The organism is Plantactinospora sp. B24E8 (assembly GCF_039871735.1).
Taxonomy (GTDB): Bacteria; Actinomycetota; Actinomycetes; order Mycobacteriales; family Micromonosporaceae; genus Plantactinospora.
In genome coordinates, this window is the sequence record NZ_JBDPMH010000001.1 from 57233 (window position 1) to 171914 (window position 114682).

Below are 114682 nucleotides of genomic sequence, written 5' to 3' on the forward strand. Positions count from 1 at the left end.
CGGTGTCGGCCGAGGCCAGGGCTGCGGTCGCCACGGCGCCGAGGCCGGCGGTCGTTCCGGCGGCCCGCCGGAGGAACCGCCTCCGGTCGATCTCACCAGTCATGATGCCTCGCAACTCGCTCGTTCCGATTGGACGGAACCGACGCTACGAGGATCAGCAGGGCACCGCATCGGTCGATGGATGGCGGTCCTCCCCGGACAGCCGTACCTTCGACTGATCCGTCCGTCGTCTCCGTCCGGCTCGGCGCCGGTGAGCCCACGCGGTCCGGTGCGACGCCGATCAGGCGAGCCGGGTACGCGGTCCGGCGCGCAGCACACCGGACGGCAGCTGCCGGCCGACGATCTCCTCGGCCAGCGCCGCCGCCTCCAGCAGGGCGTCCAGGTTGATCCCGGTGTCGACGCCCATGTCGTGCAGCATGTGCACCACCTCCTCGGTGGCGACGTTGCCGCTCGCCCCCGGGGCGTACGGGCAGCCGCCGAGGCCACCGACGCTGGCGTCGTACTCGGTGATCCCGAGTTCGAGGGCGGTGAGCAGGTTGGCCAGTGCGGTGCCCCGGGTGTTGTGGAAGTGCAGCAGGACCGGGATGTCGGACTGCCGGTCCCGGACCGCGGTGAGCAGTTCACGGACCCGGCGGGGGGTGGCCATCCCGGTGGTGTCGCCGAACGCGACCCGGTCGGCGCCGTCGGCGACCACCCGGTCGACGATGCCGGCGACCCGGGCCGGGTCGACGTCCCCCTCGTACGGGCAGCCGAAGCTGGTCGCCACGATCACCTCTGCGGTGGCCCCGGCGGAGTGCAGCAGGTGGATCAGCCCGGCGATGTCGTCCAGCGACTCGGCGGTGGAGCGGTTGACGTTGCGCCGGTTGTGCGTGTCGCTGGCCGAGACCACCACCTCGATCTCGGTGAAGCCGGCGGCCAGGGCCCGCTGGGCGCCCTTCGAGTTCGGCACCAGCGCCGAGTAGCGGACTCCGGGGGTCTTCGCCGCCCTCGACCACACCTCGTCGGCGTCGGCCATCTGCGGAATCGCCTTCGGGTGGACGAACGAGACCGCCTCGATCCGCCGTACGCCGGTGGCGGAGAGCGCGTCGAGCAGCCGTACCTTGGCGTCGGTCGGGACCGGGTCCTCGTTCTGCAACCCGTCGCGGGGTCCGACCTCGCGGATCGACACCGAGTCCGGCAGCTGGCTCATCGGTCACCTCGCTGTGACGTCACGTCCGGGGGAAGTGGCGGGCCCCCGACCGGGAGCCCGCCTTAACGATAGTTCAGCAAGGCGCTGTCGCCACCCCACCCCGCCCCCGGCCGGCGGGCGTCAGCGCATCCGACCGACGATGCCGGTGTCGTAGTCACCGCCGAGGAACTCCGGGTTGTCGAGAAGTTCGGCGAAGAACGGCAGGTTGCACTTCGGGCCGGTGATCTCGAATCCGGCGACCGCGGCACGGGCCCGCGAGATCGCCTCGGCCCGGTCGGCGCCGTACACGATCAGCTTCGCCATCAGCGAGTCGTAGAACGGGGTGACGGTGGTGCCGAGGGCGTACCCGGAGTCGACGCGCACCCCGTCGCCGGTCGGTTCGGTCCAGGTGGTGACCGCGCCCGGGCCGGGCAGGAAACGCTTCGGGTCCTCGGCGTTGATCCGCAGCTCGATGGCGTGCCCGCGCGGGGTCAGCGCGTCCGGGTCGAAGGTCGGGGCCAGCCCGGCGGCGACCCGGAGCTGCTCCTCGACCAGGTCGATCCCGTGGACCAGCTCGGTGACCGGGTGCTCGACCTGGAGCCGGGTGTTCATCTCCAGGAAGAAGAACTCCCCGGTGGTGGGATCCAGCAGGCACTCCACGGTGCCGGCGTTGCGGTAGTCGACCGCCTCGCCGGCCCGGACCGCGGCGGCGAGCAGCCGTTCCCGCAGCTCGGCGTCGACGGCCGGAGACGGGGACTCCTCGACCAGCTTCTGGTTGCGCCGCTGCACCGAGCACTCCCGCTCGCCGAGCGCGACGACCCGGCCGTCGGCCAGGCCGAGGATCTGCACCTCGACGTGCCGTACCCGGGGGAAGTAGCGCTCGATCAGCACCGAGCCGTCGCCGAACATCCGCTCCGCGAAGGCCCGCACCTTGTCGTACTCGGCGCGCAGCGCGGTCTCGTCGGCGGCGACCGCCATCCCCATCCCGCCGCCGCCGGCGGCGGCCTTGACCATCACCGGAAAGCCGATCGTGGTGGCGGCGGCGAGCGCCGCGTCGACGTCGGCCGCCGGGTCGGTGGTGCCGGGCGCGACCGGCACCCCGGCCGCCGCCATCAGGTTCCGGGCATTGATCTTGTCGCCCATCGCGGTGATCGCGTCCGCGTCCGGTCCGACCCAGACCAGGCCGTTCGCCTGGACGGTACGGGCGAAGTCGGCGTTCTCGGAGAGGAAGCCGTAGCCGGGGTGGATCGCCCGCGCGCCGGTCGCCTTCGCGGCGGCGAGGATCGCCTCGGGATTGCGGTAGCTCTGCGCCGGATTCGCCGGCCCGACACAGACCGCCTCGTCGGCCTCCCGGACGAACGGCAGGTCGGTGTCCGCCTCCGAGTAGACGGCGATCGTCCGTACCCCGAGTCGTTTCGCGGTACGGATGATCCGGCGGGCGATCTCACCACGGTTCGCCACGAGCAGTGACTCGATCATGTCCGTTACTCCCCTTGTCCGGGTCTGGAGGGTGGTGACCGTCCGGACCGGGGGTCGCCCGGCTCCGGTTCAGTTGTCCGGGTCGGCGAGCAGGGCGGCCAGGGTCGCGGCGCGCAGCAGGACGGCCCGACGCTGGCGGTCGACCTCACCGCCGAGGAACGGGGTGGAGTTCATCAGACCGAACGCGGCGTGCGCCAGTACCCGGGCCTCACCCGCCGACAGCTTCGGGTGCAGGGCGGTCAGCACGCCCACCCACTCCTCGACGTAGAGCCGCTGCAGCCGGCGGATCTGCCGACGCGGTTCCTCCGGGAGCCGGTCCAGCTCGTGCAGGTGCAGGGCGATCACCGCCGGGTGTGCGAGAGCGAAGTCGACATGGAAGTCGATCAACGATTCCAGCGCCGCGCGGGCGTTCTCCGGGTGCTCGGCGACCCGCTGCCGACCGCCGACCAGCAGCCCGTCACTCACCGGCATCAGCGCGGCGACCAGCATCGCCTCCTTGCCGGCGAAGTGGTGGTACAGCGCCGGGCCGGTCACCCCGGCCGCCGATCCGATGTCGTCCATCGAGACCCCGTGATAGCCCCGGGCCGCGAAGAGGTCGACCGCGATCTCCAGAATCTCCTCGCGCCGGGACCGCCGTCGACGTACCCCGCCGGCCGACGCGCCGGCCGACGCCTCGATCACCTGCTCCTCCACCGTCACGCGACCCAGCCTAGCCAGCTGTCAATCACCGGCCACCTGGGCGATCCCCGGAACGAGGATGACGTCACTCGTCGACGTTGAGCGCGTACGCGGTACGCAGCGCGTCGGCCTCCTCCTCCCGGCCCAACGCGGTCAGCGACTCGGCCAGCCACCAGGCGGCCTGCCGCGACAGCGGAGACTGCTCGGGCAGGCCCCCGAGGGTGCCGCGCAGCAGCGGCTCGGCGTCGCCGGGCCGGCCCAGCCGGACCAACAGCTCACCGACGAGCAGGTCGACCTGCGATGCCTCACCGAACGCCTCGATCGACCGCAGCCGGTCGGCGACCCCGGCCAGCCGGTCCAGTGCGTCGGTCTCCCGACCGGCGGCGAGCAGCGCCCGCGCGCCGGTCTCGGCCACCATCGCCCGTTCCCAGCGCAGCGCAGGCCCGCCCGGACCGTCCTCGTCTCCGTTCTCGTGCCCGTGCCCATGTCCGTGCCCGTGTCCGTGCCCGGAGCCGTCGGCCGACTGCTCGGATCCATCCGACCCGGGGTCCGGGTCGACACCACCCCCGGAACCGGCGGCGCCGGACTCGTCGAACGGCTGGTCGGCCCCGGCACCGGTCTGCCCGACACTCTCGACGGGCAGGCTCGCGGCGAGCGCGTCGGCCCGGGCCATCGCCGCCAGCGCGGCCTCCGGGTCACCCGCCCAGGACAACGCGGCGATCTCCCGCCGCCGGGCACGCAACTCGTCCAGTCGCAGCCCGGCGGTCTGGTACGCGGCCGCCGCCGCGGCGAACCGCTGCGCCGCGACATTGTCCCGGTCCTGGTTGTAGAGGATCTGGCCGGCCTCCTCCAGCACCTGCGCCCGGTGCGGCAGGTTGTCCGGACCGTCGAGGTTCTCCGCCAGTTCGTCGAGGAGGGTGAGCGCCATCTCCTGCTCACCGAGCGACAGGTAGACGCCGACCAGCATGTGCCGGCAGCGGTCCGCGTCGGCCTGCTGCCCGAGCCGGTCCAGCGCGCCGATCGCCTCCTCCGCCGCCTCGGCCGCCTCGACCGCGCGGCCCGCCCGGCGGTACGCGTCAGCCAACTCCCAGCGCAGCATCGCCGCCCCGTCGACGATGTCCCGCTCGACGCAGATCGCGACCGCCTCCACCAGGTCCTCGACCGCCTCGGCGGCCCGGTTGCCGGCGACCAGCGCCCGGGCCCGCCCGATCCGGACCGGCAACTGGAGGTCGGCGGTCGCCGCCCGCAGCGCCTCGTCGTACGCCTCGACCGCCCGGGCCGGGTCGTCGAGCGAGTTCGCGTACCCGAGACAGGCGACCGTGTACGGCTCGGCCAGACCCAGCTCCCGGTAGAGGTCCCGGGCCCGCAACGCGGCCTCGCCGGCCTCGGCCGGACGGTCGAGCAGTTCGAGCAGGCGTACCCGGCGCAGCGCGAGCCGGGCCGTCAGGTGCGGGTCGTCGGCGTCTGTCGCCTCGGCCGCCGCCCGGTCCGCCGCCGCCAACGCCTCCTCGCCGCGCCCGGTCTCGGCGAGCACCACGGAGTGCCGGTCGTGGGCGGCGGCCCGCTGCGCCCCGCTGCCGTGTTCGGCCAGGTACGCCGTCGCGGGTCCGGCGAGCGCCAGCGCCTCCTCCGGTTCGCCGGTCAACGCCAGCAGCACGGCGAGCCGACTGGTGACCACCTGCTCCCGCAACGGGTCGGGCACCTGCCGGTAGCGCTGTACCGCCTCGCGGTTCACCGCCACCGCACCGGCCACGTCGTCGGCCCGGTGCCGTTCGACCGCGGTGAACTCCAGCCGCCGGGCCGCGACCAGCGGTTCGTGCTCCCGGTCGGCGAACCGTTCGTCGAACGCGGCCAGCACCGTCACCAGGTCGTCGTCCCGGTCGGTCCGCCACGCGTCGTCGGCGAGGTCGAGCAGCTCCGTCGGCGTCGCGGTGGCCGGCAGGTCGAGCGGGACCCGGGGCCGGACCGGCAGGACCGGTTCGGCGGCGGGGGCCGGACCGGTGGCGCCGGCCGGGGTGGCACCGGCGGGGGCCGGGCGCCGGACCGTGGCGGAGAGCGGCAGGTAGTCGCCGACCGGGGTCAACGCCAGCCGCCGGGACACCGCCGCCGACTGGTTCGCCGTGCCGTTGCGCTCGTCGAACCGGGCGGCCACCCGGCGGGCGTGCTCGGTCAGCTCCCCGGCGAGCACCCCGACCGGCACCTCGGCCGCCGGCCGCTCCCCGTACGCCCGGCGGCGGACGGTCAGCTCGCCGCGCCCGCTGGTGTCGAGCCGACCCAGCAGCAGTGCCCCGCTGGCGGCGAACATCATCGCGGCGGCCGGTGACGGGGCCCGGTCCAGCCAGTCGATGTGCCGTTCGAGCAGCTCCAGTCCGCGTACCTCGTTGCCGGTCACCACGCAGAACGTGATGTGGTCGCCGATGTCCCACAGGTCGGCGAGGTTGCCCCGGTGCCGGCGGTACGCCCGCAGGTGCGCCTGCCGCGCCTCCTCCCGCCGCCCGGTCCGCAGGTACGGCATCAGCAGCGCGCTGAGCACCCCCTGCGGCTGCTCGGTGCAGCTGAGCCTGCCGGCGAGCACCGGCTCGGCGAGCGCCACCGCCTCCTCGTCGCGTCCGGTGCCGGCGAGGTAGTCGATCTGCGTCGACGGGTCACAGCCGGCGCAGTCGGAGAGTTCGTCGCGTGGGGTGGTGGTCCACCGCCGGTACCACTCCTCGGCCTCGTCGTCCGCCCCCAGGTGCCGGGCCACCCGGTGCCGCATCTTGTACACCGCCTGCAGGCTGTGCCCGCCCTCGCGGTAGCGCCGCTCCATGTCGTCGAGGACCGCGGTGGCCCGGTGCAGCGGCACCTCGGGGAAGGCCAGCAGACCGTTGACCATGTACTTGAAGTACCAGAGCAGGTTGTGCCGGTAGCGGTTGTGCCAGGGGCGCGGCTTGTTGTCGAAGTCGGCGAGGCACCAGGAGAAGGTGACGAACGAGCGGGCCGGCTCACCGCCGTAGACGTACGCGGTGGTGGCGAGCATCCGGGCGGCGAAGGCCACCTCGTCGTCGCCGGCCGCGTCGGCCTGCTGGATCACCTGCTCGACGGCGGCGATCTGGCCGCTGCCGTACGGCATCTCGCCGACCCGGTCGAGGGCACGCCGGAGATCGTCGTTGCTGGAAACCACGGTCGTCACTCCTGTCCGGGCACGGCCCGCCCGAGCAGGCCGAGGAACGAGCTGTTGAGCAGGGCGGCGTCGGCGGGCCGGATCGGGTGGTAGCCGAGCAGCAGCGCCTGGCCGTACAGGGCCTCGACCGCGAGGCCGACGAGTTCCGGGTCGGTCAGCGCGGTGATCCGGCGGACCAACGGGTTGCGGTGGTTGAGCACCAGTTGCGGGCGCTCCGGCGGACCGGAGGCGGCGATCGCGTCGAGCACCCCGGCCCAGGTCTCGTCGGCCCGTTCCCGGGTCGACTGCAGCTGCTCGTGGAAGATCGCCGAGCGGCTCACCAGATAGAGGGCGGGCAACGAGGCCGGGGCGTACGACCGCACCACCACCTCGCAACCGAGCCGGTCCAGGGCCCGCTGCGCGGCGGTGACGAACGGCCGCACCGCCAGCGCGGTGCCCGGGTCGAGGGCGTCGAACCGGGTGGTCAGGTCGCTCGGCTCCAGCCGTTCGATCAGCACCGACCGGTCCACCGTCGGCAACCGCTCGACGATCTCACTGTCGTACGTGTAACCGGCGTTGACCACCGCCAGGTCCTGGGCCGCCGCCACCGCGGCGAGCTGCCGGAACTCGTCGATGCTGGCCGCGTACCGGATCAGGCCGTGCCGTTCGCGGAACTCGGCGAGGGTGGTCTGCCCGAGGTTGGTCTCCATCGGCCACCAGCGCTCGACCAGCCGGAGCATCTCGTCGTCGTGCAGGGCCAGTGCCTTGACCCCGAGGTGGTGCACCCGGAGGAACTCGGCGAGCCGCAGCGGGTTGCCGTCGGCGAGCCGGACCAGCCAGCCCCGGAGCTGGTCGCCGAGCGCCTCCCGGGTGCTCTCCAGCAGGCTGTCCTCGTACAGCGCCTCGCGGCTGGCGGTCGGGCGCAGCTCGCTGGCGTCGACCACGCAGCGGGCGAAGAACGCCCAGTCCGGCAGCAGGCCCTCGGCGCCCTCGGTGAGCAGCATCCGCTTGAGGTAGACCCGGTGCCCGGCCCGGGCCGCCGGGTTGACCGGTGCGGGCAGCACGAACGCCACCCCGGTCAGCCCGGCCTCCGGCACCGACAGCGGCACCACGTCGAACGGGGTGAACCCGAGCACCTCGCGGGCGTACGCGATCAGCCGCTCCCGGCGGGCGGCGGCGATGCCACCGACGGTGGTCATGCCAGCGGCGTTGTCGGCGTCGGTCGACCACGGCGGCGGGCCGGCGGTCGTCTCGACGTCGCCGACGTAGACCCGGATCGGCAGCAGCGAGCCGAAGAGCCGGGCGAGTTCGGTCACCGTCGGACCGGTCAGCCACTTGTCGGCGCCGCGCCGCGGGGTGAGCGTGACGGTGGTGCCGGGTTCGGACCGCTGTGCTCCGGCCCCGGCCAGCTCGACCCGGTAGCGGCCGTCGGCGTAGCCGGTCCAGAGCACCGTCGGCTCGTCGGCGTGCCGGGTCTGGACCTGGATCTGGTCGGCGACGAGGAAGCAGGAGAGCAACCCGATGCCGAACTGGCCGAGGAACTCGTGTCGGGCGAAGCCGAGTTCGTCGCGCTTCGAGCTGCGGCCGATGGTGGCCAGCAGTTCGTGCACCTGCGCCTCGGTCAGACCGATCCCGGTGTCGTGCACCCGTAGGGTGCCGTCGCCGGTCAGCTCCGGCGGCTCGATCCGGACCACGGCCGGCGCGGCCGGGTCGGCGGCCCGGCGTGCGGTGATGGCGTCCGCCGCGTTCTGCAGCAGCTCCCGGACGTAGACCCGGGGACTGCCGTAGAGGTGGTGACTGAGCAGGTCGACCACGCCACGCAGGTCGACCTGGAAGGTCCGGTCCACGATGCCCTTCTCCCGCTCGGGAACGGGATTTCCGCGTACTCCCGTCCGACGACGGCGCTCACCGTACCGGTCCGGACCGACGATCCGCCTCCCGTTACCGGCCAGTTCCGGTTCGGCTGGCCGGTAACGGGTTCGGGGGTCAGCGGCGCTCGGAGCGGGTTCCGTCGGCGACCGGCTCGGCGGGTACGTCGCCGGCCGGGACCGGGGGCGCCCCCAGCCGGGCTTTGCGGCCGTCCCTTGCGGACTTGACCAGGCTGGCGACGGTGGCGATCAGCAGCGTTCCGATGATCACGGTCAGCGAGAGTTGGATCGGGATGTGCGGCGCCCACTCGACGTGCTCGCCACCGTTGACGAACGGCAGGTTGTTGTCGGCGAGGGCCTCCAGGACCAGCTTGACGCCGATGAAGCCGAGCACCACGGCGAGCCCGATGTTGAGGTAGACCAGCCGGTCGAGCAGTCCGCCGAGCAGGAAGTAGAGCTGCCGGAGTCCCATCAGCGCGAAGACGTTCGCGGTGAAGACCAGGTACGGGTCCTCGGTGACGCCGAAGATCGCCGGGATCGAGTCGAGGGCGAAGATCAGGTCGGTGGTGGCGATCGCGATCAGCACGATCAGCATCGGGGTGAAGAGCCGGTTGCCGGCCTCGTCCCGGGTGGTCAGCTTGACGCCCTGGAACTCGTTGGAGAACGGCACCGCCCGTCGAGCCCAGCGGATCGCCGGATTCTCCTTGAAGTCGCCGCCGTCGGCGTGGCCCTGCCGGAGGAAGCCGATCGCGGTGTAGATCAGGAACGCGCCGAAGATGTAGAAGACCCAGGCGAACTGGCTGATCAGCGCGGTGCCGGCGGCGATGAACCCGCCCCGCATCACCAGCGCCAGGATGATGCCGATCAGCAGCACCTCCTGCTGGAGATACCGGGGTACGGCGAACCGGCCCATGATGATCACGAAGACGAAGAGGTTGTCGATCGAGAGGCTGTACTCGGTCAACCAGCCCGCGTAGAACTCGGCCCCGAACTTGGCACCGCCGAACACCCAGACGCCGATGCCGAACACGATGGCCAGCGCGACGTAGAGGGTGACCCAGAGTGCGGATTCCTTGATGCTCGGCTCGTGCGGCCGACGACCGATGATCAACAGGTCGGCGAGCAGTACCGCGACCAGTACGACCAGGCTGATTCCCCAGACCAGGCCACTGACGTCCATCGTTTCCACGTTGTTCCTCCGGCAGGCACACGTCGTCGCCACCAGGTGGCGCGCAGGGATGGTGTCTGTCGGAGGTCTTTTCCACCACCGAGCGTGATCACGCCAGTGGCCGGCGGTGCCGGTTCGCCATCCGGCTCACACCGGTCGGCTCCCGTGCTGACGACATCGCCGTCGGGGGAATACTCCCCTCCTTGGCGGTCATGGTGCCACATCGCGGGGCCCGCCGCGACGTCCCGGGGAACTCGGCACATCGCCGGCAACCTGTCGTTCATCTTTCGTCCACCTGTCGTCCACCCGCCGGCCCGGCCGAACCCGATCATCGCGGACGTTCCGCGACGATCACCCCGCGCGGTGCGCAACGGAGCAGTCCGGGACGTCACGCCCCGGTCGTCCGGCAGGGCACTCGGCCGGCCGTCGACCGCCTCCCGGGCCGTGACGCCCGGCTTGACCCTCGACCAGGCTGAGGCACCACCCTCGGCAGCCGGGTTCCACCCGGGTACGCCCACCCGGGTGCCTCCCGGTCCCGGGCGGCGTTCCGCTCCCGGGCAGCCCACCTGCGGTGAGGGACGGCACGGCGCATGACGGATCGACGATTCTGGCCACTGTGGACGGCAACGGTGCTGTCCCGACTCGGCGACGCACTGCGTACCCCGGCACTGGCGCTGCTCGCCGCCACGGTCAGCCGGGATCCCCGGACGATCGCGGCGGTGGTCGTCGCGGGTCAGCTGCCGCCGCTGCTCTTCGGGCTGCTCGGCGGCGTGTACGCCGACCGGTGGGACCGGCGCCGGACGATGGCGACCGTGGACGGCGTACGGGCCGCGCTGGTGGGGGCGTTCGCGCTGCTGGTGGCCGCCGGCACGATCCGCCCGGGACCGGTCGGCGTCGTACTGCTCGCCGGCTGCGCGTTCCTGCTCGCCACCCTCGGCACACTCTTCGACGCGGCCGCGTTCGCCATGCTGCCCGCCGTCGTACCGACGGAACGGCTCGCCGCCGCGAACGGCCGGCTCCAGGCCGGTACGGCGGTGGCCGGCGGTTTTGTCGGCGCCCCACTGGCCGGGGTGCTCTTCGCGGCCGCGGCGGCGCTGCCGTTCGCGATCGACGCCGCCACGTTCGCGGTCGCCGCCCTGCTCGCCCTCACCCTGCGCCCGACGCCGGTCCCCTCGCTCACCCGACAGTCCGCCGCCGGGACCCGGCGGGCCGACCGGTCACGGCGGTTCCAGGCGGAACTCGGCGACGGGCTGCGCTGGATCTGGCGGGACGGCACACTGCGCCGGATCACCGGGCTGACCATGGTCACCAACCTGGCGACGAGCGGCCTGATCGCGGTCATCGTGCTGTACGCGCTGGAGGTGCTGCACGTGCCCGAGGCCGGGTACGGGTTGTTCATGGCGGCGGCGGTGGTCGGCTCGCTGGGCGGGGGACTGGTCGCCGGTCGGCTCGGCACCCGGTACGGCACGCTGCCGGCGCTGCGCGGGGTACTCGTCGCCGAGACGGTCGCGATCGGCGTACTGGCGCTGGCCCGGCATCCGGTGCCGGGGGCGGTCGCCCTGGCCCTCTTCTCCGCCGGAACCGCGTGCTGGAACGCCCTCTGGGCGGCGTACGGGCAGCGCCACGTGCCGGCGGAACTGCTCGGTCGGGTGGGCAGCGCCCAGCGTGCGGTCGGCATGCTGGCCGCCCCGGTCGGCGCGGTCAGCGCCGGTCTGCTCGGCTCCGCCGTCGGCCTGCCGCCGGTGCTGTACGCCGCCACCGCCGTTTTTGCCCTGGCCACCCTCGCGTCGTGGCACGTGGAGAGGAGGCGCCAGCCGGTAGGATGAAAGTATGACCGTGAAGCTGAGCATCAGCGTGCCGGACGACGTCGCCGCCTACCTGCAGAGCCGGGGCAACGCGTCCGCCGCCGTTGTCGAAGCTGTCCGGCGCGTCCTTCCAGAGGCACGCCGGGCACGCCAGCGGGAAGCAGCACAGGCGTACGGGGAATACCTGCGTCGACGGTCCGTCCAACAGGTCGAGGAGGACCGGGCGCTGGTCGAGGAGAGCAACGACCTCGCCCTCCGTGACTCCCAGTGGTGAGGCGGGGGCAGATCTGGACCCTGCTGCGAGGCAGCAGCGAGCACCGCGTGCTGGTGATCAGCAACGACGAGTACAACAGCGTCGAAGAACTCGCCATCTGGGCACTGACCGTCGTCCGCGACGTACCCCACCCGAATCATCTCGCGGTACGCCTCGATGACGACGATCCGCTCGCCGGAGCGTACGTCAGAATCCACAGTGTCGTGCAGATCCTGGACCGGACCTCCCTGCGCGACAATCACGGCTTCGTCTCCCACACCACCATGGCCGCCATCGAAACGGCCCTACGGGAGTTCCTGGAACTGCCGTAGCAACCCTGGAACGGCGGCAGCCGAGGCGCAGCCCTACCGGTGGCGGAACGGCGACGACGGCTCGTCCGGCCAGCCCCTGGTGAAAATCCAGTCGAGGCCGTCCTCCCCATCCGTGTCGAGGTGCGGGGCGCGGTGCAGCCCGGCCCGTACGGCAACGGTGGCGGAGGCGACGTTGTCCGGCCGGACGCGGGCGACGATCGGGCGGCCCGACAGCCGGACGCTCGCCCAGTCGACGACCGTCGTCGCGACCTCGGTGGCCACGCCGTCGCCCCAGGCGACCGGGTCGAGGCGGTAGAAGAGGTTCAGCACCTCCCGACCGGCGAGGCTCATCACCTTGAGACCACAGAAGCCGAGGCTGGCGGCCTGCTCGTCGGCGGTACGCGGGCGGATCACCCAGTACCCGAAACCGTGTTCCCGCCAGTGACTGTCCCACCGACGGTAGAGGTCCTCAGCCTCCGGGCGACTGGCAAGCATGTCGCCGGGGTTGTGCGCGCACGCCTCGGGGTCGCGGTGGATGCGGTGGATCGTGTCGACGTCGGCCGGGGTGGGACGACGCAGGGAGAACCGTCTGGTCAGCAGTTCCTCGGAGCCTGTCCGGTCGTCGTCGCCCATGACGTGATCATTCCAGCCCGGCCGAACGGGCTCCCCGATCACGAGTTCGCCGTGGCGGTCAGTGCGGAGGACGGGGTCGGCGGCCTCTGGTTCAACGGCGACGGCGCCAACTGGTACAGGCGGGGCACCCCGAGCAGGTACGACCAGGTCTTCTACTACTACATGAACAGCGAGCGGGAGTTTCCGCACGACTCGGAGATTCCGCTCGACCTGGTACGACAGGCCGCCCGCGAGTTCCTGCTCAACGGCGGACAACGCCCCGGCTGTGTCGCCTGGCAGAAGTTCCTGCCGTTCGACAACGGATGATCCGGCGCCGCCAATCTGGTGCATGATCGTCGGATGCGTGAGTCGGTGGCGGTGGTGCACGATCTCGTCTCCGGGCTGGTCCCCGGCGACGGATTGGAGGAGGAACACCGGTCGGAGACGCTGCGCTGGCTGCGCGGCACCGACGACGTGTTCCGCCGGGTCAAGCCGGCGACGCCGGACCGGCACCTGGTCTCGTACGTCGTACCGGTGGATCCGGCCGACGGCAGTGTGCTGCTGGTCGACCACGTCAACGCGAAGCTCTGGCTGCCGCCGGGTGGGCACGTCGACCCGGACGAGCATCCGGCGTACACCGCCCGCCGGGAGGCGGCGGAGGAACTGGGCCTCACCCCGGAGGACGATGGCGCCGGTCACCGGGTGCGGTTCCGGGACCGGCCGGTGTTCCTCACCGTGACCCGGACCGTCGGCATCGACGCCGGGCACACCGACGTCAGCCTCTGGTTTCCGGTCGAGTGCGGTCGCGACCAGCCGATCACGCCGGACGCCGGCGAGTTCCGCCAGGTCCGCTGGTGGTCACCCGCCGAGGTGTACGCCGCCGACCCGGCCCGCTTCGACCCGCACTTCCTCCGCTTCCTGGCAAAGCTCGACGCACCCGACCAGGGCGGGTCGCGGAATCCGGACTGAGGGCGGTGCTGAGCGGGGGTTCGGGTCAGCGTGGGGCGAGGAGGCAGAACTCGTTGCCCTCCGGGTCGGCCAGGACCTTCCACGGGACATCCTGGTCCAGGTCGATCGGTCTGGCGCCGAGAGCCCGCAGTCGGGCCACCTCCGCCTCCACGTCGCCGCCCGGATACGGGCGGACGTCGAGGTGGACCCGGTTCCACCCGGTCTTCACGTCGGGTGTGCGGAGGAACTGCAGATACGGGCCCACGCCCTGGGCGGAGCGCAACACCGCGCTCTGGTCGGTCACCTTGTGCACGGTCCAGTCCGTGGCCTCACCCCAGAATCGGGCCATGGCGCGCGGATCCACGCAGTCGACCACCACCGAGGCGATCGGTCCGGTGTCCTGGACCGGGTCGTGCCAGTCCAGCACACAAAACTCGTTGCCCTCCGGGTCGGCCATGACCGTCCAGGGGACGTCGCCCTGGCCCACGTCGGCGGGGGTCGCGCCGAGCTCCTTCAGGCGCGCGACCAACTCCGCCTGGTGGGCCTTCGAGGTGGTGGCGAGGTCGACGTGGACGCGGTTCTTGACCGTCTTGGGTTCCGCAGAGGCGACGATGTCGAGGCAGACCGCGACAGGGTCGGGGTAGGCGAAGCCCTCGGGTTCGAGATTGGTCACGCCGGGTCCCTCGCTGGAGACTCCCCAGCCGAGCACCTCCGCCCAGAAGCCGCCCAGCGCGGCGTCGTCCCGGGCCTTCATGGTGATCTGAACGAGCCGCGTAGCCATGCCGACGATGCTAGCCAGCATCCCCCTCGCACCCGAGGGCCGGCTACTCGACGTTGAGGGCGCGCAACGCGCCGTCGGCGAGCACGTGGCCCGCCTTCACGGCGGTGGGCACGTTGGCGGCATCGAGCCAGCCCGGGTCGAGGTCGTCCGCCCAGGCGAGAATGTCGGCCGCGAGCGCCAACGCCTGATCGTCCCGGCCGTCGACGAGCGCGTCGGCCAGCAGCAGGTACGCGCCCGGTCTGGTGCCGTGGAACTCCCGCGCCATGGCGTCGACCTGGGCTCCGATCCGCCGTCCGTGCTGGGGATGCAACCCGGCGAGGCACGCCAGCACGAACCTCACCGCGGGTGGCTCGGCCTCCCAGCGGGTCAGCAGCACCGGGAGTTGCTCGCCGACGCTGCGGTGCACCTCCTCCGTCCAGCCCGCCGGTTCGGGCGCACGGTGCCGCGCAACTGCTACTGCGGGCCAGCGATACGTTGCCCGCCCCGACGTTCGCGATTTGTGGAGTATTCCCTGTTGTGACGGATTTGTCGCATCGAAGAGGCCCTCCACTCACGCATGGTGCCGAGCTGCGGCAAGCCGGGCGTGCCTTCTGCAGCATGCGCGGACGTCCCGGAAAATTCTGCAAAGAAGTCCGGGAGGGGTGTCGGATCGGGGTGGTGGTGTTCGTAGCAGGGGTGAGGCCGCCGACAAGGGGCGGTGCCAAGGCAAGGAACCGCGACCATGAAGCTGACGACCATGACCCAGATCTCCGTTGATGGAGTGATGCAGAACAACGGCGCCCCCACGGACGACCACCCGAATGGGTTCGAGCGCGGCGGATGGCTGTTCCCGGAGACCGGTCCAGATCTTGCGCTCGACCTGGTCGAGTCGCGGGTCGACTCGAAGGGCGTGACGATCCAGGTCTACCGGCCGGCCGGGCGCCCGCGGTATGCAACGGCCTGAAATCCCTGACCGTCGAACCACGCTGTCTTGACACCAGAGGAGTTGATCTTCAAATGCAGTACCTGGTTTCCGTGATCGATGACAAGAGCAATCCCGGCAGCACGGACAGGCTGCCTGCCATCAGCGCGTTCAACGAACGACTGATCGCCGAGGGCTACTGGGTTTTCGCGGGCGGACTCACAAGCACCGACGCGGCTACGGTCATCGACAACCGGGGCGAGCAGGCGGTGTTCAGCGACGGGCCTTTCGTGGAGTCGAAGGAGTACCTCGCCGGCGTCTGGGTGTGGGAGGTCCCCGATCTGGATGTGGCGCTCAAGCTCGCCGCCGAGGCGTCGAAGGTCTGCGATCGGAAGATCGAGGTGCGGCCGTTCCAGTGAGCGACGTCGAGGAGGCGATCACCCGGGCCCACCACGACGAGTGGGCCCGGGTGGTCGCCTCGCTGACCCGGCGTTTCGGTGACCTCGACATTGCCGAGGACGCAGCGGCCGAGTCGTTCGCGACCGCCGTGGAGCGGTGGCCCGCCGACGGCGTACCTCCCAACCCCGGCGCCTGGCTGACCACCACCGCCGTTCGCAAGGCCATCGACCGGATCAGGCGCGAGAACAAGCGCGACGACAAGCACAAGGAGGCTCAGATGGTGTACGACAACCTCCCACCCGAGCCTCTCGGTGCCATCGACGACGACCGGCTGCGGCTGATCTTCACCTGCTGCCACCCGGCGCTGGCGATGGAAGCCCGCGTGGTGCTGACGCTGCGCATGCTCGGCGGGCTGACCGTGTCCGAGATCGCTCGCGCCTTCCTGGTGCGGGAAACCACCTTGGAGCAGCGGATCACCCGCGCGAAGGCCAAGATCAAGGCGGCTCGGATCCCCTATCGCGTGCCGGCCGCCGAGGATCTCCCGGTACGCGTCTCCGGCGTACTCGCCGTGCTGTATCTGGTCTTCAACGAGGGCTACCTGGCGACCGGCCCCGGCACCGATCCCGTACGTCACGATCTGACCGCCGAGGCGATCCGGCTCACCCGCCTGATCCGTGCCCTCCTGCCGGACGACGGTGAGGTGGCCGGGCTGTTGGCGCTGATGCTGCTCACCGAGGCTCGCCGCACCGCTCGAGTCTCGGCCAGCGGCGAACTGGTCACCCTCGACGAGCAGGACCGTGGGGCCTGGGACAAGGCGCTGATCGCCGAGGGTCACCGGCTCGTGCGCGAGCGCCTCGCCGCTGCTGCCGCCGGCGTGGCTCCGGGCCGCTACCAGATCCTCGCCGCGATCAACGCCGTGCACACCTCCGCCCGCGACATCCGCGACACCGACTGGTCACAGGTCGTCGCCCTCTACGACCAACTCGTCCACCTCGACTCCTCGCCGATCGTCGCCCTCAACCGGGCCATCGCGGTCGCCGAGCTCGACGGACCGGAGGTGGCGCTGGCGGCCGTCGACCGTCTTGAGGACGAGCTGGCCGGCTATCACGCCTACCACGCGACCCGCGCCGACCTGCTGCGCCGGCTGGGCCAAAGTCAGCAGTCGCGCGCGGCCTACGACAAAGCCATCGAGCTGGCCGGCAACACCGCCGAGACCGCCAACCTGACCCGCCGCCGCGACCAACTGCGGTAGCGCCCACGAATCCCGATCGAAACCCCGCGCGCAGCGGCGGCCGGTGCTGACACAACCAGATCGGGCCGATACCCGCATGAGATCGTCAGCGTCCACGGACGTGAGCGTGCGTCGACGTGTCCTTCCTCATCTGTTCGGCGAATACCCAAAGTAGCGAGGTCGCCGGGTGTTGGCCCTGCAGGGCCATCCACGGTCAACGACGTGGCGCTCGTGCTCGCGGTCTGAGTCACGTGCGTAGGCATATCGTTGCTCGACGTGTTGCAGCAGATCTCCTGGACCACCGACCCCCGAAGCGTGAACTCAGGCGGCCGGCGTGACCGGGGGCCGCTGCCCGAGCCACTGCTCGGCGTCCCAGGCCTGGAACCTCTCCACCTCGGTGAACCCCAGCTTCGCCGCAAGCCGCATCGAGCTGACGTTGGCGGACTGGGTGGTAAGTATGACCGGCTCGCCGGGGAGGACCGCGTCGAACCAGTCGAGCGCCGCCGCGCACGCCTCGGCGGCGTACCCGGAGCCCCACACCTGGGGCAGGAACAGGTAACCGAGGTCGGCCTTTCCCACGGCAGCCGGGCGGCGGTGCCCCGTTGCTCTCCTGAGCAGGATCTGGCCGATCATCGCCCCGTCGAGTTCCACGACAAAGCTGCCGGGCCACCGCTCGGGCACCTCGGGCAGTTCCCGCTCAAGCTCGGCACGCGGCCGAGGGCCGCCGAGGTAGATGTGCACCTCCGGCGATGCCAGCAGTTCGACGAACGCCGACCGGTCCCGGGCCTCGGACCCACGGAGTACGAGCCGCTCGGTCCGGATCGGCTCCGGCGGCCAGGGGACGGGGCCGAGGTCAGTCATGTCGGCCAGCCAACCAGCAGACTCGGCAACGATCAAGACGGCCCTTGACGGTGCGCCAGTGCGTTCAGCGCCTCCGCCAGGGCCACGGCGTCGGTCGCGTCAGCGGCGGCCGTCTGCACCTCGACGCCGTCGGCGGCCAGTTCCCCCGCCAGCGCGTCGAGCCGTTCCTGATGTCGGGCTATGAGCCCGACGGGGTGGCCGGCGCCCGCGAAGCGGCGTGCCACCGCGGCGCCGCACCGGGCCCTGCCCCGACGATGTGCACGGGCCCGGGCTGACGCTCGATCACGCCTTCTCCTCTCGGGCTGGCACTGCCTGCTCGGCGAGCCAGCGCCACTCGTGCCACGTCGCTAGCCGATCCTGGTACACCTTCTCCGCGACCGGGTACGGATAGGGGCCGAGGAACAGGCGCAGGGGTGGTTGGGCGGTGTCGGCCAGAGTCAGGATGACCTGCGCCGTGACGGCGGGGTCGGCAGGCGTGCGGGCCGCCGCGCCGGCGCGGCGCGCTTCGCGCACGGGTTCGTAGGCCGCTATGGGGTCGGTGTGCACGGCCGAGTCGTTGGACCAGTCCGTGGCGTACGGTCCCGGCTCGACGATCGTCAGCTTGACACCCAGCGGCGCGATCTCCGCTGCGAGGGCTTCGCTGAGGCCCTCCAGCGCCCACTTCGACGCGTTGTAAAGCCCCAGAGTGGGGAAGGCGGCGAGGCCGCCGATGCTGGACACCTGCATGATGTGACCACTGCCTTGCGCCCGCAGCACTGGCAGCGCGGCCTGGGTCACCCAGAGAGCCCCGAAGAAGTTCGTTTCCATCTGGGCGCGGGCCTGTTCCTCGGTGGTTTCCTCGATCATGCCGAACAAGCCGTAGCCGGCGTTGTTGACGATGACGTCCAGGGTGCCGAACGCTTCGGTGGCCCGGGAGACGGCCGCGAAGACGGCCGAGCGGTCGGTGACGTCGAGGACGAGAGGCAGGACCCTGTCGCCGTACGCCTCGACCAGACCCTCGAGGGCCTGCTCGTTGCGTGCCGTTGCGGCGACCCGATCTCCCCTGGCGAGCGCGGCGGCGGCCCAGGCCCGGCCGAAGCCGCGGGACGCGCCGGTGATGAACCATGTCTTCATGCCATGACGATCCGTCAGCCCAGCGTGGGCTGCCAGCACCCTGACAGGGTTACGCTGCGACGTGTGAGCGGTCAGAACCTCCTCGGCGACTTTCTGCAGGCGCGTCGCGGACGGGTCACGGCAGACCAGGCGGGTGTGCGGTCCCTGGGGCGCAGGCGCGTGCCCGGCCTGCGCCGAGACGAGTTGGCCCGCATCGCGGGGATCAGCCAGCACTACCTGACCCGGCTGGAGCAGGGGAAGGATCGCAACCCCTCGACCCAGGTGCTGCGCGCCCTGGCGACCGCCCTGCGGTTGGACCGGAACGAGACCGCGCACCTGTACGCGCTGGCCGCCCCGGCTCAGGCGGTCGAGAGGCACCGCGAGGTCGGCGAGGACGTCCGGCAGCTGATCGATTCCTGGGGCACGACCCCGGCGTACGTGCGCAACCGCGGCTTCGACGTCCTGGCAGCCAACAAGCTCGCCATGGCGCTCTCGCCGATGTACACGCCTGGGCGTAACCTCGTCCGGGACGTGTTCCTCGAAAATGATGTCCGCGGCCTTCTGCCCGATTGGCAGGAGATCGCCGTACAGACCGCCGCCGCGCTGCGCGCAGAGGGGGACCTGCGCGATCCCGCGACTGCCGAACTCATCTCCTCGATGCTGATGGACGGCGACTTCCGGCGTCTCTGGGAAAACCATGACGTGCGACCGGTACGGAATGAGATCAAGCGGTTCGTGCATCCGCTCGTGGGCCCCCTGACGCTTCGACGCCAAGCACTCTCGATCGCCGGCGCCGAAGACCAAACGATCATCACTTACCAGGCAGAGCCGGGCAGTCCCTCCGCCGACGCCCTCAACAGCCTGTGTTGATTGCAATCGACAGGCTGCACGGAGGGTCCGAGCAGGCAGGCGCGTCTGGGGACGGGCCGCGTCAAGGTTGGCCGCGCCACCGATGCCGCCTGGTGCGCGTCAGCTGCGAGGAAGGGTGCGCATCGCGTGTTCCGCCTCGCCGGCGGGAATCTGCTCGACTGAGGTGTGATCTCGGACGATGCGCCAGCGACCGTCGTCGCCGCTGCGCCAGATCTGGGAGTTGATGGCCCTCGTGCCCATGATCGAGCCGTCGGCAGCGGTCAGGCGTGCGATGAAGACCATCTGCGTCGCGGCGAGGTCACCGGAGACAATCACGTCTGGTGCCCGCTCGATGGCGTGTTCGGCGGTGCGCAGCTGGGTGAACGCCGGTGCGAAGACCTTCCCGTACTCGCTTGCGCTGCGCAGTACGCGTCGCTGCGGGTCGAAGTCGTCGAACAGAATGACGTCATCGCTGTCCAGGTCGTAGTAACCAGCGAGGTTGGCCTCAAAGTCGAATGCGGGGTCACCTTCCCGGCGGTCCCACTCAAAGATCCACCGCCGCTGCAGTGCCGCTACAACGGCGGCCGGTGTGTCGTCGGTCGTCATAACCTTCTCCATGGTGTGATCACCGGCGCGGCCGTTGGCCTGTCTGCCGGCGGAGCGGGTTCCGTTCCCGTGATCACGATGTCTCGGGGGCGTGGTGGATGCCAGGTAGCGGTGGTCCTGGGTGCCACCCACCCAGGACCACCGGCGAAAATTCTCGTAGCGTGGCGCCATGACCGCCTCTGCTCTCGGCGCCTACCTACGCAGCGTCCGCTCCCGGGTAACCCCGGAGCAGGTGAGCCTCCCCGCCGTCGGCCAGCGTCGGGTCAGCGGACTGCGGCGGGAGGAAATCTCCCTGCTCGCCGGGGTCAGCGTCGACTACTACATCCGGCTGGAGCAGGGGCGCGAGCGCAATCCCTCACCCCAGGTCGTCAATGCCCTCGCCACCGCGCTGGGGCTCGACGAGGACGGCCGCGGCCACCTGTTCCGGCTGGCCGGCCTGAGCCCGCAGCGTAATTCCGGTCCGGTCGAGCAGGTCGATCCCGGGCTCCTGCAACTCATGGATATGTGGCCGGACAATCCGGCACTGGTGCTGGGGCGTGCGTACGACGTTCTCGCCGGCAACAGCCTCGGGAGAGCACTCTTCGGCGGATTTCCGACGTCGCGCAACCTCGCGGAGATCGTCTTCTGCGATCCCGATGCCGTCACCTTCTACGCGGACTGGTCCACTGCTGCCGCCAACACCGTGGCTGGTCTGCGACTGGCGCTCGGTTCCTGGCCGGGCGACCCGCGCCTCACCCAGGTCTGCGAGGGACTGCTCGCGCGCAGCGCCCGCTTCCGGACCCTCTGGCGACAGAACGACGTTCGTGGCAAGCAGCTCGAAAGGAAGACGTTTCGCCACCCCGAGGTGGGCCCGATGACGCTGCGCATGCAGGCCTTCGACGTCCGGGCGACCCCGGGCCAGCAGCTGGTCGTCTACCACGCCGAGCCCGGCTCGGCGAGCGCCGAGGCGCTGCGCCTGCTGGCTACCCTTGTCGCCACCCGCGCTCGCGCCGACAGGCAGATGTGACGGCCCCGATGCGGCAAAAGCCCGGTACACCGGCGAGGACGTCAGATCGTCGGGACGGTGAGACGAGCCGTGTTCCCCGACCGGGCGGCGCGCGCCGTGCGTCCCTCCGGGGCAGCCGTACGACAAGGTTGTCCCCGAGGCGGTAGAGCGCGTTGACGGTGCCGGCGGTCGGCACCGGTCGCAGCCGCAGCCCCGCCCACTGTGGAAACTGTCCGGCGACCAGCCGCGCGACAAGGTAGGTGTGCACCTCCGGCGATGCCAGCAGTTCGACGAACGCCGGCCGGTCCCGGGCCTCGGACCCACGGAGTACGAGCCGCTCGGTCCGGATCGGCTCCGGGGGCCAGGCAACCGGTCCGAGGTCAGTCATGTCGGTCAGCCAAGCAGCAGACTCGGCAACGATCAAGACGTACGGACCGACCGACCAACGCCGAGCCATGTCATACGGCACCGTGCCGGTATTCGGCGACGATCTCGTTGATGGTGTACCGCGCCTCGGCGGCGAACCGTGGGTTGGTGTCCCGGTAGTACGGCAGGGCGATCAGCGAGATCGCGAGCGCCCGGCCCCGGGCCCGCGCCCACGTGGCGTCGTCGACGTCGACCGCCGACCGGAAGTCGTCGCGTACCCCGTCGGGGAGCAGGTTCCAGGCGACGATCAGGTCGCAGGCGGGATCACCCACCCCTACCGTGGCGAAGTCGATGACGCCGCCGAGCCGGCCATCCACCGTGGTCAGCAGGTTGCCGGGCATCAGGTCCGCGTGGACCCAGGTGGGCGGACCGGTCCAGGCGGGTGCGGCCAGGGCCGCCTCCCACACCGCGCCGGCCGCGTACGCGTCGATCGTCCCGGCCAGCTCCGCGAGGGCCTTCCTGACGTGCGGGTCCTGGCCGGTCAACGGCCCACCCCGGTACGCCTTCGGCCCGTCCGGGATGTCCACCTCGCGGAACGCCTGGACGAACTCCGCGAGCCCGGCGGCCAGGCCGGTCGGGTCGACGAGTCGGCCGGGGACCGGGTTCGTGCCGGCCAGCCAGTCGAGGACGAGCCAGGGCCACGGGTACTCGTCGGTCGGCTGGCCGGTCGCGACCGGGGTGGGGATGGCGACCGGCAGGTGCGGGGCCAGCCGGCGCAGCCAGTCACGTTCGGTCAGGTCGGGGTCCGCGCCCCAGGCGACCCGGGGCAGCCGTACGACAAGATTGTCGCCGAGGCGGTAGAGCGCGTTGACGGTGCCGGCGGTCGGCACGGGCCACAGCGGCAGCTCCGCCCACTGCGGAAACTGCCCGGCGACCAGCCGCGCGACAAGGTCCTGACCGACGTCGATCTCGTCGGGGTGCATCGTCATGCCGGCCTCGGAGGCGGCTGGGCGCTGGCGGCCCGGAGCCGCGCGTCGAGCGCGTCAAGATCGGGTACGAACCAGACGTGGCCGCCAGAGTTCGACTCCTGCACCAGGGCACGCAGCGCCGAACTGTCGGCGAGGTGTCGGGAGATGTCGCCGACCACCACCAGCCGCAGCCGGTAGTTGACGAACTTCTGCATGACCTCGCCGGCGAACCGGGTACCGAGTGAGAAGAACTGCTCGTCGAGACGCTCGGTCGGAACCGCCACCACCTCGGCGCCGAGGAACGCCGCGCCGATCAGGTCCAGCGCGTCCTGTTCGGTGGCGACCGGCGGCCCGGCCGGGTCGCAGACCAGCACCTGGACCCCGGCCCGTTCCTGGATCACGTCAGGCACCGCCGGCCTCCCCGCCGCCGGTCTCCCCGGCGAGGTCGGACGGGCGGTTGTCGCCGGCAAGCAGCCCGTTGTCGCCGGCAAGCACCGACTCGACCAGCCGCAGCAGATCGGCGGTGTCGGCGGCACCGCCGAGTATCACGATTTTCATCCGGTTCCGTTCCTCGTCGTGCACGGTCTGGACGCGCAGCGGGTGGGCCGGGTCGGCGGCGGTGTTCGCCGTCGCCAGGACGAACGTGCCCAGCCGGTCGGCGGCGGCCCGGTCGACACCGTCGACCTGCACGATGCTCGACACCTCGACCGGTGAGCGCCCGGCGGGTGGCACCGACCCCGACCCCGGCCCGCCGGTCAGCGCGTCGAGATCCGTACGGTTGATCCGGTACTGCTTGCCGATCCGTACCGCCCGGAGCCGGCCGGTGCGGATGTAGCCGCGCACGGTGCGGACGTGCAGGCCGAGCCGCTCCGCCACCTGTTCCACCGAGTACATTTCATTACTCATCGTTCCCTAATCTACCCCCGTCGGGGGCTTATAGGGAAACATGCGGTAGCAGTGGCCGTCCACTGGATATCCGGTGGCGCGCCCCCGGGTCGGCGATCCATGATCACGTAATCGTCGGCCTGCCCCAGAGCCTGTCGCGGAATTGGTGGCGTGGGCTGGGTGGGTTGTGGGTGGGGGCCGGCGCTGGGCGCCGGCCCGCACCTGTTGGTGGTTGGTCAGGTGGTGGCGGTGCGGCTGTGGAGGCGTAGGAGGTTGGTGACGGCGGCGGCGAGGTGGAGTTCGGCGGTGGCGGCGGTTAGTCCACGGCGGGCGAGGCGGCGTAGTCCCCGGCGGTCTTTGAGGTGGGCGTTGACGGGTTCCACGGTGCTTCCGCGTTTGCGGTAGAGGTTTCTGCCTTCGGTGGTGGTGTGTCGCCAGGCCATGTGGTCGCGGGCGGGGGCGTGGGGTGGTGGTTGTTCGGGTGGGGCGGTGCCGGCGGGGCGACGGCGGGTGCTTTGGGCGATGAGCCGGTCGGGGCCGGGGGTGGTGAGGTTGGCGTCGCTGTTGTAGCCGGCGTCGAAGAGCAGGGTGCCGATGGTCAGTGTGGGCTGGTTGGTTTCGTCGCGTAGCAGGTTCACGGCGGTTTCGGTCTTGGTGATCATCGTGGTGGCCTGTGCGACGTCGTTGGTGTCCTGGGTGAGGTGCACGGCCAGGATGAGATGGTCGGCGGTCACCGCGAGTTGGGCGTTGTAGGCGGGAATGAACCCGCCGTCGTGGCGGGGCATGAGCCGACAGTCAGGATCGGTTCGGTTGACTTTCATGGTGTTGTCGGTGATCGCGGCGGTCTTCTCGTTCAGGCGTGCGGTGGCGCGTTGGACACTCGCGACGGCGGCGCGGACGTGGGCGTGTTGATCGACCGGGACGGGACGGGTGCCGGGCAACGCCCGCCCGTTGGCGGCGAGTTCCTTATCGCGGGCCTGCCGTGCCTGGTTCGTGGCGGTGATCTGGGCGGTGGTGCGGGCCAGCCGGTCCTGGGCCTTGGCCAGCCGGGCTCGGGCTTTGTCGAGCACCGGCTGCGAGGCGCTATGTTGCCGGCGGGCGAGGTCGTCGCAGAGTGCGACCGTGCGGTTCAACCGGCGGGCCGCCGACGTGCGTGCCTTCGCCCGGTCGGGGTCGGGATCAACAGCCGCGTCGGCGAGCAACCTGTTGATCGTCGCGGCCCGCTGTTGCGGATCACGCAGGTCCGGGGGCAGATCGTTCCCATTGTCCGGCCCCTGATGTTCGTCTTCGACGGTGTCATCGGCCTCCGCCTGGGCCAACAGTCGACGCACCATGCTCCGTAGTGCTTCGCCGTCGCAGGTCGCGTTCCTCGACGCGTTCGCCACGAGTTTCGTCCCGTCGATCGCGATATGGGCCAGCCCGCCCATCCCCGCTCGTCCGCACAACATCAGGACCTGCGTGAACAGGGTCTCGAACGCCGCCTCGTGGTCCTTGCGGAACCGGGCGATCGTGGCGTGGTCCGGCCGGGCCAGTCCGGAGATCACCATGAACGCGATGTCTTCCCGGCACCGACGTTCGACCTGCCGTGACGAGGTCACCCCACCCGCATACGCCCAGATCAACAACGCCAACAGCATCCGTGGGTCATACGGCGCCTGCCCTGCCCCACCCAGCCTGGCCCGGGAGGTGAACACCGTCGTGTCCATCGACGCGACCGCGTCGATCACGAACCACACCTGATGATCAGCCGGCAACCAGTCCAACAGACTCGGGGGCAGCAGAAACTGCTGCCCCCGATCCACCACCTTGAACCCCTTAGCCACCTATCAAGTATCAACAAAGATCACTTACCGGGACAGAAGCCACGCCAACCGATTCTGCGACAGGCTCCCCAGCCGGCCACGCCTTACGTGATCAACCAACCCGCAGGCCGCCCGAGCCACGGCGGCACGCCGGCAACCCGTCGTCCAGCACCCGTCGCCCAGCAGAGGAAACACATGATCGTCGTCTCGGCGGCCGCCGGCGCACTCGGCCGGCTGGTCATCGCCCAGTTCCTGACCCGTCTGCCGGCCGACCAGGTCGTCGCCGCCGTACGCGACCCGGCCCGGCACACCGATCTGGCCGCGCTCGGCGTCGACGTACGACACGGCGACTACGACAACCCGGCGAGCCTGGAATCCGCGTTCCGGGGGACGGAACGGCTACTACTGATCTCGTCACCCGAACTTGCCCCGGACCGCCGTACCCGGCAGCATCTCGCCGCGGTCGACGCCGCGGTGACAGTTGGCGTACAGGCCATCGCGTACACCAGTTTCCTCGGCGCGGATCGCGGTGGCGAGGGTCTGAACGCGCCCCACCACGCCACCGAGCGGGCGATCGTCGACAGCGGGATCGGGTACGCCATGCTGCGGCACCCGTTCTACACCGAGGGATTCGTCAACCCGGGTCTCCGCGATGCGGTCGAGTCCGGCACCCTGGTCGGCGGCACCGGCGGCCGTGGCCTCAATACCGCACTCCGGACGGATCTCGCCGAGGCCGCCGTGAACGTCCTGACCGACGACACGTACCTGGGTCGCGGCTATGACCTGACCGGGCCGCTGTGGACGTATCCGCAGCTCGCCGAGACCTTGACCGAGGTCACCGGATCACCGGTCGAACACCGGGAGGCGGCCGAAGGGATCCCGGGACCGTTGGGCTTCCTGATGGGCCTGGCCCGCTCCGGCATGCTGGAGCGGCAGACCGACGACCTGCACCGCCTGCTCGGGCGCCCACCGAGGAGCCTTCGGCAGGCCGTCGAGTACGCACTCGGTCAGGAATAGGCAGGCACCGCCTCGGGGCGGGTCAGTCGGAAACGACGGTACGAACGAAGGCACCCCAGGCCCGGGGCTCGAAGGTGAGCGCCGGACCGGTCGGGTCCTTGCTGTCCCGCACCCCGACGATCCCCGGCAGGTTGTCCGCCACCTCGACACAGTCGCCGCTCGACCCGTTGCTGCGCGTGCTCTTCCGCCAGATCGCCCCGGTCAGCTCCATCTCTCCGCCACCTCTGCTATCAGCTTGGTCGACTGGTGGTGCGGCTACGAACGCCCGTGCTCGGTCAGGCGGAAACGACGGTACGAACGAAGGCACGCCAGGCCCGAGGCTCGAAGGTGAGCGCCGGACCGGTCGGGTCCTTGCTGTCCCGCACCCCGACGATCCCCGGCAGGTTGTCCGCCACCTCGACACAGTCTCCGCTGTGCCCATTGCTACGCGTACTCTTCCGCCAGGTCGCCCCGGTCAGCTCCATCTCTCCGCCACCTCCAATATCAACTGCATCGACTGCTTGTGCGGTAGCGCCTCGGTTCGGATCAACTCCCACGCCTTGACCATCGACGTTATCTCCGTAGGGTCGTGCACCACCATGCCCTCGAGGTAGTTGTCGAGGTAGGCAAGGTTTTCGTCACCTGGCAGCGTGGCTATGACAAAAGGCCCGGTCAGGCCGGCGTAGGCGCCGACCTCGGTTGGTACGACCTGCACCCAGACGTTTGGCATCTCCGCCGCCACCGTCGCCAGGTGTAGCAGCTGGTCATGCATCACCTTCGGCCCACCGACCGGCCGGTGCAGCGCACCTTCATCCAACACCACCATCATCTGCGGCGGCTTCGCACGACTGAGGATGGACTTGCGCTCCATCCTGCCGGCAACCCGCTCGGCCACCTCGTCGGCGCTGAGCACTCTGGCGCTTGCGAAGATGGCATGGGCGTACGCCTCGGTCTGCAACAGTCCCGGGATGATGGCGTTTTCAAACCACCGAAGCGCCTCGGCCTTCTGCTCGATTTCGATCCGCTCGCGTAACCAGCCGGGGTCGCCGTCGAGTTTGAGTCGGATCACCATGCGTTCGAAGAGGCCGCCGGTCTTCAGCGCCACGTCGGCGCCCCGGACGTATTCGAGGCTCAGCGACCGGGTGCCGTTCTCCACCGCGCTGACCTGCGACGCGCAGAAGCCTATGCCCCGACCGAACGCCTCCTGGGTCATCTCCGCCAACAGTCTCGCCCGGCGAATCTCGTCGACGATAAAGGCGATCAAGGAATTCTGGGCCACGGTCACCATCTGCTCCTCCTCCACACCAAAAAGATCAACTCCACAGCCCGCCACAGATCGCCACACGACCCATTCCAGATCCGACAACTCCGCGACGAACGCACCAAACATCTATCGCAACTGATGGCGCTTGTCCAGAGTGGAAGTCAGCGGAACCGCTCGGGGTGTGAATAGGACGGGCGGAACCGCGCGGGGCCGTCCCGGAGAACCCCTTCCCCCCTTTCCCCGGGGCGGCCCCGCGTCCACCACGAAGCAGATCTCGGGCGGAAGGAGGGCGGCGACATGGCACGTCGTACCCGGGAAGGGGTGACCTGGTGGCCACGGCATCGCCGGGACTGGCGGCGCTGGTGGCGGTACTGCCGATGTGGGCTGCGGTGGCGTTGTCCGGACCTCGTCGGGACCACGCCGATGCCGTTCCCGCCCACCGCTGCGGACCAACCGGCGATCGGCCGGGTGAGAATGCCGAATGCGCTGCGCGCGTTTCCCACGCCCTGGCCGAGAAATGAACGCCCGTGGTGGAATTCTCCCTCCGGAATGCATCAGATCGGCCGTGCCGGCCGGCTGACTCCCGCACAGGCCCACCGGGCCCGGGGCACCGGATGAACAACGGCGGCAAGTCACCCGGACCGCCGCCCCCACCGCACATTCCGGTACGGCCGATCTGGCTCTGCCGGGCCTGCGCCACCGACTGGCCCTGCCTGGCCGCGCGGACCCTGCTGCCGCTCGACTACTACGCCGACCCGTTGAGTCTCTTCGTCTACCTCGGCGCCGCACTGCAGGCCGCGACCGAGGACCTCTACCGACTCAACCCTGATCCTGGCCCGGACCCGAAGCTGCTGCACGCCCGGTTCCTCGCCTGGGTCAACCCACGCCTGCTCATCACCCGCGCCCGCCTCGGGGCCGACCTCGGCGGCAACCGTCGTCGGTCCCGGGGCGGGCACCCCCCAAGGTGACCCGGTGGAACATCGACCGGAACCACGTCGACACGTCACGCCTCTACCCGGCATGACAACCCGACGTGAGCTGCTGCGACTGGTCGGCGCGACAGCCGGCGCCGGCGCGGTACTGACCATCACCGGCTGCCGACGTACGGCCGGCGAGCAGGGCACCGCCGGCACCAACTCAGCCACCGGCGACGTGCTCGTGGTCGAGACGGCCGGCGGCGCGCTGGCCGCCGTCGACGCCGCGACCGGGAAACTGCTGGTCACGCCCGCCCCGGGGGTGCTCAGCGGGGACAACCGGCGACTCGTCCGGGCCGACCGTGCGGCGGCCGGCGCGATCACCCGGCTGACCAGTCACCGGCTGCCGGACGGGGCGGTGGTCAGCGGCGGCAGCGTGACCGGTGACCTTGCCGTCCGGGTCACCTCGTCGGACGGTGGGCTGGTCGCGCTCGCCACCGACGCCGGGCCGGGACACGACCCGTACCGGCCGGGACCCCGGGAGCGGACCACGATCGTGGTCATGGACAGTGCCGGCCAACGGCACCGACTGGAGCTGCCCGGCAACCTGGAACCGGAGGCGTTCGACGACACCGGCAGCGCGCTGTTCGTTCTCGACTACCTGCCGCCGACCGCACCGGACCGCTACCGGGTCCGGCTGGTCGACCTCGCCTCGGGCGAACTCCAACCGCTGGTCACCCGGACCAAGTCGGTGATACCGCCGGGCGCCGAGGAGGAGATGCGCGGCGAGGGGCGGCAGGCCGTGTACGACCAGCGACGGCGGCGACTCTTCACCCTCTACACGCACCAGCCGGAGCACGTACACACCCGGGACCGGGTCGCCGGGGCGCGGCGGGACGGTCCGCACGTGCACGCCTTCGTGCACACGCTGAGCCTCACCGAACGGTGGGCGTACTGCGTCGACCTGCCGGCGCCGTTCGGCGAGCGGCCCGGCCCCGGGCACACGATCACCGCCGATCCGGGCAACGGCACCCTCTACGTGGTGGACGCCGGCAGCGGCACGATGGCGGTGATCAACGCGGACGAGCTTGTGGTCAGCCGGACCGTCCGGTTCGAGCCGCCGACCGGTGTCAGCGCCTCCACCACCGCCTTCGCCACCTTCGCCGGGCCGAAGATCCTGCTGGTCGCGGCCGGTCGCGAGGTGGTCGCGGTGCCGGCCCTGGCCGGCGAGGGCACGGTCGGTCGGTGGTCCGTCCCGGCCGAGGTACGCGGACTCGCCCACTCCGCCGACGGCTCCGTGGTGTACGTCGGCCAGCCCGACGCCCTGCTCGTCGCCGACCCGGACACCGGTGCGGTACGGCGGCGGATCGACGTACCCGGGTTGACGGGTCTGCGGCGGGCGGTGACCGACGGCTGACGACGGCGACCGGGGCGTGGGTGGCGGCGGGTCGCTAACCTGCCGGGCATGCCGGAGACACTGCCACTCGTCGATGTCGACCGGGCGCACTGGACCGAGCCGGGCGCACCCCGTCCGGTCCGAACCACGCTGTGGCGACCGGCCCGCACCGACCCGGCCCCGCTGGTGCTCTTCTCGCATGGCACCGGCGGGGCGGCGCAGGAGTTCGGCTGGCTCGCCGAGGCGTTGACCAGGGCCGGGTACGCCGTCGCCGGAGTCGACCACCACGGCAACACCGCGTCCGAGCCGTACGTGGCGTTGGGGTTCAGCTTCGTCTGGGAGCGGCCTCGGGACTTCACCATCGTGCTCGACGCGCTCGCCGACGACCCCGGGATCGACCTGACCCGGGTCGGCGCGGCCGGCTACTCGCTCGGTGGCTACACGGTGGCGGGACTGGTCGGTGCCCGGATCTCGCCACGTCGCTACCGCCGGCTCCTGGACGAGCCCGACCAGACAGCGCTGCCGGAGTACCCCAACCTGATCCAGGAGATCCGGCGGCACGATCCGGCCCTGGCGTACGCGGTCAGCATGTCGGCCTGCGGGGTGGACGTCGCCGACGACCGGGTCCGATGTGCGTTCCAACTGGCACCGGTGCTGGGGATGGTCTGCGACCCGGCCAGCCTCGGCCGGATCAGCGTGCCCGTGCACAGCCTCTGGGGCGAGGATGACGACCAGGCGCCCGGCGCGACGGGCGCGCTGGTCTACCGCGAGCACATCCCGGGTGCCACCGCGCGGGCGCTGCCGGCGACCGGTCACTACGACTTCGCGCTGCGGGCCGAGACCCGGGCCGAGGTGGTCCGGGAGGCGCTCGCCTTCTTCGGTCGCGTCCTGCCGGCCTGACCAACCCGATCGCCTGAGCGCCTGAGCGCCTGACCACCTGCCCTCTGGTGCGCCGGAGCGGCTGCCGGCCGGAATGCCTGCCGGCCTGCCGGAAGTCTTCCGGAACTCTCGGTTGGCACCCGGTTGCCCGTGCGCGGTCCGGGCCGTGTCGCCCGCCCGACCGTGCTGCCACCTGCCCCCGCCGCCGTCACCACGCCAGCCGGGCGACGACCGGATTCTCACGACCGTGAGCAGCCTGGACGCAGTCCTGTCCAGCACCCCAATAGATCGATCGCCATCTACTCTTGCTCGCTGATTTGTTTCAAGCGATACTACGAAATATTTCAATGCGATCACGGAGCCCGGTCATGTGTGGTCGACGAGGCGAACCGTCCGCACCACCCTCCCGACGCCGCCGCCTGCCGTGATCACCCCACCACCGCCGCCACCGGTGGCCCACCGTCCCGTCCTCTCCGAGGAGTCCAGATGTCCCAACCACCCCGATTCGTGAGACGCCTGGCCGTCACGCTCGCGACCTCTGCCCTGGCCGTCGCCAGCGGTGTCGTGGCCCTGACCGTCGGCGCTCCGGCGCAGCCCGCCGCCGCGGCCGCGTGCAACGGCTACGTGGCCCTGACCTACGACGACGGCCCGAACCCGGGCACCACCACCGCCCTGCTCAACGCGCTGCGGTCAGCCGGCGCCCGGGCCACCTTCTTCAACATGGGCCAGCGGGTGCAGCAGAACGCCGCACTGGCCCGGGCCCAGCGGGATGCCGGCATGTGGGTCGAAAACCACAGCTGGTCACACCCGCACATGACCCAGCTCAGCCAGCAGCAGATGGCCTCGGAGATCAGCCAGACCCAGCAGGCCATCCAGCAGGCCACCGGCGTCACCCCGAGACTGTTCCGGCCCCCGTACGGCGAGACCAACGCCACCCTGCGCTCGGTCCAGGCCCAGTACGGCCTCACCGAGGTGCTCTGGTCGGTGGACTCCCAGGACTGGAACGGCGCCAGCACCGCCCAGATCGTGCAGGCGGCGAACAACCTGCAGGACGGCGGCGTCATCCTGATGCACGACGGCTACCAGAGCACGATCAACGCGGTGTCGCAGATCGTGGCAAACCTGAGCAACCGGAACCTCTGCCCCGGCATGATCTCGCCGACCACCGGTCGGGCCGTGGCGCCGGACGGCGGCCCGAACAACCCGCCGACCACCCCGCCGGGCAACCCGCCCACCACGCCGCCCGGTAACCCGCCGACCACCCCGCCCGCCGGCAACGCCGGCTGCACGGCCAGCTACCGCACCATCGGCAGCTGGGGCGGCGGATTCCAGGCCGAGGTGACGATCACCAACAGCGGCAACTCCACGCTGAACGGTTGGACCGTCCGGTGGACCTGGCCCGGCGGCCAGACCATCAGCAACCTCTGGAACGGCCAACTGAGCCAGAGCGGCAGCTCGGTGACGGTCCGCAACGTCGGACACAACGGCACCGTGCAACCCCGGCAGAGCACCTCGTTCGGGTTCGTCGGCGGCGGCAGCTCGGCCACCCCGTCGGTCACCTGCAGCAGCCCCTGACCTGCCATCCGAAAACAGCGAACCAGGTACGCCAGAGGCCCGGGGCGACGTACGCCCGGGCCTCTGGCCGCAGGTGCTCGGGTCCCCGGCTCCACCCATCGAGGCAAATCTCCGCCTCGATTTGCGTTTCTCGGTTCACATACTGCCTCAAGGTATAGCTCGAGCTATAGTTACCCCATGCCTCACGTCCCCGCCCGCCGCTGGGCGATCAGGACGACCAGCGATGTCCGCGACTGGTTGCGGTCGCTCCGCCAGACTGATCCAGCAACGTACCGGTCTGTCAACGTGGCGATCGACATGCTCGCTGACACTGGTCCGGGGCTGGGGCGTCCGTTGGTCGACACGCTCAGAGGTTCGAACATCAGCAATCTCAAGGAGCTGCGGCCGAGATCCGGGCGGGACGTCGCTATCCGGATTCTGTTCGTCTTCGATCCCTGGTCGCAGGCGGTGCTGTTGGTGGCCGGCAACAAGGCCGGAGACTGGTCGCAATGGTACAAGGAGGCGGTCCCGGTCGCCGAGATCGCGTACGAAGGCTGGCTCGCCTTCGAAAGGAAGCGGAGGGAGGGCTGATGAGCGACTTCCATGATTGGGACGACATCCGTGCCGAGTTGCACGACGGGAACGACAACGCGCTCGAAATGGAGCGCGCCCGCACCGAGGCATGGATCAGCGCGTTCCACCTAGCGGAGGAGCGTAAGCGTCTCGGGCTCACTCAGCGGCAGGTGGCCGAGCTGATGGGAATCACGCCCGGCCGGGTCAGTCAGATCGAAAACGGCGATCTGGAGGCCAACGAGGTCGCGACCCTAAGCCGGTACGCACGAGCGCTGGGTGCCCGGATGCGGATCATCTTCGACTACGGCAGCGACCTCCGGCAAATCGCCTAACCCTCCGCCGGGACGGTGAGCCAAGCTCCCGATTTGCTCAACGGCAGCGACAGTGGGGCGGCGGCAGTACGGCCACCGGTCACCTGCAGCAGCCCCTGACCCCACTGCCGAAGGCAGCGAACCAGGTACGCCAGAGGCCCGGCGTTTCCCGCGCCGGGCCTCTGGCGCTGGCCCCCAACCCGGCCGATCCGACCGCCGTAGCTCGCCGAGGTGGCGACACGGCGGTCACCGGAAGAGCGGCGGACGTCCTGGCAGCGGCCGATACTCCGTCATTGGCCGATCTTGTCCAGCTCGGCGATGTCGTCCGCAGAAAGCGACAGTCCCGCGCCGGCGACGTTCTCGCGCAGGTGGTCCGTGGACGAGGTCCCGGGAATCAGCAGAATGTTCGGCGACCGCCGCAGCAGCCAGGCCAGGGCGACGGCCATCGGCGTCGCGGACAACCGGGCGGCCACCGAGGACAAGATCGAGGACTGCAGCGGGCTGAAGCCGCCGAGTGGGAAGAACGGCACGTAGGCGATGTCCTGTTCGGCGAGCGCGTCGATCAGGTTGTCGTCCCGGCGGTGCGCGAGGTTGTACATGTTCTGCACACAGACGATCGGCGCGATCGCCTGCGCCTCGACGACCTGCTCCGGCGTGGCGTTGCTCAGACCGAGGTGCCGGATCAGGCCCTGTTGCTGGAGTTCGACGAGCGTCTCGAAGGCCTCGGCGAGCGAGCCGGGCTGCGGCCCCTTGGCATTGCCGAGCCGGAGGTTGACCAGGTCGAGCACCTCAAGGCCGAGGTTCTCCAGGTTGGCGTGGACGGCGTGGCGCAGACTCTCCGGGTCACGGGCCGGAGGCCAGCCGCCCTGCTGGTCGCGGATCGCACCGACCTTGGTCGCGATGTGCAGCGAGTCGGGGTACGGGTGCAACCCCGCCCGGATCAGCCGGTTGGTGACGTGCGGCCCGTAGGCGTCGGCGGTGTCGATGTGGGTGATGCCGAGTTGGACGGCTTCGCGGAGGACGGCGAGGGCACCGTCGTGGTCGGCGGGTGGCCCCATGACCGACGGGCCGGCGAGCTGCATGGCGCCGTAACCGAACCGGGTGACCGTCAGGTCTCCCAGTGTCCAGGTGCCGCCGGGCAGGGATATGGATGACATGCGCGTACCTCTGGCTTTCGAAGGGAGGCCAGGCGGTTCTGTTGCCTGGCAGGTGCCTGTTCCCACTATGGGGAGGTAACTTCCCATCAGGAAGTAGGCACCTCAAAGTGCGTAACCCACCCGGCGGTTGGAGCAGCGGATCGATGGCGACGACAAGAGCGGCGCAGCAGATAGCCCAGGCCAAGGCGGAGTACGACGCCTTCCTGACGACATGTCCCAGTCACAAACTGGTCGAGCGGATCTCCGGAAAGTGGGTCGTGCTGATCCTGGCCGCACTGGGCAGCGGCCCCGACTGCGCCGGTGACCCCCGACCGATGCGCTACTCCGAGCTGTCGCGTCTGCTGGCCGGCGTCAGCCAGAAAATGCTCACCCAGACGCTGCGTTCCCTGGAACGCGACGGGCTGATCAGCCGCACCGTGATACCGACCGTGCCGGTCACGGTCTCCTACGAGCTGACCGATCTGGGCCTGTCGCTGTTCCGGACGATGCGCGGCCTGAAGCAGTGGGCCCAGACGCACATGGACGAGGTCTTCGCCCACCGCACCATGTCCCTCACCCGCTCGGCCAGGTCAGGGGGCCGGCAAGCTTTCCCGCGCTCTGCCTGAGGGTGATCTCCCACAGACTGATCGGGGCAAGGAAGATGTCCGGGGCGTGGCGCAGCCGATCGAGGAACTCGTCGCCGAGAGTCGCATCGCCCGTGATGGCCCACGGCACGACATGAGTGTCCAGCAGAAGGGTCATGCGCCAATGCCGAAGTCCCGGTCAGCCGGCCACGCCGCCCGGCTGGTCGCCCTTCACCACGGGGGCCCGGACCAGGTTGCCCCACTCGGTCCACGAGCCGTCGTAGTTGCGGACCCGGGGGTAGCCGAGCAGGTGGCGCAGCACGAACCAGGTGTGGCTCGACCGCTCGCCGATCCGGCAGTACGCGATCACGTCGTCGTCCGGCGAGAGGCCGAGCTGGTCGGCGTAGATCGCCTTCAGCTCCTCGGGGCTCTTGAACGTGCCGTCGTCGTTCGCCGCCGACTTCCACGGCTTGTTCACCGCACCCGGGATGTGGCCGCCGCGCAGCGCGCCCTCCTGCGGGTACGCCTCCATGTGGGTCAGCTCGCCGGTGTACTCGGCGGGAGACCGGACGTCGACCAGCGGCCGGGCCGCCGAGATGTGCGCCAGCACCTGGTCCCGGTACGCCCGGATCGGCGCGTCGTCCCGGACCGGTACCGGATAGTCGGCCGGGGCCCGCTCGGTCCGCTCCCGGGTCAGCTCCCGCCCCTCGGCGACCCACTTCTGCCGGCCGCCGTCGAGCAGCCGTACGTCGGCGTGGCCGAAAAGGGTGAAGACCCAGAGCGCGTACGCGGCCCACCAGTTGAAGTTGTCGCCGTAGAAGACGATCGTGTCGTCCCGGCCGATCCCCTTCGCCGCGCACAGCTTGGCGAACGCCGTCGCGTCGAGGTAGTCCCGGGTCACCTGGTCGTTCAGCTCCAGATGCCAGTCGACCTTGATCGCGCCCGGGATGTGTCCGGTCTCGTAGAGCAGCACGTCCTCGTCACACTCGACCACCACCAGGCCGTCCGTGCCCAGGTGCTCGGCCAACCACTCGGTGGTGACCAGGCGCTGCGGGTCGGCGTAGCCCGAAAGGCTCGGTGCGGGATCGCTCGGCATCGGCATGATCCCCACGGTACGCCGGGCCGCGCCCGGAGAAGGTCGGCTCGGTCGGTTAGCGTCACCACATGGTGGAGCCGATCCGGGGCGAGATCTTCCGGCGCGAGGACTGGTACGGCGAGGAACTCACCGACCGGGCGTACGTCGACTGCGAGTTCCACGACGTCGACCTGACCGAGTCGGTCAGCCGGCAGGTCAGCTTCACGAACTGCACCTTCGGCAACGTCCGGTTCAACGCCTCCCGGCACACCGACTCGGCGTTCCTGCGCTGCACGTTCCGCCGCTGCAACCTCTTCGAGGCCGAGTTCACCGGCTGCAAACTGGTCGGCAGCGTCTTCGACCAGTGCGACCTGCGCCCGCTGACGGTACTCGGCGGCGACTGGTCGTTCGTCGGGCTGTCCGGCGCCGACCTGCGCGGCGTCACCGTACGCGGGGTACGGATGCGCGAGGCGGACCTGGCCGGGGCGAACCTGACCGAGGCGGTACTGGCCGACACCGACCTCTCCGGCGCGGTCTTCCGGGGCACCCGGCTGGTCCGCTGCGACCTGCGTGGCAGTGATCTCAGCACGCTCGACCCGACCGCCGTCGACCGCGCCGGCGCGATCATCGACGCCGAGCAGGCGATGGTGCTGGCCCAGACCCTCGGCTTCACTCTCGGGTAGTGCGCACCCGCGGTGCGGCCACCGACACGACTCGGCCCGCCGGTCCGGGCCGGAGCGGCGGGCCGAGTGTGCCGTCAGATCAGCTTGTCGTGGTGGCGACGAAGATGGTGTACCGCGCCGGCTGCGACTCGGTGCCGTCGGCCTGGATGCTCACCACCGAGAGCGTGAAGGGGCCGGTCCTGGTCGGGGTCCAGGTCACCGACGCCTGGCCGAGGGCGTCGGCGTCGACCGTCGTCGCGGGTTGGCTGGTCACCGTGTAGCGGTACTGCACCACTCCTGGCATCCGGGGGGTGAACGTGAAGACCCCGGGAACACCCACCCCGCCGGACGGACTGCCCGACGGGTAGTCGGTCGACGTGACGAACGGCTCGTTGGGGACCCGGAAGCTCGCCGTACGGGTTACCTCCAGCCCGGTGTCGGTCCGGCTGGTGACCGTCAGGGTTCGCTGGCCGCCCCGGTTGTCGACGAGGCTGACGGTGGCGACCCCGTCCGGCCCGGCCGGCACGGTCTGTGGCTCGTCCCCGTCGAGGTGGTAGTGGTACTCCACCACGCCCGGCATCCCGGGCCGGAACGCGAACGGCGTGACCAGGCCCACCTCGGTCAGCTGACCCTCGATGACCGGCGCGTTGTCGTTGACCCGGAAGTAGTGGTTCACGCTGCCGGACCGGTTCCCGGCGGCATCCACGCTGTAGACGGTGAGCCAGTTCGGGCCGGCACTCTGCGGCGTGATGGTGACCGTGGCGGTGCCACCCGGCTCGTCCGCCGCGACGTACTCGGGAAGGGCACTCTTCAACCCGTAGTAGAAGCCGACGACGTCCGCGACTCCGTTGGCGCCGAAGGTGAACTCACCCGGGATGCCGATGCCGCCGTACCAGCCGTCGTCGTCCGGATAGTCGGCGGAGACAACCGTCGGCGGCTGCGCCGGGGCCTCGTTGTCCTTCGTGAAGTAGCAGGTCTGGCTCCAGTCGCTGGTCGCACCCGCCGCGTCCGTGGCGCGGACCGCCCAGCCGTACGTCCGGTCGTGCCCGAGTTCCGCGGCCGGGAGTGCGAGCCACTGGTTGCCGAAGCCGGCCTGCCGTTCGATCCGGGCCTGCGGCTCGTCGACCGGCCACACCGCGAACGTCGGGTCCACCCACTCGTTCGCGTCCGGGTCGCTGAACGTCGCGGAGAGCGTCACGGTCCCGGCCGGCAACGTGACGTAGGGTTCGACGCTGTCGCACGGCCCGCCCGGGAAGGTGTTCAGGTCCTTCGGTACGTCGGGTGGGCTGTTGGATTCGACGCCGATCCGGACGCTGTCGAGCCAGCGGCCCTGGGCGGGATCGCCTTCCAGTTCGGCCGGCAGTCGCAGGGCCAGGGTGAGCGTGCTGCGCCCCTCGGTGAGTGCCTGACGCAGGCCGTCCGCGACGTCCCAGCTGACGTTGTACGGCGGGCAGACCCCGCTGATCGAGCGGGTTTCGAGTCCGAGCAGCGCGGTGTCGGCCGGGGGTCGCTTCCAGTTCGAGCGGGTGGAGCGGTCCTCGGTCCGCCACACCTCGATCGGCGGTCGCTGCGCGCAGTCGACCGCGCGGCCCTCGCGAGCCCACAGGGTCGCGGCACTGACGGTCGCGGACCGGTACCGCGAGATGTCGAAGGTGTAGTACGAACGGCTGGTGTGCTTCCGCCCCCGCTCGTCCAGCGAGCTACCGACCGGGCCGGCCCCGGTACCGTCCACGTAGATCTTGCTGGGCCGGTGGCTGTCGGTGTAGGCCCAGGTGATCGGCGCGTCCGCCCGGTATCCGGCCGAGGCGGTCTGACCGGCTACCGCGAGCAGGCCGGCGGAGAGCATCAGTGTCGTCGCACCGGCCAGCAGACGGCCGCCTGTTCGTCTTATGTGGACAGAGTTGGAGCGCAGCGCCATACGGTGTCGTCCTCCGCGAGTTGATCCCGGACTTGGGAGCCGAAAGCATATCGACGTAGTGCGACACCGCGCGTACATTTTGTTGACCTCTGGAAACGGACGGCCTTAGCCGCCCGTTTCCGTTAGTGGATCGAGCGGTCGTCGGTCCACGGCAGGTCGGTGAACGGGGCCAGTTCCGGACGCTTCGCGGTGATCGTGTCCCCGGACGACTTCCCGGTCAGCCGTCGCTTGATCCACGGCGCCAGGTGCTGACCGGCCCACCGCAGGTCCGCACCCCGCGCGGCCAGCCACGGCGCCGGTGCCGACTCGGGCGGTACGACCAGCCACCGTTCGTCCGCGGGTAGGCCGAGGGCGTCGAGCACCCGGGCCGCCACCCGACGGTGTCCGGCGGCGGAGAGGTGCAGCCGGTCCTCGCTCCACAGTGCCGGATGCCGGAAGACGTCGTCGGCGAAGAGGTCGACCAGCATCGCGCCGTGGCGGTGCGCGGTCTCGCCGACGGCCTGGTTGAGCACCGCCGCCCGGGGGCCGACGATGCGCTGCCCGGGGAGCCGGCCGCTCAGGTCGGCGAACCGGAACAGCAGTACGTCGGCGCCGCTGGCCCGCAGCTCGCCGACCACCCGGTCGAAGCGTTCGACCAACGGCGCCGGGTCGAAGTTGCGGCGCAGTACGTCGTTGCCCCCGGCGGCGAAACTGACCAGGTCGGGTCGCATCGCCAGGGCGGCGGGCACCTGCTCGTCGACGACGTTGCCGAACAACCGGCCCCGGATCGCCAGGTTGGCGTACCCGAAGTCCGGACCGGCGTTCGCGGCCAGGGTGGCGGCGACCAGGTCAGCCCAGCCCCGATAGCCGTCGCCGGTCGGATACCGGTCGTCGAGTCCCTCGGTGAAGCTGTCGCCCACCGCCACGAAGCTGCGCCAGCGCATCCCGCGCCCCCCCCTCGCCCTACTCCCCAAAGACCGTCGGCCAGTCTGACAGTCGCACCTACCCACGGGTAGGCCCTGCGGTCGAAGGTGACCGGCGAGACATTCCGTGGGCTGCGGCTCCGATCCGACACCGCCGACAAACCTGGGTGCCCGTTGACCGGAGCGGTACTACGCTGCCCGAATGCTGCTACGGATGTCCACCCTGTTCCTGCGTACGCTGCGCGAGGATCCGGCCGACGCCGAGGTGCCGAGTCACCGGCTCCTGGTCCGGGCCGGGTACGTCCGCCGCGCCGCTCCGGGCGGATACACCTGGCTGCCGCTGGGTCGACTGGTGCTGGACCGGGTCTCCCAGGTGGTCCGGGAGGAGATGCTGGCCATCGGGAGCCAGGAGGTGCTCTTCCCGGCCCTGCTGCCCCGGGAACCGTACGAGACGACCGGCCGGTGGACCGAGTACGGCGACGACATCTTCAGGCTGCGGGACCGGCGCGGGGTGGACTACCTGCTCGCTCCCACCCACGAGGAGATGTTCACCCTGCTGGTCCGGGACACCTACTCCTCGTACCGGGACTTCCCGGTGTCGCTGTTCCAGATCCAGACGAAGTTCCGGGACGAGGCGCGGCCCCGGGCCGGGCTGCTGCGGGGACGCGAGTTCCTGATGAAGGACTCGTACTCGTTCGACGTGGACCAGGCCGGGATGCGGGCCGCGTACGACCGGCACCGCGCCGCCTACCAGCGGATCTTCGACCGGCTCGGGCTGGACTACACGATCGTGTCGGCGACCTCGGGGGCGATGGGTGGTTCCGCCTCGGAGGAGTTCCTCGCCGCGAGTCCGGCGGGCGAGGACACCTTCGTCGGCTGCACCTCCTGCGGTTACGCCGCCAACACCGAGGCGGTGACCACCCCGGCCCCGCCCGCCGGTGACGTCCACGCGCACCCGCCGGCGCAGACCCATGACACGCCGGACACCCCGACCATCGAGTCGCTGGTGGCGCTGGCGAACGCCCGCCGGCTCGGCGGCCGGAGCGACTGGACGGCGGCCGACACCCTGAAGAACGTCGTCGTCTCGGTACGCCGTCCCGGCGTCGCGGAACCGGAGCTGCTGGTCATCGGTGTGCCCGGGGACCGGGAGGTGGACCTGCGGCGGCTCGACGCGGTACTCAGCCCGGCCACCGCCACCCTCTACGACTGGAACACCCCGGCGGCCGACCCGGACTCGGACACCGACACCCGATCGGCACCGGCCGCTCCCGAGCTGGTCCGGGGTTACATCGGTCCGCAGCTGCTCCACAAGCTCGGCATCCGTTATCTCGTCGACCCCCGGGTCGTACCCGGCACCTCCTGGTTGACCGGGGCGAACGAGCCGGGCCGGCACGCCGTCAACGTGGTCTGTGGGCGTGACTTCGTCCCGGACGGCACGGTCGAGGCCGCCGAGGTCCGGGCCGGGGACCCGTGTCCGGCGTGCCGGCCGGGGGCGTTGACCATGCGGCGGGGCATCGAGATCGGGCACGTCTTCCAGCTCGGTCGCCGTTACACCGACGCGTTCCGGGTCGACGTACTCGGGTCGGACGGCAAGCCGGTCCGGTTGACCATGGGCTCGTACGGCATCGGCGTCTCCCGGGCGGTGGCGGCGATCGCCGAGCAGCACCACGACGAGCGGGGGCTGGTCTGGCCGGCGGCGGTCGCGCCGTGCGACGTACACCTGGTCGCGGCTGGCAAGGGCCCGCAGGCGGAGGCGGCGGTGGAGCTCGGCGGGCAGCTCGTCGCCCGGGGTCTGCGGGTGCTGGTCGACGACCGCGCCCAGGTCTCGGCCGGGGTCAAGTTCGCCGACGCCGAGCTGATCGGTATCCCGCGCACCGTCGTGGTCGGCCGCCGCTGGACCGACGGGTACGTCGAACTGCGCGACCGGGCCACCGGCGAACGTGTCGAGCTGACCGTGCCGGAGCTGGTGGAACGGCTCGCTGCGCCGAGCCCGCACCAGCCGGCGAGCTGAATTGCCACGAATACCATCAAGGCAGCGTAAGCGGCATTTCATCCTGATGATCGTCAATGTGAGCGGACCACGACCGGTGCCTGCGCCGGGTTATAGTCAGCGGTCCCCCTACTTGATCATCAATGAGGTGAACCATGTCCACGGACCAGATCGGCGGCCCGTCGGGGAAACCCCCGACGGGCGACGCCGCAGGTTCGACGACCAGTCCGCCGGCCGAAGCCGAAGCGGAAACACCAGCCGGAGCAGAAACACCGGCCGGCCCGGAGACCGCAGCCGGAGCGGAGACCGCAGCCGGCCCGGAGACGCCAGCCACTGAGGTGGCGACCGCAGCCGGCCCGGAGACGCCAGCCACTGAGGCGGCGACCGCAGCCGACGCCGCGCCGGACGTGGCCACCATCCCGGACGGCACCCCGGCCACCATCCCGGACGGCGTCCCGCCCGCCGATCCGGACGACCTCGCGCAGCCCGGTGGACCGGCCGACCGGCCGAAGAAGAAGTGGCCGCTGGCAGCCCGCGTCGCGATCGCCGTGCTCAGCGCACTTGTCACGCTGGCCCTGATCAACGGCGGCAAGTCCGTGCTGCGGTCCCTCGTCGACAAGGACCACATCAACAACGTGGCAGCCGGCGACTGCCTCCGGGAGTCCCGCACCGACCGGAACTCGCCGTACCGGATCGTCGGCTGTGACGACGCCGCAGCCACCCACAAGGCGCTCGCGGTCGTGGACGGCAGCGGCGACTCCTGCATCCATGTCGCCGGCGCCACCCGCTCGGTCACCAACCGCGCCGGAAACGTCTGCCTCGGGCCGAAGGACGTCGACCCGGCCAAGGCGGTCAACGTGGCGAAGGAGGGCGACTGCCTCGGCCAGAACGGCGACGAGGCGCAGCGGGTCGACTGCTCCGGGGCGGACGCCGAATACACCGTGCTGAAGCGGATCGTCGGTGTCCCGGCGGCCGATACCAAGACGGCGTGTGACGACGTACCGGGTGCGGTCGGCACCTACTCCTGGGACTGGGAGTCCGAACTGACCGCCAACATCCTGCCGGGTGTTGTCGACGTCCTGCTCTGCCTCGGCGAGCGGTAGCCAGCCACCATCGGCGGGACTACCGCCGGAGGGTCTGGTAGAAGCGCTGGCACTCGGCGTAGTCGGGCAGCAGGCCGGCGTCGCGCAGGTCCGCCAGGGTCGGGGCGTCCGCGTCCCGGGTGGAGAGGATCGGCGTGACGTCGTCCGGCCAGGTCAGCGCCAGTTCCGGATCGTGGACGCTGACCACCCGCTCTCGGGTCGGGGTGTACCGGGCCGAGCAGAGGTAGTTGACGACGCTGTCCTCCTCGATCGCGATGAACGCGTGGCCCAATCCCTCCGACAGGTAGACGGCACGGTGGTCGACGGTGTCCAGGCGGGTCACCTCGTGCCGGCCGAAGGTCGGTGAGCCGACCCGCAGGTCGACCACCACGTCCAGCACCGCGCCGCGCGGACAGGAGACGTACTTGGCCTGCCCGACCGGTACGTCTGCCCAGTGCACCCCCCGGATCACACCTCGCCGGGAGACGCTCTGGTTGACCTGCGCGACGGTCAGCTCGAAGCCGAGCGCGTCGGCGAAGACCGTCGCGTCGTAGCAGATCTGGAGACTTCCCCGCTCGTCCGGGAACGACTGTGGCAGGAACTCCCACGCACCGGGAATGGACAGCTCGGTGGCCTTCACACGCACCTCTTGAGAGTCACGGGGGTGGTCTCCGGCATGTCGGGGTAACCGCACGATACCTGCTGGACAACGCAGAGTGGCCGGTCGGAAAGCTGACTGGTGTCAGGCTGTCAACAAGCGGGTACCGGGTGGTATCGGGAAGAGCCGGGGTGGACCCCGGGTGGTTCGGAGGCGACGGTGGCTGAGGTCAAGGTCCGCGACGTGATGACCAGAGAGGTGATCTACCTGCCAGCGGCGACCCCGCTGGACGAGGCGGCCAGCGCGATGCGGGACGCCGACATCGGGGACGTGGTGGTGACCGAAGGGCCGACCCTGCTCGGCATGGTCACCGACCGGGACATCGTGGTCCGGGCGGTGGCCGAGGGACGGGATGCCCGGCAGACCACTCTCGGCTCGATCGCCACCCGGGAGATCGTGATGATCGAGCAGAGTTCCAGCGCCGCCGACGCCGCCGCCCTGATGCGGGAACGTTCCGTACGCCGGATCCTGGTCTGTGACAGCGACCGCGAACTCGTCGGCATCGTCTCCCTCGGCGACCTGGCGATGCGCCTCGACCCCGCATCGGCGCTCAGCGACATCAGCGAGGCCAGCCCCACAGCCTGACCCCGGTCACCTCGGTAGCCTGGGGGCATGTCGTCGCAGTCCACGCCCGAGTCGATGCCCCCGAAACTGGCCGAGATCGTGGCGGAGTTCGCCACCGCTCCCCGGGACGTGGTGCTGGAGATGCTGCTGGAGTTCTCCGACGCGGTGCCGACGCTGCCCGCGCACCTGGCCGACCGGGCCGGCATGGAGCAGGTGCCGGAGTGTCAGACCGCGTTTTTCCTCCGTGCCGAGGTGGCCGTCGACCGGACCGTCACCACCTGGTTCGACTGCCCGCCGGAGGCTCCGACGACCCGGGCCTTCGCCGGCATCCTGGCCGAGGGGCTGGCCGGGGCGAGCGCCGAGCAGGTACTGGCCGTACCGGACGACCTCTACCAGCGGATGGGGCTCGCCGAGGCGATCAGCCCACTGCGGGTACGCGGCGGCAACGCCATCCTGGCCCGGTTGAAGCGGCAGGTACGGGAACAGATCGACTGACCGTCGGGTTGTGCCGTTCCGTGGAGATCGAGATCTACGCGGACGTGGTCTGCCCCTGGTGTTACATCGGTACGCGTCGGTTGACCGAGGCGCTGGAGTCGTTCGACGGCGAGGTCAGTGTCCGGTACCGGCCGTTCCAGCTTGATCCGTCCCCGGTGCCCGAGCCCCGGCCGACGCTGGCGATGCTGGCCGAGAAGTTCGGCGGGCCGGACCGGGCCCGGCAGATCACCGAGCACACCGCGTCGGTGGCCGCCGGCGCCGGCCTGGAGCTGCGCTTCGACCGCGCGGTGACGGCCAACACGTTCGACGCGCACCGCCTCGTCTGGTTCGCGCAACAGCGCGCCGACTCCGCCGCCGCCCAGGGCGCCGGCTCGGTCGAACCGCAGGCCGGCCCGGCCGAGCTGCTGAAGGCGCTCTACCGGGCACACTTCGTCGACGGGGTCGACGTCGGATCGCGGGCGGCGCTGGCCGGGGTCGCCGCGGGTGTCGGGCTTGACGAGACCGAGGTACGTCGGTTCCTCGACTCGACCGAGGGCGCCACCGAGGTGCGGGCCGCCCTGCGGGAGGCGCACGAACTGGGGGTGACCAGCGTGCCGATGTTCGTCCTCGCCGGCAGGTACGCCGTCGCCGGCGCCCAGGAGCCGGAGACCCTGCTCGCCGCCCTGCAGGAGGTACGACGCCGCGAGGCCGGCTCCTGACGTCGTCCGGGTCGCCGCCTGTCACGGGCGGCACCGGGTCCGGCGACGTTTCACGTGCAACAGTATCGACATTCATCGACACCTACGTCCGGCGGACGGTGGTCACGTCACCGCGGCGGCCGTCCGTTCGACCTCGGCGAGCATCAACCGCAGCGAGAGGCTGTGCCGGTGTGCGGGCAGCCGTTCCATCGCCTGCCGGGCGTAGCCGAGCCCGCCGGCCGCGTCCCCGGCGGCGGCCATCATCAGGCCCCGGTGCAGCTCGATGTGGGTGGCGAAGCGCGGCAGACTGGCCGGCCGGGTCCGGTCGGCGGCCTCCTGCGCGGCCAGCGCCCCCGGGTGCCCGAGCCGGGACAGCAGCATCGACTCGAAGGTGTGGAACCGCCACTGCGGCACGGCGAAGTCGGAGATCTGCTCGTCGCTGCCGACCGTGTCGAAGACCCGACGGGCGTCGTCCATCGTGGACCGGGCGGTGCCGGAGTCACCCCGGCATGCGGCGACGTGCGCCTGCGCGGTCAGCGCGTTGAGCCGGCCCAGGGTCGGCCGCTCGGAGAGCGCGACCGCCTGCCCGGCGAGCCGGGTCGCGACCGACAGGTGCGTTCCCTCGTACGCCAGGGCGAGGGCGGCCCGGCCGCGTACCCAGACCCGGGTGGCCAGGTCACCGGAGCGGTCCGCGGCGAGCGCCGCCATCTCGTACGACCGGATGGCGCCCCGGTTGCCGTCGTTGTTCGGCAGGGTCTTGCCGTGCACGGTCATCAGTCGGGCGGCCACCGCCCACAGGTGCGGGTTGTCCAGTTCCTGTTGCAGTACGACCAGGTCGGCGGCGAGTCTGCCCTGCAGTTCGGCCGCACCGAGCGACATGTAGTCCTGGCCGTAAGCCTCGGCCCGGGCCACCCAGTCGTCGACTCCGCGCCGGGGTCCCATCGCGGCGGCGAAGCCGTGCTGGACCAGCTCGGCGACGGCGGAGGGGACCACCACGGCCGCGACGAGCACCAGGGCGTTCCTACGCTGCACGCTGTCTCCCAACACGCGCTCGTAGGCCAGCACGAGATCGGGGGTGGCCGGCCGTTTACCCAGCTCGACGTTGCAGAGGTGGCTCTTGCTGTAGTTGGTCCTGGCCGCCATCTGGGTGAGCGTGACCTCGGCGTCCGTACGGGCCATCCTCAGCCTTGCCCCGACGTGATCCATCGTCTACCGCCTGTGCGCTCTGGAAAACACCTGAAAACCGCGCCTACTATCGGTAGTGCTTTGGTTACGGGAATGTGGTGATGTGGATCGCTTCCGCTCGATGTGGTGCCGGTCAATGTTCTACCGCGTCCCGATGGCAGAACGTAAGTGGACGGTCACCGTTAATCCACACCGGGCGGTCAGCTCCGCAGCTGGCGGGCACGATGTGCCACGACGTCCTCGGGCCTTCGGCGTCGGAGTGTCGTCGTGTCCGCCGCCCCTCGGGGCGCACCCCCCGACGCCCTTCCCCCGGGTCGGGTCGCGTCCCACCGGGTGCGGCGGCCGTGCCGGCGGCCGCCGCACCCCTCGTACCGTCCGACCTGGACCGCGCACACCGCCCGATGCCCCGGACCGGCCCGCCCGCTAGGTCACCGGCCGACCGCCGGGCCGCACCACCGGATCACGCACCGCCGAGCCCGCAGCCGAAATTCGCACAGCCGGATCACGCACCGCCGGACCCGCCAGCCGCACCGCCGGACCCGCCAGCCGCACGGCCCGACCCCGCAGCCGGACCGGTCTGTCCGGCCCGGCCTCCGCCGGCCCACGCGGCACCGACGGATGTGGTAGACATCGACATCCGTACCACGGACAGATCGGCGGGAGCGGTCCGGGCCCGGCCTGACGGGACGGAACGGAGAGTGGCGGATGAGCGATACGACGCTGTGCCTGCCGTGCACACTCGCCCTGCGCCCGCCGGTGACCGAGGCGCCGCACGGCTGCCCCGGTCGGCTGCAGATCGTCTCCGGCACCGGCCAGGTCAGGGTGTTGCGCTGCGGATGTCCGGTGTGCTGGCCGGAACGCTCCGCCGACCGGTCACCCGACGGGTCGGGCCAACCCCTCGACGACCTCGGCGCCGGGTAGCAGGGCCAGCGCGGGGCCGGGTAGCACGACCTTGCTGTGTCGGACCCCGGAGCCGACGACCACGTACGGAGTGTCGACCACCCGCGCGTCGACCAGGACCGGCCAGGTATCCGGCAGCCCGATCGGGGTGATCCCGCCGTACTCCATGCCGGTCAGCTCGACCGCGTCGGCCATCGGCGCGAAACTCGCCTTGCGGACGTCGAGATGCCGGCGTACCACGCCGTTGACGTCGGCCCGGGTGGTGGCGAGCACCAGACAGGCGGCGTACCGGATCGCGCCCTCCCGCTTGCCGGCCACCACCACGCAGTTCGCCGAGACGTCGAGCCCGACGTCGTACGCCGCGCAGAAGGCGGCGGTGTCGGCGAGGGTGGCGTCGATCGGCGCGACCAGCACCTGGTCGACCGGCACCGACGCGTCGGCGGGCCAGCGGCCGAGGGCGGCGGTCACCGGCGCGGCGAGCAGGTCGGCCCGGCTCGCGGCCGGTTCCGTCTTCAGCGTTCCCAGCACGTCCGCCATCTTCGCACCGGCGGGGCCAACCGCCGGAAGGTGGTCAGCTGCCGGCCAGGAACGCGTTGTCCGGTACGAGGGTCCGGGCGATCAGCCGGTCCCGCTCCGGAGCCTGCTCGGCACGGATCCGCCGCAGCTCCATATCCTCGAGGGCGTGCCGGACGGCGACCCGGATCACGCCGTACAGGAAGACAAAACCGCAGACGTACATGACCGCCGCTATCGCCAGAAAGACCATGTCCGCAGGGTAGGCAGCAACCAATCAGGAAAAAGTCTCATCTCTGGTCCGGTCGCCCGGTCGGGTGCCCCGGCGACGACGTCGACCGGCAGCGTCGTACCCGGATCCGGCCGGGTCACACGGTCCGGCCGGTCACCGCGGTGGCCAACCCTCCGCCCGGCCCGCGCCGCCCTCGCGCTCCCGCAGCACCGCGGCGAAGACCTGGGCCAGCTCCGCCGCGTCCTCGCCGGCGTGATGGGTGTGCGGCAGCCCGGTCAGACCCAGCGCGTTCTTGATCTTCCCCTTGTGCGTCCTCGACCACTCGGCACCGGTCAACCCCATCCAGTACGAGCGCAGATCCACGCCCGAGCCGGTCGCCCCGAACGGGCTGTGGCCGACGAACCGGACGAAGTACCAGTGCACGAACATGCCGTCCCAGACCGCCGGGGCGGCCAGGAAAACCGGCCGACCGATCCTGCGCAGCCGGTTCACCCACCCGGCCGCGGCGGACATCGCCGCCTCGGCGGGCGGGGCCTCCCGGAGCAGCCGGTCCCGGTCCAGCCCGGAGACGGCCAGCGCGGCCGGCACGAACTCGTCGGAGATCGGCCGCAGCTCGGTGTAGAAGGTCAGCTCCGGCCGGCCGGCGACCGCCATGCCGAGCGACAGCATGCTGTACGGACCGGGGATCGGTCCGTCCGCCTCGACGTCGACCGCGACGTACAACTCGGGAAGATCAGCCATGCCGACCAGCCTGCGACGGGACACCGTCCCGGTCCACCGGGTTTCCGCCGCCGCAGCATCGAAAACCCACCGACCCGGACGTGACCGGTCGGCACGGACGTGACCGGGAGTACCTCAACATTGGTTCGGGTACTGGATAGGCTGGCCGGGTGCCCGAACTGCCGTACACCCTGACCGTCGGCCAGGTGTCCCAGCGCAGCGGGGTGGCCGTGTCGGCCCTGCACTTCTACGAGGCCAAGGGCCTGATCACCAGCACCCGGACCAGCGGGAACCAGCGCCGCTACAGCCGGGACATCCTGCGCCGGGTGGCGTTCATCCGGTTCGCCCAGCGGGTCGGGGTGCCACTGTCCGAGATCCGTACCGCCCTGGCCAGCCTGCCCGAACAGCGCACCCCGAACCGGGAGGACTGGGCGCGGCTCTCCTCGAACTGGCGCAGCCAGCTCGACGCCCGGATCACCGCCCTGCGACGGCTCCGCGACAACCTCTCCGACTGCATCGGCTGCGGCTGCCTGTCGCTGGACCGCTGCGTGCTCTCCAACCCGCAGGACATGCTGGCGGCGTCCGGGCCCGGCCCCCGCCGACTGCTCGCCGGCCTGCCGACGGGCGACGACAAGCCGACCGGGCCTGACCCCCACGCCGTCCGACCGGACCGGTTCAACCCGAGCGGTCCGGCCCGACCGGTCCAACCCGAGCGGACCGACAGCGAGCCGGACAGGCGGACCGGACGGGACCGATCGGAGGCATAACCGCCCTCCGGCCGGGTAGGCAGCGCCGACCAGAGCTCCGGGAGGGTGACTATGGGCTACCCGAGTACGGCCGGCCACCGTAGCCGCGACGCGTGGCGGAGGAGCACGCCAACCACCGGCGTCGACCGATGACACCGCCCGGGCTGCGGCTGCCCGGCATCACCCTCGCCGGGGCCCTGACCCCCGGCGCCGTACCGGGCCTGGTCGCCAACGTCTCCCGTACCGCCGAGCACGTGGTGTCCCGGGCGGCCCGCGCCGCCGGGCTGACCCGCCGGGGAGTATGGTCCCGACCCGGCCGGCACCACATCGAGGTACACGGGGTCGCCCAGCCCGGTGCCGATTTGCTCGTCGCCCGGATCGAGGCGGCGCTGCAGGACCTTCCCGGGGTGCGTTGGGCCCGGGTCAACGCGCCGTCCGGCCGGGTGGTGGTGGCGGTCGGTCCGCCGGAACCCCGGCTGCGGGACCTGATCACGACGATCGCCGCCGTGGAACGCAGCGACGGGTCGGCGCTCGACCCCGACTGCCCGGAACCACATCCGCCCGAGGAGGGGCCGCGGAGCCGGCGTGCGGTGACCCGGCTCGCGGCCGACGCGGCCGGCCTCGGCCTGTCGGCGGCGGTCCGGATCATGCCGTTCACCCGGGCGCCTGCCGAACTCGCCGGCCTGGTCCGGGCGATCGACCTGCATCCGAGACTACGCTCGCTGGCCTCCCGGGGACTGCGCGGCGACCACCGGGCCGAGTCGTGGCTGCCGCTGGCCACCGTGTTCGCCCAGGGCCTGACCGGCGGCTGGGCGGGCATCGTCCTCGACGGCGCGCAGCGGATCGTCCAGTGGGGCGAGGCCCGGGCCCAGCTGGCCGCCTGGGAAAAGGCCGAACCGCTGCTCTCCGGAAGCCCCGAACGGGCCGCCGCGCCACCGCCGTACGACGAACGACCGGTACCGAAGCCGGACGGCCCGATCGAGCGGTACCTGGCCCGGGTGCTGGAGGCGGGGACCGTCGCCGGTGCCGCCGTACTCGGACTGGCCGGCCGGAAACGGGCCGCCGCGCTGGCCCTGTCCAGCATTCCCAGCGCCGCGGTCAGCGGCCGGGAGGCGTTCGCGGCCCGACTCGGCTGGCTGCTCGCCCGGCGCGGTGTGATCGCCATGGACCGCAGCGTGCTGCGGGAACTCGAACGGCTGGACACCCTGGTCCTGGACGCGGCCGCGCTCCGCTCCGAACGGGGTGCGCTCACCGACCTCGTCCCACTCGACGGCCACGATCCGGAGGAGGTGGCGGTCCGGGCCTTCGCCCTGTTCGACCCGGAGACGCCGACGGCGCAGCGGTCCGCCGCGGGCTGGACGCTCCGCCCGCTCGACGACCTGCCACCACCCGCCGCCAACCCCGACGTCGACCGGCTGCGTGGTGACACCGACGGGACCCTGCTCGGGCTGACCCACGACGGCACGCTCGCCGCCGTGGTCCGGGTGGCCGCAGAACCCGCACCCGGCATCGACGCGCTGCCGGCCGCCGGCCGCCGGGCCGGCCTGCGGCTGCTGGTCGCCGGCACCGAAGCCGACCGGGACCGGTACGGCTTCGCCGACGGACTGCTGCCCGGCGGCCCGGAACTCGCCACCTCGATCCGGTCACTGCAACGGGACCACGCGATGGTGGCCCTGGTCTCCGCCGACCCCCGGGCACTGGCCGCCGCCGACTGCGGCCTCGGGGTGTGGCACCCCGACAATTCGCCCCCGTGGGGCGCCCACCTGCTGGTCGGCACCGACCTGACGGTCGCCGCGCTGGTGGTCGAGGCCGCCGGACTGGCGCGTACGGTGGCCCGACAGAGCATCGCGCTGGCCGGCGGCGGCTCCGCACTCGGCGCGATCGCCGCGTTCACCTCCGCCCCGGCACAGCTGCCGAACCGGTCGATGATGGCGGTCAACGCCGCCGCCGGACTCGCCCTCGGACACGGGGTCTGGCGGGCCGGCCGGCTGCCGCACCGGCGTACCAGCACCTCGGCACCACCGACCCCGTGGCACCTGATGCCGGTCGAGACGGTGCTGAACCGGCTCGACGCCGACCGGGCGGGGCTGACCACCGACCAGGTCCAGGGCCGCCGGCGCGGTACGACCACCGGTGGGACCGACACCCTGGACCTGCCCCGGGCCTTTGTCGACGAACTCGCGAACCCGCTCACCCCGGTGCTCGCCGGCGGTGCCGCCCTCTCCGCCGCGGTCGGCTCACTTGCCGACGCCGCGCTGGTCGGCGGGGTGATCGGGCTGACCGCGCTGATCGGCGCCGGGCACCGGGTCTCCACCGAACGCTCGCTGGCCGAACTCCTCTCCCGTTCGGCGGTGACCGCCCGGGTCCACCGGGACGGCACCGAACGGGTGGTCGCCGCCGACGAGCTCGTCCCCGGCGACATCGTCGCGGTCGAGCCGGGAGACGCCATCCCGGCCGACTGCCGGGTGATCGAGGCCGACGGTCTGGAGACCGACGAGTCGTCGCTGACCGGTGAATCGCTGCCGGTGTCGAAGACCAGCCAACCGGTGGTCGCCGCCGACGTCGCCGAACGACGCTCGATGATCTACGAGGGGACCACGGTGGCGGCCGGACGCGGGCTGGCCGTGGTGGTGGCCACCGGAGCCGAGACCGAGGTCGGCCGGGGCATGGCACTGGCCGGCGAGGAGGCCCCGACCAGCGGGGTCGAGGCCCGGCTCGGCCGGCTCACCAGGATGTCCGTACCGCTCGCCGCCAGCTCGGCGGTCGCGGTCGCCGGGGCGGGGCTGCTGCGCGGCGTACCGCTGGTGCAGTCGGCCGGTACCGCCGCGAACCTCGCGGTCGCCTCCGTACCGGAGGGGTTGCCGTTCCTGGTCAGCGCCGCGCAGCTGGCGGCGGCCCGGCGGCTCGCCGAGCACGGCGCGCTGGTCCGCAACCCGCGCACGATCGAGGCACTCGGCCGGGTCGACGTGCTCTGCTTCGACAAGACCGGCACCCTCACCGAGGGGCAGCTGCTGCTCGCCGGGGTCGGCGACGGCGACCGGTACGCCGAGGTCGACCAGCTCGACCGGCGACTGCGCCCGGTCCTGGCCGCGGCACTGCGCGCCACCCCGGCGGCGGACCGGCCGGAGGAGGTCAGCCAGCAGACCGACCGGGCGGTGCTGACCGGTGCCCGCAAGGCCGGGGTCGGCACCGGCACCCGGACCCACCCCTGGCACCAGACCCACGCGCTGCCGTTCGAGCCGTCCCGGGGCTACCACGCCACCGTCGGCCAGCACCGGGGCGGATACCTGCTCAGCGTGAAGGGGGCGCCGGAGACGATCCTGCCGCGCTGCACCCGTCGCCACGGCGCGCACGGCGACCGGCCGCTCGACGAGGCGGGCTGCCGGGACCTGCGGGAGACCCTGGACCGGCACGCCGGGGCCGGTCAGCGGGTGCTGGCGGTGGCCGAACGGACCCTGCCCGGCGAGACCGTCACCGAGGACGACGTCACGGAGTTGACCTTCGTCGGCTTCCTCACCCTGGCCGACGGGGTACGGGAGAGCGCGGCGCCGGCGGTCCGCCGGATCCGGCAGGCCGGGGTGCACACCATCATGATCACCGGAGACCATCCGGCGACCGCGGCGGCGATCGCCGCGACGATCAGCCCGGACGGCGGCGACCAGCGGGTGGTCACCGCAGCCGAGCTGGACCGGCTCGACGACAACGCCCTCGCCGACCGGCTGGCCCGCACGGACGTGGTCGCCCGGTGCACCCCGACCCACAAGGTACGGATCATCCGGGCGCTGCAGAAGTGCGGCCGTACGGTGGCGATGACCGGGGACGGCGCCAACGACGCACCCGCGATCCGGCTCGCCGACGTCGGGATCGCGCTCGGCCGGCGCGGCACCCCGGCCGCCCGGGCCGCCGCCGACCTGGTGGTCACCGACGACCGGCTGGAGACCATCATCGCGACCCTGGTCGAGGGGCGGGCGATGTGGTCCTCGGTCCGGCACGCGTTGAGCATCCTGGTCGGCGGCAACCTCGGCGAGATCGCCTTCAGCGTGCTCACCGCCGCACTGACCGGCCGGTCGGCGCTGAACGGCCGACAGATGCTGCTGGTCAACCTGCTCACCGACCTGGCCCCGGCGATGGCGATCGCGGTCCGGCCCCCCGAGCAGCACCGGATGTACGGGCTGTTGACGGAGGGCCCGGAGACCTCGCTCGGTGCCACCCTCAGCCGGGAGATCGCGCTGCGCGCCGGCACCACCGCGCTCGGCGCCACCACCGGCTGGACGTTGGCCCGCTACACCGGCAGCCGGCGCCGGGCCGGCACGATCGCGTTGGCTGCCCTGGTCGGCACCCAGCTCGGTCAGACCCTGTTGGACGGTGGCCTGAGTCCGAGCGTGCTGGCCTCGACCGCCGGCTCGCTGGCGGCGCTCGCGGCCGTGGTGCAGACCCCGGGGGTGAGCCAGTTCTTCGGCTGCACCCCGCTCGGGCCGGTCGGCTGGGGCATCGCCGCCGGCAGCGCGGTCAGCGCCACCCTCGCCAACACCGCGATCGGCCGGCTGGTCACCCCGTCCCCGGACGGCGGCACGGCGACCGGGGACCCGGCGGGCCAGTCCGACGACTGAGCCCACCGGGTCCGCCCACCCGCCCTGCGGTCAGACACCCCGGGGCAACACCTGGTCCACCACCACACTCCGGTCCGGCAGCTCGGTGACCCGGGCGTACGCCCCGGTCGCCTCGTAGTACCGCAGCACCAGCACCGCGCGCTGCCGCCGGGTGAGCCGGGCCAGCGCGTGCTCCAGCACGACCTGCCGGACCACGCCGTCGGCGCCGTCCCGCGTCGGCTGGCCCTCGGGTACGCCTTCGAACGGCTGCACCACCTGGCGGCGCCAGCGCCGCCAGGAGAGGATCCGCTCGTTGTACATCACCCGGCGGACGTACGCCTCCGGGTCGCCCGCCGCCGAGACCTGACGCCACCGCGCGGCGACCTTGACCAGCGCCGCCTGCAGCAGGTCCTCGGCGTCGTAGTGCCGACCGGTCAGCAGGTAGGCCACCCGGGACAGTCGGGGCAGTCTCGCCTCGACGAACTCCCGGAAGCCGACGTCGTCATCCACGTTTCCTCCCGCCGCGATTCCGTTGCCAGGTACATGCCGGGAGGGGGTCGCGGGTTGGAAGCCGGGGCGGAGAATGCCGGCGGCACGCGCCGCCGTCCCGGGTGTCCCGGTACGGCTACGCCGCATCGGCGGAGAAAGTTGCACCAGGTGACAGAGTCCACAATGACACTCCCATATCTGACTGTTTCTATTAATTGCCCTCCCAGATCAGTACTGTCATCGATGCGTGTCGGTGGCGGGGGTCATCGACGTTGCACAACGGAGGGAGACACATGCGTCGACCTGTCGCAGCCCTGGCCACCGGAATCCTGGTGGCCGCGGTACTGACACCGACCAGCGCACAGGCTCAACCGGCGACCGCTGACGAGAACGGTCCGCCCGACTGGGCGGCGGCGGCGATCGTCCGGTCCGGGGGGATCTCCACGACGAAGTCGTCCGACACCGCCCGGCGACCCGCCGGGCCCAACCCGTTCCTCGCCCTGCTGCCGGACCCCGGCGCCGCCGACCACGCCGCGTGGCGGGACTACCTGAAGGCGAAGAGCGAACAGCGCGCCACGCAGTTGGAAAAGCAGCGGGCACAGCAGCGGGCCGCGGCGGCGAATCCACTGCTCGCCGACGAGAACGAACCGGCCGGGATCCGGGGCGGCAACGACAGCCCGGCCACCGCCCAGCGGATCGCCGGCTTCGGCACCGGCAAGAAGGACAACAACCGACTCCGGATCCTCGGCCAGCTCTCCCCGGAGCAGCTCGATCCGGAGGAGATCGCACCGACGCCGGAGGACGACGGCGCGATCCCGCTGGCCGGCGAGACCGGTTTCGGCGAGACCGCCGACGCGGTCACCGTATCGGCGCAGATCGGCGACGGCCCGCACGGCAGCGCCGGCACCGGCACCGGCACCGGCGACTTCGACTGGTACGAACTGACCGGCACCGCCGGCGACACCGCCACCTTCGACATCAACACGCCGACCGGTGACCTGGACTCGGTGCTGATCCTCGCCTCCGCCGACGGCGAGGCGCTGGCGTTCAACGACGACAGCGACGGGCTCGACAGCCAGCTGCGGTACACCTTCACCGAGGACGGCACCTACTACCTGCTGGTGACCGGATTCCCGGCCCTGCCCGCCGATCCGTTCGACCCGGCCAGCGGCGACGGTGCCGGCACGGAAGGGCCGTACACCCTGACCATGGACACCGCCGAGCAGGACGTGGACTTCTTCGCCGTACAGCTGCGGGTCGGCGACGTCGTCGGTGCCTCGGTCGAGGGGCAGGCCGCGCAGGTCACCGTCTACGACCCGCAGCGGCGTGAGGTACACGGCTCGGGCCAGGACGCGAGCGGCATCTACCCGCCGACCAGCCCGCTGCCCGGTGGCGGTAACGCGGTCACCGAGCATGTCGCGGACGTGGCGGGATGGCACTACGTCGGAGTCAGCGCCGGCAGCGGCAGGTACGACATCACCGTCGAGGCGTACCGGCCGGGGCTGGAGGGGCAGCGGCCGCGACAGACGATCTTCCTCGACTTCGACGGTGCCCGGCTCAACACCGCCATCTTCGGCGGTCCCGGGGTCCGCACGCTCAGCCCGCTGCAGGCCTTCCTCGGCCGGTGGGGCCTGACCAACGACGACGAGGACGCGCTGATCGACGCGATCATCGCGACGGTACGGGAGAACCTGCACCACGACATGGTCGAAAGCGGGCTGAACCCGAAGTACGACCTGCGGATCCTGAACAGCCGGGACCATGCCGACCCGTTCGGCCAGGCAAACGTCAGCCGGATCATCGTCGGCGGCACGATCGAGGAGTCCGGCATTCCGACCATCGGTATCGCCCAGTACATCGACCCGGGCAACTTCGGCACCGAGGACTCGGCGCTGGTGCTGCTCGACGTGCTGAGCGAGCCGGCCGGGCCGGACACGTCGCTGAACACGTACCTGACCGGGGAGAGCGACCGGATCGCCTTCGTCGGCCGGGCGGTCGGCAACGTCACCGCCCACGAGGCCGGCCACTACCTGGGTGACTGGCACGTCGACCAGTTCAACGACCAGCCGAACATCATGGACCAGGGCGGCAACTTCCCGGTCATGTTCGCCGTCGGCCCGGACGGTGTCGGCGGCACCGCCGACGACCCGGACGTCGACTTCGGCGAGGACGTCCTCAACCCGGGTGAGGGTTTCACCGGCGTCGAGGACACCCTGAGCCGGATCGCCCTCACCGTCACGCGCTAACCACCGACCGTCATCGTCGCCCATCGGTGACCTAACCTCACGGCCGGATCTCCGGCCCTGACCCGGGAGCCCGGGCCGCCCGCCGCAGCGCGGGACGGTCCGGGCTCCCGGCGCAATCCGGCCCCCAAGGCTCACCCCGGGGTGACCGGGATCGCTGACCGGATCGGTCCGGATCCGGGCACGATGGTGCCTGACCGCAGGCGACCCGGACGGGACAGGATCGGTGACATGCAGCGAGCCCTCGTCGTCATCGACGTACAGGAATCCTTCCGGCAGCGCCCGAACTGGGCGGCCACCTCGAACCCGGAGATCGTCAAGCAGGTACGGCGGCTGACCGAAGCGTTCCGGGCCGGCGACGACTTGGTGATCTGGGTACTGCACACCGAACCCGGCACCGACGACGTCTTCGACCCGGCGCTCGGCTTCGTCCGACTGATGGACGGGCTCGACCCGGCACCCGGCGAACCGGTACTGCACAAGACCTCGCACAACGCGTTCACCACCACGAACCTGCAGCAACTGCTGACCAGCGCAGGCATCCGCGAGCTGGCGATCTGCGGGATCCGGACCGAGCAGTGCGTCGAGACCACCACCCGGCTCGCCGCCGACCTCGGCTACCAGGTGACGTTCGTGACCGATGCCACCGCGACCACCCCGATCGAGCACCGGGACGCCCCGCCCGGCCGACCGCTGGCCGAGATCCTCGCCGACCCGCGCACCCTCGGCGTCGACGAGATCATCGCCCGCACCGAGTACGCCCTCGCCGGCCGGTTCGCCACCATCCGTACCGTGGCGGAGCTGGTCGCCGGGTGACCGTCGTCGTCTTCCTGCTCGCCGCCCGGCTGCACCTGCTCGACCTGGCCGGGCCGGCGCAGACCTTCTTCACCGCGGCCGACTTCGGTGCGGACTACACGCTGCACTACGTGGGCGAGCAGGAGGAGATCGGTACGGCACAGGACGTACCGCTGCGGGCCCGGGTCGACTGGCCCGAACTCGGCCGCGACGACCTGGTCGTGGTCCCCGGCTGTCGTACCTCCGGGCGGCCGTGGTCGCCCTCGTTCGGCACCGAGACACTGGAGCGGCTGGCCCGGCACCACGACCGGGGCGGCACGGTCGCCAGCGTCTGCTCCGGCGCGTTCGCGCTGGCCGACGCCGGACTGCTCGCCGGCCGCCGCTGCACCACCCACCACGACCTGCAGGAACGGCTGGCCCGCCGACATCCGTCCGCCACGGTCGTCCGCGACGTACTCTACGTCGAGGACCAGCGGGTGATCACGTCGGCCGGCATCGCCAGCGGCATCGACCTCAGCCTGCACCTGCTCGCGGTCCGGCACGGTCCCGGCTTCGCCGCCCGGGTGGCCCGGGAGATGGTGGTCTACGCCCGCCGCAACGGCGACGAGCGGCAGGCCAGCGCGATGCTGCGGCACCGGGGTCACCTCAGTGACGTGGTGCACCGGGTGCAGGACGTCATCGACGCCCGGTACGCCGACCGGCTCTCCCTGGCCGAACTCGCCGCCTCCGGTGGGGTCAGCCAACGGACCCTCACCCGGCTCTTCGCCGACGCGGTCGGGCTGACCCCACTGCGCTACCAGCAACTGCTCCGGGTCGAACGCGCCGAACACCTGATCGGCCACGGCACGACCGTCGAGTCGGCCGCCCGTGCGGTCGGCTTCACCGACGCCCGGATGCTGCGCCGGCTCCGCGCCCGTACCACCGCCGGGTAACCGGCGGGCGGCGGGCGACCACCGGGGTCCGGCGACGGTTACCGGAATCACCCGGCCGCACCCGCTCGGTACGCCCCGCCGAGCGGTATTTTCCGGACGAGGACGTCGATCGGGATGGGGAGTGCTGATGCGGTACGTACGGCTGGGCGGTTCGGGGCTGGAAGTGTCAGGCGTGGTCGTCGGCTGCATGAGCTTCGGCGAACCCTCCCGGGGCCCCCACCCGTGGTCGTTGCCCCTCGACGACGCCCGCCCCCTGGTCCGGCAGGCGATCGAGGCCGGGATCACCACCTTCGACACCGCGAACGTCTACTCGGACGGCACCAGCGAGGAGATCACCGGCAAACTGCTCGGCGAGTTCGCCAAGCGGGACGAGGTGGTGATCGCGACCAAGGTGCACGGGCGGATGGGGCCGGGTCCGAAGGGGGCCGGGCTGTCCCGGGCCGCGATCCTCACCCAGGTCGACGCCAGCCTGCGCCGGCTCGGCACCGACTACATCGACCTCTACCAGATCCACCGGTACGACCCGAACGTGCCGATCGAGGAGACGATGGAGGCGCTGCACGACGTGGTCCGGGCCGGCAAGGTCCGGTACATCGGCGCCTCCTCGATGTGGACCTGGCAGTTCGTCCAGGCCCAGTACGTCGCCGACCTGAACGGCTGGACCCGGTTCGTCTCGATGCAGAACCAGTACAACCTGATCATGCGCGAGGAGGAGCGGGAGATGCTCCCGTTCTGTCTCGACCAGGGCGTCGGGGTGCTGCCGTGGAGCCCGTTGGCCCGGGGCCGGCTCACCCGGGACTGGGACGCCACCACCCGGCGCAGCGAGACGGACCAGTTCGGCGGCCGGCTGTACCGGCAGGCCGAGGAGTCCGACCGGCGGATCGTCGAGACCGTCGCCACGATCGCCGCCGAACGTGGTGTCTCCCGGGCCCAGGTCGCGCTCGCCTGGCTGTTCCACCAGGCGCCGGTCACCGCCCCGATCGTCGGCGCGACGAAGCCGGAACATCTCGCCGACGCCGTCGCCGCGGTCGACCTCCGGCTCGACGAGACGGAACTGCACCGCCTCGAGGAGCACTACGTCCCGCGCAACCCCGAAGGCTTCTGAGCTGTCAGGAAGGGGCCCTTGTTATCGCTACGCCGCTGCGGCGTCGGACCACGTCCGGCGCGGACCAGCCGTCGGGCAGCGACGGGTACCGTGATCAGGTGCTGTCTCCCGGAGTCGTACTCAACGACCGTTACCTGCTGAACGACCGGGTGGCGACAGGTGGCATGGGCGAGGTCTGGTCGGCCACCGACACGCTGCTCAGACGTAGGGTCGCGGTCAAGGTCCTGCTGCCGGCGCTGATCTCCGACACCGAGTTCATCACCCGGTTCCGTACCGAGGCGCGGCTGATGGCCGCGCTGCGCCATCCCGGGATCGTCCAGGTCTACGACTACGGCGAGAACGCGCCGGTCGACGGCGGGCACGGGGTCGACTACCTGGTGATGGAGTACCTCGACGGTGTGCCGCTGTCGAAGCGAATCAAGGCGGCGGGCCGACTCGGCGTCGCGGAGACCCTCTCCGTGGTGGCACAGGCGGCCCAGGCCCTGCACGTCGCCCACCAGGCCAGCATCGTCCACCGGGACGTCAAGCCGAGCAACCTGCTGGTCCAGTCGGACGGCAGCATCGTACTGGTCGACTTCGGCGTGGCCCGGTCGGCGAACATCACCGGCATCACCGGCAGCAACGTCGTCCTCGGCACCGCCCACTACATGGCGCCGGAACAGATCTCCGGCCGCCCCGTCTCACCGGCGACCGACATCTACGCGCTCGGCGCGCTCGCGTACTGCTGCCTGACCGGTCGGCCACCGTTCATCGGCACGAACCCGCTGCACGTGGTGAGCCAGCACCTGCAGGATCCGCCGCCGGCGCTGCCGCCGGACGTCCCGGCCCCGGTCGCCGCGCTCGTCACCCACGCCCTGGCCAAGGATCCGGCCCACCGCTACCCGAGCGCCGCCGCCTTCGCCGAGGCCGCCCGTGCCCTGCTGGCCGCGCCCCCGGGTACGGTCGCCGCCTCGGTGAACGGCATGCCGGCCGGCGGCCACCCGGGATTGGCCGCCGGCGCCGCCGGGCATCACCCGACCCCGCCGCCGTACGGAGCAGCCGCCCCCTCGCCGTACGGTCCCCCGTACGACACCGGGGCGGCGCGGCCGACGAGCGCGCCGCCCACAGTGCCGGACCAGCACTGGAACGCCGCGCCGACGACCGGGGACGACACCCGACGTCGCCGCAACCGGGTCCTCGCCGCGGTGGCCGGCGCCCTGGCCGTGGTACTGGTCGGGTTGGGCGCCGTACTCGTGTTCCGGTCGGGTGCGGACGACCCGTCCGCGACCGACCTGCTGACCCGGGTCGGCGGCGGACCCTCGGCCAGCGCCACCCCGTCCGGCGAGGGCCTCGGACCGGCGGCCCGGACCACCAGCCGACCGGAACGGTCGACCGGAACGTCCGGCGGTACGACCGCCACCCCGACGCCCTCCCGCCCAGGCGGGTCCACACCGACCGGCGCCGCGAGGCCGACCCCGACCCGGACCACTCCGGCCGTGCAGAACCCGTACACCGCGACCGAAGCCTGCGGCAGCGGCTACCAGGTGATCGACTCGGCGACCCTGACCGGACCGGACGGCGGTGTCCGGGGACGGGTGTACCTGCTGTACAACTCCGGCAACGGCTACAACTGCGCGGTGACCCTGAAGACCACCTCGGTCGGCAGCAAGACGCCGGTGGCGACGTACCTGGAGGTCCAGGGCCGGGCCAGGAGCACCGACAGCGGCTCGTTCGACTACTACGCCGGCCCGGTACGCGCCAAGGCGTCCGGTGTCTGCGTGAGGTGGGGCGGTTCGGCCGCCGGGGTCAGCTACAACAGCCCGTTCGAACACTGCGACTGACCACCGGAGACGGCATCGACCGTCGGGTGGACCCGAGCGGCCGATGCCCCGGCCCGATGTATGACTCTACTGTGGTCGATGCCGGCGGGGGGTGGCGATGGTGTCGACCGGGACGTACGACGTGATCGTTGTTGGGTGTCGGGTGGCCGGCGCGGCGACCGCGCTGCTGCTCGCCCGACAGGGCGTACGGGTGCTGGCGGTGGACCGCGCCCGGTTTCCGAGTGACACCCTGTCGTCGCACCAGCTTCAGGTACCCGGCGTCGCCCGGTTGCGCCGTTGGGGGCTGCTCGACCAACTGGTGGCGGCCGGTACCCCACCGGCCCGGGACGTCCGATTCGACCCTGGACACGTGGTGCTGACCGGTCGTTATCCGCACCTCGACGGGGTGGATGCCCTCTACAGTCCACGTCGGACACTGCTGGACCGGATCCTGGTGGACGCGGCACAGGCGGCCGGGGCAGAGGTACGCGAGAACGTCGACGTCGATGAGCTGGAGTGGGAACGGGACCGGGTGGTGGGGATCCGGGGGCGGCAGCGTGGTGGCGTACCGGTGCGCGAGTCGGCCCGGCTCGTGGTCGGCGCCGACGGCAAACATTCGCGGGTCGCGGCGGCGGTCGGGGCGCCGGTCGACCGGTCGTGTCCGGCGTCGACCTTCGCCTGCTACACCTACTGGTCCGGGGTGCCGATGGCCGGCGGTGAGCTGTACCAACGGCCCGGCCGGACGGTCGCGGCGTTCCCCACCAACGACAACCTGACCGTGGTGTACGTCGCCGGGCCGGCCGCCGACTTCGCCGCGTTCCGGTCCGACGTCGAGGGCCACTACCTGCGGACCCTCGACACCTGCGGTGATCTCGGCGCCCGGGTACGCGCCGGTGTCCGGGCCGAGCGGTTCCGCAGCACACCGGACGTGCCGAGCATGATCCGGACCCCGTACGGGCCGGGTTGGGCGCTGGTCGGGGACGCCGGGCTGGTCATGGACCCGATCACCGGGCAGGGCATCGGCAACGCGTTCCGGGACGCCGAGTTCCTGGTCGAGGCGATCGTCGACGGGCTGGACGGCGGCGGTGGCCTGGACGCCGCACTGGCCGGCTACCGGGCCCGGCGGGACACCGCCGCCCGCCCGATGTACAACCTCACCGTCGAACTCGCCGCGTTCCGGCCGACCGGTACGGCGGAACGGCTCCTCTTCTCCGCACTGCAGGGCCGGCAGGCCGGCATCGACCAGTTCCTCGCGGTGCTGGCCGGAACGCTGCCGATGGACCGGTTCCGCTCACCCCGTAACCTGCTGCGTCTGCTCGGCGGCCGCGACCTGGCCAGGATCGCCGCCGCCGAACTGCGCGGCCGACTGTCGCCGCCGCGGTCAGCCGGCCGGCGTCGCGGCTCGGTTGAACCGGCGGGCGAGGTGGGCGCAGGCGTCGGTCAGTTCGTCGGGGCTGACGACCTCAACGTCGGCGTCGAACCGGTCGATCGCGGCGGCGAGGCCGAGCCATGACCATGATCCGGGCGTGAGCTGGCAGCGGTCGGAGCCGACCTGCTCGACGAGGTTGTCGCGAGTGTGGCGGCCACGGTGGCGGCGGGCAGGTCGAGGATCACGGTGCCTGGCAGGGCCAACCACCGGAGCCGCCGACGGAGCCACGGAAGGTGCCGATGACGTAGTCGCGGCCCCGTCACCTCCGGGCAGGTCCCATGGCGTGAAGCGGGGCCCGTTGCGGGGTACGCGGGATGATCCGGTCGGCGCGGTAGCGCCAGGATCGCTGGTAGTCCGCTACCACTGGTCGCAGGCACGCCCTGGATCAAATCGAAACGCAGTAGTATCCGAGCGACCGCCAACGGTAATGTCGGCCGCTGGTGTTCGCTGGGACGCGATGGGAGTCGGTCTTGCCGGACTGGCGTGACTTTGTGGGCAGCGCGCTGGATTTCTGGATCAACGCCGAGGGCGGACCTGGGCGGATCGGCAAACCTCTTCGGATCGGCCGCGCGCGCCCAACAAAACCGGGGTGGTACTCGGTGGATCTGCGCGGTTCGCGGTTCACCGGCATCGACCAGGTGGAGTCGCTTCGGTTGGCCGGCCCCGCAGGTCCCGAGGCTGGGCCGTCCTACGCCGTGTTGGAGGCTGCGCAGGATGGTGAGGTGGTTCGGTTCCGGGCTCCCGAGTTCGTCGACCTGGACGAGCCACAGCTCTGGCAAAGCAGGCAGCCGCCCACGCACCTGCTTGTCAAGCTCAAGGAGGGCATCTCCGGGCTCGACGACGCCGGCCTGGCGCATGACCTCGCCGCCGGGCGGCTTGCTCCGGCGCCGGGCAACCCGCAGCACGTCAACGGCTTCACACCAGCGCAAAACGCCGCCTACTCGGCGTGTCTCGGCTGCGGCGTACACCTGGTGTGGGGTCCGCCCGGAACCGGCAAGACCCGGGTGCTCACCGAGGCGATCGACACGCTGGTACGCGACGGGAAGCGGGTGCTGCTGGTCTCCGCGACCAACATCGCCGTCGACAACGCGCTTCTCGGCGCGGTGAAGAGTCAACGGCACCGGCGCGGCGAGCTGCTGCGGGTCGGCCCGCCCCACCATCCCGATGTGCTCGCACATCCCGACGTCTGCCTGCCAGTCCTGGTCGGTGAGCGGCTGGAGTCCGTGGCACGGGAACGTGACCGCATCGAGCAGCACCTGATGCGCATCCGCACAGAGCGCGAGGAACTGGCCCGGCTTGAGAGTGCGCTGGCCGGCTTCGACGTGGACGCCTATCACGTCGCAAGGCGTGCCATGACCACCTCCGCCTCCGTACCTCGGCTGGCAGCCGAGGCATCGCAGGCACGTGAGGCACTTCGGCACGCGCAGACCCAGATGGCGGACGCCAACAGGCATCGTGCCACTGCCGAACGGAGCTTGCAGGCGCTCGAACCAGCTCGCCAGGCGTACCAAGAGATCGATCGCCTGCACCAGGACCTGATCGAACTGCAGGCGGCCGCCGACGGACAGGCCACCCAGGCACTCCGCGCCGGTCACGCGGCGGACCTCATAGACACCGAGATCCAAAACCTCACCGGTACGCGTCGGTTCCCGCAACTCAGGAATCGCGGACGGTTGAAGAAACTGGCCGCCGATCAGAAGCAGGCCCAGGCGAGGGCTGACAAAGCCCGCCTGCGGGCGCGTGAGGCAAAGGAACTCGTCGAGCGACAACGGCGGCAGACGGAAGAACGCGTCCGGCAACTGACCGACTCAGCAGGCTGCAGTCGTTCGCACCTTCGGCAGGCGGAGATGGCGCTGCATGAGGCGCAGCAGAAGTTGGAACGGCTGGCCTCCGTCGTCGGTACGGCCGAGACCACGCTCGACGAGTCGCAGCAGCGCCTACTCGCCGCAGAGGCCGCGGCGCCGACCGAGGCACAACGCACGCTTGTCGACGACGCGGACCTGCGCGGGCTAGTCACCCTCGATACTCAGGCGCGTGTACTACGTGCCCGTGTCAGCGCCTCCGAGGGTGAATGGGGGCGGCTAGAACAGCAGTACACAAAGGTGCAGGACCAGTACACGCGGCTGAGCCGAGACGCCGAAGGAGAGATCATCGCCAGCGCCCGGCTGGTCGCCACCACGCTCGCCCGGCTACGGACCAGCAAGCCGCTCATGGACGGGCCGTACGACGTCGTGCTAGTCGACGAGGTCGGCGCCGCCAACCTCCCTGAGGTACTACTCGCCGTGTCCCGTGCCTCGCGGACCGCAGTCCTTTTCGGCGACTTCATGCAGCTCGGCGCGGTCCTCGACAATAAGGAGGTCAGTAGGACGGACCGGTTGGACGTGCAGAAGTGGTTGATCCCGGATGTGTTCGCACACTGCGGGATTGCCTCGGCAGATGATGCGGATCGGCATCCTGGTTGCACCATGCTGAACGTCCAGCATCGTTTCGGGCCAGAGATCATGGGACTGGCAAACGCGGTCGCCTACGACGGTCGTCTCGAGCCGGGCGAGTCCATCCGGCCGCATACCGAGAACGATCCAGAGATCGTGCTCATCGATGTCGACGGGCTCGGCGACATAGCGCGGGTCCGGGCCGACGGGCGATTCAAGGGGTGGTGGCCAGCCGGGGCGCTGCTCGCCCGGGTGTTGGCCGACTACCACCAAGCGCGAGGCGAACGCACCGGCATCGTCGCGCCGTACGGCCTTCAGGTCGAGGCGACCCTGGAGGCGCTGCGGGATCACGAGACCGGAACATCCATGGTGACCGAGGTCGGCACCGCTCACCGATTCCAGGGACGAGAGTTCCCGATCGTCATTTTCGACATGGTCGAAGACGAGTACGACAGCCGCTGGATGGCCGAGGCCAGCCGCACCAAGGACACCTTCCGACGCGAAGGCATCCGGCTGTTCAACGTTGCCATCACCCGCACCCAGCACCGGCTCTACCTCATCGGAAGCCGGAAGAGAATCGAGTCCGCACAACCCGAGACACCGTTCGGGCACATCGCCGACCTCATCCGGCAGCAGCGGGCCCGGGTTGTCCGCGCCAACCGGCTGGTCACCCCCACAACGGCGCCCGACGACGATCTCGCCCGGCTGTCTGGAACCTTCACAGGGGAACTCGCCGAACTGCTGTCCCAGCATGTTCGCGTCGCGGACATTCACGACGAACGAACATTCTACGACGTTTTCGCCGACCATCTCGCGTCCGCACGGCGCTCCATCTGGCTGTGGGCGCCGTGGACCACCACACGCGTCAAATCTGTCCTGCCGATGCTACGCGACGCCGTCGACCGCGGTGTCCACGTCACCCTGTTCGTCCGCGATCCCGGGGACAAAGTGCAGCGCGAACCGAAGCACCAGCAGTTCCTGGCCGACCTCCGATCGGTCCTGCAAACCGTCGTCGAGGTCAACGTCATGCACCAGAAGATCGTGGTCATCGACGAGCGGACGGTACTGCTGGGCAGCCTGAATGTGCTCTCGCAGCGCTGGACGCGCGAGGTGATGGTCACGATGCACGGCGCAAACTTCGCCCGGAAGTTGCTCGAGCACGAACACGCCAAGGAGTTCTCTCGCCAGCCGCCCTGCGGCGCGTGCGGCCTCGACAGGGTCGACCTTCGCCGGCGGCAGAACGGGACGTGGTACTGGCGATGCTACGCGGACAAGTGCCCAAAGCGATCCGCGACCGGTCGCAACGGGTGGACGCAGGACATCGTCCTTGGCGCGATGCCAGGGTCCCAGAACAGTGGTTCGCGCCGGCCACAACGACCTGACAAACCTAACAGCGCAGGCCAGGCCTGGTAAACCTAGGTCGACACGTCGCCAGCTGCGCTGCGGTTCGCCATCCTGCGCCGGGCCCGCATGCGGATCGGGTGGCCCGCATCGGCCTCCGGCGTCGCCGACCGCATCTGGGTACGCATTTCGGGTGGAGCCGAGGGGACTCGAACCCCTAACCCCTGCCTTGCAAAGGCAGTGCTCTGCCAGTTGAGCTACGGCCCCTCAGGTGGCCGAGGGCCACCGACGGCGATGGTGGTCCAGCGAAAGATTATCGCAGGTCCGGTGCGGTGGTCGCCTCGTGCCAGAGGGCGCGCTCGTCGTTCGAGTCCTTGACCTTCTTGATCACGAGCGCTGCGACGCCGACCACGCCGACCACGAGCAGAAGCTTCTTCCACATGGACTTATCCTCACGCTCGACACATGTCGGACGGTGTGAAGTGGGGCTAGATGGAATCGAACCATCGACCTCAGAGTTATCAGCTCTGCGCTCTAACCGACTGAGCTATAGCCCCCTGCGCGCCGAGCAAGGTTACCGTACCGCCGGCACGAACCCCAACTCGGGGGTCGGCGACCCGTGGACGGCGGGAAACCGCCCCTCGGCCCGACCGGCCGACCCTGACGCTACCCGAACGACAAACGCCGGGGCCACCGCATAACGGCGCCCCGGCGCTGCCGGACGATCCGCCGGCCCAACAGGTCAGTCGCGCTCGGCGAGGGTGAGCTCGATGCCGCCGACCAGATCCGCACAGACGTTGTAGATGAACGCTCCCAGGGTGGCCAACGCGGTGAAGAGCACCACGTTCACCAGACCGATCAGACCCGAGGTGAGGATGACGCCCTTGGCGGTGATCCGGAACGCGCTCTCGTTCGAGCCACCACTCGCGGCCAGCATGTCGGTGAGGGTGCCGTTCACGCTGTCGAAGACCCCCATCGCGTCGAGCGCGAGGTAGAGGACCGAGGTCGCCACGATCACCACGATGAAAAGCACCAGCGAGACCGCGAACGAGAACTTCATCACCGACCAGGGGTCGATGCGCTTCAGGTTCAGCCGGGCCCGACGGGGACCACGGGCGGCGGCGGAGCTGACCGTGGTGCGCGCGGCCCGGACGGCCTCGGTGACCCGGGCCGCACCGACCGCCCCGGCACCACCCGGCGTCGTCCCGGCCCCGGGAACCGTGCCGGGAGCCGTGCTGCCGGCGCCGGTACGCGCCGTCGAACCGCCGAGACCGAACCGCGACGTACCCGGCTGCGTCGTGCTGCCGCCCGCCCGGCCCGTCGCGAAGGTCGGCTGGGAACCGGTGATCGGCTGGGTGGTCTCCGCGCCGGCACCGGCCGGGGCGGTCGACCGGTCCCCCCGGAGCGGGATGCGCTCGGTACGGATCTCCGAGCCCGGCTGCTCCAGCCGGGTCGTCGCCTCGTCCGTCCGGCTCGACCGGTCGGCCTTGTCGCCCCCGGCCGGAGACGACTTCGCCGACGGGGTCTTCGACGTGGTGGTCTTCCCGGCAGGGGAGGTGGTGGCACCGGTACCGGCCGTACTCAGCGGCGATGTGGCCTCGCTCTCCCCGTCGGCACGGGCCGACGGGGAGCTGGCGTCCCCCGGAAGCTGGTCGGGCGGCGGCGGCATGCCCGGCGCCCGGGTGAACTTGGGGGACGGCGCGTCAGGGGAGACGGCCGCCCGGCCGACAACGGCGCGCCCGGACGGCGCGCCGCCGCCGGAGGCGGTCTCCTCGTCGACCGGGTTGGTCGAGGCCCCCGCCGCCCCCGACTTCGCCTGTGTCTCCGTCATGAACTAGTCCTGTTCGTCAGGCTCGTCGGCATTGCGAGCAATCGCCACAATAGTCACGCCGTCTGGTAGGTCCATCAGTTTGACCCCCATTGTGTTCCGATCACGCGTTCGGCGTACAGGCTTCACTGGAGTCCGGATCACGCCGCCGTTGCTGGTGATGGCGAACAGCTCGTCGTCCGGGCTGATGACGACCGCACCGACCAACCCGCCGCGACGCTCGGTGATCTTTGCGGTCAGCACCCCTTTACCTCCCCTACCCTGCACGGGGTATTCCTCGATCGGGGTGCGTTTCGCGTACCCCCCGTCCGTCGCCACGAGGACATCCAGGTCCATGCCCTCGCGGACCACCTCCATCGCCAGCAGGACGTCGTCGTCGGTGAACCGCATCCCGATCACCCCCGACGTCGCCCGGCCCATCGGCCGGAGCGCCTCGTCCGTGGCGTTGAACCGAATCGCCTGTGCTTTCTTCGACACCAGCAGGAGGTCGTCCCCGGGCCCCGCCAGCGCCGCACCGACCAGCTCGTCCTCGTCGCGCAGGTTGATCGCGATGATGCCGCCGGAACGGTTGGAATCGAACTCCTCCAACCTGGTCTTCTTCACCAGCCCGTTCTTGGTGGCCAGTACCAGGTACGGCGCGACCTGGTAGTCCGGAATCTCGATGACCTGGGCAATCTGCTCGTCAGGCTGGAACGCGAGCAGATTGGCCACGTGCTGACCCTTCGCCACCCTACTGGCCTCCGGCAACTCGTACGCCTTGGCCCGGTAGACCCGACCCTTGTTGGTGAAGAAGAGCATCCAACTGTGGGTCGAGCAGACGAAGAAGTGGCTGACGATATCGTCCTGGCGCAGCGAGGCCCCGCTGACCCCCTTGCCGCCCCGACGCTGGGATCGGTAGAGGTCGACCTTGGTCCGCTTCGCGTACCCGGTCCGGGTGATGGTGACGACCACGTCCTCGCGGGCGATGAGGTCCTCCATCGAGACCTCGCCCTCGAACGGCACGATCTTGGTACGCCGGTCGTCGCCCCACTTAGCCACGATCTCGCCGAGCTCCTCGGAAACGATCTTCCGCTGCCGCTCCGGCTTGGCCAGGATGTCCTTGAGGTCGGCGATCTCCACCTCGATCTTGGCCAACTCGTCGATGATCTTCTGGCGCTCCAGCGCGGCGAGCCGCCGCAGCTGCATGTCCAGGATCGCGGTCGCCTGCACCTCGTCGATGTCCAACAGCTGGATCAGACCCTGCCGGGCCTCCTCCACCGTGGGCGAGCGACGGATCAGGGCGATCACCTCGTCGAGGGCGTCCAGCGCCTTGACCAGACCCCGCAGGATGTGCGCCCGCTCCTCGGCCTTGCGCAGCCGGTACGCGGTACGCCGCCGGATCACGTCGACCTGGTGCTCGACGTAGTAGCGGATGAACTGGGCGAGGTTCAGCGTCCGCGGCACCCCGTCGACGAGCGCCAGCATGTTGGCGCCGAACGTCTCCTGCAGCTGCGTGTGCTTGTAGAGGTTGTTCAGCACCACCTTCGCGACCGCGTCGCGCTTGAGCACGAGCACAATCCGCATGCCGGTACGCCCCGACGACTCGTCCCGGATGTCGGCGATCCCGGCGAGCTTGCCCTCCTTGATCAGCTCGGCGATCCGCTCGGCGAGGTTGTCCGGGTTGACCTGGTACGGCAGCTCGGTGACGACCAGGCTGGTCCGCCCCCGGCTGTCCTCCTCGACCTCCACCACGGCACGCATCCGGATCGAACCGCGCCCGGTCCGGTACGCGTCCTGGATGGCGGCGGTCCCGACGATCAGGCCGTACGTCGGGAAGTCCGGTCCCTTGACGATCTCGATCAGCGCGTCGAGGGTGGTCGCCTCGTCCGCCTCCGGGTGCTCCAGGCACCACTGCACCGCGGCCGCGATCTCCCGCAGGTTGTGTGGCGGGATCTTGGTCGCCATCCCGACCGCGATGCCCTCGGAGCCGTTCACCAGCAGGTTCGGGATCCGGGACGGCAGGATCGTCGGCTCCTTGGCCCGGCCGTCGTAGTTGTCCTGGAAGTCGACGGTGTCCTCGTCGATGTCCCGGAGCATCTCCATCGCCAGCGGGTCGAGCTTGCACTCGGTGTTGTGGCTGACGAAGCCGTCGCTGACGAACGAGTGGTCGTCGGTGTCCACCCGCAGGCTGTAGACCGCCTGTACCCCGGCGTCGGTGACCTCAGCCACCTCGGCGTAGTAGAAACGACCGTCGACGAGCGGCTCGACGACGTCCAGCACCTCGCGCTCGGTGATCCGGGCGGCGATCTCGTCCCGGTCCCGCTCCCAACGCTCGATCCGGTCGACGTTGTGCCGGCGCAGCCAGTCCCGCTCCGACGGCCGGGTCGCACCGTGCTCGCGGACGAAGTCACCGACGTACGGGACGTGGTCGCTCGACAGGGCGGTGCTGCTGGCCGGCACGCTCGCCAGCTCGGATTCCAGCTTGGCCTGCTTACGGCCGAGGAAGCCGACCTGCTGGGCGAAGATCCGGGCGTCGCGTCGGTTGGTGACCACGACCTTGGTCTCGCCGTTGTCGTACCGGCACTGCCGGCTGATCACGCCGAACTCCAGCAGCAACTGCTGGACCTCGCGGGCCAGCCGCCCGCTGCGGGTCGAGTACGAGATCTGGATCGTGTTGCGGGGCAGCAGCGACGACGAACCGTCGCCCTCGAAGAGGGCCTGGAGGAAGGCCCGTTTCACCGCCGCCGGCCCCCGCCAGACGAACTCGGGCACGAACTTGTCCGCACTGCGCGCCCCGACCATCTCGCCCAGCAGGCTCTTCCGCAGCTCGCCGAGGTCCTGCACGTCGAGCTCGTGCAGCACGCTGCCCGACTTGATCACCCGCTCCGAGACGTACCGCCGGCCGCCGACCGCGAGGTCGTAGGCGGCGAGCACCCGGACGAAGAACTCGCGGTCGACGTTGTTGAAGCCGGCCCGGTCCGCCGAGACCCAGCCCTCGCTGACAAACGCACCGGCGAGGACGGCGGCCTCGACGTGCTCCAGCATCGGGTAGCCGATCTCGTCCGGCACGGTCCGCTGCAGCACCACCCGGTCGCCGGGACGTACCTCGGCGAGGAGCTTCCACAGCAGGGTGGGGACGCCGCCGACGTTCACCAGGCAGAGCACCGGGTGGTTGTGCGTTCCGGTCAGCTCGTAGCCCTCCCGGGTGCGCAGCCGCAGCGTCGGGTGCGCGCCGGAGTGGAAGAACTTCGAGGCCCGCACCAGGTCGCCGTTGCGGTCCCGGACCTTGAGGTCGATGTCGGTCTCGGAGCTGGGCGCCGCGTCGGGCACCACCTGGTCGATCCGGACCGTCCCGTCGGCGGTACGGACCCGGACGTCGCCGACGAGGCAGTACCGCATGGCGGCGGCCGGGTCGTTTCCGGGCGAGCCGAAGTTGCCGTTGCCGTCGACCAGCGGGTACCGCAGCGACCAGGTCTGGGCCATCCGGACCAGCGCGTCGTAGATCGCCGAGTCACCGTGCGGGTGGAACTGTCCCATCACGTCGCCGACCACCCGGGAGCACTTCACGTACCCGCGGTCGGGGCGGTAGCCGGAGTCGAACATGGCGTAGAGGATCTTGCGGTGTACGGGCTTGAGTCCGTCCCGTACGTCCGGCAGCGCGCGCCCGACGATGACGCTCATCGCGTAGTCGAGGTACGACCGCTGCATCTCCACCTCGAGCCCCACCGGCTCGATCCGGTCGTGCTGGGCTACCCCACCGCCGCCCGGCGGGGTCGGCTCCGCCGACTCGTTCTCGAAGGACTCGGGAGTATCCGTCACTGTCAACCCTTATCAGACTCAAAGCCGCATTCCGCTGTGGATAACGGCTGTGGAAACCGTGGAAGCTGTGGATAACCGTGTGGAACACCGCTGGCGCCGGGCCTCGGCGGGCCCGGCGCCGTCAGGGCGCGGTCAGATGTCGAGGAACCGGACGTCCTTGGCGTTGCGCTGGATGAACGAGCGCCGGGCCTCCACGTCCTCACCCATCAGGACGCTGAACAGCTCGTCCGCGGTCGCCGCGTCGTCGAGCGTGACCTGGCGGAGCGTCCGGGTCGCCGGGTTCATCGTGGTGTCCCACAGCTCGCCGTAGTTCATCTCGCCGAGGCCCTTGAACCGCTGGATGTCGTCGGGCCGGGCGTTCGGCTTCTTCTGCTGCCGCAACGCGATCAGCCCGTCCCGTTCCCGGTCCGAGTACGCGTACTGGGCGTCGTCGCCCTTCTTGTTCCACTTGATCTTGTAGAGCGGCGGGGCGGCCAGGTAGACGTGCCCCAGCTCGACCAGCGGACGCATGAACCGGAACAGCAGGGTGAGCAGCAGTGTCTGGATGTGCTGACCGTCGACGTCGGCGTCGGCCATCAACACGATCTTGTGGTAACGCAGCTTCTCGATGTCGAAGTCGTCGTGGATGCCGGTGCCCAGGGCGGTGATCAGCGCCTGGACCTCGTTGTTCTTCAGCACCCGGTCGATCCGGGCCTTCTCCACGTTGAGGATCTTGCCACGGATCGGCAGGATCGCCTGGGTACGCGGGTCCCGCCCCTGCTTGGCCGAGCCACCCGCCGAGTCACCCTCGACGATGAAGACCTCGGACTCGCGCGGATCGGTGGACTGGCAGTCGGCCAGCTTGCCCGGCATCGACCCGGACTCCAGCAGCGACTTGCGGCGGGCCAGCTTGCGGGCCTGCTGGGCGGCGATCCGGGCCCGGGCGGCCTGGGTCGCCTTGGTGATGATCATCTTGGCCTCGGCCGGGTTGCGGTCGAACCAGTCGACCAGCCACTCGTTGCAGACCCGCTGCACGAAGCTCTTGACCGGGGTGTTGCCGAGCTTGGTCTTGGTCTGTCCCTCGAACTGCGGGTTGGCGAGCTTGACCGAGATGATCGCGGCCAGCCCTTCCCGGATGTCCTCGCCGGAGAGCTTCTCGTCGCCCTTGAGCAGCTTCTTGTCGGTGCCGTACCGGTTGACCACGCTGGTCAGCGCGGACCGGAAGCCCTCCTCGTGGGTGCCGCCCTCGTGGGTGTTGATCGTGTTGGCGAAGGTGTAGACCGACTCGCCGTACGACTCGTTCCACTGCATGGCGATCTCGACCGACATGCCCTCCTCCTCGGCACCGAACTCGACCACCGTCTTGTGGATCGGGTTCTTCGAGGCGTTGAGGTGCCGGACGAAGTCGGAGATGCCGCCCTTGTAGCAGAAGGTCACCTCGCGCGGCTTGCCATCCTCCTCCTGCACCCGCTCGTCGCGGAGCTGGATGGTCAGCCCCCGGTTGAGGAAGGCCATCTCCTGCAGCCGGCGGTAGATCGTCTCGAACGCGAACTCGACCGTCTCGAAGACGTCCGGGTCCGGCCAGAAGGAGACCGCCGAGCCGGTCGCGTTGGTGCTCTCCCCCTTCTCCAGTGGCGACGGCTTGGAGTTGGTGTAGTGCTGGCGCCAGAAGTAGCCGTCCTTCTGGATCTCCACGAACATCCTCGTGGAGAGCGCGTTGACCACCGAGACACCGACGCCGTGCAGACCGCCGGAGACCGCGTACGCCTTGCCGTCGAACTTGCCGCCGGCGTGCAGCACGGTCAGCGCCACCTCGACACCCGGCTTCTTCAGCTTCGGGTGCAGGTCGACGGGGAAACCACGACCGTTGTCGGTGACCCGGACGCCGCCGTCGGCGAGCAGGACCACCTCGATCGTGTCGCAGTAGCCGGCCAGCGCCTCGTCGACCGCGTTGTCCACGACCTCCCAGACAAGGTGGTGCAGACCGCGCTCACCGGTTGATCCGATGTACATACCGGGCCGCTTCCGGACGGCCTCCAGGCCCTCCAGCACGGTGATCGATTCGGCGCCGTACTCCTGCTTCTTCTCCGCTGCCACCTTGGCCACTTTCTCGCGCCGACCGCGCCGGACGGCGCGGTGGACGCGGGTTTGGTGGGCGGCCACGTCGGCGGGCGCGTGGGCCGGCACCACGAAAAGATCCGGGGTACGGTCGAACGCGCCGGTCGCCGCGGCTTCCCACGGATCGCGAACGGCTCGGACCCGGCGCGGTCCGTCCAGGCTGCTGCCCCTTCTCCGGATCAGGTGCCCCCTTCTCCGGATCGTGGCTGTTCCTGATCGTGCTCCGCACCGTGTCGTCGTCTCGGTATCAATCCTACTGTGCCTGGATGACATCTTGGGTATGCGGCACCCCGCACAACGCCCTGAGACCCCCGTAGGCGGCCGCACCCCTCCTCCCACGAATCCCCCCACACGCACCGGGTCGGATCGGGGTCGCTTTCGGGCACCGGGCGGCGGTCCGCTCTCGGCGGTCGACGGCCCGTGCGGGTGCCGGTGCCGGGTTTTCGTCGGGTCGGTGGACCCGTCCCGACCTGCGGGGGTCGCGCGAAGCGCTCGGGGTGCCGTAACTTGGCGACGCCGTGAGTATGCTCCGTGGCCAGGATGCCCGGAAAGCGCACCGGACGGTCCCTCCGACCGGTTCGTCAGGTGCACAGATTCGTCAGGTGCACAGAGAGGTGACGCCCGATGGGGCTGGACAACGTCGCGGTGCGCTGGCCGCGAACCGGCCGCTTCTACGACCCGGTCGCCCCGGCCGAGTTCGTCGACTTCGGCGAACTGGCCGACGCGCCGGAGGTCGCCGCGCCGACGGCGGCCCTCGCCGGCTACATCGCCAAGAACGGTTCGGTCCGGGCGACGGCCTACATCGAACTCGTCGACCTGCTGCTGGGCCTGGACGGTGTGTTGTACGCCACCGAGGCCGCGGCCGAGGACGAGGATCCGGTGATCGACCCGGACGGCTGCGCCTGGATCGCGGGCGGGTTGGAACGGTTCGTCGACGGACACCGGACGCACGGCGAGATGGTGACCTTCGACACGGTCAGCGCCGTACTCCGGGCCGCGCTCGCCGACGGTCGGCTGGCCGAACAGCAGTTGCGCTGGCTGGACAGTCGGCTGGACGCGCTGCGCGACGAGTCCGGCGCGCCGCCGCAGTGGAGTTTCGCCCGTTCCGAACTGGCCGTGCTGGCCGGCTTCTACCGGCGCTGCGCCGAACGCGGCTACGCCGTCTACGCCGACTCCTGACCCCGGCCCGGCCCCTGGTACGGGGCCGGGTCCACCCGCCGTCCCCGGGGTGGTCCCCCGATCGGCCATGACACGGTTAGCCCGAATTGCCGATTGTGTGCCGATAACCGGTGACGGACTTCACCAGCCCCTGCACAGCTCCCCCGAGCAGCAGCCAGACTTGCGCGTCATCCCCGAGGCACCACCTCTCCGGGCACGGGAGTGACGGACAGTCGTGGCGTCGGAACGTACGGTGCGTTCGCCGCCGATCGAGCAGAGGGGCTTCCGCGGCTTGCGTACCACCTTCGGCGCACTGCGCCACCGCAACTACCGGATCTGGGCCGGCGCCGGATTCGTCTCCGTCATCGGCACCTGGATGCAGGTGCTCGGAGTCAACTGGTACGTGCTGCAGCAGACCGGTTCGGCCACCTCGATGGGGCTCGCCGTACTGCTCCAGGCCCTGCCCACCCTGCTGCTCAGCAGCTGGGGCGGCGCGCTCGCCGACCGACTGCCGGCCCGACCACTGCTGGTCGCCACCCAGGTCGGACACGCCGGCCTGGCCGCCGCGCTGGCCACGCTGGCCTGGTCCGGCACACCCCAGATGTCGATGATCTACGCGATCTCGCTGGTCAGCGGCGCGCTCTCCGCGATCGAGGGCCCGGTGATGGGCCGGTACGGCTCGACCATGGTCGACCGGGAAACCCTCGGCAACGCCCTGGCGCTCGGCTCACTGACCAACTCCGCCGGCCGGATCCTCGGCATGAGCGTCGGCGCGGTGGTGGTCGCCGTCACCGGCCCCGCCCTGCTCTTCGTGATGAACTCGGTCAGCTTCGCCGCCGTGGTCGCCGCGCTGCTCGCCGTACGCCAACGGGAGCTGCACCAGCCGGAGGCCGGCACCGGGACACGGGCCGGGCACGACCACGGCATCCGGGCCGGACTGCGCTACCTGCGCGGGCAGCCGGTCATCCTGACCGCCCTCGCGCTCGCCTTCGTCCTCGGCAGCCTCGGCCGGAACTACCAGGTGACGATGGCCGCCATGAGCGACGGCCCGCTCGGCGGCGGCGCCGGCGCCTACGGTCTGCTCTCCACCGTCTTCGCGGTCGGTACGGTGCTCGGCTCGCTCGCCGCCGCCCGCCGAGGGGAACTCAGCTACCGACTCCTGGTCGGGGCCGGGGTGGCGGCCAGCGTGCTGCAGGCGGTCGCCGGACTCACCCCCGGCGTCTGGAGCTTCGCCGCCGCGATCCTGCCGATCGCCGCCGCCGCGGTGATCATCGATACCACCGTCGGCACCCGCGCGCAGCTCGACACCGACGGCGCCATGCGGGGCCGGGTGCTGGCCGCGATCGGCGTGACCGGATCGGTCGCCGCCGCGGTCGGGGCTCCGGCGCTCGGCTGGCTCTCCGAGCACGTCGGCCCGCGCCAGACCCTGGTCCTGGCCGGCTCGGTCGGCGTGGCCGCCTCGGTCTGGGCCGGACTGCGGCTGGCCCGCCGCACCGGCGAGCCGGACACCGCCACCGTGCCCGCTCTGCCCGTACCCGCCCTGGCGGCAGCCGGGCCGACGGTCGCCGTCGCCGCCGGACCGGACCCCCGTCGGCTACGGTCGCTGCGGCTGACCCGGCTCAGCCGTACGTATCCCGGGGCCCACGTCCTCGCACCCGGCGGGGACCACGGGACCACGAGGGCGCCGTCGGCCCGTGCACATGCAGCCGACGAACCACGTTATGTCCGACCTCGGCGGCGATCCGCTGCAGCAGCGAACCGGCGAGCAGTCTCAACTGAGTCGCCCACGCCGTCGACTCCGCCTCGACCGTGAGTTCGCCGTTCTCCAGCTTGACCGGGCGGCTGTGCTGCGCCACGTCCGGCCCGACCACCCGTTCCCAGGCGCCGAAGACGGTCGCCTCGGCGGCCGGCTGCTGCCAGCCCCGGGCCTTCACCAGCCGGGCGAGGACCGTGCCGAACAGCTGCGGATCACGGGGGTCCGGTCCGGGACCGGAGTAGCCCCGTGGCCGACGCCGGGGCGCCCCGGCACGACCGCCGGCCGGGGAGCCGCCGCCACCCGGTGCGCCGTCACCGTCGGCGGCCGCCGGGTCGTCGCCGGCCCCGGTTCCCCCCGGGGTACGTCGCCGGGGGGTGTTCGCCCGCCGTCGGGCCAACGCGGCGTCGAGTACCGCCCGGGCCAGCGCCGGACCGGCCAGCTCCCCGTCACCCGCCGCACCGGGCTGCGGCCCGGCCGACGCGTCCCCGGCGCCTGACGCGTCCCGGCCGACGACGGGGTCCCTCGGCGCCGGAGGTCCGGAGTCACTCGCCGGCACGGCGCACCTCCCCGTCGCCCACCAGGTAACGCGCCCCCCGCAGCGCCGGTGGCACGTCCTCGGCCACCGCGCAGGTGACCAGCACCTGACTCGCCCCGCCGACCAGCTCGGCCAACCGGCTCCGCCGGCCGCTGTCGAGTTCGGCGAAGACGTCGTCGAGAACCAGGACCGGTTCCACCCCGTCCGCCCGGAGCAGGTCGTACGCGGCGAGCCGGAGCGCCAGCGCGTACGACCAGGACTCGCCGTGACTGGCGTAGCCGCGGGCCGGCAGCGGACCGAGACTCAACGCCAACTCGTCACGGTGCGGCCCGACCAGGGTCGTCCCGCGCTCGATCTCGGCCGACCGGGACTCGACGAGCGCGGCGGTCAGCGCCGCCTCCAGCGTCGGGCGGTCCGGCACCGGGTCGGTCAGGTTCAGCGCCGACCGGTACGTGATCGACGCGGCCCCGCGTCCCGCCGCCACCGCGTCGTACGCCTTCGCCACGTGCGGGCCGAGCGCCGCGACCAGTTCCAGCCGGCCGGCGAGCAGTTCGGCGCCGTGTCGGGCCAGATGGGTGTCCCAGACCGCGAGGGTGTGCAGGTCCGATCCGGCCTCGGCCGACTCGCCGGCCGCCGGGCGGGCCCGCCCCCGCCCGACCTTCCGGGCCAGGTACGCGGTCCGCAGCAGGGCGTTGCGCTGCTTCACCACCCGCTCGTAGTCCGCCCGGACCGCCGCGTACCGGGGCAGCCGGGTGACCAGCAGGTCATCGAGGTAGCGGCGACGTTCGGCCGGGTCGCCCCGGACCAGTTCCAGGTCCTCCGGGGCGAACAGCACCAGGCGCAGCGCGCCGAGCACGTCCCGGGCCCGGCGGGCCGGTGACCGGTTCAGCCGGGCCCGGTTGGCCCGGCCCGGCGCGATCTCCAACTCGACCAGCAGTTCCCGGCCGTCGTGCACGATCGCGCACCGGATCACGGCGGTCGCCGCCCCGGCCCGGACCAGCGGGGCGTCGGTGGCGACCCGGTGGCTGGCCAGGGTGGCGACGTATCCGAGCGCCTCGACCAGGTTGGTCTTGCCGACCCCGTTCGGGCCGACCAGCACGTTGCCGCCGGGCTCCAGGTCGACCCCGACCCGCTCGTACGAGCGGAAGTCGACCAGTTCCAGCCGGCGGACGTACACGGGCTAGTTCTTGCGTACGGCGTGTCCGCCGAACTGCTGCCGCAGCGCGGAGACCGCCTTCATCGCCGGCGAGTCCTCCTGCCGGGAGGCGAACCGGGCGAAGAGCGAGGCGGTGATGACGTTCAGCGGTACGGCGAGCCGGACCGCCTCGTCGACCGTCCACCGGCCCTCGCCGGTGTCCTCGGTGTAGCCGCTGAGCTGGGTCAGCTCCGGGTCCTCGTCGAGTGCCCGGTCGAGCAGGTCGAGCAGCCAGGACCGGACGACCGTGCCCTCCCGCCAGGACTTGACCACGCCGGGCACGTTGGTCACCAGCTCGGAGGCGCTGAGCAGCTCGAAGCCCTCGGCGTAGGCGTGCATCAGGCCGTACTCGATGCCGTTGTGCACCATCTTGGCGTAGTGGCCGGCGCCGACCGGGCCGGCGTGCACGAAGCCGAACTCGCCGGCCGGCTTGAGCGCGTCGAAGATCGGCATGAGCCGCTCGACGTGCGCCTTGTCGCCGCCGACCATCAGGCCGTAGCCGTTCTCCCGGCCCCAGATGCCGCCGGAGACGCCGGCGTCGAGGTAGCCGATGCCGTGCCGGTCGAGCTTCTCGGCCCGGGGCAGGTCGTCGCTGAACCGCGAGTTGCCGCCGTCGATGACGATGTCGCCGGCGGAGAGCACCTCGATCAGGCCGTCGACGGTGGGTTCGGTGAACTGCACCGGCACCATCACCCAGACGGCCCGGGGGGCGGTCAGCTTCTCCGCCAGCTCGGCCAGGCTGGCCACGTCGCTGACCTGCGGGTTGTTGTCGTAGCCGATCACCTCATGCCCGGCGGCACGCAGCCGCTCGCGCATGTTGCCGCCCATCCGGCCGAGGCCCACCAGGCCGATCTGCATTGACTTTCCCTTCGATGGAACCGGCGCGATCAGCGGGTGACCCGGATCGGCATGATCAGGTAGCGGTAGCCGGGGATGATCTCCCCATCTTCCGCCGAAGGCGCGATCACCGCCGGCTTGAACGCGTCGACGAAGGAGAAGACCGCCAGCGCCGAGCCGAGGTTCTGCAACCCGTCGACAAGGTACTGCGGGTTGAAGCCGATGGTGAGCGGCTCTCCGGTGAAAGTGGCGTCCATCGCCTCGCTGGCCCGCGCCTCCTCGGTGCTGCCGGCCTCGACGACCAACCCGTCGGCGCTGAAGTTGAGCAGCACCGGCGTGCTTCGTCCGCCGACCAGCGAGACCCGCTTGACCACCTCGGTGAGGGCGGCGACCGAGACCCGGGCCTCGGCGTTGTGGCTGGCCGGGAAGAGCGACCGCACCGGCGGGTAGTTGGCACCGTCCAGCAGCCGGCTGGTGGTCCGGCGGGTGCCACCGGCGAACCCGATCAGGCCCTCTCCGGCGGCGCCCTGGGACAGCGCCAGCGTGACGTCGCCACCGAGCGGCCCGAGCGCCTTGGCGGTGTCGTGCAGGGTGCGGGCCGGAACCAGCGCGTTGACGCTGACCTCCGGGTCGTCCGGACGCCAGTCGATCTCCCGCAGCGCCAGCCGGTAGCGGTCGGTGGCGAGCATCGCCAGTGTGCTGCCGTTCAGTTCGAGGCGTACGCCGGTCATCATCGGCAGGGTCTCGTCCCGGCCGGCGGCGATCGCGACCTGGCCGACCGCGGCGGCGAAGGTGGCCGCGTCGATGGTCCCGGCGCTGCCCGGCATCTCCGGCAGGGTCGGGTAGTCCTCGACCGGCATCGTCGGCAGGGTGAACCGGGCGCTGCCGCAGACCAGCTCCAGGTGGGCACCGGCGGCGGCGATCTCCACCGGCTTCGCCGGCAGTGCCTTGGTGATCTCGGCCAGCAGCCGGCCGGAGACCAGTGCGGCGCCGTCGGCCTCGCTCTGCAGGTCCACGGTCACCTGGCTGGAGACCTCGTAGTCGAAGCCGGACACCTGTAGGCCACCGTCCCCGGCGCGGAGCAGTACTCCGGCGAGGACCGGTACGGACGGGCGGTTGGGCAGACTCTTCGCCGTCCATGCCACGGCGTCGGCGAGTGCGTCGCGCTCCACGCGGAACTTCATGCATGCCTCCGGGTCGACATCAGCGACAACTGTCTCATGCCGGCGGCCGCCTTCCGGCCCCGCCAACCGTGGGGTCTCCATCGCACCTTAGGGCCCGGGCGCATCGGCTGTGCGTCCGACCCCGGTGCTTCGGCAGTTGATCAGCCGTCGGTACGGCGGATCAAAAGGATCCACAACATGCCCAACGCCGGTGATTGGTTTTTGTTCTTTTGAAGAGATAACCCAATCGTCTTCATCGGTGCTGTGCAAACTGTGGAGATCCTGAGTTTTCCCAGGTCAGCGACTTATCCACCGGTGGGGTGGCTGTGTACAACCCCGAGCTAACCGGGGTCGGTGGTCCACAGGCGGTCCGGTCGTCGAGGTTTTCCACGGTTGTCCACCGGTTGTCCACCGGGTTACCCACCGGCTTTTCCCCACTTGTGGGGAGAGCCGAGGGAAGATCGACGATCACTGTCCCCAGAACCTTCAACACGGTGTACACAGGCAGCCGGGATCGGTGGAGAACTTTGTGACTCTGGGTAACTGTCCACATACGTTTCCCCAGGAGTTGTCCACAGCTTGTGGGTTGTACGCCGAGCGCCGTTCGGATTGTCCACCGGTGTGGACAACCGGCTGTGGACGCGCTGGGGACGGAACCCGACAGGACGACGTGCTCGGCGCAGACGGAAGAGGCCGGGTCCGGGCCACGTCGGCCCGGACCCGGCCTCGCGACCGGCGGTGGGGGTGACTCAGGTGTTCTGCTTGATCCGGTTCGTCAGCTCGGCGATCTGGTTGTAGAGCGAACGCCGTTCCGCCATCTGCTGCCGGATCTTGCGGTCGGCGTGCATCACGGTGGTGTGGTCCCGGCCGCCGAACGCCTGACCGATCCGGGGCAGCGACAGGTCGGTCAACTCCCGGCACAGGTACATCGCCACCTGCCGGGCGTTCACCAGCACCCGCGACCGGGACTGCCCGCGCAGGTCCTCCAGACTGACCCCGAAGTAGTCCGCCGTCGAGACCATGATCTGGTCGGCGGTGATCTCCGGCCCGGCGCCGTCGGGGATGAAGTCCCGCAGCACCTCCTCGGCCAGCGACAGTTCGACCGGCGAACGGGTCAACGACGCGAACGCGGTGACCCGGATCAGTGCCCCCTCCAGTTCCCGGATCGAGTTGGCGATCCGGGAGGCGATGAACTCCAGTACGTCCGGCGGGGCGAAGAGCCGCTCCTGGGCCGCCTTCTTCTGCAGAATCGCGATCCGGGTCTCCAGGTCCGGCGGCTGGATGTCGGCGAGCAGCCCCCACTCGAAGCGGGTCCGCAGCCGGTCCTCCAACGTCTCCAGGTCCTTCGGCCGCCGGTCGGACGTGATCACGATCTGCTTGTTGGCGTTGTGCAGCGTGTTGAAGGTGTGGAAGAACTCCTCCTGCGTCCGCTCCCGGTTCTGCAGGAACTGAATGTCGTCGATCAGCAGGATGTCCACGTCCCGGTAACGACGCTGGAAGGCACTGGTCTTGTCGTCCCGCAGCGAGTTGATGAAGTCGTTGGTGAACTCCTCGGTCGAGACGTACCGCACCGAGCGGGCATTGCCCAGGGTCGTGGCGTAGTGGCCGATCGCGTGCAGCAGGTGGGTCTTGCCCAGCCCGGAGCTGCCGTAGATGAACAGCGGGTTGTACGCCTTCGCCGGCGACTCGGCGACCGCCACCGAGGCGGCGTGCGCGAACCGGTTGGAGGAGCCGATGACAAACGTCTCGAACATGTACTTCGGGTTGAGCCGGTTACCGCCGACGTCGCCGGCACCGCCGACCCCACCGGGCCGGCGGTCGTCCCGGCCCCCCGACCGGTGGTCGATCGGCCCGTGGCCGCGCCCCGGACCGCTGTCGGTGCCGACGTCCCGGCCCAGGCCCGGGCGGCCGGGGTCCCGGCCGTCGTGGTGCCGGTCGGGGATCCGCTGGTCGGGACCGAACCCGGCGGGGCCGCCGGTCTCCCGGGGCTCGGCACCCCGCTCGTCGACGTTACGACGCTCCTGGTGCGGAGCGGACGGCCGGTACGGCTCCGGATAGGGCGCGGAGAAGAGCGTCTCCTGACCGTCGCGGCTGGCCGGGATCAACTTGCCACGGGGCGGTTCGGCGGCGCGACCGGGCTGCGGCGGGAAACCGGTGAACGGCTGCTGGGCCGAGCCCCCGCTGAACGGCTGTTGCGCGGACCCGCCGTACGGCTGCTGGCCCGGCCCGGGGCCGTACGGCTGCTGTGCCGACCCGCCGGGCCGGTCGGACGCCGGATCGGTACCGCCGGGCCGCGTCTCCGGCGCCTCAGGTTCGGCACGTGCCGGGTGGTGCCGCGGTTCGGCGTAACCACCGTCCGGGCCGCCGCCGACCGGGGCGGTGGGGTAGCCGGACTCCGGTTCGGGGTAACCGCCGCCGGGGTAGCCACCCGGTCCGGGATACCCGCCGGCCGGCTCCGGGTCGCCGGGGTAGCCGCCGCCGGCCGTACCGGGATAGCCCGGCGGGACTGGCGGGCCGGCCGGCTCGACGCCGGACGGGGCCGGGTAGCCGGGAACCGAGGCGCGCCCGGTCGCGGCCTCGTCCGGCGGACGTACGGTGACCGCCACCTGGATCGCCCGACCCAGCCGGCGGGAGAGCGCGTCGGTGATCGCCGGCCGCAGCCGCGACTCGATCACGTCCCGGGTGAACGCGTCCGGCACCGCCAGCAGTGCGGTGTCCTCGAGGATCGCGCGAAGCCGGGTCAGCCGGAGGTAGGCACGCTGCTGTGCTGAGATGATCTCGTCAGCCAGCTCCTCGGTCGTCGCCATCCACACTGCGGCAAGGTCGATCGTGTCGGCCACCGTCGCGCCACCCCCATCGCCTCTGCGTTGCCGGCCGCCTTGCCGTCCCGGCCGACCGTTCCGGGCCTGCTACCGTGCGCGGACAGGCACGACGGTCGACAGTTGCCGCCGTCATCCACAAGTTATCCACAACCTGTGTACCGACTGATTGTGTCGCCCGACCGGGCGTCCGTGCCGTTGCCCCCCGGCCTGATACGGCGTTGACGCGGGTTCACCTGTCGAACGATCGACGAGCTTGTCCGGTTTTGCCCGACAGCGACACCGCCACCCCCTGACGCTGACGTGCAATCGGGCACGCTAACAGCGTTGTCCACAACCCTTCAACCGGCGGCGAGGTCGGGGCCTTCTCAACATCAGCGAAAACCCCCGCCGCGACGCCGGGTACCAGGTGCCGACGCCGCTGCCGACAGGAGCTGTGGAAACCGCCCTGAACAGGGCGGCTGCCGTCGTGACCCGGGGCGCCCGGTTCGCCGCCCCGGTCCCGCCCGGTCGGGTACTGTTTGACGCCGGATGCCCGCCTGCGTAGGCTCCGACGGTTGCTCTGTCACCCTCTGCTAGGGTGATGGGTGATCGCTGGCCGTACCCGTGTCGGGCGGTGCCGAGAGGCACCGACGTCCGGGAAAGGCATCGACGCCCGGCCGCGTGAGCAGCCGATGCCAGACCACCAGATGACCCCGATGTCGCACGACCGGGGCGTACGACGACGGAGAGCCTGACGTGAGCAAGCGCACCTACCAGCCGAACACCCGCCGGCGCGCGAAGACCCACGGCTTCCGGCTGCGCATGCGCACCCGGGCTGGCCGCGGCATCATCGCGGCCCGCCGTGGCAAGGGTCGTACCCGCCTGTCGGCCTGACGGCTGGCAAGGCCGGTCCGGGGATGTAGGCAGTCGTGCTGGCAGCCGCGCAGCGACTGCGGCGCAGCACCGACTTCGCCGTGGCGATCCGGGGTGGGCGGCGCGTCAACCGTGGCGTGCTCGTGGTCCATCTCGATCCGACCGGCTCGGCCGCCCCGGACCTGTCCGCAGCAGACATCACGACCATCGCAGAGCCGGCGTCGGACGCGGGTGCGGGGCATCAGCCCCCACCGGTCCGTGCCGGCTTTGTCGTGTCGAAGGCGGTCGGCGGCGCGGTGGTCCGGAACAAGGTCCGTCGTCGGCTCCGCCACCTCGTCCGGGAACGGCTGGACGGGTGGGCCCTGCCGGCCGGCGCCACCCTCGTGGTACGCGCGCTGCCCGGCGCCGCCGACGCCTCGTACACCCGGCTCGGCGCCGACCTCGACGCCGCCGTCGCGGCCGCCCGCAGCCCCCGTAAGCCGGGGCGGCGGCCCCGATGAGCGGCGACGCCCACGGTTCGCCCGGGATGACGCTCGGTGCCCGAGTGCTGGCCGGACCCATCGTCGCGTACCGTCGTTGGATAAGCCCGGCACTGCCGGCCCGCTGTCGGTTCCACCCGTCGTGCAGTGCGTACGCCCTGGAGGCGGTCACCCGGCACGGTGCGGTTCGGGGGACCGGTCTGGCGGTCCGACGGTTGCTGCGCTGCCACCCCTTCCACCCCGGTGGATATGACCCGGTACCGGAGCCGGGCGCACGCCGCCATGCCGATGTGACTGGAGCCCCGAATTGAGTCTCGACTGGATCTACTGGGCGATCTCGTGGATCCTGCTGCTGTGGCACTCCGCCTGGGACGCCATCGGGGTCTCCGCGGGGACCGTGCTGGGCACGAACTGGTCCTGGATCCTGGCGATCATCTTCCTGGTGGTCACGCTCCGGGTGATCCTGTTCCCGATCTTCGTCAAGCAGATCAAGTCGCAGCGGGCGATGCAGGCGATCCAGCCGCAGCTGCGCGCGCTGCAGGAGAAGCACAAGGGTGACCGGGAGACGCTCCAGAAAGAGATGATGGAGCTCTACCGGAAGGAGAAGGCCAACCCGTTGATGGGCTGCCTTCCGATCTTCCTGCAGGCTCCGGTCTTCATCGGCCTATTCCACGTACTGCGCCGTCTCGACCCGATCAACGAGGGCAAGACCCGGTACGGCTGGACGGTCGACCAGTTCGAGAGCGCCACCCACGCCCGGCTCTTCGACGTGCCGATCGCCGGCAAGTTCGGTTCGAGCGCCGCCGAGCTGGCCCGGTTGAGCGCCAGCGGCACCTCGGTCAAGATCCTCGCCGGTGTCCTGGTCGCCATCATGATCGCCACCACCTACCTGACCAGCCGTCAGATGATCCTGAAGACCGGTTGGGCGGAGGACCCGCAGCAGCGGATGATCCAGCGGCTGATGCTCTACGGCATCCCGGCCTCGTTGCTGGTCTCCGGCGCGATCTTCCCGATTGGCGTGGTCATCTACTGGGTCACCAACAACCTCTTCACCCTCGCCCAGCAGCAGTGGGTGTTGCGCAAGTACCCGCCGCCGCCCACCCCCAGCCGGCTGCCCCGCCCGGGTGAGACCAGCTCGCGTCGTACCACCGACTCCCGCAACCAGCCCCAGCCGGGCCGTCCGGGACGGCAGCCGAAGCAGGAGGCCAAGCCGGCCGGCCGGTTCGGTCGCGCCAAGGCCCCGGCCGCCCAGCCGCAGAAGCCGGCGGTCGACACCAGGGCGCTCGCACCGAAGCCGGGTGCCAAGCCGGTCAAGCCCAAGAAGGGACCGGCGCCGAAGCGTAAGGGTTGACGCGGCGAGCGACCGGCCAGCACCAGCGGCCGGTCGCTCGCGGGATTCCGGCCGTGCCGCCGCCGCGCGCTGGCGCCGGCCGGAGTCCGCCGCGCCCCGCGCGACGGGCGGTGCCGCCCGACAGACGTGCCCGTGGCACCCGGCGATCTCCCGCCGACCACGGGAAACCAGCGGGACCGGGTACGGTCCGGCCGAGAGAGTACGGAGATGACACCGTGACCGACACCAGCATTCCCCGGGCTGAGCAGCCCCTTGAGGACTCCGATCCGGTCGTGGCCGCGGGACCGACCGAGGACGCCGAGACCAGCGAGGCCGTGGCGGTAGCCGGGGACAGCGCGGACGCCGACGCGACGGGCGACGACCGGAGCGGTTCGGACGACGAGGACCTCGACGACGAGGACGACGAGGACGACGAGGACGACGAGGACGAGACCGTCGTGGCGGCCAACGGCGGCAAGCCGGCCGCGCCGACCAGCGACGCGGACCTGTTCCGGCAGAGCGAGATCGCCGCGGACTACGTCGAGGGTCTGCTCGACATCCTCGACTACGACGGTGACATCGACGAGCTGGTTTCCGGCGGTCGACCGGTGGTCGAGGTGGTCGGCGGTCGGCTGCAGGCGCTGGTCGGCCAGCGGGGCGCCACCCTGGAGGCGCTGCAGGAGCTGACCCGGCTCGCCGTGTTCCGGCAGACCGGCTCCCCGAGCCGGCTCCTGCTCGACGTCGGCGGCTACCGCGCGACCCGTCGCAAGGAACTCTCGGCGGTGGCGAAGAACGCGGTGGAGAAGGTAAAGCAGCACGGCGAGCCGGTACGGCTGGAGCCGATGTCCGCGTTCGAGCGCAAGTGCGTGCACGACGTGGTCAACGCCATCGCCGGGGTGGAGAGCGAGTCCGAGGGTGTCGAGCCGAACCGGCGGATCGTCGTACGTCCGGTCGACTGAGCAGCGCGATGACCTACCGTACGTCCGGCCCGGGTGGCGAGCAGCCGCCCGGGCCGTTCTCTGTTCCGCAGTCCGCACCGGCGCAGGCCCCGCCTCCGCAGTCCCCGCCCGAGGGAGCGATCGTGTCCCCGTCTTCGTCTGCGTCGTCGTCCTCTTCCTCGTCCGAGCCGCACGACCCGGCTGAGCCGCAGGGGTCGCCCGGGCCGCAGGGTGCCTCGGTGGTTCCGCTTCCGGCGGAGCTGGCCGAGTCGGCCCGTACGCTCTTCGGCGACCGGCTGCCGCTCGCGCAGGCGTACGCGGACCTGCTGGCCGGGCCCGGAGTGGTGCGTGGGTTGATCGGCCCGCGCGAGACCCCGCGGATCTGGGACCGGCACCTGCTCAACTGCGCCGCGGTGGCGGAACTGATTCCGCCGGACCGCTCCGTGGTCGACGTCGGCTCCGGAGCGGGACTGCCCGGCCTCGTGTTGGCGATCGCCCGACCCGATCTGTCGATCACCCTGGTCGAGCCGCTGGCCCGACGTGCCGGGTTCCTGGCCGAGGTGGTGAACCTGCTGGACCTCGGCGGTACGGTGACCGTGCTGCGGGCCCGGGCCGAGGAGGTCGCGGCCTACCAGCGGCGGGCTGCCCGGGGCGCCGGAGGCCGCCGGGCGAGGGCCGGCCGACCGGCGTCCGTCGGCCAGGACCGTGGTCAGGGCGCGGAGTCGGCAACCGCCGAGCAGGACGTGTACGAGTTGGCCGACGTGGTGGATCTGGCAGAACTGTCGGTACCGGCGGAGATCGTGACCGCTCGCGCGGTCGCCCCGCTCGACCGCCTGGCCGCCTGGTGTCTGCCGCTCACCGTGCCGGGCGGTCGCCTCCTGGCGCTGAAGGGTGCCACCGCGGCGGACGAGGCGGCGGAGCACGCGGCCGCGGTGCGTCGACTGGGCGGCGGCACCCCCGAGGTACGGCGGTGCGGCGTGGGTGTGGTCGACCCACCGACGACGGTCGTCGAGGTTGTCCGGGAGCGTGCGGTCGGCGCGGCCGCCAGGGGTACGGCGTCGCGGGCGTCGGGGCGTCGGCGCGGGGCGGCGGGCTGACGATCCCGCCCATTCTCTGGATCGGATGATCCGGTGCTGGGGTCGTCCGGGGTGGCGGCACTGCTGATCCGGCGATGGGCGGGGCGGGCCGGCGGGCAGCGCCCTGCGACACGGACCGGCCGGGCTGGCCGGTGGAGAGCCACCGGGCCGGCAGTCCGGTCGGGACAACCGGCCGGCGTGAGGTTTCCAACCCCCGAACAGTCATGGCTTCGGTTGCCCAGCGGCCGTAGGCTGACCGCGCGTCGATAGTGTGTAAGACCGGACAGCGGGCTGCGCCCGGGCCCTCGCTGCTTCCAAGCCGGGCCACGCGTGGTTCAGGGGCACGGCGCCTGAGGCGGGTACGAGCACTGACGGGCCGACACCATCCGAGTTGGCGGGGATGACACGGTGCATGACAACGGTAGGTATGACGATCCAGAGATGACGGACTCCGGGGACTACTACTCCGGCGGCGCCGATGTTTCACGTGAAACCGACTACGAAGGCTGGTCGGCCGGCGGCCGGGCCAGGTCACGGTCGCGGTCCGATCAGGTTGGGCAACCAGCCGGGTACGACGTCCCGCAGACCACCCGAGGTACGGCCCGTATTCCCTCCGGTGGGCCCGACCGGACCTCGCCGGCCAACCCGGGATATCCGGAGAGCCGGCCGGAGCAGCTGTACCCGCCGGCGGTGGCAACTGGCACGTCGGGGGTTCCCGGACCGGGCCGGCGTCGCCGGGCCGCCGATGCGGAGCAGGTACCGATCCCGGTCGGTCCGTCGGTGCCGGGCCAACCGGGTCCCACCGCCGAGTACGGCCCGGGACCGGACCAGCCCCGGTCCGTCGGAGAGCGCGGCCGGGTGCCGGCGAGTCCCGATCCGGTACGGCCGGTTCCCCCACCACAGCCGAGTCCGAGGGCTGACCACGGGCAGCCGGCACCGTCGGCGGCGAACCCTCCGTTGCCGGTCGACGGCTTCGACGGAGGTGCCGTGTCCGGCTACCCCGCGATGGCCGACACGCCCGTCGCTCCACCCCCGACCCTCACCGAGGAGCCGGCGTCTGACGCGTACGTTTCACGTGAAACGTCGTCGCGCGAACAAGACGATCCCCCGTTGGCAATGGAGGCAATGCGCGCTGTGCACATCCTTAACCCGAGCGGCGAGGTCACCATGCCACGTCCGGACCGGCCCCGGATCATGTGTGTCGCGAACCAGAAGGGCGGGGTCGGCAAGACCACCACCACCGTCAACCTGGCGGTGGCCCTCGCCCTGCACGGCAACCGTGTGCTGGTGGTGGACCTTGATCCTCAGGGCAACGCCTCGACCGGTCTGAACGTGCCGCACCACGCCGGCGTACCCGACGTCTACGACTGCCTGATCGACAACGTGCCGCTCGCCGAGGTGGCCCAGGGCGTGGAGGGCATCCCCGACCTGTGGTGCGTACCGGCGACCATCGACCTGGCGGGCGCGGAGATCGAGCTCGTCTCCGTTGTCGCGCGTGAGTCGCGCCTCGCCCGGGCCATCGCGGCGCACCCGGAGACCTTCGACTACGTCTTCATCGACTGCCCGCCCTCGCTCGGCCTGCTCACCGTCAACGCGTTGGTCGCCGCGCAGGAGGTGCTGATCCCGATCCAGTGCGAGTACTACGCGCTGGAGGGGCTCAACCAGCTGATCAACAACATCAACCTGGTACGTCAGCACCTCAATCCCACGCTGGAGGTCTCGACGATCCTGCTCACCATGTACGACCGGCGGACCCGGCTGGCGGACGCGGTGGAACAGGACGTCCGGAACCACTTCGGTGACAAGGTCCTGCAGTCGGTGATCCCGCGGAATGTGCGGGTCTCGGAGGCACCCAGTTATGGTCAGTCCGTCATGACCTACGATCCCGGTTCCCGGGGTGCCACGAGCTACTTCGAGGCGGCCCAGGAGATTGCGATGCGTGGCGTCAAGCAGGCGGTCGGCCGCAATGCGTAGGTCGTCGAGGGGTTCGCTGGGAGGCGTGGCATGAAGAACCGTCCGCGAGGTGGACTGGGTCGCGGGTTGGGCGCGTTGATCCCCACCGGGCCGGCGCCGGCCGCCGGGGTGGTCACCGCCGAGCCTCCGGTCAACCTGCCGGACTCTGCCGTACCGGTGAGCGGCGAGGACGTCCCGGCGCCCCCGGCCCCGGCCCCGGTCCAGGTCCCGGCCGCCGCTCCGCCGCCTCCGGCCGAGCCTGAGCTGGCGCCGGTTCCCGGAGCCCGGTTCGCCGAGATCCCGTTGGACTCGATCGTCCCCAACCCCAAGCAGCCCCGTCAGATCTTTGACGAGGAGGCGTTGGAGGAGCTCAAGCACTCGATCGAGGAGGTCGGCTTCCTCCAGCCGATCGTGGTACGCCAACTTCCGGACGACCGCTACGAACTCGTGATGGGTGAACGGCGGTGGCGGGCGGCGCAGGCCGTCGGCCGTACCTCGATCCCGGCGATCATCCGAGACACCCGGGACGACGCGATGCTCCGGGACGCGCTGCTGGAGAACATCCACCGGGCCAACCTCAACCCGCTGGAAGAGGCGGCGGCGTACCAGCAGCTCCTGGAGGAGTTCGGGGCGACGCACGAGGAGTTGGCCCGGCGGATCGGCCGGAGCCGTCCGCAGATCTCGAACACGATCCGTCTGCTGAACCTTCCACCGGAGGTCCAGAAGCGGGTCGCCGCAGGGGTGCTCTCCGCGGGGCATGCCCGCGCGTTGCTCGGCCTGGAGGATCCGGCCGCGCAGGAGGAGCTGGCCCTGAGAATCGTCCGCGAAGGGCTTTCGGTTCGGGCCACCGAGGAGGTGGTCAAGCTTGCCGAGATTTCGCCGAAGCGGCCGACGCCGGCGAAGCGACGGCCCAAGGTGCACGCTCCGGGCCTGACCGACCTGGCGGACCGGCTCTCCGATCGGTTCGACACCCGGGTCAAGGTCGACATCAACCGCAACAAGGGCAAGATCACGATCGAGTTCGCCACGGTCGACGACCTGGAACGGATCGTCGGCATCATCGGCATGGATCAGGAGTCGGAGACCGACTCGGAGGACTGACCCCCTGGCTCACCGCCCTTCGCCACAGCGGCCGCGTCTCCCCCAGAGGGGAACGCGGCCGCTGGCTTCTGGGGCATTGCGGCGATTGCGCGCCAAGACGCGCCCCGAAGCAGCATCGCGGTCGCCGTGCCACGGGCACCCAGGAGCGCCATCGCGGCCACCGGGCCGCAACGTCCCGGGGGAGCACCATCGGGGTCGCCCTGCCACTGGCATCCGGGAGCGCCCTAGCCGCACGTGCCGCGGGAGCGCCTGCCGGTCACCACCGCCTGTCCTCAGCGCCCGGGGACGCCGGGCACGTTCGCCGCTCGAGTCGTTTGTCCACCGGCACCGGCACCGGCACCGGCACCGGCACCGGCACCGGGTGGCCCGGTTTGGTCTGCGGCCGAGGGTGCCTGAGGTCCTTCCCCGACGCCGCGGGCCGGCCGAACCGCCATCCCGGATGCCAACCGCATGGCCGCGCTCCGTGACCGCAGGCGGTGTGGCTTCGTTGTGGATTCCGGGGATGCGGACCGACTGCGGAGTCCCCGTTTCACGTGAAACGGGGAGGCGCCGGATGAGGGATAGTGCTGCGGATGTCAGGTGCGGTTTCACGTGAAACGGGGCCCGGTGGTGGGCCGCGTCGGGCCGGGGCGAGGAGACCGTGGGTGCGCGACATCAGCGAACGCTTCGATGTCTGCGGATGAAGGCGGGGCGACGAGAGAGCGCTGTGGAAGATCGCGGCGGACTCGGGCGTAATCCACAGGTGTTTTCCACAGGTACCCCTGGTTTCACGTGAAACGGCGCGTAGACCGGGGTGCCAGCCTGTGGATGACGGAGTGAAAATAGCCGTCCACGACCCCCGTGCCGGGATGCGACGAGTGTCGGGAGCGGTGACGGCGAGCGGGTGACGGGCGCCACGTCGGGTGTTCGGCGGGGTGAAACGAGGACGGCGGGTAGCCCGGCCGTCGACTGCGCGACGGGGCGCGATCGGCCGGTACGGGATCCGGACGCCGGCCGTCGAATCAGGTAGGGACAGCGGTCCCGAACTCGGTTAGGGTCAGCGTCGTGCCCCACACCCCTGCCCCTGTTCCAGACTTCACCAGGTGGCCTTCCTTCCCCTTCGAGGGCGAGTTCCGGGTCAAGCAACTCGACGAGCCGGTGGCCGTCGAGCCGCCGCGTAAAGGCGAAGGTTCCAGTGAATGCCACTCCTGCAACGCTCCGGACGACGCCTACATCTGGGTCAGTGAGCGTTGGCGGGTACGTGCCATGGACCGGCCGACCGGCCTGCCGATGGTGCTGATCCTCGAATCCCGGTCCCATCTCGATCTGGGGGATCTGCCGAACCTGCTCGCCGCCGAACTCGGTGTGATGACCGTACGGCTGGAGCGGGCGATCCGCTCCCTGGACGGCGTCGCCCGGGTCCACGTCAACCGGTGGGGAGACGGCGCCGCGCACCTGCACCTGTGGTTCCTTGCCCGACCGTACGGGCGGCTGCAGCTGCGCGGCACCTTCCTGTCCCTGTGGGACGACATCCTGCCGCCGATTCCCGAGCCGCAGTGGCGGGAGAATCTCGCCCTTGTCGCGGCCTGGCTCGCCGAGTTCGGTGGGCGTCCACTGGCGGAGCCGCCACGGATTCAGTGGCAGGCGCCGTCGAGCCTGAACCAGTTGCCCCCGGAGTCGAGGTCGGCGCCGCCGGTGGATCCGTTGTCCGTCGGCGGGCCGGTCGCCGAGTCGTCGCCGGAGACAGCCGTCGTGGCCGACCCTGCCGTCGGGTCAGCGCCGACCGCCGACGGGACGACAGCGGAGAGGGCCGTGTCGGAGAGAGTCGCGTCGGAGAACGTCGGGCCGGAGAACGCCACGGCACAGAGCACGGCAACAGCGGAGACGACGGACGAGCGCACGGACGCTTCGGCGACCGGGTACCGGCCATCCGAGGGCGACCGGGCGACCCGGGAATTCTGAGCCACTCTCGGAATCCGTTCGGAAGCTCAGTTGGTATCGGGCCCCGTACTCCGGCTCCGATCAGGGCCGGGTCGGTACGGGCGCCCGTACCGGGCCATCGCCCGCGTCCTGACGCCGGACGCGGGGTGGCTCGGATCAGGCCCGGCCGGCGGTCCGGCGCAGGGCGGCCCGGCTGACCATAATGCGGAGCAGCTCGCCGAAGTCGAGGCCGGCGGCGGCGACCGCGAGCGGCAGCAGCGAGGTCTCGGTCATCCCCGGCGAGACGTTGACCTCCAGCACGTGCGGCTGGTCGTGCTGGTCGACGATCAGATCCACCCGGGACAGGTCGCGCAGGCCGAGCGCGGTGTGTGCGGCGAGGGCGGTCTCCGCCACCCGGGCCGCGGCGGACGCCGACAGCCGGGCCGGCGCGTGCCACGTGGTCAGACCGGCCGTGTACCGGGCGGCGTAGTCGTAGACGCCGTTGCGGGGCACGATCTCGACGGCCGGCAGGGCGCGCGGACCGTCGCCCAGGTCGACGACGGAGACCGCCACGTCCATTCCGGGTACGTAACGTTCGACCAACGCGGTCGAGTCGTACCCGAAACAGCCGACCATCGCGGCCGGCAGCGCGGCGAGTTCCCGGACCACGGCGGCGCCGAGCCCCGAACCACCCTGTGCCGGCTTGATCATTAGTGGCAGACCGAGCCGTTCGACGATCCGGTCCAGGACGGCGACCGCGCCGAGTTCGGAGAAGCGGTCGTGCGGCAGTGCCACCCAGTCGGGCGTCGGGATGCCGTCCTCGCGCAGCACCGCCTTTGCCGACGGCTTGTCCCAGGCGAGCCGGGACGCCCGGGCGTCACAGCCGACGTACGGCACGTCGCAGAGGTCGAGTACGCCGCGCAGCGAGCCGTCCTCGCCGGTCGCCCCGTGCAGGGCGATCACCACCGCGTCCGGCGGGTCGTCCCGCAGCGTCGGCAGCAGGGTGGCGTCGGCGTCCCGGAGTTCCGCCTCCACCCCGACCGACCGCAGCGCGTCGAGTACCCGCCGCCCGGACTTCAGCGACACGTCGCGCTCGTACGACAGTCCGCCGGCCAGGACCAGCACCCGCAGGTCCGCAGTGGCCTCGCGGGGCAGCGGCGCCGGCCACCGTACGGTGCCGTCGACGGTCTCGTCGAGCGAGTGGCCTGGGGAGTTCGTACCCATGCCGGAGATCATGCCAAGTCGGGACCCGGCACGTCGGCACCGGCCTGGCCCCGGCGTCGGGCCGGCCCGGTGACCGCGCCGAAGACCTCCCGCATCGCGGCCTCCTGCTCCATCACGGTGGCCAGCCGGCGTACGCCCTCGCGGATCCGCTCCGGCGGCGGGAACGAGAAGTTGAGTCGCATGTGGCCACCGCCGGTGCCGTCGGCGTAGAAGCCGGTCCCGGGTACGTAGGCGACCCGGGCGGCGATCGCCCGCGGCATCATCGCCTTGGCGTCGAGCCCGTCCGGCAGGTTGGCCCAGACGAAGAGCCCGCCGCCCGGTTCGGTCCAGGTGGTGCCGGCCGGCATGTAGTCGGCGAGCGCGTCGAGCAGCGCGTCCCGGCGTTCCCGGTACACCTCACGGTAGATCTTGATCTGCTGTCGCCACGGCATCGTGGAGAGGTAGGTGGTGACGGCGGACTGGGCGAAGGCGCTCGGGCAGAGGATCTGCGCCTCGGTGGCGATCACCAGCTTGTCCCGTACCGCGTGCGGGGCCAGGATCCAGCCGACCCGCAGCCCGGGCGCGAAGGTCTTGGAGAAGGTGCCGAGGTAGAAGACGCCGTCCCGACGGCGGGCCCGCAGCGGCGCCGGGGCCTCCTGGTCGAACCAGAGCTGGCCGTACGGGTCGTCCTCGACCACCAGCAGGCCGGCCCGTTCACAGATGTCGAGCACCCGTTCCCGGCGCTCCTCGCTCAGCGTCACGCCGGCCGGGTTCTGGAACGTCGGGATGGTGTAGAGGAACTTCGCCCGGCGACCGGTGCGGGCCACGTCGGCGATGGCCAGTTCCAGCGCCTCCGGGATCAGCCCGTCGGCGTCCATCGGTACGTGCACCACCTGGGCCTGCGCGCTCTGGAAGACACCGAGCGCGCCGACGTAGGTGGGCCCTTCGGCGAGTACGACGTCGCCCGGGTCGAGGAAGAGCCGGGCGACGAGGTCGAGCGCCTGCTGGCCGCCCACGGTCACCACCACGTCCTCCGGGGAGGCGCCGCAGCCGACGTCGATGCCGGAGAGCGCCATCACCTCGCAGATCCGTTCGCGCAGCTCGAGCGTGCCCTGGCCGATGCCGTACTGGAGGGTTGTCGTGCCCTGGTTGGTGGCGAGCCGGTTCAGCATCTCGCCGACCGCGTCCAGCGGCAACGCGGCGATGTAGGGGGCGCCACCGGCGAGCGAGACGACCTCCGGCCGGCTGGCCACGGCGAACAGGGCCCGGATCTCCGAAGCCGTCATGCCGCGGACCCGTCGGGCGTACCGGTCCGTGTAGTCGTCGTGCGTCGTGCCGGTCATCTCGTCTCCTCGCTGCGCTCGTCACCGCCACGACCCGGACGAGCGGGTCGGCCGGCGGCCCCCGCCCCGCTGGGTCATGTCGTCTCCCCTGCTGCGTTGGTCACCGTCACCGCTGGTGGAACGCCGCCGACAGGGCCCGGTGGGGCGCGTCCGCATCGACGTCTCTCGGCCCCGTCGGGGGTCGACCGGCAGTCTCGCCGATCGGCGCTCGTCGGTCGATCGTAATCCCGCTCACCACCTCCGGTCCTCACCTCGGCGGACCGTCCACATGCCGGACCGGCTGAGTCACCCCGGGTGGTGCCGGAATCACCCGGGCGTGTTCCGATCGTCCGGGCGAGAGTCCGGTCGGTACGGTCCTCTCCCGGGCGGCGGACTTCCGGCGTACCATCGCTCGTTGGGGATAGTGACCCGGGGATGGCGATATTTGCGGTCTTTGGACCCTCCGAGATGATTTTTTGGGGATACGCCGATGTCGCGACGTCTGGTGAGTCTGACCCTCGACACGCTCGAGGACCTGCCCCGGCCCTGTCGCCAGTGTGTCTACTGGGAACTGGACCCGGTTTCGGCCGAGCGGGCCTGCGAGGCGGGTGATCCCGGCCTGGAGAAGGAGGCATGGGTCTCCCAGACGCTGCTCGAGTGGGGCTCCTGCGGCAAGCTGGTCTACGTCGACGGTATGCCCGCCGGATTCGTGATGTATGCGCCGCCGGCCTATGTTCCCCGCTCGATGGCGTTCCCGACCTCGCCGGTCTCCGCCGACGCCGCGCTGCTCACCACGGCGTACATCGTCACCGCCTTTGCCGGCGGCGGGCTGGGCCGGATGCTGGTCCAGGGGGTCGCCCGGGATCTGACCAAACGCGGGATAAAGGCGATCGAGGCGTTCGGTGACGCCAAGTTCGGCGATGCCGGGGAGGGTGCCGGCCGCTGCGTCGCGCCGGCCGACTACTTCCTCTCGGTGGGTTTCAAAACGGTACGTCCCCACCCGCGCTATCCCCGGCTGCGTCTGGAACTGCGGACCGCGCTGTCCTGGAAGTCGGACGTCGAGTACGCCCTGGAGAAGCTGCTCGGCTCGATGAGCCCGGAGGGACTGCTCCGGCCGGTCCGACCGGCGACCCGGTCCACCGCCGGCTGAACCGTCATCGACGTCGACGCAGCGCCGGGTCCACCAGCGGCTGGACCGTCGACGGCGGACGGCCCGGTGCACCACGGCTCACCTGCCGGTCGGGAGGGCCGTACCCGAGCCCGGGTCAGTCGCGGGCGGCCGAGCCGGCGGCGACCATCGCCCGCAGCTCGCCCACGTCGATCGAGCCGGTCGGGACGTCCTGCTCGACCGGGTAGTACATCCGCTGCACGGCGGCGACGATCGCGTCCACCACCCGGTCCCGGAACCGCGGATCGGTCAGCCGGGCACGATCGTCCGGCGAGGTGAGATAACCGACGTCGACCCGGACCGCAGGCATCCGGGTCATCCGCAGCAGCTCCCACGACTTCGCGTGGGTGTGACAGTCCCGCAGCCCGGTCCGGACCACGATCTCGCGCTGGACCAGGCCGGCCAGCCGCTCGCCGACCGTCGAGGTCACCCCGTTCGAGGTGCCGTAGTGGTACGTCGCCACCCCGTCCGCCTCCGGATTGACGTGACCATCGACGTGTAACGAGATCAGCAGGTCGCCGCCGAGTTCGTTGGCGAGTTCGGCGCGGTGGAGATCGGAGAGCGGGGCGGCCGGCGCGGGGCCCCGGGTGAGGTGGACCCGTACGCCGACGGCGGCGAGCCGGCCCTCCAACCGGGCGGCGAGGTCGTACGCGAGATCGGCCTCGGTCCAGTTCAGCCGGCCGTCGGTAACCACGAAACCCGGATCGAACGGATCGTGCCCCGGGTCGATCACGATGACCTTGCCGACCAGGTTCGGGCCGGACTGCCGGAACGCGTCGGACTCCCGGAGCCACTGCGGGCGTCCACCGACCACCTTCCGGCCCAGTCGACGGAGCGCGTTCATCGTCTGTGGTCCACAGGCGCCGTCCGGGCCGAGTCCGACCTCGCGCTGGAACTGGGCGACCGCGCGGGCGGTCCGGGCGCCGTACACCCCGTCGGCGCGACCGACGTCGTAGCCCATCTCCAGCAGGCGTTCCTGGAGGGTCCGGACGTCCTCTCCGACGAGCGGGTCCGGAAGCGCCTGGTAGAGCGTTCGGGCGCCGAGCCGCCAGCGGGCCGCGTCCAGGGCCCGCCAGGTTTCCGGACCGACCTGTCCGTCGACGCTCAGGCCCCGGTCCTGCTGGAAGGTACGCACCGCGCGTTCCGTCTCGGCGTCGAAGTTGTCGACGCCCGGTGGCCCGCCGGCGGGCAGCAGGTTCAGGCTGACCAGGACGGAGCGGATCTCCGTCACCGCGGGTCCTCGATCATCACGTCGGATCGGACGCACGGACGACCTCCTCTGCGTGCCAGCGAGCTGTTGTGCCCACCCCGTCGGGGCGGGGCCGGAGCGAGGACCGCTCCGGCCGGTTCACGGCGTTGTTCCTGTGCCCCGGACCCCGGCCAGGGTCGTGCCGGTACACCACACGGGGGTAGAACGCTCCCGGAGCGTACCGTGACCTTTCCACCGCCGTCCGCTGTTGCCCGGAGCCGGGACGGGTCAAACAACCGGCCGGACCAGGTCGTCGCGCGGTGGCCCGCTCTGGAGTCCGCTCAGGCCGTCTGAGCTGGGCAGAGACGACCGCGCCCGCATCCGGTTGTCGCGGATGCGGGCGCGGAACGGATCGGCCGGCGTCGGCTCAGAGCGCCGTCTCGATGAGCTTGACCAGGTCGCCCTTGGGCCGGGCGCCGACGATCGACTGGACCGGTTCGCCACCCTTGAACATGGTGAGGGTCGGTGCCGACATCACCCGGTACGCCCGGGTCGTCTCCGGGTTCTCGTCGATGTTGAGCTTGACGATGCGGACCGCGTCACCCATCTCGCCGGCGATCTCCTCCAGCAGCATGTCGACCTTGCGGCACGGTGCGCACCACTCGGCCCAGAAGTCCACCAGCACCGGCTTGTCGGACTGCAGTACGTCACTGACGAAGTTGGCGTCGGTGACGACGCTTGTTGCTCCCACTTGACCCTCCTCGGGGGGTTGTTCAGTCTTCTTCCAGAGTCGCCAGGAACCGTTCGGCGTCCAGGGCGGCGGCGCAGCCGGTACCCGCCGCGGTGATCGCCTGCCGGTAGGTGTGGTCGACGAGGTCCCCGGCGGCGAAGACGCCGGGGATGTTGGTACGGGTGCCCGGGGCGTCGACCTTGACGTAGCCGTTCTCGTCCAGTTCGACCTGGCCCCGGAAGAGTTCGCTGCGCGGGTCGTGCCCGATCGCCACGAACACGCCGCCGACCGCCAGCGTCTTGGTTTCGCCGGTGTGCGTGTTGCGCAGCCGGACGCCGGTGACCTTGCCGTCGTCGCCGAGTACCTCCTCGACCACGCTGTTCCACTCGACCTGGATCTTGTCGTTCGCCAGGGCACGGTCGGCCATGATCTTGCTGGCCCGGAACTCGTCGCGACGGTGGATGATCGTGACCTTGCTGGCGAACCGGGTGAGGAAGGTCGCCTCCTCCATCGCCGAGTCGCCGCCACCGACCACGACGATCTCCTGCTGCCGGAAGAAGAAGCCGTCACAGGTGGCGCAGGAGGAGACACCGTGGCCGAGGTACTCCTGCTCGCCCGGTACGCCCAGCGGGCGCCAGGCCGAGCCGGTGCTCAGGATGACCGCCCTGGCCCGGTACGTCGTCTCGCCGACGTACACCGTGTGAGCTGCGCCGGAGCCCGGCACACCGGTGTCGACCAGCTCGACCCGGGTCACGTCGTCGGTGACGAACTCGGCGCCGAACCGTTCGGCCTGCTTGCGCATCGAGTCCATCAGCTCCGGACCCATGATCCCGTCGGCGAAGCCGGGGAAGTTCTCCACCTCGGTGGTGGTCATCAGGGCACCGCCGGACTGCACACCCTCGATGACCAGCGGTTTGAGATTGGCCCGGGCGGCGTAGACCGCGGCCGTGTACCCGGCCGGCCCTGAGCCGATAATGATCAGGTTGCGGACCTCATCCACTGCCGTCTCCCGATGTGTGTCTATGCGCCCCAGCGCAGCGCGCCGATGGCGGTCCGGGCGCCGACCGCGTACGGCATCGGCGCTTGCAAGCCAGAACGTCATCGTACGAAGCGGGGATTCCCTAGCCGGTCATCCGGTGGGTCATGTCACTGCCTCGCCGAAAGGGCCGCTGAGGCGTTGTTTCACCCTACCCGGGTCTGATAGGTGACGTCGGCCTCCGTCGGAGACGTTCCGCACTCCGGCCCGGTGGCCCAGGCCCACCGGGCTCCGGACTGGTCGGTGAAGACGACAACCAGGGCGGCCCTGCCCTCGAACAGGGCGTAGTCCACCAGGTCGACGGTGACCGGTCCCCGGGCGTGGGTCGCGGCGACCGCGTCGAGGCACCGGGCGAGGACGGACGGGTCGGCCAGCCGCTCCAGTCCCGGCACCCGGCCGGGCGTGGCGACGGTCGCGCGGGACTCCTGTTCCACCGGCCCGCCGGTGGAACCGTCGGTCGTGTCCTGCTGGGTGCCCCGGCTGGTCGCCGGAGCCTTGGTGGCAGCCCGGCTGAACGGGTCCCGGGCGAGGTCTTCGACGTTCCCGGCGAGGGTGTTCGAGGTGTAGTTGCTGCCGGTCGCCAGTACCCGTTCGGCGCCGGGGCCCGGCATCGTCGGAGGCGACCCGGAGCCGAGCAGCGGGGCGGCCTCGGCGTTGTCGCGGGTGGTGCTGTACGCCGTACCGGTGGCCTGCTCGTCGCTGCCGGAGACCGTACCCAGGCGACTGATCGCGAAGCCGGCGAATCCCACCACCACGGCGGCGAGCACCACCGGCCCGGCGGCCCGGCGGACCCAGCGTCGGCGACGGCCCGGTCCCCGGGTGGCCGGCGACGGCCCGGTCCGGGTCTGCACGGGTACGCCGGAGAGCCGGCGTCCGGCCCGACCCGGAACCGACGTGTCGTCCCGTTTCCGGTCCGCCGCCAGGGTGGACGGCGACGGCTCGTCAGATTCGGCGTCCCCGGCCGTCCCCGCGGCCGTCCCGTCGTCGGCCCCGACGGTGCCCGCGTCGGCCCCGGCGTCCTCAGCGTCCCCGGGCTGTGTGACAGCGTCCCCGGGCTGTGCGGCGTCGTCCGCCCGGCCAGCGTCGATCGTCTGCGCGGCGGGGTGATCCAGAGCCGCTCGGTCGAGTGCCGCCTCGATGTGGTCGACCACCACCGCCGGCATCGGCTCCGGTGGCGAGGCGAGGCTCGCCAGGTCCAGCCGGACGGCGTCGAGCCCGCCGGTCAGCGCCGCGTACGCCGCCGCCCAGTCCGGCGCCTGCGTGACCAACCGGGCGACCTCGGCCTCGTCGGGGGTGCCGTCGAGCGCGCCGCCGACATAGTCGGCCAGCAGGTCGAGATCGACCTCCCTGAACTGGCCGCCGGTCACGGTTCCTCCTGCTCCGGGCCGGGTGCCCCCCGGCTCCGATCCTGTCTCCCCGGAATCCGACCACCTGTGGACCGGACCGACGGGCCACGTCCGGACCGGGTTGATGTAGGTCGGACGTCGGGGTCGGGGCCGGGGTTCCCGCTGGTGACCGACGGCACGTCGGTGCCCAGCTCGCCAGCGCCCTGTTCCTTGGTGTCCCGTTCACCGGTGTTCCGCCCACCGGCCGTGACCTTCGCCCCGGCCGTCGACGGTCGGAGATGGCCGAGCAGCACGGCGAGTCGGGCCCGCCCCCGGGCACACCGGCTCTTCACGGTGCCCTCGGCGACCCCGAGGATCACCGCGACCTCGCTGACCGGGTAGCCCTGCAGGTCCACCAGAACGAGGGCGGCCCGCTGTTCGACCGGCAGTTCGGCGAGGGCCTGCCGGACGACCAGCGTGGTGTCGTGGTCGACGGCGGGTGCCGCCGGTTCCACCCCACCGACCCACCGGGGACTGTCGGCCGCTCGGCTGCTGTCCGGCAGGGGAACCGTGGGATGGGCCTGCCGGCGGCGGATCCGGTCGAGGCAGGCGTTCACCACGATCCGGTGCAGCCAGGTGGTGACGGCCGCGTCGCCGCGGAACCCCGACGCGGCCCGGTGGGCGGAGAGCAGCGCGTCCTGGAGCGCGTCCGCCGCCTCCTCCCGGTCGTTGAGAGTGCGCATCGCGACCGCCCAGAGCCGGTCCCGGTGTCGGTGGAAGAGGGCGGTGAAGGCGGTCCGGTCGCCGTCGACGTGGGCCCGCAGCAGCTCGGCGTCGGTCCGCTCCACAGGTTCGGCCCGCAGCAGCTCAGCGTCGGTTGTCCGCTCCGCCGGTTCGGCCCGCGCCGCCGGGACGGTGACGTCTGCCGCGGGTGCCGGCACGGCACCGTCCGGCGGGACCGGTCCCGTCTGCGGCCACGGGGGTGTGGCCGCCGGGCTGGTCCGGCCGGCGGCGTCCGAGCCCCGTGCGCCGGTCATGGCCGCACGATAACCGAATGTCGCTTTTTCCGGGGAGACCGGCGACTCACCGGGCCTGGACCGTTATCTCCTGGACACCGATCTTGTACCGGTACGGTTCGCTCTGCGGCAGCTCGGTGATCCAGAGCATGAGGTATTGGTACTTCTGCCCCGGGGTGAAGTCGCTGAAGTTGACGGTGAGACCCTCGGTCTTCTCGTACGGGTTGCCGATCCGGTTCTTGTACGCCCTCAGCAGCGCCTTGTCGCCGGCGTTGGTGGACGGGAAGTCGGCGGTGCCCCAGCGCAGCTCGGCGGAGACCCCCGGAGCGGAGAACTCGACCTGCACGCTGGTGACCTCCTTCGGCTCACGGAGGTTGATCAGGATCCCCATCCCGGGCTTGGCGCGGCCGAAGTTGGGGTGGTCGTGGTAGCTCTCGGTCTCCCAACTCGTGTTGGAATCACCGTCCACCACCTTCTCCACGCCGTCCAGCTCGCTCCGGGTGCCGTCCGGGTCGATCACCCGTACCTGGTTGGGCCGGAGGTCGAGCTTCACCGGCTTGCGGACCGGCTCGGGCTCGCCCGCCGCGCCGGCCTGGGCGGTCCCGGTCGGTGCCGGCGGCTGGGCGGTCCCGGTCCCGGTGTTGTCGTCGGAGAGCACGTTGATGCCGATCAGCAGGCCGACCAGGGCCACGACCAGCAGCGCGCCGACTCCGATCAGGGTTTTCCGGCCGCCGGTCGCGGGCAGGTCCGGGGTGGCCTCGGCGCTGGTGAAGCGGAGCGGACCGCTGTCGAAGTCCTGTTCCTCGGCGGCCGCGGCCAACCGGCCGAGTTCGCCGGAGATCACGTCGGAGGAGGGGACCCCGAGCTGGGCGTCCAGCAGGTCCATGGTGAGGTCGTCGAGGTACGCGGGCACCCCGGCCCGGACCTGCCGGGGCGCGGCGATGGCACCACTGGCGTCTCGGACCGCGTCCGGTACGGCGGCCCGGGCCCGCCGGACGTTGCCGCCGGTGAGCGGCGCCTCGGCGTGCGGCCAGTGCCCGGTCAGCGAGTAGTAGAGGATGCCGCCGACCGCCCGTACGTCGGTTTCCGGGCTGTCCGCGCCGTCGGTACGCGCGTCGGCGAGCACCACCCGCCCGTCGTCGGCGATCATCACGGTGCCGGGGTGCACGTTGCCGTGCACCATGCCGGTGGCGTGGATCGCGGCGATCGCCCCGGCGACGGCGTGTGCGACGGCGGTGGCCCGGGTCGGGTCGAGGGTTCCCTCGGCGACGACCTCGCGCAGCGACTGCCCGTCGACCCACTCACGGACGACGTACGCCCGGTCCTCCTCGTCGATGGCGTCGTAGACGCCGACCAGGTTGGGGTGGATCACCCGGCTGGCCACGACGGCGGCCTGGAGCATCTCCTTCGCGGAGTCGCCGCCGGGGTGGCGCAGCACCACGGCGACCGGCCGGCGCAGTACGACGTCGACACCGCGCCAGACCTGCCGGCCGGCGCTGTCGTCGTTGATGTGTGCCGTGAGCTGGTACCGCTCGGCCAGGATCTCACCGACGGCGGGCGCACCGAAGGTCATCACGGAGGGAGTGCCCTCGTCCGCCTCCTGACCTTCGCCGACCTGGGTCACCCGTCCTCCCTCGGTGATCGTGTCGATCGCTGGACCCGTGCTGCTGGGCATGTGGCTTCCGTTCCGCCTTCGAAGGAGTTCGGACGGCCATCGGCCCTTTCTAGCCTAGGCGTTCGCCGCATCCGTCGAGAGCGACCTTACCTGGGTCTGACTGATCCCCGACACGTCATCTTGCGGCCGTAGGTGACCAGCTGCCGGAGATGTCGCGAACCGCACCTGAACTCCCGACGCCGTCCGCGCTACCGACACGTGCGGTTAGCAATCTATAGGTTGATTTCAACTGTCTTACGCCGGGTGGCGTCCGTGCCCGGGACCCGTCCGGCGATCCCTTCTGTCGGCCTCGGTGTCACCGGCGGCCCCGGTCACGTCGGCGGGCCGGGGTGACCGGCGGACCGGTGGCTGCGGGACCGGGTGGACCGTGGACCGGGGTGGGCCCCGCCCGCCTTCCCCGGCGCGCGGCGATTATGCCGCCGGCGAGTCAACTGAGGACAGCGGGCCCGCCGGTGACCACACCGTCCGGTACGCCGCTTGTCGCAGGGTCCGTCCTGACGGCCAGTCAGTTGATCCTGACGTCGTGTTATCCACAGCTGCCACCTGGGCTTTTTCAGCGGATCGACGGGTTATCCACAGCGATATCCCCAGCCCTCCTTTCGGCTGGGGAGGACGGCTTGGTCCAGGGGCCGAGCCGGATGAGCGGCGGCGGGAAGGACGGCTTGGTCCAGGGGGCCGGAGCCGGATGATTCAGCGGCGGGGAAGGGGCGGGACCGGTCAGCGGCCGAGCCGGCGGCGCAGCATGCCGACCACGTCGGTGATCTCACGGATCCGCAGCAGCATCGCGAGACCGAGGTACGTGCCGCCGATGGCCAGGCCACCGATCACCACCTCGACGAAGCCGAGCAACTGGTTGCCCAGGGCGTCGCCGGGGAGCAACACCATGACCAGGATGCCGACCAGGGTCGCGCCGAGGGCGGCGACCAGCACCCGACCGAAGGTGCCGACCATCTCACCGATCCCGATCCGGCCGATCCGGGGCCGCAGCATCCGCGCGGAGATCACCGCCGCCGCGACGTACGAGACGGCGTTGCCGATCATCATTCCGGGAGCCAGGAACGACAGCGAGAAGGCCGCGAAGACCAGCACCTGTACCAGGATCCGGAGCACCACCACCGGGATGTTGATCAGCGCGGGCATCCGGGTGTCGGGCAGGGCCCAGAAGGCGAAGGTGAAGATCTGGCTGACCGAGAACGGGATCAGCGCCAGCGCGGCGACCAGCAGCACCGGCGCGATGGCTCCGGCGTCGCCCTGGGCGGCACCGTAGTCGAAGAGGACCACCGCGATCGGGTCGGCGAGCACGGCGTAACAGACCGCGATCGGGGCGAGGACGGCGGTGACGGTCCGGACGGTCCGGGACAGGTCGGCCGCCATGTCGGTGAACCGCCCGTCGGCGGCGGCCGAACTCATCCGGGGCATCAGCGCGGTGATGATCGAGACGGCGATGATGCCGTGCGCCATCATCAGCAGCAGGAAGACGTTGTTGTAGATGGCCGGCCCGGCGGACTCCTCGTCGACCTGGTTGAGCAGGTTGAACAGCACGATCAGACCGATCGAGTTGACCACCACGTAGCAGAGCATCCAGCCACCGAGCCGGCCCAGTTCCCGCAGGCCGAGGGCCCGGAAGTCGAACCGCCACCGCCAGCGGAAGCCGACCTTGCGCAGTGCGGGCACCAGCGCGGCGACCTGGACCACGATGCCGAGCAGGGTGCCGCCGCCGAGCAGCAGGATCTGCCCGCGACCCAGGTCGCCGGGCTCGACGCGCTTCGCGCCGAAGACCACGATGTAGATGGCACAGGCGCCGATGATCACCAGGTTGTTCAGGATCGGTGCCCACATCGGTGCCGCGAAGTGCCCCCGGGTGTTCAGCACCGCGGCGACCAGGGCACTCAGCCCGGAGAAGAAGATGATCGGCAGCATCAGCTGGGCGAGGTCGGTGACCAGCTTGTGGTAGTCCGCACCCCGGTTGCCGGCGTAGATCGCGGTCAGCAGTGGGGCCGCGAGGATCGCCAGCACCGTCGCCACGCCGAGGGCGAGCACCGCCAGGGTGAGCAGCCGCTGGGCGTACGCCTGGCCGCCGTCCCGGTCGACCTTGCGGCGGCGGACCAGCACCGGCACGACGACGCTGGTCAGCACGCCGCCGAGCAGGAACTCGTAGACCATCTGCGGAATGATCAGCGCGGTGGAGTACGCGTCGTTGACGGCGAGCACGCCGATCGCCGCGGCGACCATCAGGGTACGGAGGAAGCCGGTACCCCGACTGACCAGGCTGCCGATCGCCATGATCGCGCTGTTGCCGGCCGCGCTGCCCTCGGCGGTCTCCGGCGGCGGGTTGGTGCTCTCGATGATCGGACTGGTGCCGATCAGGGTGGCGCCGTCCTGCGGCGGCGGTACCCCGTCGGGCATGGCGTTCGCGCTGCGGTACAGCCCGCTTGCCATGTCAGCCTCCCAAGGGGTACGGCGGACCGGGTGCCCGCCCGCACTGCTGCAGACCTTAGTCAACCGGGCCGGTGAACGTCGGGGCGCGTCACTGCCGACCGGTGTGCCCGCCACCACCGTGCCCTGGTCGGCCCGCTAGGCTGGCGATCCCATGTCCGAAGCATCTGTCCCGCAGGCAGCCCGTTCCGCGCCGTCCACCAGCAGGTCGGCCGGTGCCGCGCAGGCGAAGGCCGGCGCTGACCCGTCGACCGCCGACCCGTCCACCGGTGGTCCGGGCCCCGAGGCTACCGACCCGGCGACGGCCGGCCGGCTCTCCGCCGCCCAGCGCAACGCGGTCGCGGAACTGCTCCGGGTCTCCCCGGTCGCCGACGAACTCGGACGCCGGTTCGCCCGCGCCGGACACGAACTGCACCTGGTCGGCGGCTCGGTCCGGGACGCGCTGCTCGGCCGGCTCGGTGACGACCTCGACTTCGCCACCGACGCGCACCCGGACGAGACGCTGCGGCTGCTCAAGGGCTGGGCCGAGGCGACCTGGGAGACCGGGCGCGAGTTCGGCACGATCGGCGCCCAGCGGGACGGGTTGCGCCTGGAGATCACCACCTTCCGCGCCGAGTCGTACGACCAGGTGAGCCGGAACCCGGTGGTCGAGTACGGCACCAACCTGGTCGACGACCTGCGGCGCCGCGACTTCACCGTCAACGCGATGGCGGTCAGCCTGCCCGGACACGAGTTCACCGACCCGTACGGCGGGCTCGCCGACCTCGCCGACCGGATCATCCGTACCCCGGGCACCCCGCAGGAGTCGTTCGGCGACGACCCGCTGCGGATGCTCCGGGCCGCCCGGTTCGCGGCGCAGCTGCGGTTCGCCGTACACCCGGCGGTGCGGGACGCGATGCGGGCGATGGCCGTCGACCTGGACCGGATCACCGCCGAGCGGATCCGTGACGAGTTCACCAAGCTGCTCTGCGGCGCCGACCCGGTGACCGGGCTGCGGCTGCTGGTCGACACCGGGCTGGCCGACCGGTTCCTGCCGGAGCTGTCCGGGTTGAAGCTGGAGATCGACGAGCACGCCCAGCACAAGGACGTCTACGAGCACACCCTGATCGTGGTCAGCAACGCGATCCGGTTGGAGGGCGAGGCCGGCTGCGACTTCGTACTCCGGATGGCGGCGCTGATGCACGACGTCGGCAAGCCGGCGACGAAGGCGGTCGGGTCGGACGGCCGGGTCAGCTTCCACCACCACGAGCTGGTCGGGGCGCGGCTGACCAAGCAGCGGATGAAGGCGCTGCGCTATCCCAAGGACGTGACCGCCCAGGTGACCACGCTGGTCGGCCTGCACCTGCGGTTCTACGGCTACGGCCGCGGCGAGTGGACCGACTCCGCGGTACGCCGGTACGTCACCGACGCCGGCGACCTGCTGCCCCGGCTGCACAAGCTGACCCGCTCCGACTGCACCACCCGCAACCGGCGCAAGGCGGCACAGCTCGCCGCCGACTACGACGCGCTGGAGGAGCGGATCGCCCGACTGCAGGACGAGGAGGACCTGGCCCGGGTCCGTCCCGACCTGGACGGCAACGCGATCATGGAGCTGCTCGGCGTACCGCCGGGGCCCATCGTCGGGCGGGCCTGGCGGCACCTCAAGGAGGTACGCCTGGAGCGCGGCCCCCTGGACCGGGACGAGGCCGAGGCGGAACTCTGGCGTTGGGCCCGCGACCAGGGGATTCTCGGCGGCTAGCCGGGTCAGCGCAGTGCCGACCGGGCGGTCGGGACGAGGCGCAGCCGTTCCGGGGCGCCGTCGAGCGTCGCGGCCAGTTCGGGCAGTACCTCGGTCTGCCACCTGACCGACCGGTCCAGCCGGCGCAGGTGTGTTTCGACCTGCTCGACGTCGGCGAACCGGGAGAACCAGACGACGACGTGCTCGCCGGTACGGACGGGCAGGGCCGGGAAGGTGTTCTCGGCGTACTCGGTTCGCAGGCAGGCGAGCGGTGCGCCGCCGGCCTCGGCCAGCGCCGGTGCCACCAGGTGACGGAACAGGTCGGCGAACCCGGCGTCGACCGGTGCGGTCCGACGGCAGATCGTCGCGACGACAACCGGGGACGGCGGCCGGGCCGGTCCGGTGGCCGGAGGTACGTCCGCCGGTGGGCGTACCCCGGTCGGTGCGGGGAAGCCGGAGCGGTCGTCCAGCGGGCGCAGCAGCAGTACGTCGTCCGAGTCGACCATGGTGGCGTTGGCCCGGTCCCGATGCCGTTGCCAGATCGGCCCGCCGTAGAAGTCGTGCAGTGCCACCGACCGCCGGGCCATGTCGGGAAAGCCGCGGAGCCAGACGAACCGGTTCGGGTCGTCCAGGTCGCGGAACTGGCCGATCAGGGTCATCCCGGTCGCCTCCTGCGTTTCGACGAACTCGCGCTCGAAGAGCGTGATCAGCTCGTCGCGTCGACCGTCGTGCAGGGTGTAACGCCGTAGTTCGACAACCGGGCAGCGCAGGGTCACGGGGTCAGCTCCAGGGTCCGGTGCAGTACGTCGGCGATCGACGTACCGGCGAGTTCGCGGCGTAGGGCCTGTTCCACGCCGTCGTAGACGCCGGTCAGTGCGGGGCGGATGCCCCGGCCGACCGGGCATTCCAGGTTGGGTTCGGTGTGGTGCATCGCGAAGAGCGGGTCCCGTTCGACCGCCTCGTAGACGTCGAGCAGGGTGATCTGCTCCGGTGGTCGGGCCAGACGCCATCCCGCACCGGCACCCCGTCGTACCTCCACCAGTCCGGCGCGGTGGAGTTCGCCGAGGCCGCGTCGGATCACCACCGGGTTGGTGAGCACGCTCGCGGCGACCTCGTCCGAGGTCAGTACGGCCTGCCCGCGTCGGTGTGCCAACGCCAGCCAGGCGAGGGCGTGCACCGCGATGGTGAGTCTGCTGTTCGCCGCCATCGTTCCTCCGTGGACGATCGACTGACGCTGACTGTAACAGTAATGGTTACAGCTGGGCTCCCCTGATCCGGCGGCTCCCGCCGGTCGGCGGCATTCCGGCGGCTCACCGCCGGTCGGCCCGCTCCGCTACCGTCGCAGTCGACATCGGAGTTGTCGTCGGCGGGCGTCGAGGAGGCGGGCGTGGCGGTCTCTGGGCGGCCAGCCGGCCGTTCCTACCTGGTACCGATCGTGGCGTTGGGGTCGACGCTCGTTGCCCTGGTCGTCGCCATCGGGGTGGTCCTGGTCCTCCGGGGCGACGCGACGTCGTCCCACGACGCTTCCCCGCCGTCCGACGGGACTCCGACGAGCGGCCCGGCCGCCGGTGACCGCACGTCCGCCGGCGACACCAGCTCCACCGGTCCGGCCGTCGAGGGGGCGGAGTGCCTGGTCGGCACCTGGCGGGTCACCGAGCACCGGGAACAGGTGGACGTGCCGGACGTGGGCCGGCTCAGCTTCACCGGCGGCGCCGGCACCCGGCTGTCGCTGAGCGCCGGAGGCACGGCGATCACCGACTACGGCACCGGCACCAGCTACCGTGCCGGCTACGCGGGGCAGGACGTGATCCTGGAACTGCGCGGCCGGGTCAATTTCCGGTACGCGGCGACCGGCGACCGGTTCGAGTTGCTCGACCTGCGCTCCGACGCCGAGTTCCGGCTCTCGGTCGGCGACCGTCCCGCCAGCGGCTGGCAGCCGTTCACCGCCTCGACCGCGCCGTCCGGCTACACCTGTGTCGGGGACTCGCTGACCCAGCGGTCGCTGGTCGCCACCACCCTCTACACCCGGACGGACTGACCACCCGATGACCCGACTGACCACCCCACCGCCGCCGGCCGGGCTGCTGCACAGGTTTCCCAACTCGAGGATCCGCTTGTGTCCGCAGTCTGATGACCTGCGGTTTTAGGTTCTTTTGTCTGCGTATGCCGGTCGCTTCGGGGCCTTGCTGTGATCGCTTGCTTGAGGTCAGCGAGCAGGGTGCCTTGCCCGAGATCGTCGGCGAAGATGCGGCGGTCGAAACCACGGTCGGCGCGCTGGGCGAGGGTGATGAGGGCTTCGCAGGTGTAGCGGCCGGATCGGAGTGTGGCGTGGTTGGGATAGGCCGCGGCCGTGCTCGTGGCCCAAATGATCATTGAGCGAGTGCGACGGGCATTGGTTTCAGTGGGCGAGTGCGGCCAGGGCGCGGAGTCCTTCGAGGATCTCGTCGGCGGTAGGCGCGGTCGTGGGGTCGCTGAGGTGCTGGATCATTACGCCTGACATGAGGGCGAGTTGGACACTGCCGAGTGTGCGTACCGACTCGTCTGCAACCTGGTCCTCGGGCACGCTGGTGAGGATTGCCGCCATGCCCCGGCGGCCCTCCGCGATGCCGCCCGTTAGGGCCTGGCGCAGCTCGGGTTGGCGCTGGGCCTGCATGAACAGCTCTATCGAGGCGAGCCACAGGTCGGGCTGAGCGGTGAGGTCGTCGATGAGGCTCTGCCAAATCCGCGCGAAGTGCGCCCGGGTGCAGTCGTCGGCGTCGGGGCGCAGCGCCCGGCCAACAGAGTCGCCCCATTCGTCGAGGATCTCGAACAGGGCCTGGTTGAGCAGGGCCTCGCGGGAGCCGTAGTGGTAGCCGATGGCGGCCATGCTCACGCCGGCAGCGGTGGCGATGTCGCGGACGCTGCTGCGGTCGTACCCCTTCTTCCGCAGGCAGGCCTTGGCGCCGACGAGCAGGGCTTCGCGATTTCCCATGCGGCAGACCGTAGCACCACTTTGCGCGCTCGCCTAGTGCGATCGTTTTGCGCGAACGCCTTGCGCGATCGCCCAAATCTGCTTACTGTCCGTCCCATGACAAAATTCATGACGGCTTCCAGGGCGTCCGCCCTCGCCGTGTCGGTGGGTCTCGGGCTCGCCCTGGCCACCCCGGTGCTCGCCCAGGCCGCGGGACTCGACGGTGTTGCCGACCGGACGGTGCTCCACACGACCAACGGCACGGTGCGCGGCACCGCCGACGGCCCGATCCGCAGCTTCCAAGGCATCCCGTACGCCGCCGCACCGGTCGGCGACCTGCGCTGGAAGGCACCACAGCCCGCCGCGACCTGGACCGGGACGCGGGAGGCGACCAGCCCCGGCGCCCCCTGCCCCCAGCCGGAAGGGCTACCCGTCGGAGTCCCCAGCGAAAACGAGGACTGTCTCTACCTGAACGTCACGACGCCCGCCGCGACGGCGACCGAGAGGCGGCCGGTGCTCGTCTGGATCCACGGCGGCAGCCTGATGTACGGCAGCGGTGACATGTACGGCCCCACAAGCCTCGCCACGAACGGCGCGGTCGTGGTGTCGATGAACTACCGGCTCGGCATCATGGGCCACTTCAGCGACCCCTCCCAGCCCGGCGCCGACGGCCTGAGTCTGCAAGACCAGCAGGCCGCCCTGCGCTGGGTCCGCGCCAACGCCGCCGCCTTCGGCGGTGACCCCGGCAACGTGACGATCATGGGCCAGTCCGGCGGTGGCTTCAGCGTCTGCGGCCACCTCGCCTCCCCCGCCTCCGCCGGCCTGTTCCACCGGGCCATCGTGCAGAGCGCCCCCTGCGCCACCGACGGCTCCCGCACGCGCGCCGAAGCCGAAGCCGACACCAGGAGGGTCATCACCGCAGTCCACTGCGAGCTGGACACCGCAGCATGCATGCGAGGCAAGCCCGTCGCTGAACTCCTTGCGGCCTACGGCCCGTTCAACGAGCCTCGCCCGGTGGCCGGAACGGCGCTGATGCCGCTGCCGCCGGCCGAGGCCCTGCGCACCGGCAGGTTCAACCGGGTCCCTGTCCTCATCGGCGTCAACCACGACGAGGAGCGCGGCATGGTGCTGGGCGAGGAACTCGCCGCGGGCACCCCGATGAAACCCGAGGACTACGAACCCGCCATCCGCGCACAGTTCGGCGAAAACGCCGACGCCGTGCTCGCACGGTATCCGCTGCGCGACTTCGGCTCGGCAGGCGAGGCCCTGGCCACCGTCCGCACCGACGCGCTCTGGTCGACGCCCACCGTGGACACCGCGCGGATGCTGTCGAAGTGGACCCCGACGCGGATGTACGAGTTCAGCGAGCGCGACACCCCCTGGTTCACCGGCTACCCGGCACCCAGCTTCGCGCACCGCGCCGGCCACATGACCGAACTGCCCTACCTGTTCGACGACATCGCCCTGTTCGAGGCCATTGCGCCGGAGCAGGACGCCTTCCGCGACCGCATGCTGCGTACCTGGACCGGCTTCGCCGCGACCGGCAGGACCACCTGGCCCAGCTTCCGCAGCGACCACGGATACGTGCAGACACTGTCCTCGCACGCCTGGCAGCGCGCGGACTTCACCACCGACCACAACTACGGCTTCTGGGGGAACCTCCGCTAACACCGGCCCACCAAGCGCGGGGGTCACCGGCTCGACCAGCAGTAGCCCCTGCCGCCGACAGCGGTGCGGCCCGGCCCCGGAGAACCTCCGGTGCCGGGCCGCGACTGGTGGTAGGGGTGTCAGTCCTTCTCGACCGCGGGCGCCGACTTGCCACCGTTGGCCAGGATGCCGTCCAGGATCTGGTCACCGCCGCCGCGGGAGGCCCCGAGCCGGGCGAGCAGTCCGGCCAGGTCGACACCGGTCAGGTCACTGCCGAGCTGCAGCCCCTGGGCGACGTTGGCGGCGACCGACTTGGTCAGCGAGCTGGCGCCGTCGGTGGAGATGACGGTTAGCTTGTCGATCGCGCCGACCGGGGCGCTCGCCGCCTCGACGACCTGCGGCAGCATCTTCACCAGCAGGTCGAGCACGGCCGCCTCGCCGTACGCGGAGAAGGCCTCGGCCTTGCGGGACATCGCCTCGGCCTCGGCCTGGCCCTTGGCCAGGATCGCCGCGGCCTCCGCCTGGCCCTCGCGCTCGATCGCCTCCGCGATCGCGGTACGACGGCGCTGCTCCGCCTCACCTTCCTTGGCACCCTCGATGGCATTCGCCTCGGCGAGTGCCGCCCGGCGGGCCCGCTCGCCCTCACCGGTCAACCGGGCCTGCTCGGCGGCGGCCTGGGCGGCGGCGATGGTGGCCTGCCGCTCGGCGTCGGCGGCGAGCACCTTCGCGTTGCGGGCCGCCTCGGCCTCCTGCTCCACCTTGTAGCGGGCCGCGTCGGCCGGCTTGCGGACCTCGGTGTCGAGCTGGCGCTGCTTGAGTTCGGCGTTGCGCTCGGCAACCTTCTGCTGTTCGGAGAGGATCGCCTGGTCCCGCTCGGCCTGGGCCAACGGACCGGCGGCCGCCGACTTCGCCTTGGCCGCGTCGATCTCGGCCTGGATCCCGGCCTGCTTCAGCGCCAGGTTCCGGTTCGCCTCGGCGATCACCTCCTCGGCGAGCAGTCGCTCCTGCTCGGCCTGCTGCCGGGCCCGGGCCTCGGCGATCGCCGCGTCCTTGAGTACCCGGGCGGCCTCCGGCCGGCCCAGGTCCTGGAGGTACGACCCCTCAGCCAGGATGTCCTGGAGCTGGAAGGTGTCGAGCACCAGACCCTGGTTGGTCATCGAGTGCTCGGCCTCCTCGGCGACCGCGCTGGCGAACGCCGCCCGGTCCCGGATGACCTCCTCGACGGTGAGCCGGCCGACGATCGACCGCAGCGCACCGGCGAGCACCTCACGGGTGAAGCTGTCGATCTCGTCCTGCTGGTGCAGAAACCGCTGCGCGGCGGCCCGGATCGCGTCCTCGGTGCCGCCGACCTTGACGATCGCGACACCGTGCAGCTCGGCCCGGATGCCCTGCTTGCTGACCGCGCCCTTGATGCTGACGTCGATCCGCCGGCTGGACAGGTCGAGGGACTGGAGTTTCTGCACCACCGGCAGGACAAAGACCGACGCACCGAGGACAACCTTCTGCCCGGACATGTCGGTCGACCGGGTGCCGTCGGCGCCCTGGGTCGTACGTCCCTTGCGGCCGGTGACGATGAACGCCTCGTTCGGTCCGGCGACCTTGATCCGGGAGAGCACGAAGAGGATGAGGATGAAGGCGAGCAGTACCGCTCCGCCGATGGCGACGAGGATCAGCATGACACCGTCCGTTTCGGAGTGAGGGTTGGCGACGACACGAGGGCACGGTCGAGCTGAGCTGGGGTGAAGGAGAGTTGACGAGTGGGGGCTAGTACGTCTCGACGAGGACGCTCGTCTCGCTCAGCGCCTCGACGACAAAGATCTGGGCGCCGGTCGCGATCGGGCGTTCGGACTTGGCGTTGAGCTTCACCGGCTGGCCGGCGATCCGGACGCGTACCTCGCCGTAGCCGGCGGTAGGGATCGGGGTGACCACCACACCGAGCGCGCCGACCAGGTCGTTGCGGGTCGGGGTGGCGTCGGTGCGCATGTTACGGGCGGCCCGGGAGATCCGGGAGGCGAGCCAACCGGCCGGGACGGCCGCCAGCGTGCCGAGCGTACCGGCCGCCACGATCTGGCCGACGCCACCACCGCCGAGTAGTTCGTTGGCGATCGCACCGCCGAAGCCGAGGACGCCGGCGAAGGCGGCGACCGCCTCCAGGCTGATCGGACCGTCGATGTCCGGGTTGCCGATGTGTGCGAGTTCGGTGCCGAGCAGCGCCA

At 71.1% G+C, this 114682-nt stretch carries 100 protein-coding genes, 2 tRNA genes and 3 pseudogenes (2 of these 105 cut by a window edge); 49 read left to right on the forward strand and 56 right to left on the reverse strand.

The window, feature by feature from the left end; all coding sequences use genetic code 11:
- The 7 genes and pseudogenes from ABGB21_RS00250 to ABGB21_RS00280 form a co-directional block, all read right to left on the reverse strand.
- Positions 1-103, reverse strand: the beginning of a protein-coding gene (locus ABGB21_RS00250; RefSeq protein ID WP_347656164.1) for a hypothetical protein. The gene continues 410 nt to the left of window position 1, outside the view; 103 of the gene's 513 nt are visible here — the first part of the coding sequence; the start codon lies at positions 101-103; its stop codon lies beyond the left edge, outside the window.
- 177 nt (positions 104-280) lie between these two features.
- Entirely contained in the window at positions 281-1189 is a 909-nt protein-coding gene (locus ABGB21_RS00255; protein ID WP_347656165.1) for a hydroxymethylglutaryl-CoA lyase, read from the reverse strand.
- Between the two features lie 120 nt (positions 1190-1309).
- Positions 1310-2647, reverse strand: a complete 1338-nt coding sequence (locus tag ABGB21_RS00260; RefSeq protein ID WP_347656167.1) for a biotin carboxylase N-terminal domain-containing protein — start codon at positions 2645-2647, stop codon at positions 1310-1312.
- 69 nt (positions 2648-2716) lie between these two features.
- Entirely contained in the window at positions 2717-3346 is a 630-nt protein-coding gene (locus tag ABGB21_RS00265; protein WP_347656169.1) for a helix-turn-helix domain-containing protein, read from the reverse strand.
- 64 nt (positions 3347-3410) lie between these two features.
- Positions 3411-6485, reverse strand: coding sequence for a hypothetical protein (locus ABGB21_RS00270; RefSeq protein WP_347675887.1), 3075 nt, complete (start codon positions 6483-6485; stop codon positions 3411-3413).
- A 5-nt stretch (positions 6486-6490) separates the two neighbouring features.
- Positions 6491-8311, reverse strand: coding sequence for an HSP90 family protein (locus ABGB21_RS00275; RefSeq protein ID WP_347656173.1), 1821 nt, complete (start codon positions 8309-8311; stop codon positions 6491-6493).
- Between the two features lie 223 nt (positions 8312-8534).
- Positions 8535-9512 (reverse strand): annotated as a pseudogene (locus ABGB21_RS00280) (TerC family protein); the annotation flags it as partial.
- Positions 9513-10090: 578 nt separating this feature from the next.
- Between ABGB21_RS00280 and ABGB21_RS00285 the strand changes: the two are divergent.
- From ABGB21_RS00285 to ABGB21_RS00295, 3 genes are read left to right on the forward strand one after another with little or no spacing between them, the layout of a single operon-like run.
- Positions 10091-11326 carry an MFS transporter gene (locus tag ABGB21_RS00285; protein ID WP_347675889.1) on the forward strand — a complete coding sequence of 412 codons (1236 nt, stop codon included), beginning with the start codon at positions 10091-10093 and terminating at the stop codon, positions 11324-11326.
- Positions 11327-11330: 4 nt separating this feature from the next.
- Entirely contained in the window at positions 11331-11579 is a 249-nt protein-coding gene (locus ABGB21_RS00290) for a hypothetical protein (protein WP_347675891.1), read from the forward strand.
- Complete coding sequence (locus tag ABGB21_RS00295) at positions 11576-11890, forward strand: type II toxin-antitoxin system PemK/MazF family toxin (RefSeq protein WP_347675893.1); 315 nt, start codon at positions 11576-11578, stop codon at positions 11888-11890. The genes ABGB21_RS00290 and ABGB21_RS00295 overlap by 4 nt, the downstream gene beginning before the upstream one ends.
- Positions 11891-11923: 33 nt before the next feature.
- On the opposite strand, the gene ABGB21_RS00300 is transcribed toward ABGB21_RS00295, so the two are convergent.
- Entirely contained in the window at positions 11924-12502 is a 579-nt protein-coding gene (locus ABGB21_RS00300) for a GNAT family N-acetyltransferase (protein WP_347675895.1), read from the reverse strand.
- A 3-nt stretch (positions 12503-12505) separates the two neighbouring features.
- Here ABGB21_RS00300 and ABGB21_RS00305 point away from each other — a divergent pair, with 3 nt between their 5' ends.
- Both ABGB21_RS00305 and ABGB21_RS00310 read left to right on the forward strand, forming a co-directional pair.
- On the forward strand, positions 12506-12808 hold the full coding sequence (locus tag ABGB21_RS00305) for an Imm1 family immunity protein (protein ID WP_347656181.1): 303 nt from the start codon (positions 12506-12508) through the stop codon (positions 12806-12808).
- A gap of 33 nt (positions 12809-12841) precedes the next feature.
- Positions 12842-13450 carry an NUDIX hydrolase gene (locus ABGB21_RS00310; protein WP_347656183.1) on the forward strand — a complete coding sequence of 203 codons (609 nt, stop codon included), beginning with the start codon at positions 12842-12844 and terminating at the stop codon, positions 13448-13450.
- Between the two features lie 25 nt (positions 13451-13475).
- Here the strand turns inward: ABGB21_RS00310 and ABGB21_RS00315 are convergent, their stop codons facing one another.
- Positions 13476-14210, reverse strand: coding sequence for a VOC family protein (locus ABGB21_RS00315; RefSeq protein ID WP_347656185.1), 735 nt, complete (start codon positions 14208-14210; stop codon positions 13476-13478).
- 43 nt (positions 14211-14253) lie between these two features.
- Complete coding sequence (locus ABGB21_RS00320) at positions 14254-14616, reverse strand: hypothetical protein (RefSeq protein WP_347675897.1); 363 nt, start codon at positions 14614-14616, stop codon at positions 14254-14256.
- A gap of 315 nt (positions 14617-14931) precedes the next feature.
- Here ABGB21_RS00320 and ABGB21_RS00325 point away from each other — a divergent pair, with 315 nt between their 5' ends.
- From ABGB21_RS00325 to ABGB21_RS00335, 3 genes are read left to right on the forward strand one after another with little or no spacing between them, the layout of a single operon-like run.
- Positions 14932-15153 (forward strand): hypothetical protein, encoded by a 222-nt coding sequence (locus ABGB21_RS00325; protein WP_347656189.1) that lies wholly within the window; start codon positions 14932-14934, stop codon positions 15151-15153.
- Positions 15154-15206: 53 nt separating this feature from the next.
- Positions 15207-15530: a YciI family protein gene (locus ABGB21_RS00330; protein ID WP_347656190.1), complete on the forward strand. Its 324-nt coding sequence runs from the start codon at positions 15207-15209 to the stop codon at positions 15528-15530.
- Complete coding sequence (locus ABGB21_RS00335; RefSeq protein WP_347675899.1) at positions 15527-16762, forward strand: RNA polymerase sigma factor; 1236 nt, start codon at positions 15527-15529, stop codon at positions 16760-16762. Before ABGB21_RS00330 ends, ABGB21_RS00335 begins: the two co-directional genes overlap by 4 nt.
- 300 nt (positions 16763-17062) lie before the next feature.
- On the opposite strand, the gene ABGB21_RS00340 is transcribed toward ABGB21_RS00335, so the two are convergent.
- From ABGB21_RS00340 to ABGB21_RS00350, 3 genes are read right to left on the reverse strand one after another with little or no spacing between them, the layout of a single operon-like run.
- Positions 17063-17602 carry a GNAT family N-acetyltransferase gene (locus ABGB21_RS00340; RefSeq protein WP_347656193.1) on the reverse strand — a complete coding sequence of 180 codons (540 nt, stop codon included), beginning with the start codon at positions 17600-17602 and terminating at the stop codon, positions 17063-17065.
- Positions 17603-17634: 32 nt separating this feature from the next.
- A complete protein-coding gene (locus tag ABGB21_RS00345; protein ID WP_347675901.1) occupies positions 17635-17826 on the reverse strand; it encodes a hypothetical protein in 192 nt (63 codons plus the stop codon).
- 58 nt (positions 17827-17884) lie between these two features.
- On the reverse strand, positions 17885-18715 hold the full coding sequence (locus tag ABGB21_RS00350) for an SDR family NAD(P)-dependent oxidoreductase (protein WP_347675903.1): 831 nt from the start codon (positions 18713-18715) through the stop codon (positions 17885-17887).
- A gap of 63 nt (positions 18716-18778) precedes the next feature.
- On the opposite strand from ABGB21_RS00350, the gene ABGB21_RS00355 reads away from it, so the two are divergent.
- Positions 18779-19564: a helix-turn-helix transcriptional regulator gene (locus ABGB21_RS00355; RefSeq protein ID WP_347656198.1), complete on the forward strand. Its 786-nt coding sequence runs from the start codon at positions 18779-18781 to the stop codon at positions 19562-19564.
- 99 nt (positions 19565-19663) lie between these two features.
- Here ABGB21_RS00355 and ABGB21_RS00360 read toward each other — a convergent pair whose 3' ends face one another.
- Positions 19664-20149 carry a hypothetical protein gene (locus ABGB21_RS00360; RefSeq protein ID WP_347675905.1) on the reverse strand — a complete coding sequence of 162 codons (486 nt, stop codon included), beginning with the start codon at positions 20147-20149 and terminating at the stop codon, positions 19664-19666.
- Positions 20150-20318: 169 nt separating this feature from the next.
- Here ABGB21_RS00360 and ABGB21_RS00365 point away from each other — a divergent pair, with 169 nt between their 5' ends.
- On the forward strand, positions 20319-21155 hold the full coding sequence (locus tag ABGB21_RS00365) for a helix-turn-helix transcriptional regulator (RefSeq protein ID WP_347655433.1): 837 nt from the start codon (positions 20319-20321) through the stop codon (positions 21153-21155).
- Between the two features lie 437 nt (positions 21156-21592).
- On the opposite strand, the gene ABGB21_RS00370 is transcribed toward ABGB21_RS00365, so the two are convergent.
- The 4 genes from ABGB21_RS00370 to ABGB21_RS00385 all read right to left on the reverse strand — a co-directional run bounded on the left by ABGB21_RS00370 (position 21593) and on the right by ABGB21_RS00385 (position 25176).
- Positions 21593-22489: an aminoglycoside phosphotransferase family protein gene (locus tag ABGB21_RS00370; protein WP_347655434.1), complete on the reverse strand. Its 897-nt coding sequence runs from the start codon at positions 22487-22489 to the stop codon at positions 21593-21595.
- On the reverse strand, positions 22486-22878 hold the full coding sequence (locus ABGB21_RS00375) for a DUF4180 domain-containing protein (protein ID WP_347655435.1): 393 nt from the start codon (positions 22876-22878) through the stop codon (positions 22486-22488). Before ABGB21_RS00375 ends, ABGB21_RS00370 begins: the two co-directional genes overlap by 4 nt.
- The gene (locus tag ABGB21_RS00380) at positions 22871-23374 is read right to left on the reverse strand and encodes a helix-turn-helix domain-containing protein (RefSeq protein WP_347655436.1); all 504 of its coding nucleotides are present in this window, start codon (positions 23372-23374) and stop codon (positions 22871-22873) included. Before ABGB21_RS00380 ends, ABGB21_RS00375 begins: the two co-directional genes overlap by 8 nt.
- 215 nt (positions 23375-23589) lie before the next feature.
- Positions 23590-25176, reverse strand: coding sequence for a transposase (locus tag ABGB21_RS00385; RefSeq protein WP_347655437.1), 1587 nt, complete (start codon positions 25174-25176; stop codon positions 23590-23592).
- A gap of 174 nt (positions 25177-25350) precedes the next feature.
- Between ABGB21_RS00385 and ABGB21_RS00390 the strand changes: the two genes are divergently transcribed.
- Positions 25351-26172, forward strand: coding sequence for an NAD(P)H-binding protein (locus ABGB21_RS00390; protein WP_347655438.1), 822 nt, complete (start codon positions 25351-25353; stop codon positions 26170-26172).
- Between the two features lie 22 nt (positions 26173-26194).
- Here the strand turns inward: ABGB21_RS00390 and ABGB21_RS00395 are convergent, their stop codons facing one another.
- The 3 genes from ABGB21_RS00395 to ABGB21_RS00405 all read right to left on the reverse strand — a co-directional run bounded on the left by ABGB21_RS00395 (position 26195) and on the right by ABGB21_RS00405 (position 27541).
- The gene (locus ABGB21_RS00395; RefSeq protein WP_347675907.1) at positions 26195-26383 is read right to left on the reverse strand and encodes a DUF397 domain-containing protein; all 189 of its coding nucleotides are present in this window, start codon (positions 26381-26383) and stop codon (positions 26195-26197) included.
- A gap of 64 nt (positions 26384-26447) precedes the next feature.
- Positions 26448-26636, reverse strand: coding sequence for a DUF397 domain-containing protein (locus ABGB21_RS00400; RefSeq protein ID WP_347655440.1), 189 nt, complete (start codon positions 26634-26636; stop codon positions 26448-26450).
- The gene (locus ABGB21_RS00405; protein ID WP_347655441.1) at positions 26627-27541 is read right to left on the reverse strand and encodes a helix-turn-helix transcriptional regulator; all 915 of its coding nucleotides are present in this window, start codon (positions 27539-27541) and stop codon (positions 26627-26629) included. Before ABGB21_RS00405 ends, ABGB21_RS00400 begins: the two co-directional genes overlap by 10 nt.
- Positions 27542-28029: 488 nt before the next feature.
- On the opposite strand from ABGB21_RS00405, the gene ABGB21_RS00410 reads away from it, so the two are divergent.
- The 6 genes from ABGB21_RS00410 (at position 28030) to ABGB21_RS00435 (ending at position 33063) form a co-directional block, all read left to right on the forward strand.
- Positions 28030-28383 carry a hypothetical protein gene (locus ABGB21_RS00410; RefSeq protein WP_347655442.1) on the forward strand — a complete coding sequence of 118 codons (354 nt, stop codon included), beginning with the start codon at positions 28030-28032 and terminating at the stop codon, positions 28381-28383.
- A gap of 52 nt (positions 28384-28435) precedes the next feature.
- The gene (locus ABGB21_RS00415; RefSeq protein ID WP_347655443.1) at positions 28436-29746 is read left to right on the forward strand and encodes a hypothetical protein; all 1311 of its coding nucleotides are present in this window, start codon (positions 28436-28438) and stop codon (positions 29744-29746) included.
- A gap of 48 nt (positions 29747-29794) precedes the next feature.
- Entirely contained in the window at positions 29795-30625 is an 831-nt protein-coding gene (locus tag ABGB21_RS00420; RefSeq protein ID WP_347655444.1) for an alpha/beta hydrolase, read from the forward strand.
- 465 nt (positions 30626-31090) lie between these two features.
- Entirely contained in the window at positions 31091-32179 is a 1089-nt protein-coding gene (locus tag ABGB21_RS00425) for a polysaccharide deacetylase family protein (RefSeq protein ID WP_347675909.1), read from the forward strand.
- Between the two features lie 177 nt (positions 32180-32356).
- Positions 32357-32749 carry a type II toxin-antitoxin system RelE/ParE family toxin gene (locus tag ABGB21_RS00430; RefSeq protein ID WP_347655446.1) on the forward strand — a complete coding sequence of 131 codons (393 nt, stop codon included), beginning with the start codon at positions 32357-32359 and terminating at the stop codon, positions 32747-32749.
- On the forward strand, positions 32749-33063 hold the full coding sequence (locus ABGB21_RS00435; protein WP_347655447.1) for a helix-turn-helix transcriptional regulator: 315 nt from the start codon (positions 32749-32751) through the stop codon (positions 33061-33063). Before ABGB21_RS00430 ends, ABGB21_RS00435 begins: the two co-directional genes overlap by 1 nt.
- A gap of 269 nt (positions 33064-33332) precedes the next feature.
- On the opposite strand, the gene ABGB21_RS00440 is transcribed toward ABGB21_RS00435, so the two are convergent.
- Positions 33333-34199, reverse strand: a complete 867-nt coding sequence (locus ABGB21_RS00440; RefSeq protein ID WP_347655448.1) for an aldo/keto reductase family oxidoreductase — start codon at positions 34197-34199, stop codon at positions 33333-33335.
- Positions 34200-34342: 143 nt separating this feature from the next.
- Here ABGB21_RS00440 and ABGB21_RS00445 point away from each other — a divergent pair, with 143 nt between their 5' ends.
- Positions 34343-34804: a helix-turn-helix domain-containing protein gene (locus tag ABGB21_RS00445; RefSeq protein ID WP_347675911.1), complete on the forward strand. Its 462-nt coding sequence runs from the start codon at positions 34343-34345 to the stop codon at positions 34802-34804.
- 157 nt (positions 34805-34961) lie between these two features.
- Here the strand turns inward: ABGB21_RS00445 and ABGB21_RS00450 are convergent, their stop codons facing one another.
- Positions 34962-35864 (reverse strand): sulfurtransferase, encoded by a 903-nt coding sequence (locus tag ABGB21_RS00450; RefSeq protein WP_347655450.1) that lies wholly within the window; start codon positions 35862-35864, stop codon positions 34962-34964.
- A 62-nt stretch (positions 35865-35926) separates the two neighbouring features.
- Between ABGB21_RS00450 and ABGB21_RS00455 the strand changes: the two genes are divergently transcribed.
- On the forward strand, positions 35927-36520 hold the full coding sequence (locus ABGB21_RS00455; RefSeq protein WP_347675913.1) for a pentapeptide repeat-containing protein: 594 nt from the start codon (positions 35927-35929) through the stop codon (positions 36518-36520).
- A gap of 79 nt (positions 36521-36599) precedes the next feature.
- Here the strand turns inward: ABGB21_RS00455 and ABGB21_RS00460 are convergent, their stop codons facing one another.
- Together ABGB21_RS00460 and ABGB21_RS00465 are read right to left on the reverse strand one after the other, a co-directional pair.
- Positions 36600-38345 (reverse strand): hypothetical protein, encoded by a 1746-nt coding sequence (locus ABGB21_RS00460; RefSeq protein WP_347675915.1) that lies wholly within the window; start codon positions 38343-38345, stop codon positions 36600-36602.
- A gap of 194 nt (positions 38346-38539) precedes the next feature.
- On the reverse strand, positions 38540-39340 hold the full coding sequence (locus ABGB21_RS00465) for an SGNH/GDSL hydrolase family protein (RefSeq protein WP_347675917.1): 801 nt from the start codon (positions 39338-39340) through the stop codon (positions 38540-38542).
- A gap of 181 nt (positions 39341-39521) precedes the next feature.
- Between ABGB21_RS00465 and ABGB21_RS00470 the strand changes: the two genes are divergently transcribed.
- The gene (locus ABGB21_RS00470) at positions 39522-41330 is read left to right on the forward strand and encodes a proline--tRNA ligase (RefSeq protein WP_347675919.1); all 1809 of its coding nucleotides are present in this window, start codon (positions 39522-39524) and stop codon (positions 41328-41330) included.
- A 317-nt stretch (positions 41331-41647) separates the two neighbouring features.
- A complete protein-coding gene (locus ABGB21_RS00475; RefSeq protein ID WP_347675921.1) occupies positions 41648-42412 on the forward strand; it encodes a hypothetical protein in 765 nt (254 codons plus the stop codon).
- A gap of 19 nt (positions 42413-42431) precedes the next feature.
- Here the strand turns inward: ABGB21_RS00475 and rfbC are convergent, their stop codons facing one another.
- Positions 42432-43037, reverse strand: a complete 606-nt coding sequence (rfbC, locus tag ABGB21_RS00480; protein ID WP_347675923.1) for a dTDP-4-dehydrorhamnose 3,5-epimerase — start codon at positions 43035-43037, stop codon at positions 42432-42434.
- Positions 43038-43208: 171 nt separating this feature from the next.
- Between rfbC and ABGB21_RS00485 the strand changes: the two genes are divergently transcribed.
- The 3 genes from ABGB21_RS00485 to ABGB21_RS00495 are packed head-to-tail and all read left to right on the forward strand — an operon-like array spanning position 43209 to position 44806.
- Entirely contained in the window at positions 43209-43634 is a 426-nt protein-coding gene (locus tag ABGB21_RS00485; RefSeq protein ID WP_347675925.1) for a CBS domain-containing protein, read from the forward strand.
- A 27-nt stretch (positions 43635-43661) separates the two neighbouring features.
- Entirely contained in the window at positions 43662-44108 is a 447-nt protein-coding gene (locus ABGB21_RS00490; RefSeq protein ID WP_347675927.1) for a SufE family protein, read from the forward strand.
- Positions 44109-44128: 20 nt separating this feature from the next.
- Positions 44129-44806, forward strand: coding sequence for a DsbA family oxidoreductase (locus ABGB21_RS00495; protein ID WP_347675929.1), 678 nt, complete (start codon positions 44129-44131; stop codon positions 44804-44806).
- Positions 44807-44908: 102 nt separating this feature from the next.
- On the opposite strand, the gene ABGB21_RS00500 is transcribed toward ABGB21_RS00495, so the two are convergent.
- Positions 44909-45991, reverse strand: coding sequence for a helix-turn-helix transcriptional regulator (locus ABGB21_RS00500; RefSeq protein WP_347655460.1), 1083 nt, complete (start codon positions 45989-45991; stop codon positions 44909-44911).
- A gap of 684 nt (positions 45992-46675) precedes the next feature.
- Between ABGB21_RS00500 and ABGB21_RS00505 the strand changes: the two genes are divergently transcribed.
- Positions 46676-46891, forward strand: a complete 216-nt coding sequence (locus ABGB21_RS00505) for a hypothetical protein (protein ID WP_347655461.1) — start codon at positions 46676-46678, stop codon at positions 46889-46891.
- On the opposite strand, the gene ABGB21_RS00510 is transcribed toward ABGB21_RS00505, so the two are convergent.
- The 3 genes from ABGB21_RS00510 to ABGB21_RS00520 form a co-directional block, all read right to left on the reverse strand.
- Positions 46844-47407 carry a YbaK/EbsC family protein gene (locus tag ABGB21_RS00510; protein ID WP_347655462.1) on the reverse strand — a complete coding sequence of 188 codons (564 nt, stop codon included), beginning with the start codon at positions 47405-47407 and terminating at the stop codon, positions 46844-46846. The genes ABGB21_RS00505 and ABGB21_RS00510 overlap by 48 nt on opposite strands.
- A gap of 34 nt (positions 47408-47441) precedes the next feature.
- Complete coding sequence (locus ABGB21_RS00515; protein WP_347655463.1) at positions 47442-47636, reverse strand: hypothetical protein; 195 nt, start codon at positions 47634-47636, stop codon at positions 47442-47444.
- 132 nt (positions 47637-47768) lie between these two features.
- Entirely contained in the window at positions 47769-48356 is a 588-nt protein-coding gene (locus tag ABGB21_RS00520) for an exonuclease (RefSeq protein WP_347655464.1), read from the reverse strand.
- 149 nt (positions 48357-48505) lie between these two features.
- On the opposite strand from ABGB21_RS00520, the pseudogene soxR reads away from it, so the two are divergent.
- Together soxR and ABGB21_RS00530 are read left to right on the forward strand one after the other, a co-directional pair.
- Positions 48506-48940, forward strand: a pseudogene (soxR, locus tag ABGB21_RS00525) (redox-sensitive transcriptional activator SoxR); the annotation flags it as partial.
- Between the two features lie 290 nt (positions 48941-49230).
- Entirely contained in the window at positions 49231-53691 is a 4461-nt protein-coding gene (locus tag ABGB21_RS00530; protein WP_347676360.1) for a cation-translocating P-type ATPase, read from the forward strand.
- Positions 53692-53721: 30 nt separating this feature from the next.
- On the opposite strand, the gene ABGB21_RS00535 is transcribed toward ABGB21_RS00530, so the two are convergent.
- The gene (locus ABGB21_RS00535) at positions 53722-54180 is read right to left on the reverse strand and encodes a sigma-70 family RNA polymerase sigma factor (RefSeq protein WP_347675931.1); all 459 of its coding nucleotides are present in this window, start codon (positions 54178-54180) and stop codon (positions 53722-53724) included.
- Positions 54181-54452: 272 nt separating this feature from the next.
- Between ABGB21_RS00535 and ABGB21_RS00540 the strand changes: the two genes are divergently transcribed.
- The 7 genes from ABGB21_RS00540 (at position 54453) to ABGB21_RS00570 (ending at position 66307) form a co-directional block, all read left to right on the forward strand.
- Positions 54453-56405, forward strand: coding sequence for a PPC domain-containing protein (locus tag ABGB21_RS00540; RefSeq protein ID WP_347675933.1), 1953 nt, complete (start codon positions 54453-54455; stop codon positions 56403-56405).
- Positions 56406-56633: 228 nt separating this feature from the next.
- Positions 56634-57218, forward strand: a complete 585-nt coding sequence (locus ABGB21_RS00545; protein ID WP_347655467.1) for an isochorismatase family protein — start codon at positions 56634-56636, stop codon at positions 57216-57218.
- The gene (locus ABGB21_RS00550; RefSeq protein ID WP_347675935.1) at positions 57215-58129 is read left to right on the forward strand and encodes a DJ-1/PfpI family protein; all 915 of its coding nucleotides are present in this window, start codon (positions 57215-57217) and stop codon (positions 58127-58129) included. The genes ABGB21_RS00545 and ABGB21_RS00550 overlap by 4 nt, the downstream gene beginning before the upstream one ends.
- 127 nt (positions 58130-58256) lie before the next feature.
- Positions 58257-59234, forward strand: a complete 978-nt coding sequence (locus tag ABGB21_RS00555; RefSeq protein ID WP_347655469.1) for an aldo/keto reductase — start codon at positions 58257-58259, stop codon at positions 59232-59234.
- Between the two features lie 98 nt (positions 59235-59332).
- Complete coding sequence (locus ABGB21_RS00560) at positions 59333-61054, forward strand: protein kinase (RefSeq protein WP_347675937.1); 1722 nt, start codon at positions 59333-59335, stop codon at positions 61052-61054.
- Positions 61055-61151: 97 nt separating this feature from the next.
- Positions 61152-62546: an NAD(P)/FAD-dependent oxidoreductase gene (locus ABGB21_RS00565; RefSeq protein ID WP_347675939.1), complete on the forward strand. Its 1395-nt coding sequence runs from the start codon at positions 61152-61154 to the stop codon at positions 62544-62546.
- Positions 62547-62953: 407 nt separating this feature from the next.
- On the forward strand, positions 62954-66307 hold the full coding sequence (locus ABGB21_RS00570) for an AAA domain-containing protein (RefSeq protein WP_347675941.1): 3354 nt from the start codon (positions 62954-62956) through the stop codon (positions 66305-66307).
- Between the two features lie 122 nt (positions 66308-66429).
- Here the strand turns inward: ABGB21_RS00570 and ABGB21_RS00575 are convergent.
- The 6 genes from ABGB21_RS00575 to gyrB form a co-directional block, all read right to left on the reverse strand.
- Positions 66430-66502: transfer RNA gene (locus tag ABGB21_RS00575), tRNA-Ala, on the reverse strand.
- Between the two features lie 46 nt (positions 66503-66548).
- Positions 66549-66677: a DLW-39 family protein gene (locus ABGB21_RS00580; protein WP_347655473.1), complete on the reverse strand. Its 129-nt coding sequence runs from the start codon at positions 66675-66677 to the stop codon at positions 66549-66551.
- A gap of 41 nt (positions 66678-66718) precedes the next feature.
- Positions 66719-66792, reverse strand: a tRNA-Ile gene (locus ABGB21_RS00585).
- 185 nt (positions 66793-66977) lie between these two features.
- On the reverse strand, positions 66978-68066 hold the full coding sequence (locus tag ABGB21_RS00590; RefSeq protein WP_347655474.1) for a DUF3566 domain-containing protein: 1089 nt from the start codon (positions 68064-68066) through the stop codon (positions 66978-66980).
- Positions 68067-68069: 3 nt separating this feature from the next.
- Positions 68070-71861 (reverse strand): intein-containing DNA gyrase subunit A, encoded by a 3792-nt coding sequence (gene gyrA, locus ABGB21_RS00595; RefSeq protein ID WP_347675943.1) that lies wholly within the window; start codon positions 71859-71861, stop codon positions 68070-68072.
- 132 nt (positions 71862-71993) lie between these two features.
- Entirely contained in the window at positions 71994-73937 is a 1944-nt protein-coding gene (gyrB, locus tag ABGB21_RS00600; protein ID WP_347655476.1) for a DNA topoisomerase (ATP-hydrolyzing) subunit B, read from the reverse strand.
- A gap of 645 nt (positions 73938-74582) precedes the next feature.
- Here gyrB and ABGB21_RS00605 point away from each other — a divergent pair.
- Positions 74583-75137, forward strand: coding sequence for a hypothetical protein (locus ABGB21_RS00605; protein ID WP_347655477.1), 555 nt, complete (start codon positions 74583-74585; stop codon positions 75135-75137).
- 232 nt (positions 75138-75369) lie between these two features.
- Positions 75370-76650: pseudogene (locus tag ABGB21_RS00610) on the forward strand (MFS transporter); the annotation flags it as partial.
- A gap of 85 nt (positions 76651-76735) precedes the next feature.
- On the opposite strand, the gene ABGB21_RS00615 reads toward ABGB21_RS00610, so the two are convergent.
- The 5 genes from ABGB21_RS00615 to dnaA form a co-directional block, all read right to left on the reverse strand.
- Positions 76736-77311 (reverse strand): DciA family protein, encoded by a 576-nt coding sequence (locus tag ABGB21_RS00615; protein ID WP_347655516.1) that lies wholly within the window; start codon positions 77309-77311, stop codon positions 76736-76738.
- 103 nt (positions 77312-77414) lie between these two features.
- The gene (gene recF / locus ABGB21_RS00620) at positions 77415-78584 is read right to left on the reverse strand and encodes a DNA replication/repair protein RecF (RefSeq protein WP_347655478.1); all 1170 of its coding nucleotides are present in this window, start codon (positions 78582-78584) and stop codon (positions 77415-77417) included.
- Positions 78585-78587: 3 nt separating this feature from the next.
- On the reverse strand, positions 78588-79460 hold the full coding sequence (gnd, locus tag ABGB21_RS00625) for a phosphogluconate dehydrogenase (NAD(+)-dependent, decarboxylating) (protein WP_347655479.1): 873 nt from the start codon (positions 79458-79460) through the stop codon (positions 78588-78590).
- A 29-nt stretch (positions 79461-79489) separates the two neighbouring features.
- A complete protein-coding gene (gene dnaN, locus ABGB21_RS00630; protein WP_347655480.1) occupies positions 79490-80623 on the reverse strand; it encodes a DNA polymerase III subunit beta in 1134 nt (377 codons plus the stop codon).
- A 728-nt stretch (positions 80624-81351) separates the two neighbouring features.
- On the reverse strand, positions 81352-83442 hold the full coding sequence (dnaA, locus tag ABGB21_RS00635; protein WP_347655481.1) for a chromosomal replication initiator protein DnaA: 2091 nt from the start codon (positions 83440-83442) through the stop codon (positions 81352-81354).
- Positions 83443-84159: 717 nt separating this feature from the next.
- Here dnaA and rpmH point away from each other — a divergent pair.
- The 9 genes from rpmH to ABGB21_RS00680 all read left to right on the forward strand — a co-directional run bounded on the left by rpmH (position 84160) and on the right by ABGB21_RS00680 (position 93094).
- Entirely contained in the window at positions 84160-84297 is a 138-nt protein-coding gene (rpmH, locus tag ABGB21_RS00640) for a 50S ribosomal protein L34 (protein ID WP_347655482.1), read from the forward strand.
- 35 nt (positions 84298-84332) lie between these two features.
- Positions 84333-84776, forward strand: a complete 444-nt coding sequence (gene rnpA / locus ABGB21_RS00645; RefSeq protein WP_347655483.1) for a ribonuclease P protein component — start codon at positions 84333-84335, stop codon at positions 84774-84776.
- A 26-nt stretch (positions 84777-84802) separates the two neighbouring features.
- Positions 84803-85066, forward strand: coding sequence for a membrane protein insertion efficiency factor YidD (gene yidD, locus ABGB21_RS00650; protein WP_347655517.1), 264 nt, complete (start codon positions 84803-84805; stop codon positions 85064-85066).
- Entirely contained in the window at positions 85063-86106 is a 1044-nt protein-coding gene (gene yidC / locus ABGB21_RS00655; protein WP_347675945.1) for a membrane protein insertase YidC, read from the forward strand. Before yidD ends, yidC begins: the two co-directional genes overlap by 4 nt.
- Before the next feature lie 215 nt (positions 86107-86321).
- Positions 86322-87044, forward strand: coding sequence for a R3H domain-containing nucleic acid-binding protein (locus ABGB21_RS00660; RefSeq protein WP_347675947.1), 723 nt, complete (start codon positions 86322-86324; stop codon positions 87042-87044).
- A gap of 218 nt (positions 87045-87262) precedes the next feature.
- Complete coding sequence (locus tag ABGB21_RS00665; protein ID WP_347655486.1) at positions 87263-88120, forward strand: 16S rRNA (guanine(527)-N(7))-methyltransferase RsmG; 858 nt, start codon at positions 87263-87265, stop codon at positions 88118-88120.
- Between the two features lie 984 nt (positions 88121-89104).
- On the forward strand, positions 89105-90073 hold the full coding sequence (locus tag ABGB21_RS00670) for a ParA family protein (RefSeq protein ID WP_347655518.1): 969 nt from the start codon (positions 89105-89107) through the stop codon (positions 90071-90073).
- A gap of 30 nt (positions 90074-90103) precedes the next feature.
- Entirely contained in the window at positions 90104-91153 is a 1050-nt protein-coding gene (locus tag ABGB21_RS00675; RefSeq protein WP_347655487.1) for a ParB/RepB/Spo0J family partition protein, read from the forward strand.
- A gap of 1044 nt (positions 91154-92197) precedes the next feature.
- Positions 92198-93094, forward strand: a complete 897-nt coding sequence (locus tag ABGB21_RS00680) for a hypothetical protein (protein ID WP_347655488.1) — start codon at positions 92198-92200, stop codon at positions 93092-93094.
- 135 nt (positions 93095-93229) lie between these two features.
- On the opposite strand, the gene ABGB21_RS00685 is transcribed toward ABGB21_RS00680, so the two are convergent.
- Together ABGB21_RS00685 and ABGB21_RS00690 are read right to left on the reverse strand one after the other, a co-directional pair.
- On the reverse strand, positions 93230-94276 hold the full coding sequence (locus ABGB21_RS00685; protein WP_347655489.1) for a D-alanine--D-alanine ligase: 1047 nt from the start codon (positions 94274-94276) through the stop codon (positions 93230-93232).
- 8 nt (positions 94277-94284) lie between these two features.
- Positions 94285-95598, reverse strand: a complete 1314-nt coding sequence (locus tag ABGB21_RS00690; RefSeq protein WP_347655490.1) for a PLP-dependent aminotransferase family protein — start codon at positions 95596-95598, stop codon at positions 94285-94287.
- Positions 95599-96067: 469 nt separating this feature from the next.
- Here ABGB21_RS00690 and ABGB21_RS00695 point away from each other — a divergent pair, with 469 nt between their 5' ends.
- The gene (locus ABGB21_RS00695; RefSeq protein ID WP_347675949.1) at positions 96068-96727 is read left to right on the forward strand and encodes a GNAT family N-acetyltransferase; all 660 of its coding nucleotides are present in this window, start codon (positions 96068-96070) and stop codon (positions 96725-96727) included.
- A gap of 115 nt (positions 96728-96842) precedes the next feature.
- On the opposite strand, the gene ABGB21_RS00700 is transcribed toward ABGB21_RS00695, so the two are convergent.
- The 7 genes from ABGB21_RS00700 to murJ form a co-directional block, all read right to left on the reverse strand.
- Complete coding sequence (locus ABGB21_RS00700) at positions 96843-98012, reverse strand: peptidoglycan-binding protein (protein WP_347655492.1); 1170 nt, start codon at positions 98010-98012, stop codon at positions 96843-96845.
- 349 nt (positions 98013-98361) lie between these two features.
- Positions 98362-98685 carry a thioredoxin gene (gene trxA / locus ABGB21_RS00705; protein WP_347655493.1) on the reverse strand — a complete coding sequence of 108 codons (324 nt, stop codon included), beginning with the start codon at positions 98683-98685 and terminating at the stop codon, positions 98362-98364.
- Between the two features lie 22 nt (positions 98686-98707).
- Positions 98708-99664 (reverse strand): thioredoxin-disulfide reductase, encoded by a 957-nt coding sequence (gene trxB, locus ABGB21_RS00710; protein ID WP_347655494.1) that lies wholly within the window; start codon positions 99662-99664, stop codon positions 98708-98710.
- A gap of 182 nt (positions 99665-99846) precedes the next feature.
- Positions 99847-101067 carry a hypothetical protein gene (locus tag ABGB21_RS00715; protein WP_347675951.1) on the reverse strand — a complete coding sequence of 407 codons (1221 nt, stop codon included), beginning with the start codon at positions 101065-101067 and terminating at the stop codon, positions 99847-99849.
- A complete protein-coding gene (gene sigM, locus ABGB21_RS00720) occupies positions 101064-101891 on the reverse strand; it encodes an RNA polymerase sigma factor SigM (protein ID WP_347655519.1) in 828 nt (275 codons plus the stop codon). Before sigM ends, ABGB21_RS00715 begins: the two co-directional genes overlap by 4 nt.
- A gap of 217 nt (positions 101892-102108) precedes the next feature.
- Positions 102109-103716, reverse strand: a complete 1608-nt coding sequence (locus tag ABGB21_RS00725) for a protein kinase family protein (protein ID WP_347655496.1) — start codon at positions 103714-103716, stop codon at positions 102109-102111.
- Positions 103717-104433: 717 nt separating this feature from the next.
- A complete protein-coding gene (murJ, locus tag ABGB21_RS00730) occupies positions 104434-106155 on the reverse strand; it encodes a murein biosynthesis integral membrane protein MurJ (protein ID WP_347655497.1) in 1722 nt (573 codons plus the stop codon).
- A 151-nt stretch (positions 106156-106306) separates the two neighbouring features.
- Between murJ and ABGB21_RS00735 the strand changes: the two genes are divergently transcribed.
- A complete protein-coding gene (locus ABGB21_RS00735) occupies positions 106307-107890 on the forward strand; it encodes a CCA tRNA nucleotidyltransferase (protein ID WP_347655498.1) in 1584 nt (527 codons plus the stop codon).
- Positions 107891-107895: 5 nt separating this feature from the next.
- Here the strand turns inward: ABGB21_RS00735 and ABGB21_RS00740 are convergent, their stop codons facing one another.
- Positions 107896-108645: an NIPSNAP family protein gene (locus tag ABGB21_RS00740; RefSeq protein ID WP_347655499.1), complete on the reverse strand. Its 750-nt coding sequence runs from the start codon at positions 108643-108645 to the stop codon at positions 107896-107898.
- On the reverse strand, positions 108642-109076 hold the full coding sequence (locus ABGB21_RS00745; RefSeq protein ID WP_347655500.1) for an Rrf2 family transcriptional regulator: 435 nt from the start codon (positions 109074-109076) through the stop codon (positions 108642-108644). The genes ABGB21_RS00740 and ABGB21_RS00745 overlap by 4 nt, the downstream gene beginning before the upstream one ends.
- A gap of 180 nt (positions 109077-109256) precedes the next feature.
- On the opposite strand from ABGB21_RS00745, the gene ABGB21_RS00750 reads away from it, so the two are divergent.
- Complete coding sequence (locus tag ABGB21_RS00750) at positions 109257-109907, forward strand: hypothetical protein (protein ID WP_347675953.1); 651 nt, start codon at positions 109257-109259, stop codon at positions 109905-109907.
- A gap of 360 nt (positions 109908-110267) precedes the next feature.
- On the opposite strand, the gene ABGB21_RS00755 is transcribed toward ABGB21_RS00750, so the two are convergent.
- Positions 110268-110840: a TetR/AcrR family transcriptional regulator gene (locus tag ABGB21_RS00755; RefSeq protein ID WP_347675955.1), complete on the reverse strand. Its 573-nt coding sequence runs from the start codon at positions 110838-110840 to the stop codon at positions 110268-110270.
- Positions 110841-110936: 96 nt separating this feature from the next.
- Here ABGB21_RS00755 and ABGB21_RS00760 point away from each other — a divergent pair, with 96 nt between their 5' ends.
- Complete coding sequence (locus ABGB21_RS00760; RefSeq protein WP_347655503.1) at positions 110937-112487, forward strand: carboxylesterase family protein; 1551 nt, start codon at positions 110937-110939, stop codon at positions 112485-112487.
- Between the two features lie 119 nt (positions 112488-112606).
- On the opposite strand, the gene ABGB21_RS00765 is transcribed toward ABGB21_RS00760, so the two are convergent.
- Entirely contained in the window at positions 112607-114142 is a 1536-nt protein-coding gene (locus tag ABGB21_RS00765) for an SPFH domain-containing protein (RefSeq protein WP_347655504.1), read from the reverse strand.
- Between the two features lie 88 nt (positions 114143-114230).
- A protein-coding gene (locus tag ABGB21_RS00770) for a hypothetical protein (RefSeq protein ID WP_347675957.1) crosses the window boundary here: on the reverse strand, positions 114231-114682 show its 3' portion. It continues 61 nt past the right edge of the window; the window shows 452 of its 513 coding nt (coding positions 62-513); the start codon falls outside the window, past its right edge; it ends in the stop codon at positions 114231-114233.

Excerpts from the sequence above, each read along its gene's own strand:
- ABGB21_RS00255 (WP_347656165.1), bottom strand. The coding sequence starts at position 1,189 with ATGAGCCAGCTGCCGGACTCGGTGTCGATCCGCGAGGTCGGACCCCGC.
- ABGB21_RS00260 (WP_347656167.1), bottom strand. The coding sequence starts at position 2,647 with ATGATCGAGTCACTGCTCGTGGCGAACCGTGGTGAGATCGCCCGCCGG.
- ABGB21_RS00285 (WP_347675889.1), top strand. The coding sequence starts at position 10,091 with ATGACGGATCGACGATTCTGGCCACTGTGGACGGCAACGGTGCTGTCC.
- ABGB21_RS00290 (WP_347675891.1), top strand. The coding sequence starts at position 11,331 with ATGACCGTGAAGCTGAGCATCAGCGTGCCGGACGACGTCGCCGCCTAC.
- ABGB21_RS00300 (WP_347675895.1), bottom strand. The coding sequence starts at position 12,502 with ATGGGCGACGACGACCGGACAGGCTCCGAGGAACTGCTGACCAGACGG.
- ABGB21_RS00310 (WP_347656183.1), top strand. The coding sequence starts at position 12,842 with ATGCGTGAGTCGGTGGCGGTGGTGCACGATCTCGTCTCCGGGCTGGTC.
- ABGB21_RS00315 (WP_347656185.1), bottom strand. The coding sequence starts at position 14,210 with ATGGCTACGCGGCTCGTTCAGATCACCATGAAGGCCCGGGACGACGCC.
- ABGB21_RS00325 (WP_347656189.1), top strand. The coding sequence starts at position 14,932 with ATGAAGCTGACGACCATGACCCAGATCTCCGTTGATGGAGTGATGCAG.
- ABGB21_RS00330 (WP_347656190.1), top strand. The coding sequence starts at position 15,207 with ATGCAGTACCTGGTTTCCGTGATCGATGACAAGAGCAATCCCGGCAGC.
- ABGB21_RS00340 (WP_347656193.1), bottom strand. The coding sequence starts at position 17,602 with ATGACTGACCTCGGCCCCGTCCCCTGGCCGCCGGAGCCGATCCGGACC.
- ABGB21_RS00350 (WP_347675903.1), bottom strand. The coding sequence starts at position 18,715 with ATGAAGACATGGTTCATCACCGGCGCGTCCCGCGGCTTCGGCCGGGCC.
- ABGB21_RS00360 (WP_347675905.1), bottom strand. The coding sequence starts at position 20,149 with ATGACGACCGACGACACACCGGCCGCCGTTGTAGCGGCACTGCAGCGG.
- ABGB21_RS00365 (WP_347655433.1), top strand. The coding sequence starts at position 20,319 with ATGACCGCCTCTGCTCTCGGCGCCTACCTACGCAGCGTCCGCTCCCGG.
- ABGB21_RS00370 (WP_347655434.1), bottom strand. The coding sequence starts at position 22,489 with ATGACGATGCACCCCGACGAGATCGACGTCGGTCAGGACCTTGTCGCG.
- ABGB21_RS00380 (WP_347655436.1), bottom strand. The coding sequence starts at position 23,374 with ATGAGTAATGAAATGTACTCGGTGGAACAGGTGGCGGAGCGGCTCGGC.
- ABGB21_RS00390 (WP_347655438.1), top strand. The coding sequence starts at position 25,351 with ATGATCGTCGTCTCGGCGGCCGCCGGCGCACTCGGCCGGCTGGTCATC.
- ABGB21_RS00395 (WP_347675907.1), bottom strand. The coding sequence starts at position 26,383 with ATGGAGCTGACCGGGGCGATCTGGCGGAAGAGCACGCGCAGCAACGGG.
- ABGB21_RS00400 (WP_347655440.1), bottom strand. The coding sequence starts at position 26,636 with ATGGAGCTGACCGGGGCGACCTGGCGGAAGAGTACGCGTAGCAATGGG.
- ABGB21_RS00405 (WP_347655441.1), bottom strand. The coding sequence starts at position 27,541 with ATGTTTGGTGCGTTCGTCGCGGAGTTGTCGGATCTGGAATGGGTCGTG.
- ABGB21_RS00410 (WP_347655442.1), top strand. The coding sequence starts at position 28,030 with ATGAACAACGGCGGCAAGTCACCCGGACCGCCGCCCCCACCGCACATT.
- ABGB21_RS00415 (WP_347655443.1), top strand. The coding sequence starts at position 28,436 with ATGACAACCCGACGTGAGCTGCTGCGACTGGTCGGCGCGACAGCCGGC.
- ABGB21_RS00420 (WP_347655444.1), top strand. The coding sequence starts at position 29,795 with ATGCCGGAGACACTGCCACTCGTCGATGTCGACCGGGCGCACTGGACC.
- ABGB21_RS00425 (WP_347675909.1), top strand. The coding sequence starts at position 31,091 with ATGTCCCAACCACCCCGATTCGTGAGACGCCTGGCCGTCACGCTCGCG.
- ABGB21_RS00430 (WP_347655446.1), top strand. The coding sequence starts at position 32,357 with ATGCCTCACGTCCCCGCCCGCCGCTGGGCGATCAGGACGACCAGCGAT.
- ABGB21_RS00435 (WP_347655447.1), top strand. The coding sequence starts at position 32,749 with ATGAGCGACTTCCATGATTGGGACGACATCCGTGCCGAGTTGCACGAC.
- ABGB21_RS00440 (WP_347655448.1), bottom strand. The coding sequence starts at position 34,199 with ATGTCATCCATATCCCTGCCCGGCGGCACCTGGACACTGGGAGACCTG.
- ABGB21_RS00445 (WP_347675911.1), top strand. The coding sequence starts at position 34,343 with ATGGCGACGACAAGAGCGGCGCAGCAGATAGCCCAGGCCAAGGCGGAG.
- ABGB21_RS00450 (WP_347655450.1), bottom strand. The coding sequence starts at position 35,864 with ATGCCGATGCCGAGCGATCCCGCACCGAGCCTTTCGGGCTACGCCGAC.
- ABGB21_RS00455 (WP_347675913.1), top strand. The coding sequence starts at position 35,927 with ATGGTGGAGCCGATCCGGGGCGAGATCTTCCGGCGCGAGGACTGGTAC.
- ABGB21_RS00460 (WP_347675915.1), bottom strand. The coding sequence starts at position 38,345 with ATGCTCTCCGCCGGCCTGCTCGCGGTAGCCGGTCAGACCGCCTCGGCC.
- ABGB21_RS00465 (WP_347675917.1), bottom strand. The coding sequence starts at position 39,340 with ATGCGCTGGCGCAGCTTCGTGGCGGTGGGCGACAGCTTCACCGAGGGA.
- ABGB21_RS00470 (WP_347675919.1), top strand. The coding sequence starts at position 39,522 with ATGCTGCTACGGATGTCCACCCTGTTCCTGCGTACGCTGCGCGAGGAT.
- ABGB21_RS00490 (WP_347675927.1), top strand. The coding sequence starts at position 43,662 with ATGTCGTCGCAGTCCACGCCCGAGTCGATGCCCCCGAAACTGGCCGAG.
- ABGB21_RS00500 (WP_347655460.1), bottom strand. The coding sequence starts at position 45,991 with ATGGATCACGTCGGGGCAAGGCTGAGGATGGCCCGTACGGACGCCGAG.
- ABGB21_RS00505 (WP_347655461.1), top strand. The coding sequence starts at position 46,676 with ATGAGCGATACGACGCTGTGCCTGCCGTGCACACTCGCCCTGCGCCCG.
- ABGB21_RS00510 (WP_347655462.1), bottom strand. The coding sequence starts at position 47,407 with ATGGCGGACGTGCTGGGAACGCTGAAGACGGAACCGGCCGCGAGCCGG.
- ABGB21_RS00515 (WP_347655463.1), bottom strand. The coding sequence starts at position 47,636 with ATGGTCTTTCTGGCGATAGCGGCGGTCATGTACGTCTGCGGTTTTGTC.
- ABGB21_RS00520 (WP_347655464.1), bottom strand. The coding sequence starts at position 48,356 with ATGGCTGATCTTCCCGAGTTGTACGTCGCGGTCGACGTCGAGGCGGAC.
- ABGB21_RS00530 (WP_347676360.1), top strand. The coding sequence starts at position 49,231 with ATGACACCGCCCGGGCTGCGGCTGCCCGGCATCACCCTCGCCGGGGCC.
- ABGB21_RS00540 (WP_347675933.1), top strand. The coding sequence starts at position 54,453 with ATGCGTCGACCTGTCGCAGCCCTGGCCACCGGAATCCTGGTGGCCGCG.
- ABGB21_RS00545 (WP_347655467.1), top strand. The coding sequence starts at position 56,634 with ATGCAGCGAGCCCTCGTCGTCATCGACGTACAGGAATCCTTCCGGCAG.
- ABGB21_RS00555 (WP_347655469.1), top strand. The coding sequence starts at position 58,257 with ATGCGGTACGTACGGCTGGGCGGTTCGGGGCTGGAAGTGTCAGGCGTG.
- ABGB21_RS00565 (WP_347675939.1), top strand. The coding sequence starts at position 61,152 with ATGGTGTCGACCGGGACGTACGACGTGATCGTTGTTGGGTGTCGGGTG.
- ABGB21_RS00580 (WP_347655473.1), bottom strand. The coding sequence starts at position 66,677 with ATGTGGAAGAAGCTTCTGCTCGTGGTCGGCGTGGTCGGCGTCGCAGCG.
- ABGB21_RS00590 (WP_347655474.1), bottom strand. The coding sequence starts at position 68,066 with ATGACGGAGACACAGGCGAAGTCGGGGGCGGCGGGGGCCTCGACCAAC.
- ABGB21_RS00605 (WP_347655477.1), top strand. The coding sequence starts at position 74,583 with ATGGGGCTGGACAACGTCGCGGTGCGCTGGCCGCGAACCGGCCGCTTC.
- gnd (WP_347655479.1), bottom strand. The coding sequence starts at position 79,460 with ATGCAGATCGGCCTGGTGGGCCTCGGCCGGATGGGCGGCAACATGCGC.
- dnaN (WP_347655480.1), bottom strand. The coding sequence starts at position 80,623 with ATGAAGTTCCGCGTGGAGCGCGACGCACTCGCCGACGCCGTGGCATGG.
- yidD (WP_347655517.1), top strand. The coding sequence starts at position 84,803 with ATGACGCTCGGTGCCCGAGTGCTGGCCGGACCCATCGTCGCGTACCGT.
- ABGB21_RS00670 (WP_347655518.1), top strand. The coding sequence starts at position 89,105 with ATGGCCGACACGCCCGTCGCTCCACCCCCGACCCTCACCGAGGAGCCG.
- ABGB21_RS00675 (WP_347655487.1), top strand. The coding sequence starts at position 90,104 with ATGAAGAACCGTCCGCGAGGTGGACTGGGTCGCGGGTTGGGCGCGTTG.
- ABGB21_RS00685 (WP_347655489.1), bottom strand. The coding sequence starts at position 94,276 with ATGGGTACGAACTCCCCAGGCCACTCGCTCGACGAGACCGTCGACGGC.
- ABGB21_RS00690 (WP_347655490.1), bottom strand. The coding sequence starts at position 95,598 with ATGACCGGCACGACGCACGACGACTACACGGACCGGTACGCCCGACGG.
- ABGB21_RS00695 (WP_347675949.1), top strand. The coding sequence starts at position 96,068 with ATGTCGCGACGTCTGGTGAGTCTGACCCTCGACACGCTCGAGGACCTG.
- ABGB21_RS00725 (WP_347655496.1), bottom strand. The coding sequence starts at position 103,716 with ATGCCCAGCAGCACGGGTCCAGCGATCGACACGATCACCGAGGGAGGA.
- murJ (WP_347655497.1), bottom strand. The coding sequence starts at position 106,155 with ATGGCAAGCGGGCTGTACCGCAGCGCGAACGCCATGCCCGACGGGGTA.
- ABGB21_RS00735 (WP_347655498.1), top strand. The coding sequence starts at position 106,307 with ATGTCCGAAGCATCTGTCCCGCAGGCAGCCCGTTCCGCGCCGTCCACC.
- ABGB21_RS00745 (WP_347655500.1), bottom strand. The coding sequence starts at position 109,076 with ATGGCGGCGAACAGCAGACTCACCATCGCGGTGCACGCCCTCGCCTGG.
- ABGB21_RS00755 (WP_347675955.1), bottom strand. The coding sequence starts at position 110,840 with ATGGGAAATCGCGAAGCCCTGCTCGTCGGCGCCAAGGCCTGCCTGCGG.
- ABGB21_RS00760 (WP_347655503.1), top strand. The coding sequence starts at position 110,937 with ATGACAAAATTCATGACGGCTTCCAGGGCGTCCGCCCTCGCCGTGTCG.
- ABGB21_RS00765 (WP_347655504.1), bottom strand. The coding sequence starts at position 114,142 with ATGCTGATCCTCGTCGCCATCGGCGGAGCGGTACTGCTCGCCTTCATC.